Source organism: Acinetobacter sp. yr461 (assembly GCF_900110445.1).
GTDB classification, from domain to species: domain Bacteria; phylum Pseudomonadota; class Gammaproteobacteria; order Pseudomonadales; family Moraxellaceae; genus Acinetobacter; species Acinetobacter calcoaceticus.
The window spans coordinates 1-115,343 of the sequence record NZ_FODU01000004.1 but is presented as its reverse complement, the minus strand read 5'-3'; the positions used below and the strand labels follow the sequence as shown (position 1 = coordinate 115,343).

General features: G+C 39.9%; 108 protein-coding genes, 2 tRNA genes, 3 pseudogenes and 1 riboswitch (1 of these 114 running past the window's edge). Of the genes and pseudogenes, 59 read left to right on the top strand and 54 right to left on the bottom strand.

Annotation, left to right across the window (positions count from 1 at the left end; genetic code table 11):
• Nucleotides 1–534, bottom strand: partial view of a phosphogluconate dehydratase gene (gene edd / locus BMW38_RS08725; RefSeq protein WP_092707301.1) — the start only. The gene continues 1,314 nt to the left of window position 1, outside the view; the window shows 534 of its 1,848 coding nt (coding positions 1–534); its start codon is at nt 532–534; the stop codon falls past the left edge of the window.
• Nucleotides 535–1,188: 654 nt separating this feature from the next.
• Here edd and BMW38_RS08720 point away from each other — a divergent pair.
• The 5 genes and pseudogenes from BMW38_RS08720 to BMW38_RS08700 all read left to right on the top strand — a co-directional run bounded on the left by BMW38_RS08720 (nt 1,189) and on the right by BMW38_RS08700 (nt 7,133).
• Nucleotides 1,189–1,309: pseudogene (locus tag BMW38_RS08720) on the top strand (hypothetical protein).
• The gene (locus BMW38_RS08715; RefSeq protein WP_017391295.1) at nt 1,291–2,493 is read left to right on the top strand and encodes an acetate/propionate family kinase; all 1,203 of its coding nucleotides are present in this window, start codon (nt 1,291–1,293) and stop codon (nt 2,491–2,493) included. The pseudogene BMW38_RS08720 and the gene BMW38_RS08715 overlap by 19 nt, the downstream one beginning before the upstream one ends.
• A gap of 45 nt (nt 2,494–2,538) precedes the next feature.
• Nucleotides 2,539–4,683, top strand: a complete 2,145-nt coding sequence (gene pta, locus BMW38_RS08710) for a phosphate acetyltransferase (protein WP_092707299.1) — start codon at nt 2,539–2,541, stop codon at nt 4,681–4,683.
• Between the two features lie 227 nt (nt 4,684–4,910).
• Complete coding sequence (locus BMW38_RS08705) at nt 4,911–6,437, top strand: fumarate hydratase (RefSeq protein WP_004641080.1); 1,527 nt, start codon at nt 4,911–4,913, stop codon at nt 6,435–6,437.
• Nucleotides 6,438–6,578: 141 nt separating this feature from the next.
• Nucleotides 6,579–7,133 carry a DUF2059 domain-containing protein gene (locus BMW38_RS08700; RefSeq protein WP_003654848.1) on the top strand — a complete coding sequence of 185 codons (555 nt, stop codon included), beginning with the start codon at nt 6,579–6,581 and terminating at the stop codon, nt 7,131–7,133.
• 24 nt (nt 7,134–7,157) lie between these two features.
• Here BMW38_RS08700 and BMW38_RS08695 read toward each other — a convergent pair whose 3' ends face one another.
• From BMW38_RS08695 to tig, 4 genes are all read right to left on the bottom strand, one after another.
• Nucleotides 7,158–7,874 carry a DUF2846 domain-containing protein gene (locus BMW38_RS08695; RefSeq protein ID WP_005036950.1) on the bottom strand — a complete coding sequence of 239 codons (717 nt, stop codon included), beginning with the start codon at nt 7,872–7,874 and terminating at the stop codon, nt 7,158–7,160.
• 152 nt (nt 7,875–8,026) lie between these two features.
• Nucleotides 8,027–9,340, bottom strand: a complete 1,314-nt coding sequence (gene clpX, locus BMW38_RS08690; RefSeq protein WP_092707297.1) for an ATP-dependent Clp protease ATP-binding subunit ClpX — start codon at nt 9,338–9,340, stop codon at nt 8,027–8,029.
• Nucleotides 9,341–9,445: 105 nt separating this feature from the next.
• Entirely contained in the window at nt 9,446–10,051 is a 606-nt protein-coding gene (gene clpP, locus BMW38_RS08685) for an ATP-dependent Clp endopeptidase proteolytic subunit ClpP (protein WP_003654845.1), read from the bottom strand.
• A 193-nt stretch (nt 10,052–10,244) separates the two neighbouring features.
• The gene (gene tig / locus BMW38_RS08680) at nt 10,245–11,579 is read right to left on the bottom strand and encodes a trigger factor (RefSeq protein WP_005036955.1); all 1,335 of its coding nucleotides are present in this window, start codon (nt 11,577–11,579) and stop codon (nt 10,245–10,247) included.
• Between the two features lie 414 nt (nt 11,580–11,993).
• Here tig and BMW38_RS08675 point away from each other — a divergent pair, with 414 nt between their 5' ends.
• From BMW38_RS08675 to rdgB, 7 genes are all read left to right on the top strand, one after another.
• Complete coding sequence (locus BMW38_RS08675; protein WP_092707295.1) at nt 11,994–14,267, top strand: TonB-dependent receptor; 2,274 nt, start codon at nt 11,994–11,996, stop codon at nt 14,265–14,267.
• A 106-nt stretch (nt 14,268–14,373) separates the two neighbouring features.
• Complete coding sequence (locus tag BMW38_RS08670; RefSeq protein WP_213031130.1) at nt 14,374–15,057, top strand: Fe2+-dependent dioxygenase; 684 nt, start codon at nt 14,374–14,376, stop codon at nt 15,055–15,057.
• A gap of 459 nt (nt 15,058–15,516) precedes the next feature.
• Complete coding sequence (gene leuA / locus BMW38_RS08665) at nt 15,517–17,214, top strand: 2-isopropylmalate synthase (RefSeq protein ID WP_004641067.1); 1,698 nt, start codon at nt 15,517–15,519, stop codon at nt 17,212–17,214.
• 83 nt (nt 17,215–17,297) lie between these two features.
• Entirely contained in the window at nt 17,298–18,458 is a 1,161-nt protein-coding gene (locus BMW38_RS08660; RefSeq protein ID WP_003654837.1) for a homoserine O-succinyltransferase MetX, read from the top strand.
• Nucleotides 18,458–19,051: a methionine biosynthesis protein MetW gene (gene metW / locus BMW38_RS08655; RefSeq protein ID WP_001217230.1), complete on the top strand. Its 594-nt coding sequence runs from the start codon at nt 18,458–18,460 to the stop codon at nt 19,049–19,051. Before BMW38_RS08660 ends, metW begins: the two co-directional genes overlap by 1 nt.
• On the top strand, nt 19,048–19,635 hold the full coding sequence (locus BMW38_RS08650; RefSeq protein ID WP_092707291.1) for a tetratricopeptide repeat protein: 588 nt from the start codon (nt 19,048–19,050) through the stop codon (nt 19,633–19,635). The genes metW and BMW38_RS08650 overlap by 4 nt, the downstream gene beginning before the upstream one ends.
• 174 nt (nt 19,636–19,809) lie before the next feature.
• Nucleotides 19,810–20,436, top strand: coding sequence for an RdgB/HAM1 family non-canonical purine NTP pyrophosphatase (gene rdgB, locus BMW38_RS08645; protein WP_092707289.1), 627 nt, complete (start codon nt 19,810–19,812; stop codon nt 20,434–20,436).
• Nucleotides 20,437–20,659: 223 nt separating this feature from the next.
• Here the strand turns inward: rdgB and BMW38_RS08640 are convergent, their stop codons facing one another.
• Nucleotides 20,660–21,535 (bottom strand): AEC family transporter, encoded by an 876-nt coding sequence (locus BMW38_RS08640; protein ID WP_092707286.1) that lies wholly within the window; start codon nt 21,533–21,535, stop codon nt 20,660–20,662.
• Nucleotides 21,536–21,788: 253 nt separating this feature from the next.
• Here BMW38_RS08640 and BMW38_RS08635 point away from each other — a divergent pair, with 253 nt between their 5' ends.
• The 5 genes from BMW38_RS08635 (at nt 21,789) to BMW38_RS08615 (ending at nt 27,941) form a co-directional block, all read left to right on the top strand.
• The gene (locus tag BMW38_RS08635) at nt 21,789–22,007 is read left to right on the top strand and encodes a Sec-independent protein translocase subunit TatA (protein WP_092707284.1); all 219 of its coding nucleotides are present in this window, start codon (nt 21,789–21,791) and stop codon (nt 22,005–22,007) included.
• A gap of 12 nt (nt 22,008–22,019) precedes the next feature.
• Nucleotides 22,020–22,454, top strand: a complete 435-nt coding sequence (tatB, locus tag BMW38_RS08630; protein WP_092707282.1) for a Sec-independent protein translocase protein TatB — start codon at nt 22,020–22,022, stop codon at nt 22,452–22,454.
• A complete protein-coding gene (gene tatC, locus BMW38_RS08625) occupies nt 22,451–23,221 on the top strand; it encodes a twin-arginine translocase subunit TatC (RefSeq protein WP_092707280.1) in 771 nt (256 codons plus the stop codon). The genes tatB and tatC overlap by 4 nt, the downstream gene beginning before the upstream one ends.
• Before the next feature lie 176 nt (nt 23,222–23,397).
• A complete protein-coding gene (locus BMW38_RS08620) occupies nt 23,398–25,578 on the top strand; it encodes a PhoX family protein (protein WP_092707278.1) in 2,181 nt (726 codons plus the stop codon).
• Nucleotides 25,579–25,748: 170 nt separating this feature from the next.
• Nucleotides 25,749–27,941: a PhoX family protein gene (locus BMW38_RS08615; RefSeq protein ID WP_092707276.1), complete on the top strand. Its 2,193-nt coding sequence runs from the start codon at nt 25,749–25,751 to the stop codon at nt 27,939–27,941.
• Between the two features lie 50 nt (nt 27,942–27,991).
• Here BMW38_RS08615 and BMW38_RS08610 read toward each other — a convergent pair whose 3' ends face one another.
• Nucleotides 27,992–28,771: an NRDE family protein gene (locus tag BMW38_RS08610; protein WP_213031132.1), complete on the bottom strand. Its 780-nt coding sequence runs from the start codon at nt 28,769–28,771 to the stop codon at nt 27,992–27,994.
• A gap of 93 nt (nt 28,772–28,864) precedes the next feature.
• Between BMW38_RS08610 and lgt the strand changes: the two genes are divergently transcribed.
• The 7 genes and pseudogenes from lgt (at nt 28,865) to msrA (ending at nt 33,750) form a co-directional block, all read left to right on the top strand.
• On the top strand, nt 28,865–29,683 hold the full coding sequence (gene lgt / locus BMW38_RS08605; protein ID WP_092707274.1) for a prolipoprotein diacylglyceryl transferase: 819 nt from the start codon (nt 28,865–28,867) through the stop codon (nt 29,681–29,683).
• 78 nt (nt 29,684–29,761) lie between these two features.
• Nucleotides 29,762–30,121, top strand: coding sequence for a hypothetical protein (locus BMW38_RS08600; protein ID WP_009392979.1), 360 nt, complete (start codon nt 29,762–29,764; stop codon nt 30,119–30,121).
• Between the two features lie 11 nt (nt 30,122–30,132).
• Nucleotides 30,133–30,502 (top strand): annotated as a pseudogene (locus tag BMW38_RS08595) (hypothetical protein); the annotation flags it as partial.
• A 161-nt stretch (nt 30,503–30,663) separates the two neighbouring features.
• Nucleotides 30,664–31,506, top strand: coding sequence for a thymidylate synthase (thyA, locus tag BMW38_RS08590; RefSeq protein ID WP_003654809.1), 843 nt, complete (start codon nt 30,664–30,666; stop codon nt 31,504–31,506).
• A 44-nt stretch (nt 31,507–31,550) separates the two neighbouring features.
• The gene (locus BMW38_RS08585) at nt 31,551–32,060 is read left to right on the top strand and encodes a dihydrofolate reductase (protein WP_092707272.1); all 510 of its coding nucleotides are present in this window, start codon (nt 31,551–31,553) and stop codon (nt 32,058–32,060) included.
• Nucleotides 32,061–32,074: 14 nt separating this feature from the next.
• Nucleotides 32,075–33,130, top strand: coding sequence for an Lnb N-terminal periplasmic domain-containing protein (locus BMW38_RS08580; protein ID WP_092707270.1), 1,056 nt, complete (start codon nt 32,075–32,077; stop codon nt 33,128–33,130).
• Nucleotides 33,131–33,225: 95 nt separating this feature from the next.
• Nucleotides 33,226–33,750, top strand: a complete 525-nt coding sequence (msrA, locus tag BMW38_RS08575) for a peptide-methionine (S)-S-oxide reductase MsrA (RefSeq protein ID WP_092707268.1) — start codon at nt 33,226–33,228, stop codon at nt 33,748–33,750.
• A gap of 57 nt (nt 33,751–33,807) precedes the next feature.
• Here msrA and BMW38_RS08570 read toward each other — a convergent pair whose 3' ends face one another.
• The 5 genes from BMW38_RS08570 to BMW38_RS08550 form a co-directional block, all read right to left on the bottom strand.
• On the bottom strand, nt 33,808–34,212 hold the full coding sequence (locus BMW38_RS08570) for an ExbD/TolR family protein (RefSeq protein ID WP_003654800.1): 405 nt from the start codon (nt 34,210–34,212) through the stop codon (nt 33,808–33,810).
• Nucleotides 34,212–34,832, bottom strand: a complete 621-nt coding sequence (locus tag BMW38_RS08565; protein ID WP_004641039.1) for a MotA/TolQ/ExbB proton channel family protein — start codon at nt 34,830–34,832, stop codon at nt 34,212–34,214. Before BMW38_RS08565 ends, BMW38_RS08570 begins: the two co-directional genes overlap by 1 nt.
• Nucleotides 34,833–34,875: 43 nt before the next feature.
• Nucleotides 34,876–35,631, bottom strand: a complete 756-nt coding sequence (locus BMW38_RS08560; RefSeq protein ID WP_213031128.1) for a TonB family protein — start codon at nt 35,629–35,631, stop codon at nt 34,876–34,878.
• A 381-nt stretch (nt 35,632–36,012) separates the two neighbouring features.
• Nucleotides 36,013–36,876 (bottom strand): formyltetrahydrofolate deformylase, encoded by an 864-nt coding sequence (gene purU, locus BMW38_RS08555; protein ID WP_004641036.1) that lies wholly within the window; start codon nt 36,874–36,876, stop codon nt 36,013–36,015.
• Nucleotides 36,877–36,951: 75 nt separating this feature from the next.
• Complete coding sequence (locus BMW38_RS08550) at nt 36,952–37,644, bottom strand: TetR/AcrR family transcriptional regulator (RefSeq protein WP_004641034.1); 693 nt, start codon at nt 37,642–37,644, stop codon at nt 36,952–36,954.
• A gap of 112 nt (nt 37,645–37,756) precedes the next feature.
• On the opposite strand from BMW38_RS08550, the gene BMW38_RS08545 reads away from it, so the two are divergent.
• The 4 genes from BMW38_RS08545 (at nt 37,757) to BMW38_RS08530 (ending at nt 41,637) form a co-directional block, all read left to right on the top strand.
• Nucleotides 37,757–39,205 (top strand): coniferyl aldehyde dehydrogenase, encoded by a 1,449-nt coding sequence (locus BMW38_RS08545; RefSeq protein ID WP_092707264.1) that lies wholly within the window; start codon nt 37,757–37,759, stop codon nt 39,203–39,205.
• Between the two features lie 167 nt (nt 39,206–39,372).
• Entirely contained in the window at nt 39,373–39,609 is a 237-nt protein-coding gene (gene rpmB, locus BMW38_RS08540) for a 50S ribosomal protein L28 (protein ID WP_000048256.1), read from the top strand.
• Between the two features lie 12 nt (nt 39,610–39,621).
• On the top strand, nt 39,622–39,777 hold the full coding sequence (rpmG, locus tag BMW38_RS08535) for a 50S ribosomal protein L33 (protein WP_003654787.1): 156 nt from the start codon (nt 39,622–39,624) through the stop codon (nt 39,775–39,777).
• Between the two features lie 150 nt (nt 39,778–39,927).
• On the top strand, nt 39,928–41,637 hold the full coding sequence (locus BMW38_RS08530) for a cation:proton antiporter (protein ID WP_092707261.1): 1,710 nt from the start codon (nt 39,928–39,930) through the stop codon (nt 41,635–41,637).
• Between the two features lie 36 nt (nt 41,638–41,673).
• On the opposite strand, the gene BMW38_RS08525 is transcribed toward BMW38_RS08530, so the two are convergent.
• From BMW38_RS08525 to BMW38_RS08480, 10 genes are all read right to left on the bottom strand, one after another.
• Nucleotides 41,674–41,952 carry a hypothetical protein gene (locus BMW38_RS08525; protein WP_003654767.1) on the bottom strand — a complete coding sequence of 93 codons (279 nt, stop codon included), beginning with the start codon at nt 41,950–41,952 and terminating at the stop codon, nt 41,674–41,676.
• A gap of 112 nt (nt 41,953–42,064) precedes the next feature.
• Complete coding sequence (locus BMW38_RS08520; RefSeq protein WP_003654765.1) at nt 42,065–42,568, bottom strand: DUF6586 family protein; 504 nt, start codon at nt 42,566–42,568, stop codon at nt 42,065–42,067.
• An 81-nt stretch (nt 42,569–42,649) separates the two neighbouring features.
• Nucleotides 42,650–43,012 carry an ASCH domain-containing protein gene (locus BMW38_RS08515; RefSeq protein ID WP_092707259.1) on the bottom strand — a complete coding sequence of 121 codons (363 nt, stop codon included), beginning with the start codon at nt 43,010–43,012 and terminating at the stop codon, nt 42,650–42,652.
• A 9-nt stretch (nt 43,013–43,021) separates the two neighbouring features.
• A complete protein-coding gene (locus BMW38_RS08510; protein ID WP_003654760.1) occupies nt 43,022–43,261 on the bottom strand; it encodes an RNA recognition motif domain-containing protein in 240 nt (79 codons plus the stop codon).
• A gap of 72 nt (nt 43,262–43,333) precedes the next feature.
• Entirely contained in the window at nt 43,334–45,313 is a 1,980-nt protein-coding gene (locus BMW38_RS08505) for an ATP-dependent helicase (protein WP_092707450.1), read from the bottom strand.
• 115 nt (nt 45,314–45,428) lie between these two features.
• Nucleotides 45,429–46,001, bottom strand: coding sequence for an HdeD family acid-resistance protein (locus BMW38_RS08500; protein ID WP_092707257.1), 573 nt, complete (start codon nt 45,999–46,001; stop codon nt 45,429–45,431).
• Between the two features lie 135 nt (nt 46,002–46,136).
• On the bottom strand, nt 46,137–46,895 hold the full coding sequence (locus tag BMW38_RS08495; protein ID WP_092707255.1) for a hypothetical protein: 759 nt from the start codon (nt 46,893–46,895) through the stop codon (nt 46,137–46,139).
• Nucleotides 46,896–46,983: 88 nt separating this feature from the next.
• Complete coding sequence (topA, locus tag BMW38_RS08490; RefSeq protein ID WP_092707253.1) at nt 46,984–49,620, bottom strand: type I DNA topoisomerase; 2,637 nt, start codon at nt 49,618–49,620, stop codon at nt 46,984–46,986.
• Nucleotides 49,621–49,655: 35 nt separating this feature from the next.
• On the bottom strand, nt 49,656–50,105 hold the full coding sequence (locus BMW38_RS08485; protein ID WP_003654749.1) for a hypothetical protein: 450 nt from the start codon (nt 50,103–50,105) through the stop codon (nt 49,656–49,658).
• Nucleotides 50,106–50,253: 148 nt separating this feature from the next.
• The gene (locus BMW38_RS08480; RefSeq protein ID WP_003654748.1) at nt 50,254–50,631 is read right to left on the bottom strand and encodes a winged helix-turn-helix transcriptional regulator; all 378 of its coding nucleotides are present in this window, start codon (nt 50,629–50,631) and stop codon (nt 50,254–50,256) included.
• 99 nt (nt 50,632–50,730) lie between these two features.
• Between BMW38_RS08480 and BMW38_RS08475 the strand changes: the two genes are divergently transcribed.
• Nucleotides 50,731–51,741, top strand: coding sequence for a zinc-binding alcohol dehydrogenase family protein (locus BMW38_RS08475; RefSeq protein ID WP_092707251.1), 1,011 nt, complete (start codon nt 50,731–50,733; stop codon nt 51,739–51,741).
• A 55-nt stretch (nt 51,742–51,796) separates the two neighbouring features.
• Here BMW38_RS08475 and BMW38_RS08470 read toward each other — a convergent pair whose 3' ends face one another.
• The gene (locus BMW38_RS08470; protein WP_003654743.1) at nt 51,797–52,042 is read right to left on the bottom strand and encodes a SlyX family protein; all 246 of its coding nucleotides are present in this window, start codon (nt 52,040–52,042) and stop codon (nt 51,797–51,799) included.
• Between the two features lie 32 nt (nt 52,043–52,074).
• On the opposite strand from BMW38_RS08470, the gene BMW38_RS08465 reads away from it, so the two are divergent.
• The 4 genes from BMW38_RS08465 (at nt 52,075) to BMW38_RS08450 (ending at nt 57,270) form a co-directional block, all read left to right on the top strand.
• Nucleotides 52,075–53,985, top strand: coding sequence for an ATP-binding cassette domain-containing protein (locus BMW38_RS08465; protein WP_092707249.1), 1,911 nt, complete (start codon nt 52,075–52,077; stop codon nt 53,983–53,985).
• 233 nt (nt 53,986–54,218) lie between these two features.
• The gene (locus tag BMW38_RS08460; protein WP_017388434.1) at nt 54,219–54,851 is read left to right on the top strand and encodes a LysE family translocator; all 633 of its coding nucleotides are present in this window, start codon (nt 54,219–54,221) and stop codon (nt 54,849–54,851) included.
• Between the two features lie 116 nt (nt 54,852–54,967).
• Nucleotides 54,968–55,903, top strand: coding sequence for an LpxL/LpxP family acyltransferase (locus BMW38_RS08455; RefSeq protein ID WP_092707247.1), 936 nt, complete (start codon nt 54,968–54,970; stop codon nt 55,901–55,903).
• Between the two features lie 266 nt (nt 55,904–56,169).
• On the top strand, nt 56,170–57,270 hold the full coding sequence (locus BMW38_RS08450) for a glycosyltransferase family 4 protein (RefSeq protein ID WP_092707245.1): 1,101 nt from the start codon (nt 56,170–56,172) through the stop codon (nt 57,268–57,270).
• 54 nt (nt 57,271–57,324) lie between these two features.
• Here BMW38_RS08450 and gltP read toward each other — a convergent pair whose 3' ends face one another.
• Complete coding sequence (gene gltP / locus BMW38_RS08445) at nt 57,325–58,611, bottom strand: glutamate/aspartate:proton symporter GltP (protein WP_092707243.1); 1,287 nt, start codon at nt 58,609–58,611, stop codon at nt 57,325–57,327.
• 688 nt (nt 58,612–59,299) lie between these two features.
• Complete coding sequence (locus BMW38_RS08440) at nt 59,300–60,421, bottom strand: endonuclease/exonuclease/phosphatase family protein (RefSeq protein ID WP_092707241.1); 1,122 nt, start codon at nt 60,419–60,421, stop codon at nt 59,300–59,302.
• Between the two features lie 187 nt (nt 60,422–60,608).
• Here BMW38_RS08440 and asd point away from each other — a divergent pair, with 187 nt between their 5' ends.
• The 5 genes from asd to truA all read left to right on the top strand — a co-directional run bounded on the left by asd (nt 60,609) and on the right by truA (nt 66,380).
• The gene (gene asd, locus BMW38_RS08435) at nt 60,609–61,727 is read left to right on the top strand and encodes an aspartate-semialdehyde dehydrogenase (protein ID WP_003654731.1); all 1,119 of its coding nucleotides are present in this window, start codon (nt 60,609–60,611) and stop codon (nt 61,725–61,727) included.
• A 148-nt stretch (nt 61,728–61,875) separates the two neighbouring features.
• On the top strand, nt 61,876–63,228 hold the full coding sequence (locus tag BMW38_RS08430) for a type IV pilus assembly protein FimV (RefSeq protein ID WP_092707239.1): 1,353 nt from the start codon (nt 61,876–61,878) through the stop codon (nt 63,226–63,228).
• A gap of 59 nt (nt 63,229–63,287) precedes the next feature.
• Nucleotides 63,288–64,541: a hypothetical protein gene (locus BMW38_RS08425; RefSeq protein WP_092707237.1), complete on the top strand. Its 1,254-nt coding sequence runs from the start codon at nt 63,288–63,290 to the stop codon at nt 64,539–64,541.
• Between the two features lie 55 nt (nt 64,542–64,596).
• Entirely contained in the window at nt 64,597–65,568 is a 972-nt protein-coding gene (locus BMW38_RS08420; protein ID WP_092707235.1) for an asparaginase, read from the top strand.
• A gap of 14 nt (nt 65,569–65,582) precedes the next feature.
• Nucleotides 65,583–66,380: a tRNA pseudouridine(38-40) synthase TruA gene (truA, locus tag BMW38_RS08415; protein ID WP_092707233.1), complete on the top strand. Its 798-nt coding sequence runs from the start codon at nt 65,583–65,585 to the stop codon at nt 66,378–66,380.
• Between the two features lie 26 nt (nt 66,381–66,406).
• Here the strand turns inward: truA and BMW38_RS08410 are convergent, their stop codons facing one another.
• Nucleotides 66,407–67,417 (bottom strand): AraC family transcriptional regulator, encoded by a 1,011-nt coding sequence (locus BMW38_RS08410; protein WP_005037036.1) that lies wholly within the window; start codon nt 67,415–67,417, stop codon nt 66,407–66,409.
• Nucleotides 67,418–67,680: 263 nt separating this feature from the next.
• On the opposite strand from BMW38_RS08410, the gene infA reads away from it, so the two are divergent.
• Nucleotides 67,681–67,902, top strand: coding sequence for a translation initiation factor IF-1 (gene infA / locus BMW38_RS08405; protein WP_001284370.1), 222 nt, complete (start codon nt 67,681–67,683; stop codon nt 67,900–67,902).
• Nucleotides 67,903–67,953: 51 nt separating this feature from the next.
• Here infA and BMW38_RS08400 read toward each other — a convergent pair whose 3' ends face one another.
• Nucleotides 67,954–68,325: a lysozyme inhibitor LprI family protein gene (locus BMW38_RS08400; protein ID WP_092707231.1), complete on the bottom strand. Its 372-nt coding sequence runs from the start codon at nt 68,323–68,325 to the stop codon at nt 67,954–67,956.
• A gap of 173 nt (nt 68,326–68,498) precedes the next feature.
• Here BMW38_RS08400 and BMW38_RS08395 point away from each other — a divergent pair, with 173 nt between their 5' ends.
• Complete coding sequence (locus BMW38_RS08395) at nt 68,499–68,906, top strand: hypothetical protein (protein WP_045434880.1); 408 nt, start codon at nt 68,499–68,501, stop codon at nt 68,904–68,906.
• Nucleotides 68,907–68,960: 54 nt separating this feature from the next.
• Here BMW38_RS08395 and leuB read toward each other — a convergent pair whose 3' ends face one another.
• From leuB to leuC, 4 genes are all read right to left on the bottom strand, one after another.
• The gene (leuB, locus tag BMW38_RS08390; RefSeq protein ID WP_003654715.1) at nt 68,961–70,040 is read right to left on the bottom strand and encodes a 3-isopropylmalate dehydrogenase; all 1,080 of its coding nucleotides are present in this window, start codon (nt 70,038–70,040) and stop codon (nt 68,961–68,963) included.
• A 33-nt stretch (nt 70,041–70,073) separates the two neighbouring features.
• Nucleotides 70,074–70,664, bottom strand: coding sequence for a hypothetical protein (locus BMW38_RS08385; RefSeq protein WP_003654712.1), 591 nt, complete (start codon nt 70,662–70,664; stop codon nt 70,074–70,076).
• A gap of 112 nt (nt 70,665–70,776) precedes the next feature.
• On the bottom strand, nt 70,777–71,424 hold the full coding sequence (gene leuD, locus BMW38_RS08380; RefSeq protein ID WP_045126241.1) for a 3-isopropylmalate dehydratase small subunit: 648 nt from the start codon (nt 71,422–71,424) through the stop codon (nt 70,777–70,779).
• 18 nt (nt 71,425–71,442) lie between these two features.
• Entirely contained in the window at nt 71,443–72,861 is a 1,419-nt protein-coding gene (gene leuC / locus BMW38_RS08375; RefSeq protein WP_005037045.1) for a 3-isopropylmalate dehydratase large subunit, read from the bottom strand.
• A 237-nt stretch (nt 72,862–73,098) separates the two neighbouring features.
• Between leuC and BMW38_RS08370 the strand changes: the two genes are divergently transcribed.
• Together BMW38_RS08370 and BMW38_RS08365 are read left to right on the top strand one after the other, a co-directional pair.
• Nucleotides 73,099–73,353: a DUF2061 domain-containing protein gene (locus BMW38_RS08370; RefSeq protein ID WP_003654707.1), complete on the top strand. Its 255-nt coding sequence runs from the start codon at nt 73,099–73,101 to the stop codon at nt 73,351–73,353.
• A 115-nt stretch (nt 73,354–73,468) separates the two neighbouring features.
• On the top strand, nt 73,469–74,329 hold the full coding sequence (locus BMW38_RS08365; RefSeq protein WP_004640979.1) for a LysR family transcriptional regulator: 861 nt from the start codon (nt 73,469–73,471) through the stop codon (nt 74,327–74,329).
• An 8-nt stretch (nt 74,330–74,337) separates the two neighbouring features.
• Here the strand turns inward: BMW38_RS08365 and BMW38_RS08360 are convergent, their stop codons facing one another.
• The 4 genes from BMW38_RS08360 to BMW38_RS08345 form a co-directional block, all read right to left on the bottom strand.
• Nucleotides 74,338–74,589 (bottom strand): hypothetical protein, encoded by a 252-nt coding sequence (locus BMW38_RS08360; RefSeq protein WP_092707229.1) that lies wholly within the window; start codon nt 74,587–74,589, stop codon nt 74,338–74,340.
• A 128-nt stretch (nt 74,590–74,717) separates the two neighbouring features.
• Entirely contained in the window at nt 74,718–75,461 is a 744-nt protein-coding gene (locus BMW38_RS08355) for a sporulation protein (protein WP_092707227.1), read from the bottom strand.
• Nucleotides 75,462–75,515: 54 nt separating this feature from the next.
• Nucleotides 75,516–76,955, bottom strand: a complete 1,440-nt coding sequence (locus tag BMW38_RS08350) for a DUF2252 domain-containing protein (RefSeq protein ID WP_092707225.1) — start codon at nt 76,953–76,955, stop codon at nt 75,516–75,518.
• Nucleotides 76,956–77,153: 198 nt separating this feature from the next.
• On the bottom strand, nt 77,154–77,804 hold the full coding sequence (locus BMW38_RS08345) for an HAD family hydrolase (protein ID WP_045126237.1): 651 nt from the start codon (nt 77,802–77,804) through the stop codon (nt 77,154–77,156).
• Between the two features lie 182 nt (nt 77,805–77,986).
• Between BMW38_RS08345 and BMW38_RS08340 the strand changes: the two genes are divergently transcribed.
• From BMW38_RS08340 to katG, 3 genes are all read left to right on the top strand, one after another.
• Nucleotides 77,987–78,472 (top strand): RNA pyrophosphohydrolase, encoded by a 486-nt coding sequence (locus tag BMW38_RS08340; protein ID WP_003654696.1) that lies wholly within the window; start codon nt 77,987–77,989, stop codon nt 78,470–78,472.
• An 85-nt stretch (nt 78,473–78,557) separates the two neighbouring features.
• Nucleotides 78,558–80,852: a phosphoenolpyruvate--protein phosphotransferase gene (ptsP, locus tag BMW38_RS08335; protein WP_092707223.1), complete on the top strand. Its 2,295-nt coding sequence runs from the start codon at nt 78,558–78,560 to the stop codon at nt 80,850–80,852.
• Nucleotides 80,853–81,381: 529 nt separating this feature from the next.
• The gene (gene katG, locus BMW38_RS08330) at nt 81,382–83,538 is read left to right on the top strand and encodes a catalase/peroxidase HPI (protein ID WP_092707221.1); all 2,157 of its coding nucleotides are present in this window, start codon (nt 81,382–81,384) and stop codon (nt 83,536–83,538) included.
• A gap of 74 nt (nt 83,539–83,612) precedes the next feature.
• Here katG and BMW38_RS08325 read toward each other — a convergent pair whose 3' ends face one another.
• Entirely contained in the window at nt 83,613–84,665 is a 1,053-nt protein-coding gene (locus BMW38_RS08325; protein WP_092707219.1) for an MBL fold metallo-hydrolase, read from the bottom strand.
• Nucleotides 84,666–85,321: 656 nt separating this feature from the next.
• On the opposite strand from BMW38_RS08325, the gene hcaR reads away from it, so the two are divergent.
• Together hcaR and BMW38_RS08315 are read left to right on the top strand one after the other, a co-directional pair.
• Nucleotides 85,322–86,227, top strand: a complete 906-nt coding sequence (gene hcaR, locus BMW38_RS08320) for a DNA-binding transcriptional regulator HcaR (protein ID WP_092707217.1) — start codon at nt 85,322–85,324, stop codon at nt 86,225–86,227.
• A gap of 266 nt (nt 86,228–86,493) precedes the next feature.
• A complete protein-coding gene (locus BMW38_RS08315; protein WP_092707215.1) occupies nt 86,494–87,171 on the top strand; it encodes a DUF1345 domain-containing protein in 678 nt (225 codons plus the stop codon).
• Between the two features lie 57 nt (nt 87,172–87,228).
• Here the strand turns inward: BMW38_RS08315 and BMW38_RS08310 are convergent, their stop codons facing one another.
• From BMW38_RS08310 to BMW38_RS08295, 4 genes are all read right to left on the bottom strand, one after another.
• Complete coding sequence (locus BMW38_RS08310; RefSeq protein ID WP_092707213.1) at nt 87,229–87,834, bottom strand: glutathione S-transferase family protein; 606 nt, start codon at nt 87,832–87,834, stop codon at nt 87,229–87,231.
• A gap of 49 nt (nt 87,835–87,883) precedes the next feature.
• Nucleotides 87,884–88,576: a helix-turn-helix transcriptional regulator gene (locus BMW38_RS08305; RefSeq protein WP_092707211.1), complete on the bottom strand. Its 693-nt coding sequence runs from the start codon at nt 88,574–88,576 to the stop codon at nt 87,884–87,886.
• Nucleotides 88,577–88,646: 70 nt separating this feature from the next.
• Entirely contained in the window at nt 88,647–89,321 is a 675-nt protein-coding gene (locus tag BMW38_RS08300; RefSeq protein WP_092707209.1) for an HAD-IA family hydrolase, read from the bottom strand.
• Nucleotides 89,318–90,250, bottom strand: a complete 933-nt coding sequence (locus BMW38_RS08295; RefSeq protein WP_003654686.1) for an RluA family pseudouridine synthase — start codon at nt 90,248–90,250, stop codon at nt 89,318–89,320. The genes BMW38_RS08300 and BMW38_RS08295 overlap by 4 nt, the downstream gene beginning before the upstream one ends.
• 721 nt (nt 90,251–90,971) lie before the next feature.
• On the opposite strand from BMW38_RS08295, the gene BMW38_RS08285 reads away from it, so the two are divergent.
• From BMW38_RS08285 to BMW38_RS08270, 4 genes are all read left to right on the top strand, one after another.
• Complete coding sequence (locus BMW38_RS08285; protein WP_092707207.1) at nt 90,972–94,313, top strand: Rne/Rng family ribonuclease; 3,342 nt, start codon at nt 90,972–90,974, stop codon at nt 94,311–94,313.
• A gap of 191 nt (nt 94,314–94,504) precedes the next feature.
• Complete coding sequence (locus tag BMW38_RS08280) at nt 94,505–96,346, top strand: long-chain-acyl-CoA synthetase (RefSeq protein WP_092707205.1); 1,842 nt, start codon at nt 94,505–94,507, stop codon at nt 96,344–96,346.
• A gap of 120 nt (nt 96,347–96,466) precedes the next feature.
• Nucleotides 96,467–96,542, top strand: a tRNA-Lys gene (locus tag BMW38_RS08275).
• Nucleotides 96,543–96,563: 21 nt separating this feature from the next.
• Nucleotides 96,564–96,639 (top strand) — tRNA-Lys (locus BMW38_RS08270).
• A 63-nt stretch (nt 96,640–96,702) separates the two neighbouring features.
• Here BMW38_RS08270 and BMW38_RS08265 read toward each other — a convergent pair.
• Nucleotides 96,703–97,599, bottom strand: coding sequence for a LysR family transcriptional regulator (locus BMW38_RS08265; RefSeq protein WP_092707203.1), 897 nt, complete (start codon nt 97,597–97,599; stop codon nt 96,703–96,705).
• A 112-nt stretch (nt 97,600–97,711) separates the two neighbouring features.
• Here BMW38_RS08265 and BMW38_RS08260 point away from each other — a divergent pair, with 112 nt between their 5' ends.
• Nucleotides 97,712–98,467, top strand: coding sequence for an SDR family oxidoreductase (locus BMW38_RS08260; protein ID WP_092707201.1), 756 nt, complete (start codon nt 97,712–97,714; stop codon nt 98,465–98,467).
• A gap of 45 nt (nt 98,468–98,512) precedes the next feature.
• On the opposite strand, the gene hemW is transcribed toward BMW38_RS08260, so the two are convergent.
• On the bottom strand, nt 98,513–99,667 hold the full coding sequence (gene hemW / locus BMW38_RS08255; RefSeq protein WP_092707199.1) for a radical SAM family heme chaperone HemW: 1,155 nt from the start codon (nt 99,665–99,667) through the stop codon (nt 98,513–98,515).
• A gap of 116 nt (nt 99,668–99,783) precedes the next feature.
• Here hemW and BMW38_RS08250 point away from each other — a divergent pair, with 116 nt between their 5' ends.
• Together BMW38_RS08250 and abeM are read left to right on the top strand one after the other, a co-directional pair.
• A complete protein-coding gene (locus BMW38_RS08250) occupies nt 99,784–100,245 on the top strand; it encodes a DMT family transporter (protein WP_045434844.1) in 462 nt (153 codons plus the stop codon).
• A 32-nt stretch (nt 100,246–100,277) separates the two neighbouring features.
• A complete protein-coding gene (gene abeM / locus BMW38_RS08245) occupies nt 100,278–101,624 on the top strand; it encodes a multidrug efflux MATE transporter AbeM (RefSeq protein WP_003654676.1) in 1,347 nt (448 codons plus the stop codon).
• Nucleotides 101,625–101,658: 34 nt separating this feature from the next.
• Here abeM and BMW38_RS08240 read toward each other — a convergent pair whose 3' ends face one another.
• Together BMW38_RS08240 and BMW38_RS08235 are read right to left on the bottom strand one after the other, a co-directional pair.
• Nucleotides 101,659–102,909, bottom strand: a complete 1,251-nt coding sequence (locus BMW38_RS08240; RefSeq protein ID WP_003654675.1) for an acyl-CoA dehydrogenase family protein — start codon at nt 102,907–102,909, stop codon at nt 101,659–101,661.
• A 32-nt stretch (nt 102,910–102,941) separates the two neighbouring features.
• On the bottom strand, nt 102,942–104,189 hold the full coding sequence (locus BMW38_RS08235; protein WP_056483038.1) for an SfnB family sulfur acquisition oxidoreductase: 1,248 nt from the start codon (nt 104,187–104,189) through the stop codon (nt 102,942–102,944).
• Nucleotides 104,190–104,445: 256 nt separating this feature from the next.
• On the opposite strand from BMW38_RS08235, the gene BMW38_RS08230 reads away from it, so the two are divergent.
• The 3 genes from BMW38_RS08230 to BMW38_RS08220 all read left to right on the top strand — a co-directional run bounded on the left by BMW38_RS08230 (nt 104,446) and on the right by BMW38_RS08220 (nt 106,682).
• Nucleotides 104,446–105,744 carry an ABC1 kinase family protein gene (locus BMW38_RS08230; RefSeq protein ID WP_092707197.1) on the top strand — a complete coding sequence of 433 codons (1,299 nt, stop codon included), beginning with the start codon at nt 104,446–104,448 and terminating at the stop codon, nt 105,742–105,744.
• A 99-nt stretch (nt 105,745–105,843) separates the two neighbouring features.
• Nucleotides 105,844–106,098 carry a type B 50S ribosomal protein L31 gene (locus BMW38_RS08225; protein ID WP_004640941.1) on the top strand — a complete coding sequence of 85 codons (255 nt, stop codon included), beginning with the start codon at nt 105,844–105,846 and terminating at the stop codon, nt 106,096–106,098.
• Nucleotides 106,099–106,349: 251 nt separating this feature from the next.
• The gene (locus tag BMW38_RS08220) at nt 106,350–106,682 is read left to right on the top strand and encodes a HopJ type III effector protein (protein ID WP_004640939.1); all 333 of its coding nucleotides are present in this window, start codon (nt 106,350–106,352) and stop codon (nt 106,680–106,682) included.
• A gap of 158 nt (nt 106,683–106,840) precedes the next feature.
• Here BMW38_RS08220 and BMW38_RS08215 read toward each other — a convergent pair.
• From BMW38_RS08215 to BMW38_RS08195, 5 genes and pseudogenes are all read right to left on the bottom strand, one after another.
• Nucleotides 106,841–106,989: pseudogene (locus BMW38_RS08215) on the bottom strand (hypothetical protein).
• Nucleotides 106,990–107,149: 160 nt separating this feature from the next.
• A complete protein-coding gene (gene crcB / locus BMW38_RS08210) occupies nt 107,150–107,530 on the bottom strand; it encodes a fluoride efflux transporter CrcB (protein ID WP_005037095.1) in 381 nt (126 codons plus the stop codon).
• A 124-nt stretch (nt 107,531–107,654) separates the two neighbouring features.
• A riboswitch (Fluoride riboswitch) is annotated at nt 107,655–107,721 on the bottom strand.
• Nucleotides 107,722–107,766: 45 nt separating this feature from the next.
• Complete coding sequence (locus tag BMW38_RS08205; RefSeq protein WP_003654669.1) at nt 107,767–108,177, bottom strand: GFA family protein; 411 nt, start codon at nt 108,175–108,177, stop codon at nt 107,767–107,769.
• Between the two features lie 78 nt (nt 108,178–108,255).
• Entirely contained in the window at nt 108,256–109,461 is a 1,206-nt protein-coding gene (locus BMW38_RS08200; RefSeq protein WP_092707195.1) for a TIGR03862 family flavoprotein, read from the bottom strand.
• Nucleotides 109,451–110,089, bottom strand: a complete 639-nt coding sequence (locus BMW38_RS08195; protein ID WP_092707193.1) for an SAM-dependent methyltransferase — start codon at nt 110,087–110,089, stop codon at nt 109,451–109,453. Before BMW38_RS08195 ends, BMW38_RS08200 begins: the two co-directional genes overlap by 11 nt.
• A gap of 87 nt (nt 110,090–110,176) precedes the next feature.
• Between BMW38_RS08195 and BMW38_RS08190 the strand changes: the two genes are divergently transcribed.
• Nucleotides 110,177–110,371: a DNA gyrase inhibitor YacG gene (locus BMW38_RS08190; protein WP_003654666.1), complete on the top strand. Its 195-nt coding sequence runs from the start codon at nt 110,177–110,179 to the stop codon at nt 110,369–110,371.
• On the opposite strand, the gene BMW38_RS08185 is transcribed toward BMW38_RS08190, so the two are convergent.
• The 5 genes from BMW38_RS08185 to BMW38_RS08165 all read right to left on the bottom strand — a co-directional run bounded on the left by BMW38_RS08185 (nt 110,368) and on the right by BMW38_RS08165 (nt 114,771).
• Nucleotides 110,368–111,012: an MBL fold metallo-hydrolase gene (locus BMW38_RS08185; protein ID WP_005045031.1), complete on the bottom strand. Its 645-nt coding sequence runs from the start codon at nt 111,010–111,012 to the stop codon at nt 110,368–110,370. The genes BMW38_RS08190 and BMW38_RS08185 overlap by 4 nt on opposite strands.
• A gap of 23 nt (nt 111,013–111,035) precedes the next feature.
• On the bottom strand, nt 111,036–112,052 hold the full coding sequence (hemH, locus tag BMW38_RS08180) for a ferrochelatase (RefSeq protein ID WP_092707191.1): 1,017 nt from the start codon (nt 112,050–112,052) through the stop codon (nt 111,036–111,038).
• Between the two features lie 73 nt (nt 112,053–112,125).
• Nucleotides 112,126–113,130, bottom strand: a complete 1,005-nt coding sequence (locus BMW38_RS08175; RefSeq protein WP_092707189.1) for a DUF4062 domain-containing protein — start codon at nt 113,128–113,130, stop codon at nt 112,126–112,128.
• Nucleotides 113,131–113,246: 116 nt separating this feature from the next.
• Nucleotides 113,247–114,113, bottom strand: coding sequence for a glutamate racemase (murI, locus tag BMW38_RS08170; RefSeq protein ID WP_092707187.1), 867 nt, complete (start codon nt 114,111–114,113; stop codon nt 113,247–113,249).
• 46 nt (nt 114,114–114,159) lie between these two features.
• On the bottom strand, nt 114,160–114,771 hold the full coding sequence (locus BMW38_RS08165; RefSeq protein ID WP_003654658.1) for a DUF1285 domain-containing protein: 612 nt from the start codon (nt 114,769–114,771) through the stop codon (nt 114,160–114,162).
• A gap of 186 nt (nt 114,772–114,957) precedes the next feature.
• Between BMW38_RS08165 and BMW38_RS08160 the strand changes: the two genes are divergently transcribed.
• Nucleotides 114,958–115,343, top strand: a 386-nt coding sequence (locus BMW38_RS08160; RefSeq protein WP_139193533.1) for an NAD(P)/FAD-dependent oxidoreductase, incomplete at its 3' end; no start/stop codon positions are given.

Sequence of the window (115,343 nt, the reverse complement as noted above, 5' to 3'; positions counted from 1 at the left end):
AAAAATGGTAGGTAAATAGCCAAACTGCAAAGCACCAATCAATAATCCTGGCACAATCTTGTCGCAGACACCTAAACATAATGCTGCATCAAACATGTTATGAGACAGTGCAATCGCAGTGCTCATGGCAATCGTTTCGCGAGAGAACAATGATAGTTCCATGCCAGCATTACCTTGAGTAATACCGTCACACATCGCTGGCACACCGCCTGCAAATTGCGCTACCCCACCATTTTCACGAGCGGCTGTTTTAATTAGATCTGGAAATGTTTTATAGGGTGCATGTGCCGAGAGCATTTCGTTATATGAAGATACAATGCCAATATTTGGCTCACGGCCTACTTTAATAATTAATTTTTCATTATCTTCCATGCTGGCAAAACCATGAGCCAGATTGGCACATGAGAGTGCACCACGAGCTGGAAATTTGCCTTGTGCATGTTCAATACGTTGTAAATATGCAGAACGAGTTTTTTGACTACGCGCAATTACGCGCTCGGTAACTTTTGCCAGTATGGGATTCGGCAAGTCCATGCAGGACGCTCCTGTACAACCGGATAAGCCGGAAAATAAAAATAAACCAAATGATATATTTTCTGATCATTTGAAAAAGGATGAATAATATTATTCAGGCGAAAAGCGACATGCAACCCCAGTCAATACTGCTGTAATGGCCTCAGCACAAGCCTTAAAGGCATAGTAAGCTTAGGTTTTAGACCAAAAACCTATTTAAAATCTCAATTATTTATGCTTAAACTGAACTTCAGAAATTATGGTAAAAATATCGTAATATCAATATTATGAAATACATTTAACAACATCTAGATAATAAGCTTTTCATACTATTTTTTAGTTCTAATAAGCCTATGTTTTATTCTTTATAATTCTCATTCCTACTATTAATTCTTAATTTCAATTACGTATATTATTTGTAATATATTTTTCAAATTTAATTAAAGAGACTTCTGCCCTCTTAATAAAGAATCAATACCCAACATTTAAAAATGAAATTTGATTCAAGCTTACTTTTCATAAATGTATACAAAAAAATCGTTTGCATCCTTATAAAAAAACAAGGAATACAGTGATTAAGGTTTATAGTGGATAAATATTAGTTACAAATAATTTGATGGTCGATAGTGCTTAAGTCTAATGGGCTAAAGTCTATCTTGGACAGAAAAACAACACATGTTAAAACATGACAACCCGTTCAACCTGTATCTGAAAAATAATACATTTTGAACAGGAAGTTAGGAAAACTATTTTAAATCAGGACGTGGGTATTTCAACGTGGCTACATCAGTATTAGTTATCAATTGCGGCTCTTCATCTATTAAATATGCTCTAGTTTCAGAACGTCGTGAAGATCGTATTTACGGTTTAGCAGAAAACTTGGGAGCTGCTGACGCTCGTATTAAGGGAGTGACAGTTGGTGGTGAACCACTTGAACTTGCTATCCCTTATGCTGACCATGCCAAAGCTTTAGAAACTTTACTTGCACGTCTTGCCAACTATAAACCGCAAGCAATCGGACATCGTGTTGTACACGGCGGTAGTTTAACTAAAGCCGAATTACTCACTCCTGAAATTATTGAACGTATTCGTGCTGCGACGCCTTTAGCTCCGCTTCATAACCCAGCACATTTAATCGGTATTGACGCAACCGTACGCCTATTTCCTGAATTACCTCAAGTTGCAGTCTTTGACACCGCATTCCATCAAACCATGCCACCGCATGCCTACCGTTATGCAATTCCTAAGTTCTTATATACTGAACATAACGTCCGTCGTTATGGCTTCCATGGTACAAGCCATGCCTATGTGTCTGACCGAGCGAGTGAACTCGCAGGCAACCTGAAAAAAGGCGGTTGGTTAACAGCGCACCTAGGAAATGGTAGTTCAACTTGTGCGGTCTGGAACGGACAAAGTGTTGATACTTCTATGGGCCTTACTCCACTTGAAGGTGTGGTGATGGGAACTCGTAGTGGTGACGTTGACCCAAGCTTACATAGTTTCCTTGCGAAAAATCTTGGTTGGGATTTGGCTAAAATTGATAAGGTTTTAAACAACGAAAGTGGTCTACTTGGCTTATCGCAATTGTCTAATGACATGCGTACAGTTATTGAAGCAGCAGAAATTGGCAATGAAGATGCTTGCCTTGCAATTGAAGTATTTAGTTATCGCCTTGCAAAATCACTTGCTGCACTTAGCTGTGGTTTACCAACTTTAGACGGCCTCATTTTCACAGGTGGTATTGGTGAAAACTCGGCATATATTCGTGAAAAAACTTTAGCGTATTTACCTCATTTTGGTTTGCAGCTCGACAAAGATCAAAACAACAACTTAAAACGTGGCACTGAAGGCCGAATCGACAATGGAACAGGTCCGCAAATTTGGGTCATTCCAACAGACGAAGAAGGCCGTATTGCCAAAGAAACTCGTCAAGTTGTTGAAGCGGCAGGAACTACAGCATCTGTAGCGAGCCTTGCTTAATCAGATCTTAGCGAAAACTCGATATTCATTTATTTATAGGTTTATATGAATACAATTTTATTGATTCCTACAGGTGAAGGGGTTGGTTTAACCTCTGCCTGCCTAGGCATGATTTACGCGCTTGATTGTAACGGGATTAAAGCAGGCTTTTTAAAACCATTTTCCCAAGAAGACCAAGAGCATCTTGATCGAACAACTTCATTATTCGGTCATTTATTTCAAGGTAAAACTGTTCAATCTATTTCGCATGAAAAATTAACTCAGCTTATTGCTGCTGGGGAAGTGGATGAATTACTTGAAGAAGCTGTGAGTCTACATCGCAGTGTTGCAGCAGACCATGATGTCATTATTGTAGAAGGCTTATTACCAAACGGACAAGACCACTTCGCCAGTGAACTCAACGCAAGTCTTGCACAAGCACTTGATGCAGAAGTCGTATTGGTCAGTACAGCAGATATTCAAAACCCTAAAAAAGCCGCAGAAAAAGTAGATGCTCATTTACGTCAGTTTGGCGGTGCAGCGTCAAATCGTACTGCGGGTGTACTCTTTATGCGTACCCGTGGATTAACCGAAGAAACAGCACAAATTCCTGTTGCGTTTGATCCATCATTACGCGCAACAGAAGACATCGCAAAATTTACGACAGAATTGCAAAAATATAACCGTTATTTTGGTTCTAGTGACTTACCTATTATTGGTTTAGTTCCATTTAGTAACACCTTAAGCGTACCAAGAACCCTAGATATTGCGAATGTGATTGATGGGCAATGGGTACATCAAGGTGAAGCTAAAACACGCCGTATTTTGCATTCAAGTTTAATTGCTTCAAGCATTGAATATGAACTCAATAAATTTATTGCAGGTGAACTAATTATTAGTGCGTCTGAGCGTACCGACGTATTACTGGCAAGTAGTTTGGCGACCAGTAATGGTATTCCACTCGCTGGCTTGGTTCTTACTGAACGTGAAGCACCAGCTCCTGAGCTTTTAGAGTTTTGCCAAAATGCGATCAAGCAAGGCTTACCAATTTTACATACACGTCTCAATACATTAGAAACTGCTCAGCGTTTATCTGACTTTGGTAATGAAATTCCCGTCGATGATACTGAACGTGCAGAACAAGTGACTCGTTTTGTTTCAAGTCATATTGATGTCGAATGGCTTAAGCAGCACAGTAACAATGCAGCTACCCCTCGCCTGTCTCCATCGGCTTTTCGTCATGAACTAGTGCAAAAATCGATTGCAGCGAAAAAACGCATTGTACTGCCTGAAGGCGATGAGCCACGCACCATCCAAGCTGCAGCCATTTGTCAGGCACGTGGCATTGCTGACTGTATTTTACTGGCAAAACCAGAGGCTGTTCAGGATGTTGCAAAAGCCCGTGGTATTGAATTACCAGCCGGATTAGCAATTGTTGATCCAGATAGCATTCGCGACCAATATGTAGCACCAATGGTCGAGCTGCGTAAAGGTAAGCTCAACGAGCTTCAGGCCAAAGAACAACTTCAAGACACCGTAGTGCTCGGTACAATGATGTTAGCTTTAGACGAAGTAGATGGCCTAGTTTCCGGTGCAGTACACACCACAGCAAATACGGTCCGCCCAGCTTTCCAGCTCATCAAAACAGCGCCAGATTATTCACTAGTTTCATCTATCTTCTTTATGCTTTTACCAGATGAAGTTTATGTGTATGGCGACTGTGCGATTAATCCAGACCCTACCGCAGAACAATTAGCTGAAATTGCGATTCAGTCTGCTGACTCGGCTAAAGCTTTTGGAATTGATCCACGTATTGCCATGATCAGCTACTCAACCGGTACTTCTGGAACAGGTGCAGATGTTGAGAAGGTACAACAAGCAACTCAAATTGCTCAGCAACGTCGACCTGATTTACTTATTGATGGTCCACTTCAATATGATGCAGCTTCAGTTGAAAGTGTTGGACGCCAAAAAGCTCCAGACTCACGCGTTGCAGGTCGTGCCAATGTATTTATTTTCCCTGACTTAAATACGGGTAACACGACTTATAAAGCAGTACAACGTGCTGCGAATGTTGTGAGCGTTGGACCAATGTTGCAAGGTTTAAACAAACCTGTAAATGACTTGTCTCGCGGAGCATTGGTAGATGACATCGTCTTTACTATTGCATTAACGGCAATTCAGGCTGAACAGCAAGCTGCTGCTAAATAACTAATAATTTGATCCGCTTCTACCTCTCGCCATTTGATGTCCGCTCAAATGGCTTTTTTTATTTTAATCATTTCAAAATAAATAATTTTCCTATCTCTGACATTTAAATACCCCCTATATAGTCTTATGCGACTTTCGGTCAAAAGATCAACCAATCTCCCACAAAACTATCTTTTTGTCATATAATTTAGCCCGCTAGCTAACAGCCCGCTCAAGAGATTTTTGGTATGACAACGATTATCAAACAAGATGACTTGATTACATCAATCAAGGACGCCCTACAGTTTATTTCGTACTATCACCCGCAAGACTTCATCCAAGCGATGAGCCGTGCTTATGATCGCGAAGAAAACCAAGCTGCAAAGGATGCAATTGCACAGATTTTAATTAACTCTCGCATGTGTGCGGAAGGTCATCGTCCAATTTGCCAAGATACTGGTATTGTTAACGTTTTCCTTGAAGTGGGTTTAGATGTTAAATTTGATTTAACAATGAGCTTAGACGATGCAGTAAATGAAGGTGTTCGCCAAGGTTACCTTGAAAATAGCAACGTTCTTCGTGCATCGGTACTTGCAGACCCTGCATTTGGTCGTAAAAATACAAAAGATAATACCCCTGCTGTAATTCACTACAAACTCGTTCCGGGTAACAAAGTAGATATTACTGTTGCTGCTAAAGGCGGCGGTTCAGAAAACAAATCTAAACTTGCGATGCTTAACCCATCTGACTCGATTGTTGATTGGGTACTTAAAACTGTACCAACAATGGGTGCAGGCTGGTGTCCTCCAGGTATGCTCGGTATTGGTATTGGTGGTACTGCTGAAAAAGCCATGATGCTTGCTAAAGAAGCACTCATGGAAGAAATCAACATGGACGAATTACTTCGCCGTGGACCAGAAAACAAAATCGAAGAACTTCGTATCGAAATCTTTGAAAAAGTAAACGCACTTGGTATTGGTGCTCAAGGTCTTGGTGGTTTAACCACTGTTCTTGATATTAAAATTAAAGATTACCCATGCCACGCTGCTGGTAAACCAGTAGGTATGATTCCTAACTGTGCTGCTACTCGTCATGCTCACTTCCAGCTTGATGGTTCAGGTGTAGCTCATATTCAAGCACCTAAACTTGAAGATTACCCATCTGTAACTTGGGATTCTTCAAAATCTAAACGTGTAAACCTTGATACCATTACTCAAGCAGAAATGGATTCTTGGAAACCAGGTGACACATTACTCCTTAGCGGAACAATGTACACAGGTCGTGATGCTGCGCACAAACGTATGGTTGAAATGATCGACAACGGTGAAGAATTACCAGTTGATCTTAAAGGTAAGTTTATTTACTACGTTGGCCCAGTTGATCCAGTGGGTGACGAAGTTGTTGGTCCTGCTGGTCCTACAACTGCAACACGTATGGATAAATTCACACGTAAAGTACTTGAGCATACAGGCTTGTTTGGCATGATCGGTAAGGCTGATCGTGGTCCTACAGCGATTGAAGCAATCAAAGACAACAAAGCAACTTACTTAATGGCAGTTGGCGGTGCAGCTTACCTTGTATCTAAAGCTGTTCGCGAAGCTGAAGTTGTTGCGTTTGCAGACTTAGGTATGGAAGCAATCTACAAATTTGTAGTTGAAGATATGCCTGTTTCTGTTGCAGTTGATGTAAACGGCACTTCAATTCATGCAATTGCTCCAAAAATCTGGCAAGCGAAAATTGGAAAAATTCCAGTAGTCGACGCTGCGGCAGGCTAATCAAGAAAAGCACCGAATTCGGTGCTTTTTTTATGCATTCTTTTTTATTTTAAAATCTGAAAAGAATTGTAACAATTACTTCTTCAATCTGTGCTATTAATAAATGCACTCTCTCGCCATATATTGAATATAGGTCATTTCATGACTATTCGCCCTATTCTTAAAAATCTTTCAATCAGCCTCTGCTTAAGCTGTATTACGACAAGCTTATTTGCTTCTCCTGCCAAATTAAGTTCAGTTAAAGAACTCATGCAAATGAGCCAAATTGATTACTTACTTAAAGAATCAATTAATGAATTAACGCCTTATTATGATCAACAAGCAGAACAGATCGTTAGTAATATCACGGGTATCAAAACTTTAGGTCCTAAAGAAAAAGAAGCTGCGAAAAAGCTTGGTTTACTATTGAAAGATTCAAGTAATCAACTGATAAGCAATCCTAAAACTGCACAAGCCTTACAAGATATTTATTTAAAGACATATTCTGAAGAAGAGATTCAAGCGAATCTTAAGTTTTTAAAAACCCCAGAAGGCCAATCGATTACACGTAAAAACGTACAGATTATGGGGCAAATTTCAGAATATATGATGGAGTTAGGACAACAGACCTTTAATGACCCTAAAGCAAGGGATCATATGCAAGAAGAGATGCTTAAAATTATTGCACCACTCATGAAGGATAAAGAAAAGTCTTAACTTTTCTTTATCCTTTGCAGGCCATTACCAAGTTAAAGGGTTCCATAATTTAAATGGTTTAATCAGATGTACATCTGATTTTTCATCATATTTGGCAGGTTTTAATTCTTGTGGTTTATGCCGAATCTTGCCCGAAGCATCTTCGGCTACAAAGTTGTAGCTTGAAGATTTCAACTCAGTAAAAGCAATTTCTCTACGACCAATATTATCTTGCATTAACATAAATGGGCCAGTGTGTTCACCACGGTCCATTTTATTTTCTTCATCATATTTCAAATAATAAGACGTTCCTGCCTCAACAGTTATATCCATATATTTTGGTTCTTGAAAATGAATCCCCAATAAAGGGCGGCTCGCAGAAAGACGATAAGTCCCTGCTGGCAATTCAATCCAATAATAATGGTTATGTAGTAGGCTCGGAATTCGCTTGCCATTTACAAACAGGTTAATCGCCGCGATTTCCTGACGATTCCATTTCGTATCTGGTCGATAGAGATAAACGACAGCAGCTTGTGCGTTTTGTGGTTTGATCGGAACGAATGTCTGACCCAATTTTTGATTAACCCAACCACCTACAGCAAAACCACCTACGTGATATTGGTCTAATAGTCCGGGTTCTTTTTCAACATCGACTTTAGGTAAGGTTGCAGTCAATTCACCCGTATTTTTTTCTAAATGAGATGAACTTTGACAGCCCACAAACAGTCCGGCACAGCACAAAGATACGATTAAATAACGCATGGCATCCCTCAAAGCGTTTTGTTTTTGATTTATTTTTTACACCGCAAAACTATGCGTATTTTGTATTTTTAAGATTAACACCACGCACATAAATTGAAAACAAAAAAAGCATGAATCACTCACGCGATTCATGCTTTTTAGATGAATGAAATCTATGCAGACTTCGAATCAATAACCTTTAAATCTGCCTTAGCAACACTTTCATGCGTTGCAGCTTCTTTAGGTTGGCGCTCAGCTTTATAAACAGGCTCTGCTTCACCATTGATCACTGCTTCATTAATGACGACTGTTCCAACATCAGTACGGCTTGGTAAATCGTACATGGTTTCAAGCAGTACGTTCTCCATAATAGAGCGTAGACCACGCGCACCCGTATTGCGTTCAAGTGCTTTCTTCGCGATAGCACGCAATGCAGAATCTTCAAAGATCAGATCAACATTTTCCATGGTGAAAAGATATTGATACTGGCGAGTTAATGCATTTTTTGGCTCAGTCAAAATTTGCATTAATGCTTCTTCATCCAACTCTTCAAGTGTAGCAATCACTGGTAAACGACCAATGAATTCTGGAATTAAACCAAATTTCACTAAATCGGTTGGCTCAACCTGACGGAACAATTCAGCAAGTTTTTTGGTTTCATCTTTGTTTTTAACATCAGCTGTAAAACCAATACCGCCTTTCTCTTGACGCTGCTGTACAATTTTTTCCAAACCAGAAAATGCACCACCACAAATAAACAAGATATTCGAGGTGTCAATTTGGATAAACTCTTGCTGCGGATGCTTACGCCCACCTTGCGGAGGAATAGAAGCCACTGTACCTTCAATCATTTTTAACAATGCTTGTTGTACACCTTCACCTGAAACATCACGCGTAATTGACGGGTTTTCAGATTTACGAGTAATCTTGTCAATTTCGTCAATATAGATAATGCCCTTCTGAGCTTTTTCTACATCGTAGTCTGCTTTTTGCAAAAGCTTTTGTACAATATTTTCAACATCTTCGCCCACATAACCAGCTTCGGTTAATGTCGTTGCATCTGCCATTGCAAATGGAACATCTAAAAGGCGAGCCAATGTTTGCGCAAGTAAAGTTTTACCCGAACCTGTAGGTCCAATCAGTAGAATGTTACTTTTAGCAATTTCTACTTCTTTAGACACATGGCCATTATGACCAACTTTTAGGCGTTTATAATGGTTATAAACCGCAACAGATAACGTCTTTTTGGCAAGATCTTGACCAATCACATATTGATCAAGCGCAGCACGTATTTCATGTGGTTTTGGCAATGCCTTACTCGCCCAGTCCCCTGCTTCAACCTGTTGGCTGGTTTGTACAAGGTCTAAGCAGACATCCACACATTCATTACAAATATATGCGTCCTCACCTGCAATCAGTTTCCCGACTTCAGACTGCGTTTTACCGCAAAATGAACAATGTTTTTGTCCTTGAGGATGTTCGGACATATTCACTCCACAAATAGAATCTTAAATATTAGGGCAAGATGCACTGCATAAATAACTAAATGGAGATCTTTTTCAACATCTCAAGTTATTTACATCAGAAGGTCCTTATGGACGCTTACTTAACACCTGATCAACCAAACCATATTCTTTAGCAGACTGTGCTGTCATAAAGTTATCACGGTCAGTATCACGAGCAACGGTTTCGTAGTCTTGACCACTGTGCTCTGCCATTAAGCGGTTTAAACGTTCTTTAATAAATAGAATTTCACGCGCATGAATTTCAATATCCGATGCTTGACCGCGGAAACCACCTAATGGTTGATGGATCATGACACGGGCATTTTCTAGACAATAGCGTTTGCCTTTAGCACCAGCATTTAACAAGAATGCACCCATTGACGCAGCTTGACCCATACAATATGTCACGACATCAGGTTTAATAAACTGCATCGTGTCATAAATAGCCATGCCCGCTGTCACAGAACCACCTGGAGAATTGATATAAAGGTGGATATCTTTATCAGGGTTTTCAGCTTCTAAAAACAACATTTGGGCAACAATCAGATTTGCCATGTTGTCTTCAACTTCACCTGTTAAGAAAATGACGCGCTCACGTAAAAGTCGTGAATAAATATCAAAAGAACGTTCGCCGCGAGAAGATTGTTCAACCACAACAGGAACTAAAGCATTTTCAATTGTTGGAACATACATACGTTATTTATTCCTAAATTTTTTGTGACTTAACCTATGGCAACAATATGCGGGATAATTTCTCAAATTGCAAAAGGTTCGCACTGAAATATTATATTATTTATACCTAAGTACTTAATGTCGCACTCAAATTAACCACATAGTGAAAAACAAAAAAGGCGCATAAAGCGCCTTTTTCTGACTTCTTAAAAGATTAGCCCATACGGCGAGCTTGTTGTTCTTTTAACAAATCATCGTAAGATACAGCTTTGTCAGTCACTTTAGCAGCAGCTAAGATGTGATCAACAACTTGATCTTCTAATACAACTGCTTCGATTTGAGCACGTTGTTGAGCATCATTTTTGAAGTATTCAATCACTTCAGTTGGATCTTCGTAAGAAGAAGCCATGTCGTCAATGTAAGCATCAACGCGAGTTTGATCAACTTCAAGTTTAGCATCAGCTAAAACTTTGCTTACCAATACGCCAAGCTTAACAGAACGCTCTGCTTGCTCTTTGAACAATTCGTCAGGAAGCATGCTCTTGTCAAAAGATTGCGCGCCTGCACCACCGAACTGTTGAGTGAACTGTTGAACCATTTGTTGACGTTGACGGTCAATTTCTTGAGCAACCATTGCAGTTGGAACTTCAACTTCGTTCGCAGCAACAAGTGCATCAAAAGCAGCTTGTTTAACTTGGTTACGTAAACCATTGCGAACTTCACGTTCCATATTCTTGCGAACGTCAGCTTTTAACTTCTCAACGCCTTCTTCTTCAGTTACACCAAAGATTTTCAAGAATTCAGCATCAATTTCTGGAAGTTTTGATTTTTCAACTTGCTTCACAGTGATTTTGAACTGAGCTGCTTTACCAGCCAAGTTTTCAGCTTGGTAATCTTCTGGGAAAGTAACATCGATTACTTTCTCTTCGCCAGCTTTCATGCCAATGATGCCGTCTTCGAAGCCAGGAATCATACGACCTGAACCTAACACAAGTTTAAAGTCTTCAGCAGAACCGCCTTCAAACTTCTCACCATCGATAGTGCCTTCAAAGTCAAAAGTCACTTGCATGTCTTTTTTCGCCATGCCCTTGGTAACAGCCCAAGTTTGACGTTGTTTTTGCAAGTTTTCGATCATAGCGTCAACGTCAGCATCTTTAATTTCAGCTGTTTTACGTTCAACTTCTAAACCGTCAAATGCTTGTACTGTAACTTCTGGATAAACTTCTACAGTCGCTTCAAAAACTAAAGCATCTTCTTTATGTTCAACTTTATCAATGTTCGGCATTCCTACCGCATTGATTTTTTCTTGTTGAATTGCTTCAAAAACGCTATCACGAATGATGTCATTTACAACTTCTTGATAAATGCCCGCACCGTATTCGCGACGAACAACGTTTTCAGGTACTTTACCTGGACGGAAGCCGTTGATCTTCACAGTTTTGGCAGTGCGCTTCAAACGAGCTTCAAATTGCTCGTTAATACGGCTCGTCGGTACAGAAACATTTAAACGACGGGCAACGCCCGAAACCGCTTCAGTCGTTACTTGCATGGCTTCCTCGATAAAAATTAGTGAGTAGGAACAGTTTTTTTAAAAGTGCTGTATTATATGACAACTTTCAAGATATACAAAATTAACCGACCACTTCATTTAAATGAAGGTTGTTATTCTAGTAAATTTCACAGTAATTTTATGATTCTTTAAATATTTTTCATAAAGCCTTAAGTAAAACTAATTTTTTAGTTATTCTTCATAAATCTAAAATTACAATCAAAATCCAATTTTAATCGATTTTACAAACAATTACTAAGAATCAGTAGATTAGCTACATAAAAGTACAATTCTGCATTCATTCACTCACTTTATCTTCACAATTCAATTGGCAAATCCAATTAACACAAACTGTACATATAAATAAGAATTATTATTATTCGCATAACCTTTTAGTTTTAGAGTCCTGAAGTCATGTCTTTGATTAGAACACGTAAAAAAATTGTTTCTTCTGCGATAGCTTCATCGCTATCAATGATTGCAACAACAGCCATGGCACAAGAAGCAATTTCACAATTACCAACGATTCATACTCAAGCGACTCAAGAAGAATCTTTAAAAGTAGACCAGTCTGCAAACTCTAAACTCGTAGCTCCCCTCAAAGACACGCCAAAATCGGTCTCTATTCTTTCTCAAAAATTAATTAAAGATACAAACTCTAATACTCTACTCGAAGCTTTACGCTATGAACCAGGCATTACTTTAGGTGCTGGTGAAGGTGGTACACCATTTACAGATATGCCTTACATTCGTGGCTATAGCGCCCAATCTTCTGTATATGTTGATGGTGTTCGTAATTCTACTTCTCAAAACCGCGATATGTTTGCCATTGAACAAGTTGAAGTCATTAAAGGCTCTTCTTCTGCCCTTGGCGGTGGCGGCGGTGTAGGTGGAAGTATTAACTTAATCCCTAAAGTTGCTCATGAAGGTGACGTTTACCAAGGTAGTATTCAAGGTGGTACTGACAACTATCGTCATATTCAACTCGATGCCAACAAAGACTTTGGCAACGGAATTGCTGGTCGTGTTGTTGTTATGGGCCATGAAAATGAAAAAGCTGGTGCTAACAATGGTGCTGAATATGCCCGTGCTGGTATTGCCTCAAGTCTTGCATTTGGCCTAGATACAGCTACTCGCGGAACACTTAGCTACTATTATTTACGCAGTAATGATGAACCGGATGCAGGTATTCCTTTTCTTCCTGTTGGTGGAAAGCCAATTGATGTAAAACAAGGGACGTACTATGGCTGGAAAGAACGTGATTTTGATAAACGTGAAAACCACATTGGTACATTTAAATTAGAGCAAGATCTTGCTGATGATTTAACTTTGTCAAATACGATGTCGTATACAAAATCTAAATCAGACTATATCTATACAAATGCAGATGACTCAAAAGGTAATGTAACGAAAAATGGAACCATTGTTCGTCGTGCTTTAAGTCGTATAGTGGATACTGATGCTTATAGTGATCAGCTTGCATTAAAAGGGAAATTCAATACTGGCGCACTTAAACACTCTTTTAATACAGGTGCTGAGTGGAGCTATCAAGAATCAAGCCAAGGTGTTTACACTTTTACAGATGGTTCTGGTACAACGTCAACTGTACACAATACAAGTTGCCCTGCGAGCAGTGCTCTTTCAAATGGTTGGTGTACATCAGTAAATAACCCAATGAATGGTGCATTCACAGATAGTTTGGGTAGCATCACAAATCAGTATACAACTCGCAGCCGTACCGTTTCTTTATATGCATTAGATAGCATCGAATTTAATCCTCAATGGCTTTTAAATTTAGGCGTACGTTGGGATAAATTCGAAACTGAGCGTAAATATAATAAAAATATTTATAAAACAGTAGGTGGAGCTAACGGTAATTACTCAAATGACGTAAGCATTGCAGCTGGTCAGAAATTTGAAAACGACAGTGATTATTTCTCTTATCAAGCTGGTTTAGTCTATAAACCAACTGAAAATGGCAGCATTTATGCAAGCTTTGCAACTTCTGCTAACCCTGTTGGTGTAGACCAAGGTGACGGCGCAGATGCACTATCTACATCTTCTCAGCAGGCAAATGATTTAGATCCAGAAAAAGCACGTACCTTCGAAATAGGGACAAAATGGGACCTATTTAATAACCGAGCAAACTTAACTGCTGCAATCTTCCGTACAGAGAAACAAAACACTCGTATTGCCATAGATGCCAACACATCAACTAATGCTGGTGAAAGTAAAGTTGATGGCTTCGAGGTTGGATTTAACGGTAAAGTAACTGACAAGTGGGAAGTTTCAGCTGGCTATAGCTATTTAGACAGCGAACTCACAAAAGCGGCTTACAACGCAGTTGCTCAAGAAGGTAAACAATTACCGTTTGTAGCTAAAAATAGTGCTACTTTATGGTCTACTTATCGAGTACTGCCTAAGCTAACTTTAGGTGCAGGTGCAGAGTATCGTGACAAAGTGTTTACTAATACAAACACGGGTACAACGATGCTTGAAGACAAGTATTTACCAACGTATACCATTTACAACGCGATGGCTAAATATGATGTGAACAAGAACGTAAACTTACAGCTTAATATTAACAATATTTCTGATAAGCGCTATTTCACAAGTGCTCACCCAGCTCACTACGCGTTTGAAGGTGTTGGCCGTAATGCGGTGTTAGCAATTAACTTTAAGTACTAAGTTTAAATTCCATAACTTATTTATGGAATTAATTAAAGTTCATATAAGATAGCCTCATCACGAGGCTATTTTTTATAAATGAAATATCTATTTAAAGGTGTTTGCTGTGATTCATCATATCCCTAATGTTTTAAGCAAAGAGCAAGTTGCCGAGTTTCGTAAACTCATGAAAGAAGCGAATTGGGTGGGAGGAAAAGTTACTGCTGGTACTCTATCGGCTTCAGTTAAAAGAAATCAGCAACTCTCTGAACAAGATCCACTTACACACAATTTAAGTGATATTGTGATTAAAGCAATTTGGCAAAATCCTGTGTTTCAGGCCGCAGCCCTACCTCACAAAATTATTCCACCACTTTTTAATCGTTATGATGAACATGAAAGCTTTGGCTTCCATGTAGATAACTCAATTCGCCTTATCCGTGGTACTTCTGAGCAGCTCCGTACCGATTTATCTTGTACATTATTTTTAAGTGAACCTGATGAATATGAAGGTGGTGATCTGGTTATTGAAGATACTTATGGTTATCACGAAGTCAAATTACCAGCGGGTGATGTCGTACTCTACCCTTCTACTAGCTTACATGAGGTAAGTAGTATTACATCAGGTACTCGATTTGCTTCTTTTTTCTGGGTTCAAAGTCTGGTCCGCGATGATAGTAAGCGACATCTTCTATTTAATTTAGATGAAAGTATCAGAGCACTGCGTAAGACACACGGTGATAGTTATTCTGAAGTTATGAAACTCACCAACATTTACCACAACTTAATTCGCATGTGGTCAGAACTGTAACTACATTTATTTTTGCCTTATTGAGATCATGCAATCTTTTTTTCCTTAATAAGGTAAAATATCGAAAAATATTTCCTACAAATTAGAAAGTAGCGCAAAATTAGAAAATTATTTTCTAATTTCCGAGATTAAAATTATTATAAGAATTTTGCACAACGTGTAATCATTGTTTAGATGTGATATATCTAAATGATAAACATATTAGCAAACCACCAAACTTATTATTTCACGGTCTAGAGATGAAAACGAATTACTTGTTTGCCCAGCCTACTCAAGCAAGACATCATCTGCAACTCCTGATGCTGCGCCACGCGCGCGTATAAATATTTTGTCTGCTTTTTAAAGCAGCACTTCGAAATTACCTTTAATTTTTCTCAATTAGATACCATATATAACCGTAGAGACGTTGCCTTTTAAATATATTCAGAGCAACCGCGCTACGAGACAAGGAGTTTTCTCATGATGTTGGCTGACCCAAGCAAAAAATACCGCCGTATGTACCAACGAGTGGATTTACCAGATCGCCAATGGCCAAATAACGAAATTACAAAAGCGCCAATCTGGATGAGCACCGATTTACGTGACGGTAACCAAGCAATTTTTGAACCAATGGACATGGAACAAAAATTCAAAATGTTCAAAATGCTTGTAAAAATCGGTTTTAAGCATATTGAAATCGGCTTCCCTTCTGCATCTCAAATCGACTTCGATTTTACCCGTATGTTGATCGAAGAAAATCACATTCCTGATGACGTATACATCGAAGTTTTGGTTCAGGCGCGTGACCATTTAATTGAACGTACTTTTGAATCTTTAGCAGGTGCTAAACGTGCGATTGTGCATATTTATAACTCTAATTCTCCAACCTTCCGTCAAAAGGTGTTGAATGTAGATGTTAATGGCGCAAAACAGTTAGCAATTAATGCTGCTCAAAAAGTGAAAGAGTATGCTGCGCAATATCCTCAAACTGACTGGATTTTCCAGTACAGCCCAGAGTGTTTCTCTGCAACAGAATTAGAAGTCGCTAAAGATGTCTGCGATGCCGTCACAGAAATTTGGGATGCACGTCCTGATCATAAAGTTATTTTAAACTTACCAGCGACTGTAGAGGTTTCTACGCCAAATGTTTATGCAGACCAAATTGAATGGATGCATCGTAATTTGGCACGTCGTGATGGCGTGATCATTTCTGTTCACTGTCACAATGACCGTGGCTGTGGTATTGCTGCATCAGAACTTGCAATTATGGCAGGTGCTGACCGTGTTGAAGGTTGTGTATTTGGTAATGGCGAACGTACAGGTAACGTTGACGTTGCAGCGATTGCATTGAACATGTATACCCAAGGCGTAGCGCCAGAGTTAGATTTCTCTAACATTAATGAAGTGATTGCAACGGTTGAAGAATGTACTGGTTTACCTGTACACCCTCGTCACCCATATGCAGGCGACTTGGTATTTACTGCATTCTCTGGTTCACATCAGGATGCAATCAAAAAAGGCTTTGAGTACCAGAAAAATGAAGAAATCTGGGATATGCCTTACTTACCAATCGACCCGAAAGATTTGGGCCGCGACTACGATGCAGTTATTCGTGTAAACAGCCAGTCTGGTAAAGGCGGTATCGCTTACTTATTAGAAGCGAACTACAACGTTGTGTTGCCTCGTCGTTTACAAATCGAGTTCAGTCAGGTTGTTCAACAATATGCTGATGATAATGGTACAGAAATTAATGCAAAAGAAATCTGGACCTTATTTAAAGATACGTATGTTGATGTGAAAAACCATCATTACACAGTCAAAAACTACAGATTATCTGACATTAATGGTACTCAAATCATCGAACTTGATGTTGATGTCGAAGGTGAAACACAACAACTTCGCGGTGAAGGTAATGGACCAATTTCTGCATTCTTAAATGCGCTTCAGTTACCAATTGACGTGTTGAACTATGAAGAACGCAGTATTAGTTCAGGTGCAAATGCGAAAGCGTTAACCTTAATTGAACTTCAAGTCAAAGGTACAGGCAGAGGTTCATTTGGTGCCGGTGTTCATGACAATACAGTCACCTCATCAATTGAAGCAATTATTGCATGTACTAACCGTTTGATTGATCAAGGTGTTTTAAGTACAGATCAGGTTGTTGCCGCTGCTGTTTAATTAAAAAAAAGACTTTGGAAAGGATACCTAGCTTGGTATCCTTTCTTTTTATTCCTGAAAGATTTAAAAGGCGAAATGTTCCCGTGTCTTTTCCAGCTGATTCAGTGGGGTTAGTCACTCCGCAAAAGTTCCAATTTGAAGAACCATTACATCTTGAATGTGACCGTGTTTTGCCACGTTTTGAATTAATGGTCGAAACTTACGGCACTTTAAATGCAGATAAATCAAATGCTATTTTAATCTGTCATGCTCTTTCCGGACATCATCATGCAGCGGGTTATCACCACGAAGATGATAAAAAAGCTGGCTGGTGGGATAGTTGTATTGGCCCGGGTAAAGCAATCGACACGAATAAGTTTTTTGTAGTTTCGCTAAATAATATTGGTGGGTGTAATGGCTCAACTGGCCCAACGTCACCAAATCCTGAAAATGATAATCGCCCTTATGGACCAGATTTCCCATTAGTAACGGTACGTGACTGGGTAAAAACTCAGGCCATGCTTTCTGACCGGTTGGGTGTAAATATTTGGTATGCCGTTATTGGTGGCTCTTTAGGGGGCATGCAGGCACTACAATGGTCGGTAGACTACCCAGACCGCTTACAAAAATGTGTCATCATTGCCAGTGCGCCAAAGCTTTCAGCTCAAAATATTGCCTTTAACGAAGTTGCGCGTCAGTCGATCTTGTCTGACCCAGACTTCCATCATGGTCGTTATTTAGAAAATGATAGCTATCCTAAGCGTGGCCTGATTTTGGCCCGAATGGTAGGTCATATCACCTATCTCTCTGAAGAAGCCATGAAACAAAAATTTGGCCGTGATTTAAAATCTGGCAAATTTATGTATGGTTTTGATGTCGAGTTTCAGGTCGAAAGTTATCTTCGTTACCAAGGTGAGCAATTTAGCCGTAACTTTGATGCCAATACCTATCTGATCATGACTAAAGCATTGGATTATTTTGATCCATCACGTGAATACAACCACTCGCTAACAGACGCGATGGGTAAAACAAAATGTCAGTTCCTGATTGTTTCTTTTACAACAGACTGGCGTTTTACACCAAGTCGCTCTCAAGAGATTGTTGATGCACTCATTACCAATCATAAGCCAGTAAGTTACCTCGATATTGATGCCGAACAAGGACATGACTCGTTCTTATTCCCGATTCCATTGTATGTCAAAACCATGCGCGCTTTCTTAGGCGGTGAAGAACACTTAAAATCGACGTCACTGGAGGCAAGCTAATGCGTATTGATCAACAACTGGCAGAAAAGTGGATTAAACCAGGCTCAAGCGTACTCGATTTGGGGTGTGGTGATGGTGAATTACTCGCTCATATGAGCCAAAAGCATCAAATTCGTGCTTATGGCTTAGAAATTGATCAAGAAAAGATTGCAATTGCCGTCAGTCGCGGGTTAAATATTATTCAACAAGATTTGAATCTCGGTTTGAGCCGTTTTGCTGACCAGTCTTTTGACTATGTGGTTATGGCACAGGCTTTGCAAGCTGTAGATGCACCAGATGTTTTATTAAGAGACATGGTGCGTGTGGGTAAACAGGCAATTATTACTTTTCCAAACTTTGCGCATTGGAAGACTCGTTCTTTTCTTGCATTAAAAGGTATGATGCCTGTATCGGATGCTCTACCATATATGTGGTATAACACCCCCAATATTCATTTATGTACATTTAAAGATTTCGAAGCACTCTGTGCGGAAAATCAGATACAAATTATTAATCGACTCGCCGTCAATGGAAATCAGCAGGGAAGCCTGTTAAGCAAACATGTTCCTAATTTGTTTGGTGAAGTCGCTATTTATCGAGTGAGTGCACTATGAAAAAGACATTATTTAGCACACTATTTGCAGGACTGCTAAGTATGCAGGCTCATGCAGATTATATCGCCCAGCCACAATCGGTTGCGAGTCAGGCTGCACGCTTTTCAACAATGGGGGTGAGTGACCTTCAGAAAGCTGCAAAAGCTGGTCAAGCAGGCGCACAATTTTACCTTGGTACGCACTACCAATATGGTAAAGATGTAGAAAAAGATGAAAAGCAAGCTTTCACATGGTTTAAAGCCGCAGCTGATCAAGGTTTATCGCCAGCACAATTAAACGTAGGCCGTATGTATGCCGACGGTATTGGTGTTAAAAAAGATGAGTCAATGGCCCGTAAATACTTTGAGAAAGCAGCAAGCAATGGTGATAACCGTGCAAGCTATAACCTCGCAATGATGGAAGAGCAAAAGAAAAACTACGTAGGTGCTTACCAGTGGTATGAGCTTTCAACTCGTGATGGCATGCTGGACAATAAAGTAATTAGCCTATCAGAAGGTAAGAAAACTGCTCTTGCGGCTAACTTGACTCAAGAACAAATCCGTACAGCACGTGACCGTGCAGACAAATGGATTCAAGCACAATAATAACGGTTCATCCGTAAAAAACCTTACTCGACTAAAACCACCTTGTATACCCTACAAGGTGGTTTTAGTTTAGATCATGCCATTTTATATTCTATTTGTTTCCCTCTATATCCCCTCTTAAAAAACACGTAACATAACTCACGTTCGATATTAGCTATAAAGTTTGGTTTTATTATGTCTACCCCACATTGGTTTGATCAGGGCAGTTTAGTTCTTGCCAGCAATAACAAAGGTAAAGTCGCAGAGTTTGAAAAACTTTTTGAACAGCTTAAATTACCTGTAGAAATTATTCCTCAAGGTCACCTTAATATTCCTGATGCAATTGAGGATGGTTTAAGCTTTATTGAAAATGCCATTATTAAAGCTCGTCATGCCTCTCAAATTTCAGGCAAACCTGCTATGGCTGACGACTCTGGTATTTGCGTTCCTGTCTTAGGTGGCGCACCCGGTATTTTCTCAGCACGCTATGCTGGAGAACATGGAGACGATGCTGCCAACAATGCAAAATTATTAAATGATCTTTTACCATTTCGTAAAAATGGTGAAGTGATTGAAGGCATGTTCGTGTGTGTACTTTCTTTAGTGACTCATGCAGAAGATCCTTTGCCACAAATTTTCCAAGGCATTTGGCACGGTGAAATTTTAGAAGCTGCTCGTGGTGAAAATGGCTTTGGCTATGACCCACTGTTCTGGTTGCCTGAGTTACAAGTTTCTAGTGCTGAGCTGTCTAAAGAAGACAAGAATAAGATTAGTCATCGTGGACAAGCGATGCAGTTATTCAGAGAAAGTTTGCAGAAGTAAATTTTTCATACTGCCACAATATACAACGTTACAACCTATTCAACTTTGTATAAGCAAACCTTACTTTTCAAAGATAAAAAGTAAGCAAAAATCTTTTGTTAGACTGATGGCACATCCTGAGCGATTTCCAAAGCACTGCTTTGGAAATCAGCGCAAGGCAGTGACATAGCGGCATCCATGCCGCCTTCCCACAAGAAAATGTTGTGAAAAACTTAAAAATTGATCACACGAAAAAATGCAAAAATACCGCATAAATTGCAATACACACACAGCTCACAATCGTCCCAGAGGCGATATAAGCCGCAGATCTTCCCGTTCCTTGATAATGGGTTTCTAGGGCTACAATGTTGGCAGCTGGTGGCAAGCAGAACATTAAAAACATCACACCAATGTGCTGGCTCATATTGGGAATCGGTAGAAATCTATAAGTAAGTCCACAAAGAATAATCCCACATACCACCTTAAAAGCTTGAGCTTTTGTACTGTAAATTAAGTCTTTTACATGAACTCGGGTACGGCGCAACCACATTCCCAACACACACATCCCAGCAAAAGTCATCACAAACTTGGCAACTTCATAGACCCAGTGTATGGCAGGATGTTCGAGATGCTGGGCACCTAAAAGCCTGAGCACAAGCGCAACGAATATTGAAATACATGGTGGAGAAGACAAAACTTTTTTTAATATATTGAGCTTACTTTGCGGTGCAGTTGTTACAGCAGTCACAGCCCATGCATTTCCGAACAGGGACATTCCAATATATAACGCCACAATAGGCGCCGTAGCTTGGGGGCCAAATAAAGCCATGGCAAAAGGAAAGCCGAGCCACCCCATGTTGGTATAACTTGCGCAAAGTGCTAATAATCTGTCTTTAAATAAAGCTAAATAAGCAAAGAAAATAAGAAACGCTGAACCGAAGCTAAAGAGCATTAAACTCAAACTACCCGGCTGATAAAATACCATGTTGTAAATAATAACAACTGGAATAAGTAAGCGGGCAAGCCAAGCGGAAAGAACAGGTTTTATCGTTTCTGAAAGAGAAGTCTGGGCAAGCAGAAGTCCAACAATAAAAGCAAATATTGGGAGTATTAATGCCACGTTTTCTCTTCTCACCCATCAAAACCAGCCTGTTATGCTACACCTTTTCAAAATGAAATGTACTCTCCTTTTCAAGTAATTTAAGCTTCTCTTTTTTAACTCTTTCTAAAGTAAAAAACCAAACACATCCTTTCTAGAACCCATCTTTTTAGATTTTGACTGACGGCCATTGTCTTAAAAATGACATATAAATGTCACATTGTTGTCATAGCAACCTGTTGAGATAAACCAAACTGAAAAGAGGTATAAGATCATGGCCGGTTTATCTATTTGGCACGTTGTTATTTTTGCAATTGTCGTTATTTTATTATTTGGTACATCTAAATTGAAAAATATCGGTAAAGACGTAGGTGGTGCAGTAAAAGACTTTAAAAAATCAGTTCGTGAAGAAGACGAAACTGCTGCTCTTAATACTCCACGTACAATTGATGCCCAAGTCAAAACCCCTGACAACACATCAGTGAAAAGCTAAAGGTTTTCCACCATGCTTGATGTAGGAATGACAGAGCTACTCTGTTTTGCAATTATTGCAATTTTAGTTTTAGGTCCGGATAAACTTCCAGAAGCCGCACGCTTTGCTGGTCGTTGGTATGTCCGTCTAAAACGTTATATTACCAATTTGCAAAATGAGATTGATCAAGAGTTGCGTCTTTCTGAATTTCGAAAAGAAATGCAAGAAGAACTCAACCGCATTGAAGCACTAGAACGTAAAGTACAACAACAACTTGAAGAAATACAAAAACAGACTACTTCAGACAACTCAGAAAAAGCTGAGGTAGCTGAAACTATATCTCATTCTACAATGTACTCCCCTGTATCGGGCCATTATGAAGTGCCCTTTCTTGCCAAATTTACACCTTTGGCATCTCAAAGCGATACTTTAGAAACACCCCCCGTTAAATTGAAGATTGCCGTATGAACCAACTGCCTTCAACGACTGTAAATACGCAAGAAAATTTAGACCAAATGCCAATCATGAACCATTTGGTCGTTTTAAGACGTCATTTATTTAGGATTGTCGGGGTAACATTATTTTTATTCTTTTGCTTATTACCCTTTCGAAATAACACTTACCAATTATTATCTGAACCTTTAAGGTTGCAACTTCCCGCATCATCGTCAATGATTGCTACAGATGTGACTGCAACCTTTATGGCACCGTTCAAGCTCAATTTATTTGTCGCGCTCGTGTTGGCAATGCCATTTATTTTGTATGAAATATGGACCTTTGTTCGTCCAGCGTTGTATCAAAAAGAACGTCATTTAGCACTTCCGTTACTTATTGGTAGCATTGTTTTGTTCTATGCTGGCGTTGCTTTTGCATATTACATTACCCTTCCAGCGATTTTACATTTCTTTATTAGTGTATCGCCTGAAACGGTAGCACCTATGACGGATATTAATAGCTACCTAAGCTTTTGCTTAAAGTTATTTTTAGTTTTTGGTGTGACTTTTGAAATTCCAATCGCGATCCTCTTACTTATTTTAATAGGTGTGGTGAATACAAAGAGTCTGGCTGAAAAAAGACGTTTTATTATTGTGGGATGTTTTTTTGTAGCCATGTTCATTACCCCACCAGATGCAATTTCTATGGTGATGTTAGCCATCCCAATGTGGTTGCTTTTTGAACTTGGATTATTATTCGGTAAAATTCTTGAGAAAAGAAAAGCTCAATCTGCTGAATAACAAATCATATTTTTTAAAAGCCTGAAATTCAAAGTTCAGGCTTTTTTATATAGACCACTTTTTAATCTACAAACCCATAAACTGTCTTCAAAGTGACTTAAAAGTGTAAGAAAAGTGTCATTTCTAGTCCATAGAATCAACTCAACAAATATACTCACAAAAGTTACGGATTTATTATGACAACTGCTTCTAACCACCCAACACGTCGCGATATTTTAAAATGGTTTACGGGGATTCCTTTTCTTCCATTAGGTGCGATGGCTACGGCAGCAACGTTAGCAGGATGTAACGATAGTAATGATGATTCAGACATTACGACTCCATCAAAACCAATTAACTTTAAAAATGCAACGTTCACTTCAATGCCAGCTCCTTCTGCTGTAGCAGAGATGGCAACGACAGCATGTGCATCAAAACTTGCTATTTCATGGGAAGATGGCAGTAAAACCGAATACCAACTCGCTTACAAACCATTCTTTTTAACAGGTACAGAAGTTCCTGATGGTAAAGGTGGAAAGATTATCGCGGGTGGTTATTACGATATTAATAATCAGCCAATTATCGACAAATCAGTTGCGGGTAAAGAGCGTCAGTTCTTCTCTGACTGTCCAGATGGTAGTTCTCTAATTAGCTTCAAACAAGCGACTGGCAAAGATTTCACAGATGCAGACAAGAAAGCATTAGGTGTAACGGGTAACCCTGTATTCCATGTGGTTCAGTTTGAATATTTATCGAAGGACCAAAATGGTGGTGATACTTACGGTAAATTATCATCTCCGATTGCTGTGCTTACTTTAGACCAAGACCCGAAAACTGGTCATTTGACTCTAATTAAATATCACAATGTAGACACTTCAAATGCGCATGGTTTATGGATTACTTGTGGTGCAAGCTTGTCACCATGGGGAACTCATTTATCGAGTGAAGAATATGAACCAGATGCTTTCAACCAAAAGTTAGGTCAATCACTTTCAACACTTAAAGCATTCAGTAAAAATGTGTATGGTGATGAAAATGCAGCTAATCCATATAACTATGGTCATTTACCAGAAATTACCGTAAATGCAGATGGTACGGGTCACGTGACAAAGCACTACTGTTTAGGCCGTATTTCACATGAGCTTGTGCAAGTTTTCCCAGATAACCGTACTGTATTAATGGGTGACGACTATACCAATGGTGGTCTCTTCATGTTCGTTGCAGATAAAGAGAAAGACCTATCTGCGGGTACCCTCTACGTTGCAAAATATACAACAGTGCTTACAGATACAACGACTGGTCAGATCTCATGGATCAAACTTGGTCATGCAACCAGTGTAGAGATTGAAAACCTAATCAAGAGCGGTATTAAAGGAACTGATATTTTTGAATCAGTTCTACAAATTGCTAAATATCCAAGCGATGCAACGACAGCAGAAGTTGGAGCTATTGATGCTGGAGATAAAGGTACTCCTGAACAACAAGCTTTAGCAAAAGCTGCGAAAGATCGTTTAAAACTACAACAAGCTGCTCAAAAAGCAGAATTGGAAGCACAAGGTTTCAAATTCACTTATTTGAGCAAAACTGGTGTTTATCTTAAGCTTAAAGATAACAGTGACAAAACTAAACTTGCCGCTGCTTTCCTTGAAACACACCGCTATGCTGCTTACGTCGGTGCTTCAATGGCATTGACTAAGAACGAAGGTACGACTGTAAATATTGCAGATAAACGAGCATATTCGGCTTTAGCTAACATTGTTGATTCAATGGTTGAAGGCGGTAGCGGTTACCTTGCTGAGCACAACGTTAAATTCCCGAAAATCACAGCTGGTGGTATTTTGGAGCATAAGCTTACAGGCGGCCAAAAAGACAGCTTAAATATCGCAATCAATAGTGAATGGGTGCCTAGCCAATCTAGCCTTCTCATTAAAGGTAAAGACATTAGCTTTGACAGTTTAGGTAATACTGCTGACCCAGAGCAGATTGCTAGCCCTGATAACTTGAAGTTCTCTGAAAAGCTACGTACGTTATTTATTGGTGAAGACTCTGGTAACCATTTGAATAACTTCTTATGGGCTTACAATGTCGACACTAAACAGCTCATCCGTATCCTGTCTACACCCGCAGGTGCCGAATCGACTGGTCTACATGCGGTCGATGAAGTGAACGGTTGGACTTACATCATGAGCAACTTCCAACATCCAGGTGATGAATGGAACCGTTTCTATAAAGAAACTAACGGTGTTCGTACTGGTATCAGTGCAGATTTACTTGCGCAAATTGATACAGCAATTAATACAAACTACAGCAACAAATTTGCAGCAGCAGTTGGCTATATCACTGCCGACCCAATTGCTCCATCTGTTGTGAAGAAATAATTTCTTTCACCACAATAAAAGAAACCTGCCTTGTGCAGGTTTCTTTTTTGACTAAACGATCAAATATTTCACTAACTTATCATCAAAACGTCAACGCCACGTCACATTCACAACCTAAGCTCATGAAGACTTTTAGAACAATCTCTTTATTATTTACTTAGGAATTTCCCATGACAGAGCTGACGCCATATCATGAAGACCAAGAACTGGATAACAATACTTCTGACAATATCCACTTTCGTGACATTTTAGAACAACATGTAAGTCGCCGTAGTTTAATTACTAAAGCAGCAAGCGGTGCTGTAGCTTTAACTTTAGCCTCTACTTTAACAGGCTGTAATGATAGTAATGATGACTCAGGTTCTAACAACGGTGGAACCCCACCTGTAGATCCAAATAAGAAACCAGAAAAATTAACTTTTACAGCAGTTGCAAAAAACCACAACGATATCGTGACTGTACCTGAAGGCTATGAAGCCAATGTCATTTACGCTTTAGGTGACTCAATCAACCCTGCGTTTGGGGACTGGGATGATAATAATATTCCATCAGGTCCAAGTTTCCAGTTCCGTTCGGGTGACTGCCATGACGGCATGCATTTCTTTGGTTTAAATACTTCGACAAAAGACTTTGATGAAAGTGTTTCAGCTGAAGGTTTGTTGGTAATGAATCACGAATATATCAATCAGACCTTCCTTCACCCAAAAGGTCCAACAAAAGTTAATGGACGTCGCCCTGAAGATGAAGTGATTCGTGAAACCAATGCACACGGCGTATCTGTCGTTCATATCAAAAAAGATGCAACAACTCAAAAAGTAGAAATTGTTAAAAAATCAATTTTCAACCGACGTATTACAGCATCAACCATTATGGAATTTGCTGGTGCTGCTGCTGGTTCTAGTTTGCTTGCAACTCGTTTCTCGCCTGCTGGACGTCAAACTCGCGGCACACATAATAACTGTGGTAATGGTTATACCCCTTGGGGCACGTATTTAACTACCGAAGAAAACTTTATTGGTTATTTTGTCCGTAGTACGACTGACGACACGCTGCGTACTCCAGAGGAAATTATTGCACTGAAACGCTATGGCTTAAAAGCAGGATCTGGTTCGCGTTACGGCTGGGAAACGGCAATTGGTCAAGTTGAATCACAAGACTTATATGACCGTTGGAATGCTGATGTAAAAGCTGCACAGGCAACACAAGACTACCGCAATGGACCTAATACATTCGGCTGGATGGTCGAGATTGATCCATTTGATAACCGCCTAAACCCAGTAAAAAGAACATCGTTAGGTCGTTTTGCACATGAAGATAGTGCTTGCCGTGCCGTTGTAGGTCAACCATTAGCATTTTATATGGGTGATGACTCTCGCGGAGAATACATCTATAAATTTGTCTCTACCGCTGTATGGGATGCCAAAGATGTAAACGGCGGCTATACGGCCGGTGACAAATATATGAACGCGGGTAAATTGTATGTTGCCAAATTTAATAACGATGGTTCAGGCCAATGGATTGAACTTGCCTATGGCAAAAACGGCTTAAATGAAAGCAACACCACCTACCCTTTCAAATCTCAAGCAGACGTTGTTACATTTGCACGTTTAGCTGGTGACTCAGTTGGTGCTACCAAAATGGACCGTCCAGAATGGTGTACTGTTAACCCAGTGAATGGCGAAATTTATGTAACCCTAACCAACAACTCGAACCGCGGTAAAGATTACGCGACGGATGCCGCTAACCCACGTAACTATACCGACCTTAAAGATGCAACAACCACCCAAAAAGGTAATGTGAACGGTCACATTATCCGTTTTAAAGAAACCGATGATAAAACGACTGCTGAAACCTTCAAATGGGATATCTACTTATTTGGTGCAGAGGCATCTATGGCTTCAAACATTAACCTATCGGGTCTGACAGACAATAACGATTTGTCTTCACCAGATGGTATGTGGTTCGACTCACGCGGTGTGCTTTGGATTCAAACAGACGATGGTGCCTACACCGATGTTACGAACTGTATGATGCTTGCTGCACTACCGGGCCAGATTGGCGATGGTGGTACTGCAACAACCTCAAGTGGTCAACAAACGCTAGTCGGTGCTAAAGTTACAGACTCAACACTACGCCGTTTCTTAGTTGGTCCAAAACAGTGTGAAATTACAGGCATTGCCATGACACCTGACCACAAAGCTATTTTTATTAATGTTCAACATCCTGGTGAAGATTCTAAGAGTTATGCCACACCAGACAGTAACTGGCCTGCAACTCAAAAAGATCCAAGTAATAAAACTGCACGTCCACGTTCAGCAACTGTTGTGATTACCCGTAAAGATGGCGGTGTGATCGCAGGCTAATTTGTTTATACTTATAAAAAATGCCGGTCAATTGACCGGCATTTTTATTACTATCGATTTAAAAGAATCTGCTGCTGCACAATTTGACCACTGTGCTCACCTTGTTGGGTCTTTTCTAACCAAAGCCATTCATTATTGGTCATTCTTAGAAAGTTCGAACAGCGTGTTCCATACACGGGACTTTGAATAAAGGTGGATGATAATAACTCTTCCATTTCTGCTTGAATGCCAGTATTCGGCAATAATGCCATTGTGACCTTGCGCTCATCTTCCAGAATATCCCACGCTGCATGTTGCAATGTTAATTCTTCTGTCTGGTGTTGAAGCATAGGCAAAAACTCTTGCGTAAACCGTGTTCGTAAATGTCTGGTTTTTTCCCAATGATCAGACATGAGGCCATTCGAAACCACATAGACTCCATTAGCTAAAACTTGAGGAGCTTCACCGCGGTTACTCATATAGACAGCCTGATCAGCATTGCCCATAAACAAGTTAAAGCCAGCAAAATTTTGTTGTTGCTGTTCTAATTGCTGAGCAAAACGAATCGGCAATAAATCAGACTCTAAAAAAGCCTGAACTAAATGCCCTCGAGAAGTTTCATAAGTTTTTTGGTCTCGTCCATCACGGAAGTTGGTTAAAACAGCCCATCGGCCTTGAGGTGTTACCCCCATCCAAGTACCACCGGACTGTAAGTCCTGCCCTGCAACAATTGGCGTATGTTCCCACTGATGCAACAAAGCTGTGGGGCGATGATAAAACTCGTCTCGATTTGACATAAGACACAAGGGCAGATCATCCAGAACATGCCATGCTAAAGCCACAATACACATTAATTCTTGTTCCCTATCTTTACACATTGAATGTACAACATTTTTCACATCATTCCGCTACAATCTGTCAAAACTTAAGATCAAGGAGCAGCAATGCTGACCTATCCTAATATCGATCCGGTCGCAATACACTTAGGACCTCTTCAAGTCCATTGGTATGGACTCATGTATTTATTAGCATTTTTATGTGCTTGGGGACTTGCTTCCTACCGTGCCAAACAGCGTGATGGCTGGACATCGGACATGGTTTCCGATCTGGTATTTTACGGTGCTCTAGGTGTCGTTCTGGGCGGTCGTGTCGGCTATGTCCTTTTCTATGAGTTTGATAAATTCCTCGAAAATCCGATTTGGTTATTCCAAGTCTGGACAGGTGGCATGAGTTTCCACGGCGGCTTTCTCGGTGTTATGGTTGCTATGCTATTTTGGTGTAAAAAATACCAAAAAACATGGTTCCAAACCCTCGACTTTATTGCTCCTTGTGTACCGACTGGCTTAATGTTCGGACGTATTGGTAACTTTATTGGTGGAGAGTTATATGGTCGTGCGGTAACTGACCCAAATTATCCATTTGGTATGATTTTCCCGACGGATCCGTTACACCTAGTCCGCCATCCATCACAAATCTATCAAGCGCTTTGTGAAGGTTTAATTCTATTCATTATCTTGTGGTGGTTTAGTTCAAAACCACGTCCACGTATGGCCGTCTCTGCTCTATTCTTAATGGGATATGGCGTTGCCCGCTTTGTGATGGAATTCTTCCGTCAGCCTGATGCCGACCAAGGTTTTATTCTGTTTGGCTGGATGACGAAAGGACAGATTCTAACAATTCCAATGTTGCTAATTGGCCTTTGGATGATGTGGTACGCCTACCAAAAGAAAATTTATGACTGGGGTCCACAAAAGAATAGTTAATATCTAAATTAGAGGAGTTTCGGCTCCTCTTTTCTTTTTTATGCTACAGTTTTTACTCTCCCAAGATGAAGATATACCATGCTGGAATTCTGGTTTAATACGCAAGTCCCAACATTTAAAAAACTAGTGATTTTGATTATTACGCTGCTTATTTGTATTGCGCTATATCAATACCAACCACTGCCTTTAGATACGATTCTGATGTTTACTGGAACTGGCGTTATTTTTTTAATCTGTCGTTACTTTAAATTGCATTTCGCTCAAAGCAACCCAACTGGTTTACTCTACCGTCTATTTACTTGGATCCCTATTGCCCTTTTGTTTGCCCTTATTTTTGTTAAAGCGATGCCGAACTTGCTGATCTGGGGTGTGCAAGGAATTGCTTTTATGGCACTTGCTGCTTTTATTTTTTCACCTCAATCGCTTTTTAAGAAATAGGTTTAGTTTTCATGTTGGCTTATTGGTACAACGCTCCGCGCCATATCAAACTCATCTTCATTATTGCCGTTTGTGTGGCAGTTTACGTCGCTAATCAAGTTCAGCCCTTGTCACCTATTCATACCGTACTCAGCCTTATTTTCGGTTTTGGTTTACATGCTGGACATTACTTAAATAGCAAAATTTCAAAAAACAAATCATATAAATCGAGCTTTAGACTTTTAAGCAGTATCTATCCTATTTTTATCGTTGTTATTTTGATGTATCTGCTTCCAGCTCAGGACAAATGGATTCTTGCGCTACAAGCTTTAGGCTTTGTACTGGTTGGCTTTTTTCTTGTTTCGATTTATCAAAATCGTGCTAAACGATTTGATTAATTACACCCATTGAAATGTCATAGAACTATTTTTAGATTTTCATCTTGAGCTACAACAGGTATCATCTTCAATGGTTCATGATGAAGCAGCTCTATTGCGTAATTATTTATCATTGAGCTATCTCCCCCTTTTATTTTATGGAATTAATCCGAACTCGAGAGTGTTATGCGTGCATATTTAGACCTTCTACAACATATCCTTGATAATGGCGGTGACAAAGGCGACCGTACAGGCACAGGAACCCGTTCTGTATTTGGTCATCAAATGCGTTTTGATCTCTCTAAAGGTTTTCCTTTACTCACCACAAAAAAAGTTCACTTCCGTTCTATTGTGATTGAGTTACTTTGGTTTTTAAAAGGCGACACCAACGTCCAATATCTAAAAGATAATAAAGTTTCGATTTGGGATGAATGGGCAACAGCAGAACAAACTGCCCGTTTTGGTCGCCCAGAGCATGAACTTGGACCAGTATATGGTCATCAGTGGCGTAATTTCGGCGCAACCAAAAATGCCGATGGTACTTATAACCAAGATGGTTTTGACCAAATTAAATGGTTAATTAATGAAATTAAAACCAATCCAAACTCACGTCGCTTAATTATTTCTGGCTGGAATCCAAATGAAGCTGGACAAGTAGCCTTACCACCTTGCCACACGCTTTTTCAATTTTTCGTACAAGATAACAAATTGTCATGCCAGCTTTATCAACGTAGTGCAGACGTGTTTTTAGGCGTGCCTTTTAACATTGCCAGTTATGCCTTACTCACCCATATGATTGCTCAAGTGTGCGGTTTAGGAGTCGGTGACTTTGTTTGGACAGGCGGTGATACGCATCTTTATGTCAATCATTTTGAACAAGCACAACTTCAATTGACACGTGAACCTTTACCACTATGCCAATTGAAACTGAATCCAGAAGTAAAAGACTTATTTGATTTCAAATTTGAAGATGTTGAAATTGTAGGGTATGAGTCACATCCTGCAATTAAAGCACCCGTTGCAGTATAACGACGACTCAAATTTCATTAGGTTACGGTTTAGAGAATAAGATTATGGCATGGCAAAATGTAGAAGTTGTTCACGTTGTGGCAATGGACAAAAACCACTGTATTGGTAAAGGCAATGCGTTGCCATGGCATATTTCTGCCGACTTAAAACACTTTAAAGAAATCACACAAGGTGCCGTGGTCGTGATGGGGCGTAAAACCCTTGAGTCTATGGGGCGTGCGCTACCAAACCGTGTGAACTGGGTGATTACCCGTGACATTAATTGGCAATTTGACGGTGTTAAAGTTGCTTATTCAATTGAAGATGCTTTAAACGCAGCATTAGAAGATGTAAAAAATACTGAAAAGCAGGCATTGTTCATCATTGGTGGCGGTGAGATATTTAAGCAGACTTTGTCTATTGCAGACCGTCTTGAACTCACTCATGTTGACTTAGATGTGCAAGGTGATGCACATTATCCAACAATACCGAGTGAATTTCATAAAACTGCAAGTGAACAGCAAGTTGATGAAAAATCAGGAACTTCATTCGAATTTGCCACTTATAAAAAATAATTCTATGGATGCCTATGCACAATATCGGAACACGTGAATTTATTACTGCCCTACTTTTGGGGCTATTACATAGTCTATTCACGCTGTTTATTGTGCTCTCCAGCATTTGGATATGTGTAGCGCTCTGGGTCCAACAACCTTTTGGCTGGTTAGGCAGCCGTATTCTCATTGGCATCTGGATTGCTTTTGCACTCAGTATGGCTGGCTTATATGTGGAAGGCCATATTATTAGCCGCCGTACAGACATCCTGATTTATCTTTTGGCATTTGCCTGCTCTCTCGTTTGGTATTTTTCGATTACTGCACGCCAAGACCGCGACTGGAACCCTGAAGTTGCCAATATGCTGAGCTACGAAAAGCATGGCGATGTGATTACCCTGCATAATGTTCGTAACTTCAACTGGCATCCCGATGGGGCCTATGATGTTCGGTGGGAAACTCGAACTTTTGATCTTAACCAGTTGAATGGCATAAACATCATTGCCTCTTACTGGATGGGACCACAAATTGCCCATACACTGGTCAGTTTTGAATTTACCAATCAGCAACCTTTAGTGTTCTCAATCGAGATTCGTAAAGAAAAAACCGAAGAATTTTCGGCAATTGGTGGATTTTTTAGAAAATATGAACTTAGTCTAATTGCTTCTGATGAAAAAGATATTGTGTACACACGCAGTAACATCCGAAAAGAGCAAGTTTATAATTTTCCTATCAACATGCCACGTCGCGAGCAGAAGGCTTTATTTTTAGAATATCTAAAGAAATCTGATGAACTTCGTGCAGAGCCAAAGTGGTACAACACCCTCACCAGTAACTGCACCACTCTAATTTTTGATATGGTTCAAGCGATTAACCCCTATCAACTTCCTAAAGATTACCGTCTAATCGCTTCAGGTTACTTACCTAATTATTTATATGATCTTAAAGCACTTAATCAAACTATCAGTTTAAAACAGTGGTATCAAATTGCACATATCAACCCACGTACTGAAAATTTTGAACAGCTTTCAGATCAGAGTAGCGAACATTTCTCTCAAATCGTTCGACAAGGTTTACCAAAACCGAAATAAGTAATGCACTTTTCTTTACTTTTTTATACATGCTTTACTTTGTATTTTAAATACATAACCCCTATTGTAATAGGCAGGAAATAGAGGAAAAAACAATGCAACAGGCCTTATTTGGCGGCGGCTGCTTTTGGTGCGTCGAAGCCGTTTTTTTACAAATTCGTGGTGTAGAAAAAGTAACTAGTGGTTATGCGGGTGGGCATACAACTCATCCAACTTATGAGCAAGTCTGCCAAGGAGACTCCCAGCACGCTGAGGTGATCTTAGTAGATTTTGATGAAGAGCAAGTAACCTACTCCCAGTTACTCGATGTGTTCTTCGCGACTCATGATCCAACGACTTTAAATCGCCAAGGTAATGATATCGGCACGCAATACCGCTCTGTTATTTACTATTATAATGAAGAGCAAAAGCAGGCAGCGGAACATACGATTCAAACGCTAAAAGATGATGAGCTTGATATTGTGACTGAGTTGTCTCCTGTCCCGACGTTCTATCCGGCAGAAGAATATCACCAGAATTACTATGCAAAGAATCCTTCACAAGGTTATTGCAACTTTGCGATCCCACCTAAGCTGCTCAAGCTATATAGTAAATTCCAGCACCTCATGAAAGATCAATAAATCAAACCAATAAAAAAGCAACCGATGAGGTTGCTTTTTTATTGCGTAAACTAAATTTTAGTTTTCACTGACAAAGGCAATATCGCTCAGTCCGGCTTCACTGGCGCGAGACATTACCTGTGCAACAGTATCGTACTTCGACTCTTTATCAGCACGAAGTTGAACTGTTGGTTTAACATCACCTTGACCTGCTTCTTGAAAACGTTTTTGAAGCTCATCAAGGCTAATTACTTGAGTATCCCAAGCCACTTCACCATTTGCATTAATACTAATCGTAATTGCTTTTGGTGGTGGATCAATAATTTCAGCAGTTGTTTTAGGAAGCGTTAATGGAATCGATGGGTTGGCAACTGTTGCTGTGACCAAAAAGATGATCATTAACACCAACATAATGTCGATTAGCGGAATGAGGTTCATCTCATTTATGCCACTATCGTGGTCTTCACCCAATTGAAAAGCCATTAAGCTTGACCTCCAACATAACTTTGCTGTGCAGTTTTAACATCAGACTTTACAGTAGAATCTTGCTGCAACATCGTGTCAATTAATAAGCTGTGTGCTTGATCTTGTAAATCATGAGCAAGACCACGGTTAGCACGTACACAGATGTTGTAAGCTAATACGGCAGGAATCGCAACTGCAAGACCAAGACCCGTCATAATAAGCGCTTCACCTACTGGTGTAGCCACTTGAGCCAAACCTGCTTGTCCGCTCTTACCCACGGCAACAAGTGCATGGAAAATACCCCATACCGTACCAAACAAACCAACGAATGGTGCAATTGAAGCAATTGTTCCTAAAACAGAAATACCTTTCTCAGCATTGACTTTTTCAGCAGAAATTTGACGAAGTAGAGCCTGCTCTGCAACTGCTTTACGCTGCTCAAAACTTAATGGTTGTAACTTTGCTTTTAGCGAAGTAATAGCCTGAGAAAGCTGAGCATAAGCTTGTTGCTTTAATTGGCGAGTCCCCATCAAACGTAAGATGAAAACTGTCCAGGTAGCAATCGACATTGCCAATAAGATGAAATACAGGGTTTTACTCACTGCATCTGCATGTTGCCAATAGATTGAAAAGTTCATATTGAACTCCTGATTAAGGTTAGCCGTTGGGACTCAAATTCATTTAAGGGGTTAAATCAAAAGGTTGCTCTGCTTTAATTGGGTAAGCAACCCCGTTTTCCATATAAGGTTTAAATTTCGCACCGCGAACAGCACGGACAACTTTATCATCTAGACTTGAAATACCACTACTTCTAGTCACTCGCACATTAACAATCTTGCCTTTTTCATCGGCTTCAATCAGTACCATGATAGAGCGTGCTTCGCCTTGTAAATCTTTTGAAGAAACTGTTAATCGTGGTGAACGACTCCACTGTACACCCGAACCACCAATTGAAACTCGTTTTGGTGATGGATCTGGAGCAGGTTGAGCTTTAGGTGCTTCTTGTACTACTGGCTTTGGTTTCTCAACGACTTTTTCAGTGACTGTTGTGGTCGTTGTCACCACTTTGGTTTCAACTTTAGGTTCTGTCTTTACTGTTTGTTTTGGTGTCTCAGCCTTTTTCACCTGTTGAATTTTTTCCACTTTTTTAGGTGGAGTCACAGGCTTTTCAACAACTTTAACTTCTTTTACCTCTTTCTTAGGTTCCGGTTTTTTTGGCGGTTCCTTTGGTTTAGGAGGTAGTGGTTTTGGCTGATCTTGAATTTTTACGAAACGTACCTGTAAAGGTTTCTTATCGATTGGCTTTAATTCAGCAGGCTTAATATGGCTAACTGCCCATAAGACCCCGATATGACCAATTGCAACTGCAATTAGTGCTGTGATGACTTTCTTTTTCATCGGATTGGGAGAGTTTAAGGCTGCGGAAGATTGACTCATAAGAATCTAATTACCTAATGGATGATGATTTCAGTTTTCTATTTATAGAAACGATTTCAAACATCGGATAGAACAATAAAGTGCCACAATAATAAATGAGAAGTGTTTTCATTTGCAACTATTTTTTGAGAAAAACATTTACTCTGTATTATGACTTCGTGCCTGCTCAGTATCTTTGCTTTACTTTTCTCATAGTTACATCAATAGATACCTCCTGTTCACAATTTGTTTAGTCAAACTTAAAATAGTTTAGCTATTTGCACCACGAACAGATCTAATCCTACAATAAACCCACTTATTATTGATATGTTATATCATTTCAAATTAATTTTAAATATAAAAAAACACGCAAGAAGCGTGCTTTTTTATAATAAGCATTATTTAAAAAACAACAGTCTTATTACCATCAACAATAATACGATCTTCTAAATGCCACTTCACTGCACGAGCCAATACATTACGCTCTACATCTTCACCTAACTCACGTAATTGCTCAACATTATAGTCATGACTCACACGCTCAACGTCTTGTTCAATAATTGGGCCTTGGTCAAGGTCAGCAGTCACATAGTGAGCTGTCGCACCAATCAACTTCACACCCTTTTCATAAGCTTGCTTATATGGATTAGCACCCACGAAAGCTGGCAAGAAAGAATGGTGAATATTGATGATTTTCATTTCCCATTTTGCAACAAAATCTTCGCTTAAAATCTGCATGTAACGTGCAAGAACCAATAAATCATTGCCTTGCATCATTTCATCAATTTGCGCATAAGCTTCAGCTTTATTGTCTTTAGTGACTTTAATTACAGAAAATGGAATACCGAAGTTTTCGACAGATTCACGTAAATCTTCATGATTTGAAATGACATGAGTAATTTCACAAGGTAACGAACCGCGTGCATGACGCCATAACAACTCAAGCAATGCATGGTCAACTTTAGAAACTAAAATACCAACTTTTTTAACATCGCCTACGAAAGCAAGACGCCATTGCATGCTATAACGCTCAGCAACGTTCGCAGCAAAAGTCTGAATTAAGGCATCTTTACGCGACTGTAAATGATCAAGTTCAAATTCAACACGCATGAAATAACGTCCGCCCTGAGCTTCCGTCGCATACTGATCAAGCGCGGTAATGTTTGCACCTTGGTGATACAAAAAGCTCGATACCGCTTGTACGATCCCTGGCTTGTCTTCACAAGTAATCAGTAAACGGGCTGTATTGGCAGTGGTCATATTCATTTGGTTAATATCACTTAATTGAGATAAATTTTTTAATAGGCCGAGTATTCTAGCGCCCTAAATAAACAAGCACAACTATTCGTCTTTTAAGGACGATAAGCTAGCAAATAGATCAGAAGGGCCAAGAGATTCAAGCAACTGCTCATAGGTTGCTCGGCTTTCACCCATAAGATAAGGACCTTCAAGGAAAACCATTTGGCGTAATGCTTGCCAAACCCATTTTTCTTCTAAATGGTTATTGTCACTAATATGACCAGACATATATAAAAAGTTTGTCCAGTTTGTTAATACAATCCAGAGGTTAATAATGAGTGCTTCAATTTCTGATGGCGTCATTTTCATAAGGCCTGCATCTACAAAGGCTTGATAAATTCTTTGCCCCTGCTGCATGACTTGCCCTGCAAAACGTGGATAAATCTTTTTAAAGTCTTCGTTACTTTCAACTAAATGATAAACATCGCGATGAATAAAACGGTAACTCCATAACTGGCCACTTAACACTTGAAAATAGTTGATTTTATCATTAGTTGTTAATGGTCTATCGTCAGGTAAAGAAAGTACTTCCAAAGTCTCGGCCTGATATTGATACATTAATTCCTTAATGATTTCATGCTTATTCCGGAAATGATAATACAAGTTTCCGGGACTGATACCTAACTCCGCAGCAATATGATTGGTTGTAACCGACCGTTCACCTCGCTCGTTAAAAAGCTGCAAACTGATTTGTAAAATCCGGTCTTTTGTCTTCAGAGCTTTAGGTTGAGACATTTTAATAACCTTTAATAATTCAAATGGTTAAGACTTGAACACATAAACTGACTTGACTATTTAGAGTATTTACTCTAAAAAATAAACATATCAATGTATTTGGTAAGTACCGATGAACAGTCAAACAAAAACAAATCCAGAGACTCAGCTTCCTTATGATGTTAAGCATTTACATGACTTGCTTGAACATCAAAAGCTTGCTTATTTACGTCATCCGGTACCCACTGCTAAAGAGCGTATTGATCGTTTAGCTCGTCTTAAAAGAGTCTTGGTAAAATATCAAGATCAGATTGCCGAAGCAATTAACCTTGATTATGGCAATCGTGCAGTTATGGAAACAAAAATTGGTGAGTTACTCACCAGTTTGGAACAAATCAAATATTACAGCAAACATCTGACAGCGTGGATGAAACCTTCAAAACGCCATATCAGTGTATTACATCAACCAGCAAAAGGTTGGGTACAATATCAACCTATGGGTGTAATTGGTATTATTACACCATGGAACTACCCATTGCTGCTTTCAGTTGGACCACTAATCTGTGCGTTGGCAGCGGGCAACCATGCCATGATCAAGATTTCTAGCGCCTCTCCAAATTTTGGGCGAGTCCTTGAAAGTGTATTAGCAGAAGCCTTTCCACAAGAATTAGTTGCTGTGGTGAATGGTGGTGGCGTTATTTCAGATGCTTTTAGTCATTTGCCTTTTGACAAAATGATTTTCACAGGCTCAACTTCTGTTGGTAAAACAGTGATGGCAGCCGCAGCTCAAAATCTGGTTCCTGTTATTCTTGAATTAGGCGGAAAATCCCCTGCACTTGTGCATGCATCTATGGATATGAAAGATGTGGCTCAACGTATTGCTGTAGGTAAATTATGGAATGCAGGACAAACTTGTGTTGCACCTGACCATATTTTCTTGCCACGTGGGAAAACTGCCGAGTTCATAGAAAACTTTAAATTGATTGTGGCTGGTATGTACCCACATTTCCGCAATAATCAAGATTACACTTCTATTATTAATGACAAGCAATACAACCGTATTCAGGGCTACATTGAAAATGCCCGTGATCAAGGTGCTCGTATTGTTGAAATTAACCCTCAAAATGAAATTTTAGATGATGTACGCAAAATTCCACCAACTTTAGTGACTGGAGTCACTACGGCAATGGATATTATGCAAAACGAAATCTTTGGTCCTGTTCTACCAATTTTAGAATATGACCAAATAGAAGAAGTCATCGAATTTATTAATAGTCGTCCACGTCCTTTAGCCATGTATTATTTCGACTATGATCAGGCGCGTGCTGATTATGTTGCACAGCACACCCACTCAGGACATTTCGGAATCAACATGGTCATTACCCATGTGGCTCAGGATGATTTACCCTTTGGAGGGATTGGGGCATCAGGTATGGGTAAATATCACGGACCAGAGGGCTTTTTTAGCCTTTCTCATGAACGTTCGGTGATGTCAAATCCAAAACTTTATAGTCTTAAATACATTCTTCCACCGTTCAATAAGCCCATTCATCGTTTCATTTCGAAAACCTTGTTGCGCTAACTGATCAAGGCATGATCTGTTATACTAAATCATGCCTCGTTTTTACCAATTCCGCTTGTCTTTTAATCGTATTTTTGGTATAAAACGCCCCTTGAATGAATTCATCCGTTTACATTTAGTATGACTGGCCACAGATTTGCTGTTGGCTGAATCAATGGAGTTACACCATGTCTAAGGTTTGCCAAGTTACCGGCAAGCGTCCAGTCGTTGGTAACAACGTCTCACACGCCAACAACAAAACCAAGCGCCGGTTCGAGCCGAACCTGCACCACCACCGTTTCTGGTTAGAAAGCGAAAAACGTTTTGTACGTCTTCGTTTAACCACTAAAGGTATGCGTATTATTGACAAATTGGGTATCGAAAAGGTTGTTGCAGACCTTCGTGCTCAAGGTCAAAAGATCTAAGGAGTCTGAACAATGCGTGATAAGATTCGTCTCGTTTCTACAGCTGGTACAGGTTATTTCTATACCACGACTAAAAACAAACGTACTATGCCGGAAAAAATGGAAATCAAAAAATTTGATCCAAAAATCCGTCAACACGTGATTTTCAAAGAAGCTAAAATCAAATAATTTTAGCCTCGAAAAAAACGACTTCACAATGAGGTCGTTTTTTTTTGCATTTTTTTTATACCTGGCTTTTTTTTGTTAAACTTTCCACATATTTCGCCTTGGCATTTTTTATGCTTGTCTTTAGCCTAACTCACGTAAAAGGAGTTTTTAGTGCCGCATGACGTAGATTTAATTGTTTTACTTGCTGTTGGTTTCGGTGTTGCCCTCTTCTTTGGTTATCTTGCAGCCCGATTACGACTTCCCCCTCTTATCGGCTATTTAATTGCCGGAATTATTATTAGTCCAAATACACCCGGCATAGAAGCTGATATGCATCTTGCTAACCAGCTTGCAGAACTCGGGGTAATGTTTCTGATGTTTGGTGTAGGAATGCACTTTTCATTAAATGACTTGCTGCTGGTTCGCCGTATTGCTGTGCCAGGCGCGATTTTACAAATTGCGGTCGCTACTCTATTGGGAGTTGCCGTATCCATGCTCTGGGGATGGAGCTTTGGTTCTGCACTCGTTTTTGGCTTAAGTCTGTCGTGTGCGAGTACTGTTGTATTATTAAAAGCTTTAGGAGACCGAGGTCTTTTAGATTCAGTCAATGGTAAAATTGCTGTAGGTTGGCTGTTAGTCGAAGATTTAGTCATGGTACTTGTTTTAGTACTCCTTCCAGCTACAGCAGTTTTACTCGGCGGGAAAGCACCAGAAGGTGCAGATGGTAATATCTGGTTAACCCTTGGGCTCACTTTATTAAAAGTAGTTGGCTTTATTGCCTTTATGCTGATTGTAGGTAAACGTGTTGTTCCTATTATCATGCAGTTTGTTGCTCGTTTAGGTTCAAGAGAGTTATTCACCCTGACCGTTGTTGCAGCCGCTGTTTCAATTGCCTACGGGTCTTATGCCATTTTTGGGGTTTCCATGGCACTAGGCGCATTCTTTGCAGGAATGGTAGTTAAAGAATCAGACTTCAGCCACCGCGCAGAAGAAGAAACACTTCCATTACGTGAAATTTTCTCAATTCTGTTTTTTGTCTCTGTGGGGATGCTGTTTGACCCAAGTATTCTTGTAGAACGTCCACTACATATTTTGGCCGTTATCGCCATTATTATGGTGGGGAAAACAATTGCAGCAATGGCTTTGGTTTTATTCTTTCGTTACCCCATCAATACAGCCCTTACAGTTGGCGCGAGTTTGGCCCAAATTGGTGAGTTCTCATTTATTTTAGCAACTCTCGGTGTCTCATTAGGTTTATTAACTTTAGAAGCACAAAACCTAATTCTAGCTGGCGCTTTATTTTCAATTACGCTGAACTCTTTTATATTCTCTGCAATTGAACCAGTACAACGCTGGATTCGTGAGCGCTCTCACTTAGCTCGTCTTCTTGAACGTAGTGGTGACCCATTAGCAATGTTACCTGATGAAGTTGATCAAGCTTATTTACGCGATCAGGTCGTCATTGTGGGATACGGCGGTGTGGGGCGACGTATCACTGAAAATTTAATTAATGAGAATATTAAGGTCGTTATTGCCGAAGAGAATCGTGAAATCGTAGAAAAGCTGCGTCATTCGAATATTGCAGCAGTCAGTGGTGTTGCAACTGAGCCAAGTGTTTTAATTCAAGCACATATTATGCATGCGCGGCTCTTGGTGATTTCACCTATGGATATTCTAGATATTCACCGTATTGTGGCGATTGCTAAGCAATTAAACCCTCAAATTCAGGTGTTAATTTGTGCAGAAAGTAAAGAAGAAGCGGCTATCATTCGAGATGAGAATATTGGTGAAGTATTCTATGCTAAAGAGGAAATGGCAAAGAATATGAGCCATCATATAGTAAATCAGATCGAGCTTGCCCATCAGTCAACTATTCATTAACTGATATAAAAAGCGTACTCAAGAGTACGCTTTTTATTAGCTCAAGAATTTAGGCTGTTCGTCTACTACCTCAGCCTGCCACTCATTTACCTGCTTCTCAAGCAGTCCAAACAATGCAGCCTGAATCATATGTTGGGCAACCACAGGTGTTTGTTCACCTAAGATTGCTTTTACTTCATCGCTAAATTGAATTTTGACCAAGGGTTCATTCTCAGAACCGGCATTACGCAAGGCAAGTTCACCACCTTCGAGTTGGACTAATTCCAACACTGCTTCTTGATTTCCAAATAACTCTTTCAATTGCTGTATAGACATATACTTCCTCCATGTTTCAACATGGTGGCAAAGCACCCTTGCACTTTGCATCTCTTGTCTTATTTATATAGGCACATCCACACTAAATTTCAAGCACTAGGACAGTTTAATTTTAGAACTCGACCATTTCATTACGAAAACCATCAATTAAATGGGTTAATTCTCGATGCCATTCACGCAAAATTTTGACATCAGGCAACCAAGATTGAGGACCTTGAGTTACTTTGATAATCAGGTTAGACGATGTTTCTTCTTCAGGGGTCGGCTCTTTTGGTTCCGGCGCATATTGGCACATACGATAAGCTCGCTTTAACTCAGCAACAAAACCATCTTTTGCCAATTGCTGCAAAACAGAGACTTCAGGAGAAACCTGCCCTTTTGCCGCCATATGTTCCTCAATAGATTTTAAGGTAGGTTGTAAATCATTTAAACGATAATAACGTACCAATTCTTGCAAGAAAGCTAACATTGCACCATGTAGGTGAAATACAGCTGCTTCACGGTGAGCTTGTATCTGCTGCACATGATCGGTCTGTTCAGCCTGTTGACACGCTAAGCGCGCAAAATAGAGCTTCTGATTGGTACGATCGGCATGATAACGAGCAACACGTGACATAACTAAACTTTCCTGTTTTAAAATCGCTATTGCAACAGCTAATCTTTAGCTTAACGACTCCATTAATAAAATCAACGTTATTTATGGTAAATCCAGCTCAACCTGATAAATTTTACGTTTAGCTAAAGTTTTTAATGGCTGGCTTATAGGACGAACATTACTTAAAACCCAAGCAAAATATCCCTCGCTCCAAGCAGTTGCACATGCGGGCTCAATTTCATCATTTCGCCAAGCATGAATAGAGTCGATATCAACCAAAGCGACAGCAACTCCCTGTTCTTCAACAGTATCTTTGACCAAAAAATTTTGGTTCTCGACAATTAATAGATCTTTGATTGGCAGTTTTGTAGGTACCCATGAACGCACTTCAAGTGTTTTTATACCTTCAGCGATACGAGTACCATTTGGCGCGACAATCGAAAGAGCTAAAAACTGTCTTTTCACACTGAAGACTTATTCTTCAGCTGCTTTAACGCGAATTCCATTGCCTTTAACTTTAAGCAGGTTTAAGCCTTTAATTGCCTTAATTGCTTCACGTGGGTTAGGCATTTCAACAAAACCAAAACCTTTCGATTTACCTGTGTCTTTATCAGTAACAAGAACACACGTTTCAACTTTACCAAATGCTTTGAATAACTCTAAAATTTCAGTTTCACTCACAGCACGATCTAAATTACGAACTAATATCTTCATTTTCTAACCTTAATTGGCAATAAAAGGGAGCAGCCAATATATTTAAGTAATCACAGTGTCTTATACAGTAGTTTAATCCAGATCGATACCAAAACCTAAATTTACTGCAGGTGAACGGTTCCATTGCTTTTTAGCAAATGGCTGAGGTACTTGCCTATGAATCTTTGCCTGAACCAAATGTGCAGGAAGATCATTTAGGAAATAACTTTCGATTTTACGACCTTGTTCGTCATAATTGTCTTCTGACCATGTATTGAGGTTTTGCTTAGTCAAAATTAATTCATTTTCTGCACGTGTTAATGCAACATACAATACGCGGCGCTCTTCTTCGACATCATCAAAATCGCCCTGTGCTCTTGCATAAGGATATTGATTTGGCGATACATGAGGTACATAACAGACTTTCTGTTCGGCACCTTTAGCTGAATGAATCGTAATTAAAGTCACTAAATCCTGATCAGCTGCTTTTTCAATTTCAGAAACTGAAATAGGTTCAAGCACATATTCTTCAAGAAACTCACCTAAAGATGCATGTTTACGAGCAAGCTGCTTGACCAAATCAAAGTCTTTTAACCGGCGTGACCAATCTTTAGTTTTATAATTTTGCTCTAATTGCTCACCTAATGCATCAAGTGCTAAGCCAATACTTGCTTCAACATGCTGCTGCAATACATCTAACTGTTTTAAAATTAAAATCGCCTGTAAAGGAACTTTTCCATGACGTTCCAGACGCTGGCAACGATCCTCGACATCAACAATTCCCATCAGCTCTTGAGCCAACTTACTAGCTCCAACATCACCAATACCATCCCACAAAGTTAAGAAACGCATCCACGCCAAATCATCATGAGGATTACTTACAATACGTAGCAGGCTAAGCACATCCTTCACATGTGCAGACTCAAGAAGTTTTACGCCACCAATAAAACGGTAAGGTAATTCAGCAGCAATAAAAGCACCTTCTAGATATCGCGCACTATAGCCAGAACGCACCAAAATCATATGCTCATTCCAGCTTGCACCTTGCTGATGTCGCGTTATTAAATCCTGTGCAATCCAGTTTGCCTCTTCATACTCATTACCAAACAAATGTAGCTGTGGCTTTTGGCCTTGACCACGATGTGCTTGTAACTGTTTTTGATAATCAATTGGACTGTGTTCCAATAACCAATTTGATAAATCTAAAATTTCTTGGGTCGAACGGTAATTTAAATCCAGTGTATAAATGACTACGTCAGGTATCCGCTCTTTAAAAGAATGGATATTTTCAAAGTCTGCACCGCGAAAACCATAAATCGACTGGGCATCATCGCCAACACAAAACAACTTCACTTTGCCAATCAACGGCTGCAATAAAGCCCATTGTAAAGGGTTGGTATCTTGCATTTCATCAACCAGCAATGCCTGACAAAAGCCTGCCACCCAGTTGGTGAGTGCTTCAGAATTTTGCAAATGGACAGCTACAATTGAGAGAATATCATCGTAATCTAAAAAATTACGCTCTCTTTTTCGCTGCTCATACGTTTTCATTAAATCTGCAATTTGAGTCTTATGCTCATAGGCTTCTGGAAGCTGTTTGATTAATGCTTCAGAAAGCTTTGTTTGAGTATTTCTTGCATATGAATATAAATCGCATAGCTCTGCGGCTTTAGGCAAGACGTTATCTTTATCTTTGCCTCTTAATAAGCGAAACATAAGCAACTGATCATCACGATCAATAATACTAAATTGATTTAACCCAAAAGCTTGTGGATTACGGCGCAGTAAATACATACAAAAAGTATGAAAAGTTGAAGCTCTCAGACCCTTTGCCTGTGCTCCCACATGTTGTTCTACTCTTGCAACAATCTCACTCGCAGCGCGTCGAGTAAAAGTTAAAATCTGAATTTGGTTCGCTGGTAAGCCTTGATCAATTAAATAGGCTGCACGTGCAACAATCGTTTTAGTCTTGCCACAACCAGCACCCGCCAAAACTAAACAGTTCTGCGCAGACGTTGTTGCTGCTTTTTTTTGCTGAGCATTTAGTTCATTAATTAATTTTGCAAGACTCATAACACATATCGCTAACACACCAAGGCATAGTTTAACAGAGCCCAGCAAAGATGGGTCTGCCCGTCCTAAAAACAAAAAGAGCACTTAAAGTGCTCTTTGAGTCGATATTGTTTTTTCAAGATACTGTTTTTGAACTAGATGGAAGATGTTTGATGGCTGAAGCTAAACCAAGGAAGTTAATTCCCTGAAATAAGATATCAACAGCAAGTAACATTCCCAGCACCCAAAAAGGTGAATCTTTAGAAACCAAAATTAAAATACCAGTAAATAAGGTGAGCAGTCCTGAAAACAAGGTCCAGCCCCACCCTGTAATGGGCTTAAGTAAAATTGCATTTATAGTACGTATAGCACCCGCAATAATAAGCGCTATTGATAATAGGCTTGTCAAAACCACAGCTGTAGTGACTGGAGTAGAAAAAGCGTAATAGCCAGCCATTAAATAAAGCACACCAAACAGTGCCCACAACCATCGGCTTGCGCCTTTAAAAACACTCATAGCCGCGACAAGATGCAAGACACCACCGACCATCATGAGTATTCCAAATAAAAAAACGACAGAAAAAGTCGCAAATGGCAAGGAACTAAATAAAATCAGCCCAAAACCGATAAGTACAAAGCCTAATATCAAATACCATTTACGGTCAGCATGTAACTGATTACGTACCAAATCATTACCTACAGTTTTCATCATGGCTACTCTTATTATCAGGTATTAGAATTTCATCTACCTAATAATAGTGATGCATTTCACATTTTTTGTCTGTATAAAATCTGCATCGTTTTTTAACAATTGATGTGGATAAAGCAATATTTATCCACAGTTTTATTTCACCCAGCCAATTTCTCGGGCAGTAGGTAAACCGATGATCGTTTCTTGTAAATTATTAGGCATTTTACTACTCTGCTCAGATAAGGCAGTACGGCCCCCCATAATTTCAGCTTGAGTTTGCGGATAAAGAGGAATTTTTTCTGGTTGAGCATAACCTAGAGGATAAATCGGCTGTCCTGTTTTTAAATCATATTTGTCCTGTGCTCCAAAGCCATGTAAAAGCTCATGAACGATGACGACTTGATTTTGTGAAGCTTGTGCTTTGGTCGCAAATAAATTAACACTACCAATGCGACCTTTTTCTAAAGCAGTCGAATGGATCAAGACTTTCTGATAATTTGGATCATAATAATTTAAGTAAAGTTTGAGTGATGCTCCACTATCCTCGGGTTGTGTTTGTCGCCATGCATAAAAACGAAACTTTAGACTCCACCAAATAACATGCAAGATATTGGCATTTTCAGGAACCTCAGGTGGTCGTTGCTGTAACTGTTGTCCTAAACGAATTACAAAGTTTCCTGTTTGCCCACGATAATGCTGTGACCATTCATCTAGATAGTTTTTAATTGCCCAAAAATCTTCGTTTTTCAACTGATGAATATAGCTCTGCGTTGATTGTAAACCATCAGCATTCACTGGATGTAGAACGACTACAACTGTGTGATTCCAGTCTTGATTTTGATCTCGCCATGCCTGAACAGCAACAATCAACAAAATAATTAATAAGCATAAGACCCGAATGTTTTTCCACATTCTTATTCCCCGTAAAATTAAAATTTTCTTTTATTGTTTTAGACATAAAAAATGCTAGCTGAGCTAGCATTTTTTATAGTGGGCTTGTTTAACCCTCAACCCATTTACCATCTTGATAAATCAGGCTCCATTTGGTTTGTTTACCCTCTGGTGTTTCCGAGCCTACATATTGTGATTGATTCTTACGACTGAATTTCACAACTGCTGGATTACCTTCTGGATCTACATCTGGTGCTTGCAAAATAAATTGATATTTCGGATCAAGTTGAGCTGCAACACTACGTAACTCTGCTACTTTTGGTGCGCGTGTTTCACGAATTTTCGGGAATTTACTCGCAGCCAAGAACAAACCTGCTGCGCCATCACGTAACACAAAGAAGTCATCATGTTTCGTTGAACGTAGGTGTTCCATCTTGATTGGTTCTACACGTGGAGGTGCAGGTTGACCACTCTTCAAGACTTTACGTGTATTGTCACAACTGGTACAAGCGAAATACGGGCCAAAACGACCAGTCTTAAGCTGCATTTCACCGTCACATTTATCACATGGGATCGTTGGGCCATCATAACCTTTAATCTTGAACTCGCCTTCTTCAAGCTCAAAACCGTCACAATCAGGGTTGTTACCACATACGTGCAGTTTACGACCACCATCAATCACATAGCTGTCCATGGCTGTGCCACATTTCTCACAGCGATGCTTTGACATCAAGTCTGCTGTTTCTGCACCATCATCATCAGATAACGCAGCCAAAGACTCAACGGGTGTTAAGTTCAGTGTACCTTTACAACGTTCTTTAGGTGGCAAGTTATAGCCAGAACACCCTAGGAATACACCAGTTGTACCCGTACGAATCTGCATTGGACGTGAGCATTCAGGACAATGCACTGCTGGCACTTCAACTGGTTGGTTACGGCGCATTCCCTGCTCGCCCTGAGCATTGGTTAAACGTTTTTTAAAGTCGCCATAGAAAGTGTCTAGCAACTCTTTCCAGTTACGCTCACCTGTTGCGACTTTATCAAGCTGTCCTTCAAGATCTGCCGTAAAGGCATAATTCATCAGGTTATTAAAACTTTCATCAAGACGATCCGTCACAATTTCACCCATTTTTTCGGCGAAAAGACGACGGTTTTCTAACTTAACGTAACCACGTTCCTGAATGGTAGAAATAATAGCAGCATAGGTCGAAGGACGGCCAATACTGCGTTTTTCAAGCTCTTTAACTAAAGATGCTTCAGTAAAACGCGCAGGTGGTTTAGTAAAGTGCTGACTTGGATCTAACTTTTCTAACTTTAAGATTTCACCTACTTTAATGGCAGGTAAAATAATGTCGTCATCTGACTTATTCGCTCCACGTACTTTAGTGAAGCCTTCAAATACAAGCGTACGGCCTTTCGCCTTTAACTCAACATTCGCTGCTTCAACAATCAAAGTAGAAGATAAATATTCTGCTGGAGTCATTTGACACGCAACAAACTGACGCCAGATCAAATCATATAGACGTTGAGCATCACGCTCTACACCCGCAAGCTGATCGCCAGTAAGCGCAACATTTGATGGACGAATCGCCTCATGGGCTTCTTGAGCACCCGCTTTGTTACCATAGCGGTTTGGCTTTGCCGGTATATATTTTTCACCATATTGGCTTTCAATATGGGCACGTACCATGCTTACTGCATCATCACTCAAGAAAGTTGAGTCAGTACGCATATAGGTAATAAAACCTGCTTCATACAATCGCTGCGCCAGCATCATGGTTTTCTTTACAGAAAAGCCTAAACGCGTACTTGCAGCTTGCTGTAACGTTGAGGTGATATAAGGTGCGCTTGGATTAACTTTTGTTGGTTTATCTTCACGCTGTGCAACTTTATATTCAGCACCCTTTAAAACATCTAATAAAGCGTCAGTTTCAGCTTTATTTTTCAGTTTAAGGGTTTTACCAGCCTGTCTAAATGCTTCAAGACGAATATCATCTTTTTTGGACTGAGTATCTGCAAAAACTTGCCAATATTCTTCTGGAATAAACGCACGAATTTCACGCTCACGCTCTACAACCAGTTTCACTGCTACTGACTGCACACGTCCGGCAGATAAACCACGGGCAATTTTTTCCCAAAGTAATGGCGAAACCATAAAGCCCACTACACGGTCTAAGAAACGACGTGCTTGCTGAGCATTCACACGATTTAAATCTAGGCGTGTTGGTTGTTTAAATGCTTCTTGAATGGCATTTTTGGTAATTTCGTTAAACACCACGCGGTGATAACGGCTGTCATCACCACCAATAACTTCTCTTAGGTGCCAAGCAATCGCTTCCCCTTCTCTATCCAAGTCCGTTGCGAGATAGATTGCATCGGCATCTTTGGCGAGTTTTTTGAGTTCAGCTACAACATTTTCTTTACCAGGCAGAACTTCGTAATGAGCTTCCCAATCATGTTCAGGATCAACCCCCATACGATTAACTAAAGCCTGACTAGCTTTTTGTTCTTTTTCGGCTTCGGTGAGTTTAGTCCGGGCAGCCGGCTTTTTCTCTGTTGATTTACTGCCGCCTGTTGGCAAGTCACGTACGTGACCTACAGAAGACTTTACAATGAATTGCGAACCCAAATATTTATTGATGGTTTTCGCTTTGGCAGGCGACTCCACAATCACTAAGGCACGTTTAGGTGCAGCAGGTGCAGTAGATGCTGTGCTTTGAGATGCAGAGCGCGAGGTATTCGCCATATAAAATGTTATTCCTATACCAATAAATTTAAAAATCAGGCTTTAGCCAAGGCCAACAGATAAGCCTTCATCTCATCTAATTGTGTCGCTCTTAGGTCTGATTCCTCATCCCAATAAAGCCCTACACAGTTTGCCTGCATATCAATAGCATAAATCCCTTTTAATGCAATGGGAGAATCATTAAATTTCTCATCACCCTGAATTACTTTTAACTTGCCGTCTATAACGCGAGCACGCATTAAAGATAAACGGGCATCAGGAATCAATACACTATAATAAGCAACCATGCTGGCACGTTTTTCAGTAGCCATTGGGACATGTGTCCATTCAGGTGCAACAATTACACGTGGATGCAACCCTATTTTACGGGCTTTATCTCGCATAATACCAAGTGCCTTTTCACGTGGGCTCACTCTTAAACCAAAAATGGAGCCTAGTACGAAAAGAACAATGATAACGGTAACCCAAATTCCCATATTGTCCATAGCAAAACCTATTAATCTCTTTTATTAGAGTTGCATAAGCTGACCAGAAAACGCAAGTTACATCATAAAAATAATGCCCGATAAGATCGCAAGGCCCAAAATATCGGTATTTCAAGGTGCAAATTGCCGTGAGATTATTTAAATATGTTTAAGGGTTCTGATCGCTCGCAACCAATGTCAATTTACCGAATTGATCAAGATGGGCATCTCCCCATAGTTTTAAAGCAAACAAAATTTGCTCTAGACTCCGCCCTAAATCAGTTAGAGAGTACTCAACCTTAGGCGGAACTTGAGGATAAACTTCCCGATGGATAATTCCGTCTTGTTCTAACTCACGTAGCTGATTTGTCAGCATTCTTTGGGTAATGCTTGGAACACGCTTTCGAATTTCATTAAACCTTAAGGTGCCTTCATTAAATAAATGCCAAAGAATGACGCACTTCCACTTTCCGTCAATCAAACTAATGGCTGCTTCAACTGAACAACCCGGAGAACAATCAAAACTTGAATGCCGTGCTTTTGCCATTTTACAGTATCCTTTTTGACACTATGAGCGTTATTTGTCTGTAGTTACCAAATTTAAGCTTACGTTATGATCAAACTCCCAACAAGAGGAATTATTATTATGAAAGCTGTGGCATATCAAAAAGCAGGTCCCATTACATCACCAGAGGCACTGGTTGACGTCGAACTAGATACACCGGTTGCAGAAGGTCATGATCTACTTGTCCGTGTCCAAGCAGTCTCTGTGAACCCTGTAGACACAAAAATTCGCAGCAACGTAAGCGCAGATAATAATCAGTGGAAGACTCTTGGCTGGGATGCGGTAGGTGTCGTTGAAGCGATTGGAGACAAAGTCTCACAATTTAAAGTCGGAGATGTGGTTTGGTATGCGGGTGCACTCAATCGCCAAGGCAGTAATAGTGAATTACAGTTGGTTGATGAACGCATTGTGGGTCATAAACCAAAGACCTTAGAACCAAGAGAAGCAGCAGCTCTCCCTTTAACTGCCATCACGGCGTGGGAAATGTTATTTAATCGGTTACAGGTCCCAAAAGTTGCCCCAGAAAATACATCAATCTTAGTGATTGGGGGAGCTGGTGGAGTAGGCTCAATCACAATTCAGCTACTCAAGCAGTTAACCAATCTCACTATTATTTCTACCGCTTCACGAACCGAAACTAAAGAATGGGTTAAGCAACTCGGTGCCGACTATGTGTTAGATCATCGTCAACCTTTAACGGCACAAATCAAGCAATTGGGCCTAAATGCACCTTTATATGTATTCTCGACGACTCAAACAGATCAACATTTAGCAGACATCGTAGAGTTGATTGCACCACAAGGTCATTTTGGCTTAATTGATGATCCAGCACAGTTAGATATTAAACCTTTTAAATCTAAGTCTGTATCAGTGTACTGGGAGTTTATGTTCACTCGCTCTATGTATCAAACCCAAGATATGGTTAAACAAAGTGAATTACTCAGTGAGGTTGCCGAACTTGTTGACGCAGGTAAAATTAAGACCACTGTTTCACAAGTTTTAAGCCCAATTAATGCTCAAAACCTAAAACTGGCTCACCAACAAATTGAAAGTGGTACGACAAAAGGGAAAATTGTATTGCATGGTTTTTAAGCAAAATTAATAAATATCCCCTAATAAAATGGCAAGTATTGAACTTGCCATTTTATTAATAGTGAGGAGGTTTATTGGTTAATGGGTCAAAAGCGGCAATACCTTCTGATAAATCCGATGATTCCATACGTTGATAAAGAAATTGCATTTGTTTTTTTAAATCAGCTATTTCTTGAGTCTGAATAGCGAGTTGTTGATTTAATTCTTCAACTAAATCATCCAAAAATGTAATTCGCACTTGCAAATCTTCAATGGGTGCGGACAATGACGCTTGATCATCATGATATGGTGGTTTAGTCATTTAAATCCTCATTTGAGATTCTGGAAAACATTATGGCCTATATTACCCTAAGGGATGTCCAACTTGCTTTTGGAGGACCTGCCCTACTCGATGGCGCGAACTTTAATCTAGAACGTGGCGAACGAGTCTGTTTAATTGGTCGTAATGGTGAAGGTAAGTCTACTTTACTTAAACTGATCGAGGGAAGCCTATTACCAGATTCTGGTGAAGTTTCCATTCAAAATGGTCTAACTGTTTCAATGTTAGCCCAAGACGTTCCAATGGACTCTGGCAAAGTAGCCGACATTGTGGCAGATGGTGCAGGAGAAGCAGCAGAAGTACTCAGAGCTTATCATGAAGCGACAGACGCTTGTATGCTAGGAGATATGGAAGCCTGTGACCGTATGGGCAACCTACAGCATAAGCTAGACCAACTAGACGGTTGGGCACTCGAAAATAAAGTAAATGCTCTTCTAAGCAAAATGGGTCTCGATCCAAATGCCGACTTGGCAGACCTGTCTGGTGGACGTAAACGCCGTGTTTTATTAGCTCGCGCTCTATTGACGCAACCGGACGTATTACTTCTAGACGAACCAACGAACCATTTAGATGTTGAAAGTATTGAATGGTTAGAAAAATTTTTACTAGATCAAAATAATTTAACGCTTCTGTTTATCTCGCATGACCGTTCTTTTGTAGATAGCATTGCAACTCGAATTGTAGAACTCGATCGTGGCATTTTACGAGGCTATGAAGGAAATTATTCACGTTATTTAGAGCTAAAAGCTCAGCAAATGGAAGCAGAAGAAAAACAGAATGCTTTATTTGATAAAAAACTAGCTGAAGAAGAGGCTTGGATTCGCCAAGGTATTAAGGCACGTCGTACGCGTAATGAAGGCCGTGTTCGTGCCCTAAAAGCTTTACGAGAAGAATCTAAAGCACGCCGCTCACAACAAGGCAAAGTGAGTATGGCAACTCAAGATGCAAATCGTTCTGGTAAATTAGTATTCGATATCGAACATTTAAGCGTCGCTTATGATGACAATCTACTCATCAAAGATTTTTCTGCCCTTGTCATGCGCGGTGACCGTATTGGTTTAGTCGGCGATAACGGTGTTGGTAAAACAACATTGATTAAAGCTATTTTAGGTACAATCGAACATGGCGGTTCAGTTAAAACAGGTACACAGTTAGAAGTTGCCTATTTTGACCAATTACGTAATGCCTTAGATCTTGAAAAAACAGTCATGGCAAACGTTTCAGAAGGCTCTGACTTCGTTGATGTAAATGGCAACCGTCGTCATATCTACAGCTACCTTCAAGACTTCTTATTTTCCCCTGAACGTGCCCGTACTCCAGTAAAAGCACTTTCTGGTGGTGAACGAAATCGCATCTTACTGGCTAAATTACTACTCAAACCATCCAATCTAATTGTAATGGATGAGCCAACCAATGACTTGGATATGGTAACCCTTGAGCTACTTGAAGAAATGTTAGCTGAATACAAAGGCACTTTGCTTCTCATTAGCCATGACCGTGCGTTTATGGATAACGTAGTAACATCGACGTGGGTATTTGATGGTAAAGGTAACATTGCAGAGTACATCGGTGGATATCAAGACTATTTGCAACAGCGTCCAGATGATAAAGTTGTAGATCAGAAATCTGATGTAAAAAAAGCTCAGGCAAAAGCTGAAGCTGAAAAAGCCGCAGCTCAGAACAGTGCTAAAAAAGTCAAACTTAGTTATAAAGATCAGCGTGAACTTGAGCAATTACCCGCTGAAATTGAAAACTTAGAAAAGGAGCAAGCAGGACTTTCTGAGAAACTTGCAGATGGTTCATGGTTTGTTAAAGATGCTGACGCAGCAACAAAAGCAAGCCAACGTCTCACAGAAATTGACGAGTTATTACTTGAAAAATTGGAACGTTGGGATGTGCTTGAACAAATGAGTAAAGGAAACTAATCAGCTTTACTTTGCTAAAAAGAACGTAAAAAGAGCCTCCTTAAATTAAGGGGGCTCTTTTTTATATTGCGAATATTAAGCTTTTTTAAAATCAAAGCTGATACATCACATAAAGATAATCGATTATATCGTAGCTATTTTTAGTATTTTAAAATAGCCTTGTGCTTGAATATAAGACTTATAAAAATAATTATGTTATATGTATATGCATAATAATATTGGAGTGATTTCGCATGCTGGAGCTTTCTCAAATTTTGGCATTTGGACTAATTTGTTTGGCGATGGTACTCACTCCTGGCCCCAATATGATTTACCTTATTTCACGTTCAATTTGCCAAGGGAAAACAGCAGGATTTATCTCTTTAGGTGGGGTAGCTGTAGGCTTTATCTTTTATATGCTTTGCGCATCCTTTGGTATTACAGCATTAATTGTCGCTGTTCCCTACGCCTATGACACTATTCGTATTGCGGGTGCAATTTATTTACTCTGGCTTGCATGGAAAGCATTACGCCCAAATGCCTCCCCTATTTTTAATGTAAAAGATTTATCAGTAGACTCCCCAGCTAAACTCTTTTTAATGGGTTTTGCTACAAACTTGCTTAATCCTAAAATTGCCATTATGTATTTATCTTTACTGCCACAGTTTATTCACCCACAACAAGGCAGTATTTTATGGCAATCAATCCAACTTGGTACGATTCAAATTTTTGTAAGCGTTTCAGTAAATGCGCTTATTGTACTTTCCGCAGGTAGCATTGCACTTTTTCTACAAGAAAAGCCTCTTTGGGCAAATATACAACGCTGGCTCATGGGAACTGTATTAGCTGGACTCGCTGTTAAAATTCTTTTAGAAAATCGCCGATAAACCAGCTTTCTTATTTCAAAATCTATTAACACTCAATTGAACAGTGTATTACGACGATAAATTCAGTTCGTGATACACTTTTGCCAGTTTTAATTTTTTGAAATCTTTATATCGTTATGAGCCAAAAGCAGCCCTATACGCCCGGTGAATTTCAATGGTCCTTTTTACTGCCTAAATATTGGGGTGTTTGGATTGCTATTGTTTTTTTAATGCTTTTGGCTATTTTACCATGGGCCATACAATGGCGTCTGGCGCATAGCGTAGCTCATCTGGCTTGGAAATATCTAAAATCACGCCGTAAAACAACTATTCGTAATTTAGAAGTCTGCTTTCCTGAATGGTCTGCCGATAAAGTTCAGCAACAAGCTCAACAAGTTTTTGTCGATATGATGCTTGGGGTGTTTGAAACCTTAAATGCATGGTACAACCCGCGCTGGTTTAAAAACCGAGTCACCATTGAAGGTTTAGAACACATTACCAATGCCCAAGCTCAAGGCAAAGGTGTTTTATTACTTGGGACTCATAGCACGCTTCTTGATGCAGGCGGCTATCTTTGTGCTCAATATTTTGAACCTGATGTTGTCTATCGCCCTCAAAATAATCCATTGCTCGATATGCTCATTTATCGTTGCCGTGGCACGATTTATAAAGAACAAATCGACCATGATGATATGCGTGGTTTAATTCGTCATCTTAAAGATGGCGATGCAATCTGGTATAGCCCAGATCAAGACTTCGGACTCAAACAAGGTGTTATGGCACCTTTCTTTGGTGTACCTGCTGCCACAGTCACTGCACACCGCCGCTTATTAAAAATTTCAAAAGCAGTCGCCGTGCCTTTATATTTTTACCGTCATGGGGACATTAAGAACCCCAAATATCATGTTCTGATTGAACCCGCAGTCGACAATATGCCAAGCGATGATGAAGTTGATGATGCAACACGCGTCAATAAAATTATTGAAAATCAGCTTCGAATCGCACCGACTCAATATATGTGGTTCCACCGTCGCTTTAAAACACGTCCTGAAGGATATGAAGAAATCTATTAAGATAAAGCTGTAATGCTCTTAAATTAGTAGTAGGCACAACATTTATATGACTCGCGGGAACGTCATCCACAACCTGCCAGAAATCAGTGAAGATACTGTTTCTGCGATATAATTTGATATACACAAGCAGTAAACAGGTTTTGTGGATGAGAATGGTTTTGCCTACTTTTGCCAAAACAAAAGTAGGTCGAACCGAAGGTTAATCTCTAAATTTCGACTTCAAAATCGTAAGACCCCGCTTTGCTACAACCTAAAGGCAAAAAATAATGAAAGTGATGCAACTTCTCCCAGAACTCAACAGCGGTGGCGTAGAACGCGGCACACTGGAAATTGCACGTGCGCTTGTTACACAAGGACATCAGTCATTAGTTGTATCCAACGGCGGGCGCTTAGTCTTACAGCTCGAAGCTGAGGGTTCTAAACACTTAACGCTACCGATTCATAAAAAGTCACTTTCAAGCTTGTGGCAGATCCGGCCTTTACGCCAGCTTATTGAACAGCATCAACCCGACATCGTTCATGTACGCTCTCGTGTACCTGCATGGTTAACTCATTTTGCTTTAAGAAAAATACCTAAAAATAAACGCCCTCACCTCATTAGCACGGTACATGGCTTCTACTCAGTCAATCGTTATAGCGCAATTATGACTCAAGCCGAGAAAGTTATTGCTGTTTCTGATAGCGTGGTCAAATACATCACTGACCATTATAAAAACTGCCCTCCCCAAGATATTGTGCGGATTTATCGAGGGATTGACCCAGCTGCTTTTCCGCATAACTATCAACCTTCAGCACAATGGTTTAATCAAGTTTTTAATGATTTTCCTGAGCTCGAAAATAAGTTTTTACTTTGTTTGCCTGGCCGTATTACGCGTTTAAAGGGCCATGAGAGTTTAATTGAACTGATGCAACAGCTTCAGTCACAATACCCTCAACTACATGCAGTTGTTGTCGGCGGTGCTGATACAAAAAAACAGGCCTATTTAAATGAGCTGCAAAGCACTATGCAAAGTAAAGGACTCGCAGATAAAATTACCTTCGTAGGACATCGCTCAGATATACGTGAATGGCTCGCTTTTAGCGATATTGTGCTGTCTCTATCCAATCAGGCAGAAACATTTGGCAGAACAGCCTTAGAAGCGCTCTCAGTAGGTACGCCAGTCATTGGCTGGAACCGTGGAGGTGTTGCCGAGATTTTATCTAATGTGTATCCACAAGGTCTTGTTGAAGTGGGAAATGAAAAGGCTTTACTGGAAACAGTGGAAAAGCATATTGAACAGCCTCAAGTCGTTGCCCCAGTCACCATGTTTAGCTTGAAAGACATGTGTGATCAGACACTGGCACTATATGAATCTATATTGAAATAACCTCATAAAAAAACCCGCGATCAACGCGGGTTTTTACTACAATAACGAGGCAGATTATTTATAAGTTGCCTCATAAGCTGCTGCTTTCTCGCTGTCGTATTGTTTTTCCCATTTACTAATCACAAGTACTGCAAGTGCATTACCTACAACGTTCAATGCGGTACGCGCCATATCCATGATACGGTCAACACCAGCAATAAATGCTAAGCCTTCAAGTGGAATACCAACTGTATGTAACGTAGCTAATAACACCACGAATGATACACCAGGAACACCAGCAATACCTTTAGAAGTAATCATTAAGGTTACAACTAAAAGAACTTGTTGACCAATTGACATGTCAATACCATAAAGCTGCGCAATAAAGATAGCTGCAATACTTTGGTAAAGTGTTGAACCGTCAAGGTTAAATGAATAACCCGTTGGAATTACAAAACTAGAAATTGCTTTTGGTGCACCGTAGTCTTCCATTTTTTGCATAATACGCGGTAGAACAGTTTCCGAGCTCGCTGTTGAGTAAGCTAAGATCAGTTCATCTTTCAATATTTTCATTAGAATAAGAATATTGATACCGAACATTTTTGCAGTGATTCCTAAAACTACAAAAGCAAAGAATAAGATAGCTACGTAAACTAATACCACTAATTTAGCTAATGGAATTAATGATGCGAAACCGAAGTTCGCAACAGTTACAGCGATCAAACCAAACACACCAAATGGTGCATATTTCATAATGATGTGTGTCACACGGAACATTGTTTCTGACACAGCATGAAATACGCTTAACAATGGATCTTTGGTCTTCTCTGGCAATGAAGATAAACCAATACCAAATAACACGGCGAAGAAAATCACTGGCAACATTTCGCCATGTGCCATCGAGTTAATAATATTGGTTGGAATCATTGACAAAACTGTCTGTACCAAACCATGCGATTGAGAACCAACTTCTTCAGCTGTACTCTTATATTGAGAAATATCGGTTTGAACCAGTTGAGACATATCAATGCCTGAACCAGGATGGAAGATATTTGCCGCAACCAAACCAACTAAAATGGCAATCGTGGTAATAATTTCAAAATAGAGAATGGTTTTAAAACCAAGACGCCCTAAACTTTTCGTACTGCCAACACCTGCAATACCTAAAATTAAGGTAGAGAAAACGATTGGAATAACAATCATTTTGATCAGGCTAATAAAGATCTTACCCATTGGCGTAAGAACATTATTCACAATACTATCTTTTATTTCAGGCTGATTATGTAAAACAGCCCCTACAGCTATCCCTAGGACTAAAGCAATTAAAATTTGCCAAGCAAGGCTAAATTTAAAATTCTTCATAAGACAATCCTTATGCACCGCAAAGTATCAAATATGAGAGGGAGAAGACCACTAACTAAGAGTGAAACCTCAATATGTACAATAATTTCCAAACAGAAATTTAAATGCACAAACAAATCACAACTCGCCGATCCGGCGAAATAAACAACAATGCCTGTTGACGATCCAACATGTCAACGATCGGCACATTCTATTGAGATTTGCCAATTAAACAACCCCAATTTATATCTAAATAGATCAAAGCCTATATTTATTCATCAATAATCTATAAAAACAAAAACTTATCAAAAAAAAATTTTTATCTATTTTTCATTTAAAATTGCTCAGATATATAAAGAACTTATGAACTATTACATATGGTTAAATAGATTTTTAAATTAAGATTAACTTAACAATATTTCTTTTATTTGCAGTGAATGAAATCATGTATATATAAAATATTAACCCGAGTTCTGCGTCCTGCAAAACTCGGGTAAATGAGGTTGTGCTTTAAGGTTAATCGTTATTTTTATCGTTTCCGTTCCAACATCTTATCCGTGATGCTATTCCATATCAGCTTAGTGTATCCTTACGTGGGATCGTCCATTCCCGTTTCCGTGTGCCGATGAATGTAGAATAAGGTTTTTGTAACCCTCTGCCTATTCGCCCTAGACTCAAATCTTTGTACGATATTGCTTACATTTAATCTTTATATACTTTTCTCTTTATAAGGCTGTACGATTTCATCAGTCACTATTTTTTCTTCTTTTTCAGCCTTTGCAATTCCTTCTTGTATAGCACTTTGGGCCTCTTCTTCATCGTTTTGAGTTTGTTCCAATTCTTCTTGAATTTGTTCAAATACCCGACCGGTCTGTAAAACAACATATACTGGAAAATGATCCGATCCAATATGTGGCAACCGTTTCATTTTGACCAGACCAAAATCGGTACTATGAAAAATATGATCTAAAGACCAACGTAATAACGGATAGTCAGCATGGAAAGTATTAATAAAATGACGACCAACGCGTGGATCAAGTAATCCGCTAATACGTTGAAATAAACGTGTAGTACGTGACCATGCCACATCGTTTAAATCCCCCATCACAATGCAGCTTTCATCTAAGTCTTTAATCTGATCCCCAACAATTAAAAGCTCTGCATCACGTAAAGTCGAATCTTTCGCCTCGGTTGGACTCGGTGGCTTTGGGTGCAGGCAATATAGCTGAACTGGCATGCCCGAACGTAAAGTTACAGTGGTGTGAATTGATGGAATTTCATCACTTAAAATAAATTTAACTTCGGTATTTGATAGAGGTAAGCGACTATAAAGATGCATTCCATATAAATTATCTAAAGGCACTGAAACACGATGAGGATAATCTTCTTCAATTTCTTTTAAAGCATTTTCCCATGTCTTGTCACTTTCCAATGTAAGCAATAAATCTGGTTTCAATGTATTGATCTGTTCAAGAAGTAAATGATATTTATCATTAGGGGTTAGAACATTCGATACAATTAATGAAATTTGCTTTTGCGGGTCTAATTGAGATGATTTCACCTGTTTAACCTGTTTTTTCCAGAACAAGGTATAAGGCAAAACCATTTTAAGCTGATAGGCGATGGCAGCAATGAGCACAGCAAGCAATATTTCACGCCATAGATTCCATTCGGTAGGCCAAAACAGCATACCTACAAAGGCTAATAGTCCAACAAATAAAATCTGCAAACGGGGGAAATCAGCACCTCGAAACCACCACTCATCACGAGGAATAAGTGACCAGAAACTTAACCAAATCACCAGACCGGCTAGAACTTCGATATAAATCATTGAATTTTCTCTTTTAAGATGATTTGGTTTTTAAAGTTTTTGTCATCTTTATCAATTTTGTATGTAACATAAACAAGATATTCTACTCAATAAACATGGTGTTTTGTTTCTGTAACGCTTGCAGTTGTGGACACTTTTGATACACTCAACTCCCCCTAACAATTTTAACGCACCGAGGCAAAATGACATGAAAGTAGGTCTGGTCGGTTGGCGCGGGATGGTCGGTTCCGTCCTTATGCAACGTATGGTTGAAGAGAATGATTTTGCTCATATTGAGCCATTTTATTTCTCTACCAGTAATGCAGGTGGTGAAGCTCCTTCATTTGGTGGTAAGACTGCCCCAGCACTTATGGAAGCTACAGACATTAATAGTCTGAAGCAAATGGATGTCATTATTACCTGTCAAGGTGGTGACTATACGTCTGAAGTTTTCCCACAGTTAAAAGCAACTGGCTGGAATGGCTACTGGATTGATGCAGCCTCTACTTTACGTATGTCAGATGATGCAATCATCGTTCTTGACCCAGTAAACCTTAACGTTATCAAAGATGGTTTGGCTAACGGCACCAAAACTTTCGTAGGCGGTAACTGTACTGTATCGCTTATGTTGATGGGTTTAGGTTCACTTTTCCAAAACAATTTGGTGGAGTGGATGACTGCTATGACTTATCAAGCAGCATCAGGCGCTGGCGCACAAAACATGCGTGAGCTAATTACTGGTATGGGCTACTTATATAACAATACCAAAACGTTGTTAGATGACCCTAAATCTGCAATTTTGGATATTGATCGTCAAGTTGCCGAGTTACAACGTGGCGAAGGTTTCCCATCTGCTAACTTTGGCGTGCCATTAGCTGGGTCGTTGATTCCTTACATTGATAAGCAACTTGAAAGCGGTCAGTCAAAAGAAGAATGGAAAGGTCAGGTTGAAACCAACAAGATCTTGGGTAATTCACAAATTGTTCCAATCGATGGTCACTGTGTCCGTATTGGGGCGATGCGTTGCCACTCTCAAGCATTGACGATCAAGTTGAAAAAAGATGTCCCGCTTGATGAAATCGAAGATATGATTCGTACTTCAAACCAATGGGCGAAAGTTGTACCAAACACTCGTGAAGCGTCTATGACTGACCTTACACCTGTTGCTGTAACTGGTACTTTAACTGTACCTGTCGGTCGTTTGCGTAAACTTAACATGGGTAAAGAATATTTAGGCGCATTCACAGTAGGTGATCAGTTACTTTGGGGTGCTGCTGAACCTTTACGTCGTATGTTACGTATCTTAGTAGAATACAAAAGCTCATAATTTGGTCTGAATTATTCAGTCAAAACAAAAAGCCGATCACATTAGATCGGCTTTTTCGTAACTGGTTTGTGAAAAATTTACAATTTATTTACATTTCATTATTGTATAATTTTGAACGACTTTACGACTTATTAGGTCATGGATTGAGATGACTGTTTATAACAAATTAAAAATTGCCATTTTCACCATTATGTCTTCGCCATCTATTTATGCGATTACATTAGACCCTATACAAATTCAGTCCGCGCCCGGCGATTTGTTATATGCAGAAATGAACTTCCAGCAAGCTGATCCCAATTCCACTTTGCAAGTCAGTTTAGCAACCCCCGACGATTTAAGTGCTTTGGGTGTGACTCATCAACCTCCGGGAAATCTTAATTTTTATACACGCCAAAATGGTCAAGGCTCTGGGGTTATTGTTATTACCTCATCCCGACCTGTTAATGATTCTGAACTCAATATTGTTGTAAAAATCAGTGAAGGTTCTGCAACGCGTTTACAGCATATCAAGACTGTAATTAAGCCTTCTACTATAAAAAAGACCGAAAATAACGAAAGTACTTTATCGCCTCAGCTTATTGTGAATGAAAAAGATATTGCTTTAAATCTGCCGGAAAGTACCCGATATACTTCATCTGCTCCTGCCCTAGCTACCACTAACTCGAATAGTGAACAAAACCTGAATATCAAGTCTGGGACTGTCCCAGCGATAAATACAAATTCATCTGCCCCACTTAGCGAAAACTCTTCGGCTCAACAAGTTGTAACAAGCACTATTCCTGATCAGGCAGCAACAAAAAATCAAATTACATCTGCTATTAATAAGTCAGATGCAAATAATTCGCCAAAAACGCCAGTTAAAAAGTTAGCAGTACAAAAGAAATCTGTTCCATCCAAAAATCTCAGTCAAAATGCTCCAAAGAAACAAACCCTAAGTCCGTCTAGAGGACCAGTAACTTCAGGTAAATATGTAGTACAACACAATGAGTCTCTATGGAGCATTGCTAATCGTATTGCAGCGAAAACCAAACAGCCAGTTGCGAAAGTCATGCACGATATCCAAAAACAAAACCAGCATGCTTTTATCCAAGGTGATGTAAACCGTTTACGTCAGGGAATTGCTCTAAAACTCGCCCATACTCCTGTCTCTAAAACTCAGCAAAATAAATCAAAAACAGAAATAACGCATACTGCAAAATCACCTTCTGGCAAAGCTAAATACCGTTTGCAACAAGCAGAAATGAGTATCGTGGCTGAAAACAGCCAAAATTCTACACATGGAAGTGCTAAAAAGAGCACACAACAAAGTCAAAACAATACTGAGTTAGCAGTAAAAGTTATGACAAAAAGAGAAAAAAACGTTACATTACAAAGGAATGTAACCAAATTAAATCAAACTTTACGGTTAAAAGACCAACGTATTCAACTTTTGAATGCGCGTTTGGCAGAGTTACAACAGCAGTTACAAGCACAGCAAAACACTCACAAGCAAAAACATTAAGTTAAAACCAGAGTTAGCTCGCTTTATATTGCAAATATTTATTTTTTAAGGGGAAAGTAATGTTATATGTGATTCCGTTCATCATATTGCTCGTGGTCGCTGTTATTTTTAAAAAACGCGAGAATAGCCAGAAACAAGAGGCCACCTCCCCTAAAACGGTAAATAAAAAAACCAATAAAAAGGCAAACTCCAAATCGAGTAAAAACTCGCGTGAAAAAAGTAAAGTAAATGTGGTAGAAGAAACTCTTCCACCTATTCCACAAAGCACCCCTGTTCCAGAAGCTGTACGTCAAAAAATCAAACAGCTCATTCAAGAAAAGCAATATTCAGCCGCTGAAGCTCAAGTAAATCAGGCGCTAAAAAAAGATAATACTCAACATGAGCTTTATTTATTATTGCTTGAAGTCCATATTGCACAGAAAGATGAATTTGCCATAACACAACTGATTAGTCATATTCGAAGTCTGGCATTACATGAAATCGCGACTCAAGCTGAAACTAGACAAAAAGAATATGAGTCATCAAGACAACCCGATGCCATCGATTTCCCTCAAGCTCAAACATACGAAGAGCCAAAAAATACACCAGACACAACAGCTCAGTTTGACCAATTAACAACAAATTCTTCTGAAGCTTCTTTTGATGACTTGCAGAAAGACTATACCTCTGAAAAGCAAGAACCTGCTGTTGAAGTTGAGCCTCTGGAATTTAATTTCTCATTTGAGCAAAAAACAACAGGAGTCGATTCTGCTAAATCTGTAGATAAAATTAACACTGAAACAGCCAGTGAAACAAATGACTTAAATACTTTAGAGTTTTCATTTGATTTAGAGCCCATCCCAAATAAAGCAGAAAAGTCTCTTGAGCCTAGCTCTGAATTGACTGTTGAAACAATCAAAATTGATACAACAGCTACGCCAGACATTGATCTTGATTTTAGTAATTTTTCAATAGAAAAAGAGTCTGCCCCACAAAGCAATAACTCTCAAGAAATCGTCCTAGAAGAAAATATTCAAACTCAACCGTTATCAGTTGAAACCCTTGAGTTTTCTTTAAATCCTATAGAGTCTGAAGATAATCAACCGAATTTAAATGAATCAGAACTTAGCCTTGAAAACAACGACCCACTTGTCCAAGCTTTTCCAGAATTAAAACAGTTAGATGAAAATGAACTCGACTTAAAACTTGCAGAGCAATATATCAGGTTAGGTGCTTACCCAGCAGCGCACGCCTTGTTGGCAAGTAATGAGCAAAAATTCAACATAGAGCAACAACAACGCGCGAAAAATCTACTAAATCACATAGCTTCTTAAGGCTGATCGTTTTACCATAAGCAGTCAAAGATGACTGCTTTTGTGCCTGAAAAAGATGAAAAAAATAGCCTTATTTTATATGGGTGGTACTTTTGGCTGTGTAGGTGAACCTTTAGCGCCTATGCCATATGACCAATTCTTACCTCAACTTGAAAAAGTTATACCACCCCACTTAACGGTCGACTGTTTTGCTGCCCCAAATATTGTAGATAGCAGTGCTTGTACAGCGCCCGACTGGCTACGTCTTATTCAATGCATACAACAACTACAACTTGAAGGCTATCAGCACTTCGTCGTTATTCATGGTACAGATACTCTCAGTTATGCTGCTGCGACTCTAGCTCGTTTTCTAGGCCAGAGCTGCCATATAGTTATTACTGGCAGTCAATATCCTCTCCTGAATATTCAAGGAAATGATACCCGTGAGTTTACCGATGCAATTGATAATTTATATCTTGCATTAGAGCAGGCGATTAGCTTACCTGTGGGTACTTACCTTGCGTTTCATCATCAAGTATTTCATGCTCAAACTGTGTTAAAGACACATACCACTGAACTTGACGCTTTTTCCGGTCTTAAAGCTGAGTCTGAATTTACACCTCAGCAAAACGGGTTAATTCTGCAAGATACGCAAATCGAGCGTGCAGCATCTTTTCAAATCTTGAATTGGATGATGCAACCTATTGCGACTACTCAGCTCGTTCAACAATTACGAAATTTACTGCCAGCCCCACCTCAATTTTTAGTATTGCAAGGTTTTGGTACTGGAAACATAGCTGTTAATCAGGAACTACTCACAACATTAGATGAGCTCTATACATGTGGCTGTGTTCCGATTCTTACGACTCAGGTTACGTTTGGTGGTATTGATCAACGCTATGCAATTAGTGAGTGGACAAAAACTGCAAAAATTGTCATTAGTGATACACATAGTCATGCAGATCTCTATGCAAAAGCACTTCAAATCTATTTAAAATACTCAACCCCAGAACAATGGCTCAGCCATTGGAACGAAAATTTGCATTAAATAGAGGAAAAGCCATGCAACGTTATGCAGTCGGTATTGAATTTAGCGGAGTTCAATATCGAGGTTGGCAAACACAACAGCCAGGCGTTGCCAGCGTACAAGAAACCATTGAACGTGTGCTTAGCAAAGTCGCAAATGAGCCTATAGCACTTCATGGTGCTGGTCGTACCGATGCAGGAGTACATGCGACAAATATGGTGGCACACTTCGATACGCATGCCATTCGCCCAGAAACAGGGTGGTTAAGAGGGGCAAACAGCCAACTACCTAAAGATATTTCCATTCAGTGGATTAAACTGATGGATGAAAGTTTTCATGCTCGTTTTAAAGCGACTGCTCGACGTTACCGCTATATTATATATAACACTCCTCATCGCCCTGCACTATTGCATAAACAGGTTACTCACATTTACCAACAGTTAGATGTGAAAAAGATGATTGAAGCAGCAAGTAAATTTGAAGGCACTCATAACTTTGAAAGCTTCCGTGCAGCGGCCTGCCAGTCAAATCAGCCTGTTCGACATGTAAAACATTGCCGTTTATTTGAACATGGACGCTATTTGGTCTTAGATATTCAAGCAGATGGTTTTTTACACCATATGGTTCGTAACATTGTTGGATGCTTACTCGAAATTGGTCAAGGTATGTACGAAGTTGATCATATCGATACAATGTTTGCTGCACAAGATCGTAAGGCAGCAGGTGTAACTGCCCCGCCAGATGGTCTTTATTTTATTCAGTGTAATTATCCTGAGCAGTTTGATTTGCCTCAGCCACCACTTGGACCACATTGGCTAAACTTACCTGAGTAAGCTTAGCCTGTTCTATATATACTTATTTAGCGATGCTGTTTACGTTTCCGGTATTCAACAGGTGTCTCATTTGTCCAGCGTTTGAATGCGCGATAGAAAGTACTCGGTTCAGAGAAGCCTGTTAAATACACAATACGTTCAACACTCTCGTTGGTATTTGCCAAAAGTTTTTTAGCTAAACGGCAACGATAGTCAGAAAGTATCTGCTGAAAACTGGTATTCGCCTCACTTAGCTGAGTGCGTAAGCGACGTGGGGTAATATTCAACTGAGCAGCAACCGTTTCCAAGGTTGTTTCTCCGCTTTCTAACGTTGAACCAATTGCTCTACGAACTTCACCCACTAAATCATAACGCGCTAATTCCTGTAGTTTTTCAATCGCAAGCTGCTCATGCAATTGCAATAACTCAGGCTCTGCTTGCCAAAGCTGAAAATCTAGAATAGCGGGATCAAAATATAAACGTGTTTCTTTTTGACCTAAACTAACCGGACAGCCATATACGCGGAAATATTCATCCTCAGCTGCTCCTTCGCTGAAGTTAAAATCGATAAAGATCGGATGAAATTGCCCTTCGGTAATAAATTTAAAAAATCTAAGGATGCCCGAAATTGCACATTCAGAGAAATGGCGATTAACAAGATTATCAGCACCGATCTGCTCGCCATTGGTTAAATAACAACGCCCTTCTTCAATCACTAGCTTTGCATCAAATGCGTCACTAATGAGGCGCTGATAGGCCAAAGCCCGCTTTAGGCCTTCACCAAAGGTATCACTACTAATAAATAGATGTTCAATGACCTGACCACGATACAAAGGCAAATGCTCACCCAAATGCAGTCCGATATCTGGATCTTTACTGACTTCCTGAGCGGCAGTCCAAAAGGCATACTGTGCACTTAACGGTGTACGTGCATTCGTATCAACCTGATTTAAAGCAACTCCCGCTTTGGTTAATATTTCTTCTGTTGGCAATCCCGCACGACGAATCGCTTGATAGCCAAAGCGTAATACAACTGATGCATCTGTTAGCTGACCCACGCAGTGCCCTTCCATGTAGATACTTCATTGATATTTAGGGCCGTTGACTTTTACGCAATTAACAGTCCCTAATAACTATGATTTTAGATTAGCGTTGATTGACCAAACTGACAACAGAATTACACTTCTTTTGTGAAAAAAATTACATCTTTTTTTATTAGTCATACTTTAACCAGATGCTTGAGTAGAAGTATGTCTATCTTGTTTTTTTTAAATAAATTGACTATAATTTGCGCCTTTCCAATTTGATCATCAGGTAGGCTATGGCCAATAAAGAGGAACTCATTGAGTTCGAAGGCGTTGTCACCGAAACGCTTCCTAATACGATGTTCCGTGTACGTCTTGAAAACGGTCACGAAGTTATTGCACACATTTCTGGTAAAATGCGTAAACACTATATTCGTATTCTTACTGGCGACAGTGTAAAAGTCGAAATGACTCCATATGACCTCACTAAAGGTCGTATCACGTACCGTGCTCGCTAATTAGTGAATGCAAAAAAGCCACTTCATGATGTGGCTTTTTTATTGCGTTGTTTATTCACTTAAGCGACTGGTTTTACATCCCACCGTTTGGCATTCACGCAATCTTTCTTGCAGCCAATGGTTTCTTTCCTGCGTTGTCTGTAAACGGCATTGCACGTCTACACTATTTCTATTTGAATCTGTACACTCAGCATCACGTTGACGTATCCATGCGAGCTGAGATTTCTTAAGAATATTTTTTTGCGTGGTATTTAACTTTACTCGCAATGCTTGATAATTCTTATTCAGATCCGCATCAGCACTCGCATAGATTTTATTTGTACAGTAAATATCATCATAAGTATTGCGAGCACTATCACAGTTATCTGCATAGGCGACAGTCATTCCTAAACTGCATAAAAATGCAAAAGCAATTTTTCTCATCGTATTTTCCTTTCGTTTTCTACAAAATTATTATTAGAACGGTTTGAATGTAAGGATAAGTCTAAAGGTAAGTTCACCTTTCATTTATCATAATCTTCCTTTTTTACTTTACAAGTATTCAAATCCAACCTATTGTTCTTTAATAATAAATATAATTTTTTATTGAGATAAAAATGAATATAGATACCCGATGTAAAATTGGCCTACTTTGTTTGATCATAATGAATGTGAACGGTTGCACTAGCCATCCACGCCAATCTATAGACTTACAAGAGTATTTAAAGAGCTTTCTAGGTAAATCTTCTGCAACTATTCGACAAGACATCAATCTACGTAGTCTTGGTTTTCAAGTCGCTAACGCTCCACAGAAAACACCCAATCAACTCATCTATACGATTTTACGTCCATTAAACATCCCAATCCCGATGGTGACTAATGTCGATATGAGAGGTAACTCTGTTGCTATACAGTCAGGTAATCTGGGTGGCAACTCTTACGATGTGAATTTCAACTGCAAAGTTATTTTCCAGCTTAAAAATGATATTGCCGAATCTATTCAATATGAAGGTAAAGCCTGCTAAAACATAACCATAAAAAAACGCAGCTTTAAGCTGCGTTTTTTAGCGAAGTGTTTTTTAAGCAAGCACAGCAACAACTGCTTCACCCATCTCGGCTGTACCAACTTTTGTCATACCTTCAGACATAATGTCTGCTGTACGCAAGCCTTGATCAAGTACTTGACCTACAGCGTCTTCAATTGCTTTTGCAGCAGCTTCTTCACGGAATGTATAACGAAGCATCATTGCAACAGAAAGAATAGTTGCTAATGGATTGGCAACATTTTGGCCAGCAATGTCAGGTGCAGAACCATGACAAGGTTCGTACATACCTTTGCCATTTTCATCTAAAGAAGCTGATGGCAGCATGCCGATTGAGCCTGTAAGCATTGCAGCTTCATCAGATAAGATATCGCCAAACAAGTTACCTGTTACGATCACGTCAAACTGTTTTGGAGCACGTACAAGCTGCATTGCAGCATTATCCACATACATATGTGAAAGCTGAATGTTTGAATAACTCGCTTGCTGCAAATCAGTAACTGTTTGCTTCCAAAGTTCTGTTACTTCTAAAACATTCGCTTTATCGACCGAACAGACTTTACCACCACGTAAACCGGCAAGTTCAAAAGCAACTTTTGCAATGCGCTTAATTTCACTTTCAGAATAAACGTCAGTGTTATAGCCTTGTTTTTCGCCGTTTTCGAGTTCACGAATACCACGTGGCTGACCGAAATAGATACCGCCAGTAAGCTCACGAACAATCAGAATATCTAAACCAGCAACAATTTCAGGTTTTAAGCTAGAAGCATCTGCCAATTGCGGATAAAGAATGGCTGGACGCAAGTTAGCAAACAAGTTGAGTTCACTACGAATTTTTAAAAGACCGCGTTCAGGACGGATAGAACGCTCAATCGCATCCCATTTTGGTCCGCCTACTGCACCCAGTAAAATTGCATCAGCTTTTTTTGCCTGTTCACTCGTTACAGCTGGATACGGTTCGCCATGTGCATCAATTGCCGCACCACCTAATAGGCCATGTTCCCAAGTCAACGATAAATTAAATTTTTCATTTACTGTATTTAATACTTTTTCTGCTGCCCCAACAATTTCAGGACCAATACCATCACCAGCTAAAATTAAAATCTGTTTAGACATGAACTTTTTCCATTTTCCAAAAAACAAGCAGTGTTATGACGACCGCGGTGTTAGTTTTTTCTGTTCAAGGAACTCGCCTAGCCCTGTTGTTACATCAAATGGTCGACAAAAACGGCGAATAACACGCTCATCTTGCTCTAAGTCGACACATAATGGATCTGGTACAGAAACATTCAGCAAACTACCCGAACGGTTAGTTTTGTCTCGGTACATTTTAAATGTATAGCGATGGTTGGCATTAAACTGGTGAATCACATGGATTGTTTCGGCCCGATCTGGAGAAATCGGATAGAAACGGATCACCACTTCATATTGTTTCGCAGGCACAGATAAATATAAACTGTTGGTTTGGCCGAGCACTGAACCATGCAACCGTACAATTCCTTGATGAATTGCCTGATTACTAATTCTTCGTGTTTGCGCATCCACTACAGTAATATCATTTAGTCGTTCAAATTCACAACTCTTCGCACCCGAACAATATATTGCTGCATTCTGCCCCAAATTTTCTTGTTCAGCCTGCTTAATACGGACAGTATCCACTACATTGTACGTGCTCTGACAAGCACTGAGTGTTATTGCGCACAGGCTCAACAAAAAGCTATGAGTAACGTTCCTCTTCATTGTTCAAGCCCAATCCTCATCTAGTGCATAATTTTAAGGTGTTTTTATGCTTTAGCATGTTAGCAAGAGTTTGAACACTACGCCATGGCTATGTTTAAAATGTACCAAAAGGTTAATTTAACTCTTGGAATACCCAAGGACGAACCTGTTTAGTTTTTTCTTCATAAGCGCGAATTGCATCCGCATTTTGAAGCGTTAAACCAATATCATCCAAGCCATTTAACAAGCAATGCTTGCGAAATGGATCAACTTCAAATTTAAAAGCTTCACCTGTTGGGGTACGCACTTCCTGAGCCGCTAAATCAATTGTTAATTGATATCCTTCATTGGCAGCGCATTCTTTAAATAACTGATCAACAATTTCTTCTGACAAAATGACAGGTAACATGCCATTTTTGAAACAGTTATTAAAGAAAATATCAGCAAAGCTTGGCGCAATAACAGTACGAAAACCATATTCATTCAATGCCCAAGGCGCATGCTCACGGCTTGAACCACAACCAAAGTTAGTACGAGCAATTAAAACATTTGCTCCTTGATAACGTGGCTGGTTCAAAATGAAATCCGGATTTTTTGGACGAACTGAATTATCTTGTCCCGGATAGCCTTCATCTAAATAACGAAGTTCATCAAATAAGTTATCGCCAAAACCAGTACGTTTGATTGATTTCAAAAACTGTTTGGGAATAATTAAATCTGTATCAACATTGGCACGATCTAATGGTGCAACGATACCTTGTTCAACTGTATAAGCTTTCATGGTTTGCTCCAGACCGAATTAAAATGAACGAACATCAACAAAGTGACCTGCGATTGCAGCCGCTGCCGCCATTGCTGGGCTCACCAAGTGAGTGCGACCACCATTGCCTTGACGACCCTCAAAGTTACGGTTAGACGTCGATGCACAGTGTTCACCTGGCTGTAATTTATCTGCATTCATTGCTAAACACATTGAACAACCTGGTTCACGCCATTCAAAACCAGCTTCCAAGAAGATTTTATCTAAGCCTTCTTTTTCTGCCTGTTGTTTAACTAAACCTGAACCCGGAACAATCATGGCTTGCTTAATGCTAGATGCCACTTTACGGCCTTTAACCACCTCAGCCGCAGCACGGATATCTTCAATACGAGAGTTAGTACAAGAACCAATAAAGACACGGTCAAGTTGAATATCAGCTAAAGCCTGACCTGCATTTAAACCCATATATTGATAAGCACGCGTCCAGTCATTACGTTGAACGTCATCTTTAGCTTGTTCTAAAGTTGGTACAGCTTCTGTTACCGGAATAACCATCTCAGGTGAAGTTCCCCAAGACACTTGTGGTTCGATCTCTGCGCCATTTAATTCAACTACAGCATCAAAGGTAGCATCTTCATCTGAATGCAAAGTGTCCCAGTAAGCAACTGCTTGTTCCCACTGCTCGCCTTTTGGCGCATAGCTACGGCCTTTCACGTATTCAACGGTTTTGTCATCGACAGCAACCATGCCTACACGAGCACCCGCTTCAATCGCCATGTTACATACCGTCATACGTCCTTCAATCGACATATCACGGAACACCTGACCACCAAATTCAATCGCGTAACCTGTACCACCTGCGGTACCAATTTTAGCAATAATTGCCAATACCACATCTTTTGGTGTCACACCTTTGCCTAATACGCCATCTACACGGATTAACATATTTTTAGATTTTTTCTGAATCAAACATTGTGTTGCTAACACATGTTCAACTTCAGAAGTTCCAATACCATGTGCCAAACAACCAAAAGCACCGTGTGTTGCTGTATGTGAATCACCACACACTACGGTCATGCCCGGTAAAGTTAAGCCTTGTTCTGGGCCAACGACATGCACAATACCCTGACGGATATCATTAATATTAAATTCAACAATATTAAAGGCTTTACAATTGTCATCTAAGGTTTGAACCTGAATACGAGACGTATCATCTTCAATACCCGCGATGCCTTGCTCACGTTCCTTTTTAGATGTTGGAACGTTATGGTCTGGCGTAGCAACGTTTGCACTTAAACGCCATGGTTGACGACCCGCAAGTTGCAAACCTTCAAATGCTTGTGGACTAGTCACTTCATGCAATAAATGACGGTCAATATAAAGTAAACATGAGCCATCATCACGCTGTGAAACAACGTGGTCATCCCACAATTTGTCATATAAAGTTTTGCCTGCCATGTCGTCTTGCTCCATTGGACTGGGTAATTCTAATCTTTCTTCGATTATAGCCAGAGTTTCACATAAATCTAATTTATCATTTTTATAAATTAGAAAACTTTTTGGAATCAATCATAATCCCTTCTATACACATCAAATTTAATAAATCGTTTTTGTTAATGATTATCATTTGCATAATCAATTTTTAATCTTATACTCTCATCTCTATACTAAAAATATCTAAAGTGGCTAAAGAGAATGATTATGGCTAATATTCAAAAATTCGTTGTAAATAATCAACGTACCTTAAAGAAAACCTTCAGCTATTACATTATGCATATTAGTGTAGCGATGATAGTTGCATACTTTGTAACAGGTAATATCTGGATGGCTTTAACCTTAAGTATGCTTGAGCCAACCGTACAAGCATTTGCTTTTTTCTTTCATGAAAAAGTATGGGCAGCTAAAGACCGCCGCATTTCAGCCTTAGCTGAGAAAGAGACAACGGCTTAGGCTAAGATTAGTGCGGTAATTCATAACTTTCTAACTCGTTTTGCTGCAAGCATGATACGATTTTGGCTTGGCAACTTTAGCCCCTCGATTTTTCTATTCCAAGTTGAGTTGTATTATGAATCTTGCAGCCTTTGAAGCTTTTGTAAAAGTTATGGAAACAGGGTCTATCTCTGTGGCAGCAGATCAATTATTTATTACTCAACCTGCTGTAACCAAACGGATTCACAGCTTAGAAGAATATTTTGGTGTCAAACTATTTGAGTCCGCAGGCCGAGGCGTTCAAGCAACTCATGCTGCACATTCATTATTACCAAAAGTTAAAAACTGGCTAAATGAGCTTGGAGACATCCATCACACCCTAAGCCATGAGCAAAATCAGGTACAAGGTCGTTTAAAAATTGGAACGAGTCATCATATTGGCTTGCATCATTTACCCGCGCCCCTTAAACACTTTGTTCAGCAATTTCCGCAAGTCACTTTAGATGTGCATTTTGTTGACTCAGAGCAAGCGCATGAAAAAGTGCTTGCTGGTGATTTAGAGTTAGCATTTTTAACACTTCCCCCTTCAGGTGATGAGCGCCTTAACTACATTACCATCTGGAATGATCCTTTAGTTTTTGTTGCTGCCCCTTTTCATCCACTGGCACAAAAAAAGAATCTGACCTTACAAGATTTAATTGAATATCCGAGCTTGTTACCCGCTGCACAAACTTACACTGCTCAAATCACTTTAGCCGAGTTTGAAAAACAAGGGCTTAAACCCAAAATCACCATGAGCAATAACCCGCTTGAGTCTATTCGTATGCTGGTGTCTATTGGTTTAGGTTGGTCAGTTTTACCAAAAACTCTGTTGAATCAGGATATGCAGCAGCTTGATTTAGATGTAAAAATGAATCGTCAATTAGGCATGGTATGGCATCCTGCGCGCACTCAATCTAGAGCTATGCAAGAACTGATTAAAATGATGCAAGAGTAGTTGAATTATTAGCGACTATATTTTTTAAAAAGGATATAAACCAGAACAGCAAAAGGTAATAGTAAAAATAGGATGCCCCAACCAAAGAAAATAGCAGCAAAGATAATACCGAGTAAAGTACCTGAAAATAATAAAAAAATAATGTAAATGAAGAGCTCACCAATGAGTGTGATGAAACCGTCAATCAGTTGCCCACCAAATTCTTCAAGAAGATTACCTTTACGAGTCTTCTTTTTTTCGGCCTCATTCTGATTATCCATCATATCCTCCACACATCATCAGGACCGATTTAAATCGCCCTTACTCTCAATACAGCAAAAGCGATTTAAATATAAGGCTCTTTTCAAGTTGATAAAAAACTCTCATTTGATGCGCATAATTTAATTTATCAAAGCTGCAATAGGCTTCGAATTTGTTGCACCATTTGGTTTTCATCAAGCATATGATGTGGAATGGTCATCGTTAATAGTTGATCTGATCGAAAATGACGGTCAACTTCAAGCATAACATGCGTTTGATTAGGTTCAGCAATGAAAGAGACTTCTACCTCATTAAACCCACTAAACATATGTGAAGAGACAAATTCAAGTTCTTGGTAACAACCAATTGTTGATCTAAAATTTCGCGCAGTAAGTTGACCTTTTTCTACATCAACTGTTGATAAAATAAAGCTACATCGCTGCATGGCCTGTAAAAACATTTGCATAGCGGGAGTTGGCAGCATCTTTAGATAATCACGATCAGTTGCATCTAATCCCCAATCAACATCCATATGAGTTTGAATCCAAACACGTGTACCATTTCGTCGACAAGCGACTTCGGTAATCGGTGTCTCAAATGGTAATTGAGTACTGAAAGGGAAAGAATGAGCTTGATGTGCTGGCAATAAAAAACGAGAATTTACTAACCACTCTTGTAAGACCAAAGGTTGATTAAACTCATGGTCACCAGATTCAACTTCTGCCATTGTCATCAACTTCAAATAAAGACCATTAATCTCTTTATCAGATGATCCCCCCTTGAAGCTAATTTCCCCATGCAGTGTCTCGCCTGCTTGCAAGTTTGGATTGTGTAAAACGGTTTCTACCGTTACACCTTGAAGGCCCAAACCAGACATAATTTTATTAAACATTTTTTCTCTAACCTTTCGAATTATTTGATGTCATCTGTAGCAGCACACTTATTCTTAAAGCGCATCATCTCCAGCGAGCTGAATCTTACCTTCTGCAACTTCATTCATAAATTGCTGATAGTCATTTAGATTGCGCTCTGCATACTCTTCTGCATACGTTTGCAATACTTCTACGATCGTATTGCCCTCTCCAAGATATCCCATAAGTACATCAGCATTTCCAGACTTAGCATGGGCATGAGCTAAAGCCAAACCACAACTTTCAGCATACTCATAGAAATACTCATCATCCATATCACTAAGATCAACCGAGATTTTCATATCACGTAACTGACGTACATGAAAATGTTGATTGGATATCGAAGAAAATCCAAGGAAGATGTCACTGGCGGCTTGCATAAGTTGCTGGCCGTGTATCACGCGCTCGCCTTCATGTTTTACTTTTTCTACAAATAACGGACTTAGAATCGATGGATTCGCTTCTTTCATTTGTAAAATTAACGGTTCCCGATCTGCGTCCTGAAATAATGCAATCGCAGATCGTGTACCAACACTTCCGACTCCCACCACTTTTAAAGCCACATCGGTTCGTTGATAACGATCAAAAAGTACTTGGCGATCATATTTCAAAGAATCACGATATTGCTGAAAGAAGGCATCAACATCCTTACTGAACGGTTCATCTGCCTTTGGATGCCATAATAACGGCGCATCATCCACAAAATGGCGAAATCCTGTATCTTGATCTTGCTGTGTGAGCTTCGGTAAAACAGAATATGCATTTCTCTTCTGCGCTGAATCAAGATGCTTCGCGCGTTTCTTTCTCAGTTTTCGGCATTCAGTGTTTTCTAATAAGGTACTAGCATCAACTTTTTCATACCAAACCTGTAGAGGCGAAAGGTTCGCATTTTCTAATAAGTGCTGACGATAACTATTCAACATCGTTTTAATTGCTTTTAAACCCACTTTATCCGCAAGATCAATATCACGAGCAGCAATCACAAAACTGGTTGCTAAACGCTTTAAATCCCATTCAAATGGGGCAACCAAAGTTTCATCAAAATCATTGATTCCAAACAATAGATTACGCTCTGGACTAGCAAACCCACCAAAATTACTTAAATGACAATCGCCACAAATCTGTTGAAATAAACCTGAGTTCACCTGCTCCCAAGCTTGATCAAACAGCATCAAAGAAGGCATACCACGATAAAATGTAAACGGTGAAACGCTCATTCGTTTTGCACGAATCGGTTTGAGCTGCTCTAAACGCCCTTGATTACTCCAATCATAGATTGTTAAAGCAGTTATACCTTTTGGTCGCTCAGAAAGCTCTGACAGCTGTTCTCTCGGAACTTTTTTACGTTGAGCCTTACCTAATTTGAAGCCTTCGCTTTTATTAAGTAATTTCCCCTGATAGCTATGACGTGTTAAATCAATACTTTCATCATTCCAAAGTTGTTTGGGTAATTTAATTTGTGGCGTTTTTGGCATTATTCCCTCATTTTTAAATTAGAATTTTTTATATTCTTAAACCTTTACCAAGATAAAATTTATTTTTTATTGGGCATATTTATATCTACTTTATAGAACAAAATTTATAAAAAACATTCAAAAAATGATTTTAAATATAATGAATTAGGAGTTGGAAGACCTCAAAGCTTTGCAAGCTACTCTACCAACTCCCCAATCTTAAATCGACCAGTCTTGAATTTCCCAGCTATTTTCTTGAGCCAGCTTTTCAAGGCGATCATCAGGATTTACAGCAATCGCATGGGTCGCATATTCAAGCAAAAAGCGATCGTTGATTGAGTCTGAATATGCCCAAGATTCAGATACGCTGCGTCCAGCCAACCAGTCGTCGAGACGCGCAAGTTTACCTTTTTGATAACACGCCAAGCCCGCAACTTTACCCGTATATTTCCCATCCGCAACTTCAGCATTGGTTGCCAAAATTTCGGTAATACCAAATTCACGGAAAATAGGCGCAGTAATAAAATCACTTGTTGCCGTAATACCCACAATTGTATGACCTAAATCTTGATGCTTTTTGATTGCATCAAAACCTTTTGGACGCATTTGTGGGCGAATCACTTTTTGCATGAACAATTGGTGAAGCTCAGTTAAGTAGTTATTGTCGTGCTTTGTTAAAAATCCAAAGACAAATTCATTATAAGCATATGGGTCAAGTTGCCCTGCTTTGTAATCTTCATAAAATTTATCATTCATCTGACGATGATGAACCGGATCAACCAAACCTTCATTGACTAAAAATTCACCCCATGAGTGGTCTGAATCCGTATTTAACAAGGTATGGTCTAAATCAAACAACGCCAGTTTCATGAAAATTCTCGTTTAAACTGAAATTTAAGAAAAAAAATGTAAATCTATCTCCGCTAGTCGATAGAAATTCGTTAAGATCGTAGCAATTTAAACATTTTACTTTGATCTTTTCGAGCTGGACATAAAAAAGTGTTTGTCCCCGCGATTAAAGTCAACGATATAGACAATATTTAGGTAGCCAAATGATCGATTCAGAAGGTTTCCGACCGAATGTCGGGATCATTTTGGCAAACGATGATGGACAGGTTTTATGGGCAAAGCGCATTGGTCACAATGCTTGGCAGTTTCCACAAGGAGGCATTCAGTTTGGAGAAACCCCTGAACAGGCACTTTTTCGAGAACTGAGAGAAGAAATCGGCTTATTGCCCGAACATGTCCAGATTATTGCGCAAACCAAAGGATGGCTGCGTTATCGTTTGCCACATAGGTACATTCGGTCAGACTCTGACCCCGTATGTATCGGACAGAAACAAAAATGGTTTTTACTGAAATTGACTGCGCATGCAAGAAATATTCAGTTAGACCTCTCTGACCCACCCGAATTCGATGAATGGCAGTGGGTTAGCTATTGGTATCCTCTTGGACAAGTGGTGAACTTCAAGCGTGATGTTTATCGCAAAGCCATGGTGGAGTTGTGTACACAGTTGCCAATGCAACAATTACCCTAAAAATCATTTATCTAGCAAATGATTTTTATTGAAAGTGCTGTTATAAATACATTCATAGTCTAAAAAAATACTGGAGTATACATCCATGTCAAACATGCAACTCGACACTCTACGGCGCATTGTCCAAGAAGTTAATGCGTCCGTCAGTTTGCATGAATCATTAGACACCATGGTCAATCAGGTTGCTGAGGCCATGAAAGTGGATGTTTGCTCTATTTATTTACTCGATGAACGAAATCAGCGCTATGTTTTGATGGCTTCAAAGGGCTTAAATCCAGAATCTGTGGGACATGTTTCACTGCAACTCGGTGAAGGCTTGGTGGGTCTGGTCGGGCAACGTGAAGAAATAGTTAACCTTGACAATGCCCCAAAACATGAGCGTTTCTTGTATTTACCTGAAACTGGCGAAGAAATTTATAACTCCTTCCTTGGCGTACCTGTCATGTATCGCCGTAAGGTTATGGGTGTTTTGGTTGTACAAAACAAACTTCCTCAAGATTTTAGCGAAGCAGCCGAGTCATTTTTAGTTACTTTGTGTGCCCAGCTTTCCGGTGTTATTGCCCACGCTCACGCAGTTGGAAATATTGACGTATTTCGTAAACCAAGCAATGGACCTGCCTATAAAACCTTTCAAGGTGCTTCAGGTGCAGGCGGTGTTGCTTTAGGTCGCGCTATTATTTTATATCCACCTGCAGATTTAGCTTCAGTACCTGACCGTGAAGCAGAAGATATTAGTCATGAACTTCGACTTTTAGATCAAGCCATTTCATCAGTTCGTTCAGAGATTCGTTCTTTAGATGAAAAAATGCATGATTCATTAATGGCAGAAGAACGCGCTTTATTTAGTGTTTTCTTAAGAATGCTAGATGAAAATGCATTGCCGGCAGAAATTAAAGAACTCATTCGTGACGGGCATTGGGCACAAGGTGCAGTACGCCGTGTAATTGAAAAGCACACTGCCCTATTTGCACAAATGGAAGATGACTATCTTCGTGAGCGAGTTTCTGATCTTAAAGATTTAGGCCGACGTATTTTAGCCTCTTTGCAAGAAGAAGACTCTAGCCACCGTGAACTCAGTCCAGACAGTATTTTAATTGGTGAAGAAATTAGTACTGCGGCACTAGTCGAACTGCCTGTAGACAATATTGCAGCGATTGTGACATCCGAAGGCGCAGCAAATTCACATATGGTGATTGTGGCTCGAGCACTAGGAATTCCAACTGTGGTTGGCGTAACTGAACTACCAGTTAACACGCTCGATGATGCCGAAATGATTGTGGATGCATATCAAGGCCGTATTTTTGTAAATCCTCCACGCCGTTTACGCCAACGTTATAAAGAAATTCAAAAAGAAGATGAGCAGATCGCAAAAGATCTCAAACAATATGAGACAAGAGAAGCGATTACTCCAGATGGTGTGTCTGTTCCACTTTATGTAAACACAGGCCTTATGATTGATGTGGTTCGCGGTGTACAACGCGGTGCTCAAGGTGTGGGTCTATACCGAAGTGAAATTCCATTCATGTTACGGGAACGTTTCCCGGGTGAAGAAGAACAACGTGCAATCTATCGTCAACAATTGAGTCACTTTGCCAACAAACCTGTGGTGATGCGAACTCTGGATATTGGTGCCGATAAAGACCTCCCTTATTTCAGTATTGAAGAAGAAAACTCGGCATTAGGCTGGCGTGGTATTCGTTTCACGCTCGATCATCCCGAGATTTTTTCGTCACAAATTCGCGCAATGCTCAAAGCAAGTATTGGTTTAAATAATTTGCATATTTTATTGCCAATGGTGACTACAGTAAGTGAAGTCGAAGAAGTACTTTATTTACTTGAGCGTGACTGGATGGCAGTACAAGAAGAAGAGCAGGTTAAAATTACCAAGCCAAAAATTGGAATTATGGTTGAGGTACCAAGCGTACTACTACAAATTGATGAGTTTGCTGAACTTGTCGATTTCTTCTCGGTCGGTTCAAATGACTTAACTCAGTATTTACTTGCAGTTGACCGTAATAATCCACATGTGGCAAACGTTTACTCGCACTTCCACCCATCCGTTCTACGTGCTTTAACTCGTTTAGTTAAAGAATGTCATGAATACAAAAAACCTATTAGTATTTGTGGTGAAATGGCAGGCGATCCATTATCTGCAATTTTGCTCATGGCGATGGGCTTTAACACCCTTTCAATGAGTTCGAGTAACATTTTGCGAGTACGAAAAGCAATTTGTCATGTACCTATGACAGACGCGCAAAAACTACTTGATGATGTGATGAAAATGAATAATCCACTCATTGTGAAAAGCTGGCTTGAGTACTATTTTAAAACTCACGGTTTAGCAGATATGGTCAAATCAAATCGAATCGTAAATGTTTAATATATAAACAATAAAGGAGAGCAATGCTCTCTTTTATTTATTTTAGATAGCTTCTACGATCACTGAATATAAAAATTTCTTTTCACTCTCAGTTCTACACTACTTTTTAAATTAAACAAAAACACAATCGGTTTTTCAAATCAATACTGACAGTTTAATCCATTTGAAAAATAAGACTTCTACTTCTAGTATATTTAAAGAGCGTTATTAAAAGATCTTACGTTGTTCCAACAATTGAAGAGGTAATTCTATGCATCATTATTTACAGCCTTCAGCTTATTTTTCCTCTTGTTTTTTCACCTTCATACAGTAAATTGGAGGAATAACAATTAAAGGAATCTGATGCATTATTAAATAAAAAATAATGAGCTAACATCTCAGTGAAAAGAATTTTTAAACGGTTTCTCTCACCATTTGTTCACTCATTTCTTTATTTGATAAACATGAGTTTTTAACCCAGAAGTCCAGGAAAATGAGCCCTACTAGTTTATCAAGAGCTCAATAATTATTACCCAGAGAGAATATAGCCATGTCAGACGAATCAAAATGTCCTTTTTCAGGTCATAACTCAAAACCGGAAGTAACGGTCGGTGGTGGTACACCTAGTTTACATTGGTGGCCAAAACAATTACGCGTTGACTTGCTCAATCAACATTCAGAACGTTCTAATCCACTTGGTAAAGATTTTAATTACCGCGAAGAATTTAAAAAAATTGACTACTACGCACTCAAAGCTGATATCAAAAATGTGTTAACCGATTCCCAAGATTGGTGGCCAGCCGATTGGGGAAATTATACAGGCTTATTTATTCGTTTAGCATGGCATGCTGCTGGTACATATCGTATGGGCGATGGCCGTGGTGGCGCTGGTCGCGGCCAACAACGTTTTGCACCATTAAATAGTTGGCCTGATAATGCGAGCTTAGATAAAGCACGCCGCTTGCTATGGCCAGTTAAACAAAAATACGGTCAAAAAATATCGTGGGCAGATTTATTTATTCTTGCGGGTAACATTGCGCTTGAATCTTCTGGCTTCCGCACCTTTGGTTTTGGTGCTGGTCGTGAAGATGTTTGGGAACCAGACAACGATGTAAACTGGGGCGATGAAAAAGAATGGTTAGCTCATCGAAACTCTGAAGCATTGGAAGGCAGCAATCTAGCTGCAACTGAAATGGGTCTAATTTATGTGAACCCTGAGGGTCCACAAGCCAGTGGTGACCCTAAATCGGCTGCACCATTTATTCGTGCGACTTTCGGCAACATGGCAATGGATGATGAAGAAATTGTTGCTTTGATTGCTGGCGGTCATACCTTAGGTAAAACTCACGGTGCTGGCTCTGCTGACCATGTTCAGGCTGATCCTGAAGGAGCACCAATTGAACAAATGGGCTTTGGCTGGTCAAATAGCTTTGGCACAGGTGTTGGTAAAGACGCGATCACTTCTGGCTTAGAAGTTATTTGGTCGCAAACTCCAACACAATGGAGCAATTACTTCTTTGAAAACCTATTCAAATACGAGTGGGTACAAGAACGTTCACCTGCTGGCGCAATTCAATGGGTAGCAGCAGATGCTGAAGCGATCATCCCAGATCCATTCGACCCATCAATTAAACGTAAGCCAACGATGCTCACTACAGATTTGACCTTACGTTTTGATCCTGAGTTTGAAAAGATCTCTCGTCGCTTCCATAACGACCCACAAGCTTTCGCTAATGCTTTTGCCCGTGCATGGTTTAAATTAACTCATCGCGATATGGGTCCAAAAGCACGTTATTTAGGTCCAGAAATTCCTGCTGAGGATTTAATTTGGCAAGACCCATTACCGACTGCCAGCGCTATACCATCTTCTGCTAGCATTGCTGATGCTAAGGCGAAAATTGTTGCGCTGGGACTATCTGCTGGAGAGTTGGTTTCTCTTGGTTGGGCTTCAGCGTCAACTTTCCGTGGTGGAGACAAACGCGGGGGTGCAAACGGCGCACGCATTGCTTTATCACCACAACGTGATTGGGAAGTAAACCAAAAGGCGGTTACAACTTTAAGTAAAATTGAAGAAATCAAGGCATCAACTCAATTATCATTGGCTGATTTAATTGTGCTCGCAGGTAACGTTGGTGTTGAGCAAGCTGCTCAGGCGGCAGGTTTCAATATTAGCATTCCGTTTGCCCCTGGTCGTGTTGATGCTTTACAAAGTCAAACTGATGTCGAATCTTTCCAATTACTCCTCGGCCTTGCTGATGGTTTTAGAAATTGGAAAAAAGAGGGAGTTAATGCAGCAACTGAAGCATTATTAATTGATAAAGCACAGCAACTAACTTTGACTGCACCAGAGTTAACTGCATTGGTTGGTGGGTTACGCGTACTAGGTACCAACTGGGATGGTTCACAACACGGCGTATTCACTCAGCAAGTTGGTGTACTCAGCACAGACTTCTTCACGAACCTACTCGACATGTCTACGGTGTGGGCACCTGTTGATTCATCAAACGAAGTATTTGAAGGCAAAGACCGTAAAACAGGTGCAGTAAAATTTACTGCAACACGTAATGACTTAGTCTTTGGTTCAAACTCAATCTTGCGTGCCTTAGCAGAAGTTTATGCTCAGGCAGATGGTAAAGAAAAATTTGTTCAAGACTTTGTAGCTGCATGGACTAAAGTCATGAATCTTGACCGTTTTGACTTAGCTTAATTTAAGTCAAAATAATAAAAAGCCAGTTCAATTTGAACTGGCTTTTTAAATTTAAATATAAAATTATCTAGTAGTTACACAGTTAATTTATGCCCTTCACGAATGCAGTAAAAAGGATTAGCAAGCTTCGATGAAGCTTTGATCGCGTGTCCTAAAGCATGTTCCGGATCTTCCCGACCTTCATCAGTCAACTGAAAAGTCCGATAGTGAATCGCAATAGAACGATGAGCCTGTAAATCAAAGTGTGCATGTAGTGCATCTTGTGGATTCATGTGGACATAGCTCATCAAGGCACGTGGCTCATAAGCACCTATTGGAAGTAAGGCAACACGCGGCGCCCCATAACGTGCATGTATTTGTTTGAAATGCCCTGCATAACCAGTGTCCCCAGCAAAGAAACAATGACCTGTTTTAGCAACAACCGAAAAGCCTCCCCAGAGTGCTTTATTTTGGTCACGTAGACCACGGCCCGATCCATGCTGTGCAGGTGTATAGATTATCCTTAATTCGTGATAGGGAATTTCTTGCCACCAATCCATCTCAATCACATGAAATTCTTTTGGTAGATAAAAACCATTCCCCAATCCTGTGTAAATCGGCATTGCAAATTTTTTATGCAACCAATCGAGTGTAGCCAAATCCATATGGTCATAATGATTATGGCTGAGTAAAACACCATGAATAGTCGGTAATTGCTCTAACGCAAAACCCGCAGGGCATACACGGCGTGGTCCACGCCCATGTAAAGGGCTTGCGTAATCACACCATACTGGGTCAGTAATAAAGTTATAAGGTCCAATCTGGATGAGTACTGTAGCATGCCCAACAAACCAAACTTGCCAATCATCCAAATCTGCATGGGGTCGATTTTGAGGTAAAGCCACAGCTGTATTTATACGGGTTTCATATTCACTTTGAATATCAACATTCCATGTATAAGACTCACGAGTGGCTAACCAACGTAATAGCTCTTTTGAGCCTCTAGCCGGTAATTTAGGTTGTTGGTTATAAAAACGTGTATCTGATTCACGCCCTGACTCTGGATGATAAAAAGGAGGTTTTATCCATGTATGCGTCCAACAGGACTGAGTCGGCAATTGATATGTTAATGTCGGCTTGTCTTTCATGGGCTTTTCTATGCTTTAGCATCGGCAGAATGGATGTGTTCAGGTTTCTATCTTAACAATTAAAACAAATTAAGCTATGGCACTTACACTTATTTATCATATAAATATCCCTTTTATTGTGGTCACAACCAACATAAGTTGAATTAGCTTGCCATAAAAAATGCATAGATGTGTTGGGTTTATGCGTCGATAATTACCATTCTTATTAAGAGCACTTGTATAACATAACAATAAGTAAGCTATCGAAAGTAGCCATAGAACTACTGCACTCCACTACCCTAGTCCTAATTTTTTCAGCCTAAAGAGTCTTCAACATATAGAGAAGAAAATATTTAGTAACAATTTCAGATTAATAGTTCTGAGAAAAGTACATTTATAAATTTATTTTATTACTCCCCACTTTTGCATAATATGAGAATCAATCATATTAATGTTTAAAACATTTAAATATTTCTTTGATTAAGTAAAGATAATGCATTTAACATCTAATAATTAATATATTTTATGAATTATTAAAACCAAACTTCCCATATTAAATCCTTAATGAAAATTAAAATTCCATTTATTTTATAAATACCTAAAGTATCTTCACGCTATATCCCTTTATGCTTTATACTTCACATAAATCATAGTAAGACATTTTTTGGATTAGTCTTATGGAACTACGCCACCTCCGATATTTCATTACCGTTGCTGAAGAATTAAATTTTAGTAAAGCCGCTCTTAAACTTTTTACCGCACAGCCCTCCCTTAGCCAACAGATTAAAGATTTAGAAGAAGATGTTGGTGTACGACTTTTAAATCGCACTAAACGTAAAGTTGAGTTAACCGAAGAAGGTGTAGTATTTTTAGAACATGCTCGCCTCACCCTTGCTCAAGCTGAAAAAGCAGTTGCTCTGGCAAGACAGGTTTCTAAGGCTAAACAGCAACTGTTGCGTATCGGTTTTGTCCCCATTGCAGAAATGAAAATTTTCCCTTACGTTCTTCCTAATCTGCGATTACAACACCCCGATCTCATCATTGAATTATCTAACCTAAACAATACTGAACAACTTAAAGCTTTAAAAAAAGGTGAGTTGGACATTACCTTTACCCGAGAAAATACAAATAGTGATGATATCCAAAGCCAATTTGTTTTGACTGAACCCTTGATTTTTTTACTACCTAAAAATCATCCACTTACACAATATGACCGAATTCCTGTCCATGCCTTACACGGCGTTGATTTTATTATTCCTGCTGCCGAGCAGTCACAAACATTACATAACACTATTCTAGACTTTGCCAAAACTCACAATATTGACCTCAATATTGTTCAAAAAGCAGATAGCATGTTGTTTAATATTAACTCTCTTGGTTCTGGATTAGGTTGTACAATTTTACCTGCCTACGTGGCGCCTTTAGGAATCAAAAATACGGTAGTCCGCCCACTCGATATCGAGTTACCAACACTAGATTTATTCGTAAATTACCGTAAAAACTCACAGTCTTTAGGCGTCCAAAAATTCATTGACCAACTCACTAAAGTATTTCATCTAGATAAAAACTTAACTCACACTTAATCAGAAAAGCTATATTTTATTTTTAAGCAGATGATTAATAATAACACCTTTATAAAAAGTATAAGTAAATATTATTTTTATTTATTTTATACTTTTTATAAACATTTTAGCCCATGTTTTTGTTCTATTTTACCGACTTGGTAAAAGTAAATATCTCTTAAATATAATTGAAAATCTTGGAATAAAACCTATATAAAACTGGATATTATTTTCACCATTTAATAAAAAATAATATATTTACCATGTAGTAAAAGGAGATTAGGAAAATGGTTGCAGTATTTCAACATCTTGGACGTAGTGTACGAAACCGCCCTCACTTCTTTATTGCTTTATTCATGGGATTTATCACAGCAATGATTCTGACATGGTTAACTTCATGGCAATGGTCAACGATTTTATTAATCAGCTGGAATATTTCCGTTAGCATATATTTATTACATGTTTGGCAACTCATGAAAAGTGCTGATCATTCACAAATGCAACAGCAAGCCAAAAAACAAGATGAAAGCAAATGGGTCATTATGCTGATTGTTTTATTGGCCTTAGCCATGTGTTTAGTTGCTATTTTAATCCAACTCTCACAGCTTCCTTCTGAGAGTTCTGCAAAGCTAGGGCATGTAGCTTTAGCTTTACTCACAATTGTTTCTGCATGGCTTTTTATGCATAGCGTTTTTGCCCTACATTACGCACATGATTTCTATTTGGCTTTATCTAGAAATGAAGAAAATGGCGGTTTAGATTTCCCCGGAACAGAACACCCTACTTATCCTGACTTTTTATACTTTAGTTATATTATTGGTACCTCTGCTCAAACTGCCGATGTGTCAATTACCACCAAACATATGCGGCTTTTAAACCTATTTCACGCCGTGTTGTCATTTGGTTTTAACACCACAATTCTAGCGATTTGTATTAACGTTGCTGCTGGCTTTCTTACCAACTAACCTCTTATTTATTAAAAACAAAAAGTCATCCGTTTGGATGACTTTTTACTTAAAAGCTTAGCTGGAGAAAACCGCACCTAACGCTTGCAAACTTTCACGCTGCTTAATTGCTTCAACATAACGTGTAATAGCTGGATGGGATTCAATCGCCCCCATTTTTAATTGCCATAAAAGCATTGCTCCAACACTTACATCTGCCGCGGTAAATTGTTCGCCACACACATACGGGTTTGCTTCACTCAAGCCTTGCACTAAAGCTTGGTAAGCATCGTTATAATCACCATAGCCAACAAACACTTTTTGCTCAGGCGATACCTCTATTCCAAGGGCTTTATCAACACCTGCAGCTTCCCATGGACCTGCCATCACAAATAACCAACGATAGTACAAACCACGTTTAGGATCATCTAATGCCGGAGCTAGCCCCTTGTCGAAAAATTTATCAGCCAGATAAGCACAGATTGCGCCTAGCTCATAAATAACGACATCGCCATCCACCAATACTGGCACTTTTCCAAAAGGGTTAATTTTTAGATATTCTGGTGATTTCATTTCAGTCTTATATGCAACTTCAATGCGCTCACATTCAACACCTAATTCGACTAAAAGCCAGTCGATCACAACACCACGCGACTCTTTGTTAGTATAAAGTTTAAGGCTCATTTTTATGGCTCCTTGTTTATCTTGGATCCTAGTCTACAAAACCTCTTTGTCAGTTTTTGTCAGTAGTCTGCGATTCTTGTGCCCACCACTGCTGAAATAGTTGTTGCTTAAATGATGGGTATAATTCTTGGCTTAAACTCAGCTGTTGAATACGATCGAGTCGAAAATGTCGAAAATCCTGCCTGAGTTCACACCACGCGGCCAACACAATTTTGTCATTAAAGTATCCCAAAGCAAAAGGCCACAAGGTTCGAACACTACTTCGTTGCTGCTCATCATGATAATGCATCGAAATTTTGACTTGCTGCCGAATAGCTAAACGTACCTGTTCGACTCGATTTTCATCCACAGGCAGCCATGTATTAAAGGCTCTTAAAGTCGTTTGCTGTAATAAATATTGCCGATGTTCAGGTAAAACAGAATTCAATTTAGCTAATACTGATGTAGATGCCGATTGTAACGATTGATCTGGCACACTCTTCAACCAATACAATGCCAAAAAAATAGCTTCGACTTCATTTTCATTGAGCGTCATTGGTGGTAATACAATATCTTCTTTAAGCTGAAAACCTATACCTGCCGATGCTTCAATTTCTACGCCCTGCTCACGTAAACTATCTATATCTCGATATATACTTCGCACACTAATTCCCATACGCTCAGCGAGAACTTGTGCTGTGATTGGATAACGGGCTTCACGAAGTTGTTGTAAAAGATTTAATAGACGAATAGAACGACTCATTTTTCTCTTCTTATTGTTATTAGACATACAATAAGAGGGAATAAATTCCCCCTTCTTATATTATTCTAAATTATGCAACATCTACCGTAGATAACTTTGCATACTCTCTTAAAAAGTTGTGCAGTTCAGGTACATCTTTAGCAATCGTTAAAGGCTTAAATTGCTGTAGCACTTCAATCGAATGTACGCCATAGCCCACACCAATTCGTGGCATGTTTAAACGCTGAGCCATCTCAAGGTCATAGCTACTATCACCAATCATTACAGCACGCTCAACACTCACCCCAGTGACCGTTAATATTTCTTGCAACATGAGTGGATCTGGCTTTGATCGAGTTTCATTGGCTGCCCGAGTCACATCAAAAAGATGAGTACTTTGCGTTTTTGCGATTACACGATCTAACCCACGACGGTTTTTACCCGTCGCGACTGCAAGTTTTAAACCTTGAGCTTTTAAATCATGTAAGAGTTCAGCAACGCCATCGAACCATGCATCATTTGTAGAGTTCGCAATATAGTGATCACCATATGCTTTTAAAATGGAATCATGCAACTCAGGTGCTTCTGGGAATAAGGTTTGCATGACTTCAGGCAAGCCTAAACCAATAATACTTTTTGCTGCTTCATCGGTTAAAGACAATTCATGCTGCTCTGCGGCATGTTGCAAGCTCGCAACAATCTGTCCAACAGAGTTATATAAAGTCCCATCCCAGTCAAAAATAACTAATTCGGTTTTTAGACTCATTTTGCCACTCTCAAAGCCTTTAATAACTGGGTCATATCTTCTGGTAACGGTGCTTCAATCGGTGGATAACCCGGAATATCTAAACGCATCGCATGTAAGCATAGACGACGTGCTTCAGGCCCAGTGTACGCAGTCGTGTGCCCATATTTATCATCACCAATCAACGGATGTCCAATGCTTAAACCATGCACACGGATCTGATGAGTACGACCTGACAAAGGTGACGCATGGATTAATGTTGCATTTTTAAAGCGCTCTGCTACAACCCATTCAGTTTTACTTGGTTTGCCATCTTTAGTCACACGTACACGACGCTCGCCATTTGCCAACTCATATCGCAATAAAGGCGCATCAATCAGTTGTTTATCTAGGCTCACTTGACCTTTAACAATCGCAGCATAGGTCTTACGAATTTTGTGCTCACGCAACATATCTTGTAGTAGTTTTAAAGTGCTACGTTTTTTACTAATCATGACCAGACCTGAAGTATCACGGTCAATACGATGAATAAGTTCTAAATATTTTTTGCCAGTCGCTGCGCGTAATGCCTCAATCAAACCATATGCCATGCCACTGCCACCATGGACAGCAATACCTGAAGGCTTGTTAACAACTAATAGACCTTCATCTTCATAGACGATACGGCTTAATAAGCTTTGTGCTACATTGTCACTAACAGGAGCGGTTGTTTCATCTTTTTGTTCATAACGAATTGGAGCAACACGAATCTGATCGCCAATCTCAAGTTTAGTCTCAGCTTTAACACGTTTTTTATTTACTCGAACCTGACTTTCACGAATCAAACGATAAATACGACTTTTAGGTACACCTTTTAAACGCGAGAACAGGAAATTATCAATTCGCTGTCCTGCTTGATGTTCATCCACCTCAAACCAAGTGACACTTTGCCATTGCTGTGTAGAATTCATACTAATATTTAAACCTGAAATTTTGCTAAATTTGATTAATAAATGACCGTTTAGCTTAGTTTTTTCACAAGAAATCTAAGCTTAGCCCATAGGCAGATGCTGCAAGGTTTGATATAGTCAGCGCACGGATACCGCCGTAAGTGAACATCTAATAGGGAATTTCCCTGATTGAAACCTCAATCAAAATGATGCTTTCACCATCAGCTCGGATAGGTCCTAAAGAATTATGCCGACGCCGAAGGCTTATTATATCGGCAAAATGACAAACTGTTGCGTTTAATTCAGTTTGTTCAAAAAAATATGTTACCAACTCTAGTTGGTTATGGAACGTAAACTGATACACATCAGACAAATCGCTCCTTAATGTTGCCTTCAGGCTAAAGCGTTGATGCATTGGAACTGCCGAAAGCACCGATACGATGAACATTCCGTATCAAACTTCTAAAAAGAAGTCACTTCGCGCTCAATGACAGTGAAAGTCATTAACCAATGTACCGCTCACCCGCCAGTGAAGCACTAAGGAAGTCCGATTTAAAGGTTGAAGCAGTATTGCCTACATCACAGACGAGAATCGAAGTTCAGGCTAAATGTAGCCGGTAACAGATGACTCAGACCACAAATATTTTGAGATCTGGGAAATGATCCGTCATGTTCGATGTTCGTTCAGAACCTTTAAGTTTGTGCGATATGTTTGTGTGGGTCACTATTAGGTGTCACACCCATGAAACGTATGTTGATTAATGCAACTCACGCAGAAGAAGTCCGCGTTGCACTTATCACTGGTAATCGTCTTTACGATTTTGATTTAGAAAATCGTACCCGAGAACAGAAAAAATCCAATATCTATAAAGGCCATGTAACCCGCGTAGAACCTTCTTTAGAAGCTGTGTTTGTTGAATATGGCGCAGGCCGTCAAGGCTTCTTGTCTATGCGTGAAATTGCGAACAGCTATTTCCAAGCAGACCCGCGACAAACTTCAAACATTCGTGAACTCATCACTGAAGGTACTGAATTACTTGTTCAGGTTGAAAAAGAAGAACGTGGTAACAAAGGCGCTGCCCTTTCTACATTCATATCACTTGCAGGACGTTATTTGGTTCTTATGCCAAACAACCCGAAAGGCGGTGGTATTAGCCGTCAAATTTCAGGTTCTGTACGTGAAGAATTAAAAGAAATTTTAGCTTCTTTAAATTTACCTCGCGGCATGAGTGTTATTGTGCGTACCGCAGGTATTGGCCGTACTCAAGAAGAACTACAGTTAGATTTACAGCATTTGCTTGACCTTTGGGCACAAATCCAAGGCACAGCAAGTTCTGGCCCGTCTCCAATGCTTGTTCACCAAGAAGCTGGTGTAGTCACTCGTGCTATCCGCGATTACTTACGTGATGACGTTGCAGAAATTTTAATTGATAGCGAACAAGCCTATAACGAAGCTTATAACTTTGTTAAAGCAGTAATGCCTCGTCAATTAGACAAACTTAAAACTTATACTTTAAACGAGCCATTATTTGCTCATTTTGGTATTGAAAGCCAAATTCAAACTGCTTACGAGCGTGAAGTAAAACTTCCTTCTGGTGGTTCAATCGTAATTGACCAGACCGAAGCTTTAGTTTCAATCGACATTAACTCTGCGAAATCGACTCGTGGACATGACGTTGAAGAAACTGCGCTTAATACAAACCTAGAAGCAGCAGAAGAAATTGCTCGCCAACTTCGTCTTCGTGACATTGGCGGTTTAGTTGTGATCGACTTTATTGACATGACTAAAGAACGCAACCAACGCATGGTTGAAGCAAAACTTCGTGAAGCAACACAAAGCGACCGTGCACGCATCCAGTTTGGCCAATTATCTCGTTTTGGCTTAATGGAAATGAGCCGTCAACGTTTACGTCCATCACTTGAAGAAGCAACTGGATATGTTTGCCCACGCTGTCATGGCACAGGTATGGTCCGTGACTTACGCTCACTTTCGCTTTCAATTATGCGTAAAGTAGAAGAAATTGCACTTCGTGAACGTCATGGTGAAGTACAAGTAGAAGTTCCTGTTGAAATTGCAGCGTTCTTACTCAATGAAAAACGCCATAGCCTTGTTTATTTAGAACAAACTTCTAGTGTTCGTGTGACTATTTTACCTCACCCACACTTAGAAACACCTCATTATGAAATTCAGTACAATCCAGATGGATTTGCACCATCTAGCTACGAACGTACTGAAGCAACTCGTTCAAGCGAGAAAGAGTTAGGTTATGAATCTTCTGAATGGCATTTAGAAGAAGCAGATCATGGCCATACTCATGCAGCTCCTGCTGCAAACAACACAGCCGGTCAAAAGAAAGTAAATCAACCAGCTCAACCTTCTGCTGCTCAACCAAGTACTCAAAAAGCAGCGAGCCCTTGTGCATGGTTAGAGAACCTTTTTGTTCAAAAACAAGCTAAAACTGTTGACCAATCTCGTTCGGCACAGAACGCTGCTGCGACAATTGAACAAATGGTGAATACTGGTGCTGTAAGCCGTGGCCAGTTTGGACAAGTCGTAGTACCAGCAGTTGCTGAAGTTGTTTCTGCACCATCTAACAATGCTTATATTTCACAATCTCCTGCTAAACAGGAAGTTCGTGAGAATGTTGAAAAAGACGAGAAAGTACAACAACGTCCAAACAACAAAAAACGTAAGCACAAAGAGCAGCGTGAACAACATCACCATACTCAAGAGCCACAACAACAGCAGCAACCACAACAGGTTCATGAAGAAGTTGTACAGTTATCACGTCAAGAACAACGTGAGTTAAAACGTCAACAAAAACGTCCGCACCCTGATCAGCCACATCCACAACATCAAAATGATGGACAACAAACTGAAAATGTCGTGCCGCGTCGTGACCGTAACAATCAACAACGTCCGAACCGTCCAAATCGCCACCGCGATCCAAGCGTATTAAATGAAAATCAAAATGCGCCGGCACCAGTAGTTGTTGATGAGAAACAAATTAAGGTTGATTTGATTGATGCTCCAAAGCATGAAGTCATGAATACAGCCTTAGTGATCAATGTTGATCAGGCACAAAGCGAAATTATCGCTTTAACTCCTGAGCAGCCTGTTAAACGTACTGAAACAGCACCTGTTGTTGAAGTCGTTCAAGAGTCGGCTCCAGCACCTGTTGCTGTTGTAGAAGAGACGGTAACTGCTGAAGCAGAAGAAACTACTGCTCCTCCAGCACACAACAAGAATCAACCGCAAATTCAACGTGCGAGTAATGATCCTCGCATGCGCCGCCGTGAACAACGCAACGCAAAACGTGCTAAAGCTGCGGTACCGTCTATTGCCCCATCGCAAATTCCAACTTTGGCGCAATACACAATTGGTAGCTTGATTCGTCATGTTTATGGTGAAGACTGCACAGTATTGATTGAACAGTTTGGTTTAGTTCCAACGTTTAATCGTGCATTGCTAAAATTTGCAGAACAGTACGCAAGTACTCTAGTAACAGAAGTCGCGTCTGATGCTGAAGACAAGAAGCCTGTTACTCGTGATGCAGAGCTTCCAAGCAACAAACCATCACAAGAAGCAGAGCCTGCGCCTGTACTTGCATTGACGCCACAAAAAGAGTCGACACCACGTGTTGCTAATGATCCACGTGAGCGTCGTCGTTTAGCAAAACTTGCTGCTGAACAAGCTTTTGAGCAAGTTAAACAACAACACTCTGCACCAGAAGAAGCTGCTCCTGTAGCTCCGGTTGTTGAAGAAACTGTTGTTGCTCCTGTAGCTGAAACGCAAGCACCTGTTGAGTCAAAACAACAACCGCTTGAGCTTGATCAGGTGGCTGAAGTAGCGCAAAGTGAAACAAATGCAGAAGAAGCACCAGCGACAACTGTGGTTGAAGCTCCGGCCGTGAAACAACCGAGAGCAAAAGCCAAAGCAGCCACTGAACAAGCTGTAGCACCAGTAGAAGCTAATGCAGAGGTTGAATCAGAAGATTCTAAGGCAGATCTGGACAAACCAAATCGCCCTCCTCGTCGTCCTCGTGGTCGTCCACCAAAGAAAGCAAATCCTGTAGCTGAGTAAATCATTTGCTCAATTGCAGCTAATTTAAACAAACCTAGTCATTTCGATGACTAGGTTTTTTTTGTTATTTTTAACCAATTAGGTTGATTGCACTAGAAGAAAAGTTTTAAAAGCATGGTGAACCATGAAAAATACTGTACTTTTGCCAACGCAACCTTTTTTGGATTGATCGAAAAATAAATAGGATTGATATGAGCCAGACAACACAGACCGATATCATTACGCTTGGTGATGTTGCAACAAGACTTCCTAGCTTCATCCCCAAAGTACCCCATATCCTGAATGGTCTTAAACAGGCTTACTTAAGAACAGCAAATACACCAACGGGATTAGGTGTAGCTTTTGAAAAAGCTGTTAAGCGAAATCCGCAAGGTATTGCATTATTATTTGAAGATCAAAGTTACTCATATGAAGCTTTAAACGAATGGGCTAACCAGATTTCTCATTACTATCTCTCTCTCGGCGCACGTAAAGGTGACGTGATTGCAGTAATGGTTGAGAACCGTTCTGAACTTATTGCCACTATTGTAGGTTTAGCTAAAATTGGGGTCACTATTGCGCTTGTTAATACCTCTCAAGTAGGTAAGGTCCTCGCTCATAGTATCAATCTTGTCAAACCAATTGCCGTCATTGCAGGTGAAGAAGTTCGAGCTGTAATTGATGAAATTCGTCAGGACCTAAATGTTCCTAAAGACCGTTTCCATTGGTTTGCAGATCAGGCTACACGTCAAGATGCGGGAACAGCACCTCAAGGTTATGCCAATCTTGCAATAGAAATTGATCAATTTCCAAAATTTAACCCATCGACTACCCAGTCTGTTCATGGAAATGATGGCCTGTTTTATATTTATACCTCGGGAACTACAGGCTTACCAAAGGCTGTTATTTTCAAACACAGTCGCTGGACGCTCGCATATGGCACCTATGGTCACATTTTAAACCTTGGTCCAGATGATGTGATGTATGTAACTTTACCGCTTTACCATGCAACGGGTGTCGTAGTTTGCTGGTGTGGGGTGATTGCTGGAAGTTCTACCCTTGCAATCCGACGTAAATATTCAACCAGTGCGTTCTGGAAAGATGTTCAGAAATTTAATGCATCTGCAATTGGATACGTAGGAGAACTTTGCCGCTACTTAATGGATGCTCCTATTACAGACATTGACCGTGCCCATCGCGTAACCAAAATGATTGGTAATGGCATGCGTCCAAACATCTGGGATAAGTTCAAACAACGTTTTGGTGTCCAAGAAGTTCTTGAGCTTTATGCATCAAGTGAAGGCAATGTCGGGTTTAGTAATATTTTTAACTTTGACAACACAGTAGGCTTCTCTCCTACGCCATACGCGATTATTGAGTTTGATAAAGAGAAAAACGAACCTGTACGCGATAAAAAGGGTTGGTGTAAAAAAGTTAAAGCAGGTGAAATCGGTTTGCTAGTTGGTAAAATTACCAGTCGCTCGCCTTTTGACGGCTATACAGACCCAGAAAAGAATAAATCTGTGATTATGAAAGATGTCTTTAAAAAAGGTGATTCATATTTCAACACAGGTGACCTTGTTCGTAATATTGGTTTCCGTCATGCCCAGTTTGTTGACCGTTTAGGAGATACTTTCCGCTGGAAAGGCGAAAATGTATCTACGACTGAAGTTGAGAACATGGTTTGTGAATACGACAAGATCGCTGAAGCAGTGGTCTATGGTGTAGAAATTCCAAATACCAATGGTCGTGCTGGTATGGCAGCAATCACACTTGCTGATGGTGCCGAATTAAATGAATCTGATTTAATAGAAATGGTAACGATATTTAAAAAATGCCTACCGGCTTACGCAGTACCCGTGTTTTTACGTGTGCAGGCTAAAGTTGAAACAACAGGTACTTTTAAATATCAAAAGAATAAATTGAAGGAAGATTCGTTTAATCCAGGCAAAACTTCTGAACGTTTACTCGCTTTATTACCTGGTGCGAACAGTTATTGTGACGTCACAACTGAAATTTTTGACAACATTCAGGCATATAAATACCGTTTTTAGTTCATTTTTTAGCTAAACAAGAGGAAATCGTGCTTTTTATAGGCAATCATGCAAATGTTTTTGATTTACCTCTTGTGTTAGTTGAATAACTTGCTAAAATACGCGACATCAAAACGATACGGGTCGTTAGCTCAGTTGGTAGAGCAGCGGACTTTTAATCCGTTGGTCCCGCGTTCGAGTCGCGGACGACCCACCATTTATCTGTTTTGACCTATTTGGGTCGTTAGCTCAGCTGGTAGAGCAGCGGACTTTTAATCCGTTGGTCCCGCGTTCGAATCGCGGACGACCCACCAAATTCTAAAAAGCCTCTCACTGCGAGAGGCTTTTTTTATTGTTATCGTATTTTAGTTTCATGACTAAAAGATGACGATGCATTTCTTATATAGAACATCTTTAACCCATTCCATAAAAATTTCTAACCGTTTAGGAATATAACTTCGGTTTGGATATAAAATATTAAGTGGCAAAGATTGAGCAGTATATGCACTTAGCACTTCAACCAGAGTTCCTTGCTCAATTTTATCCTGAACATCATAGTAAGGTAGTTGAATAATCCCTAAGCCCGCACAAGCCGCAGCAATATAGGCTTCTGTATTATTCACACTCAACGCACTGTCCATCATCACTGTTCCATCTTGATATAAAAATACACCCTGTTTTTCTCCTACCGCTCCTGCGTAGTTAATGAGTTTGTGCTGAGATAGATCTTCTAATTGTTCAGGAATACCATAATGTTCCAGATAATCGGGACTTGCACAGTTCACCATAATCAAGTTGCCAACGAACTTCGCGATCAAACTACTATTCTCTAGCTGCCCCACCCGAACAACACAATCAATCCCTTTCTCGATCAAGTCAGTGATGTCATCAGAGCTATTTAGTTGTAAATGGATATCTGGATAGCGGCTATAAAAATCGGGAAGTTCTGGAATAATCACTTGATGCACGATTCGGCTGGGCATTGAAACTTTTAATGTGCCACGGTAATGCTGCTTTTGCGTCTGTATAAGTTGTTCTAATTGCTCATAATCAAATAATAGATTTTGACATTCGGGCAGTATCCTTTGCCCATCTTGCGTAAGGCTTACTTTACGAGTGGTTCTATGAAATAGCCGAACACCATAGTGAGTTTCAAGTTGCTGAATTGCACTGGTCACTGTCGAGCGGGGTAAATCGAGCTGATTTGCCACTTCACTAAAGCTTTGTCGTTTAGCAACTTCTGTAAAAATAAAAAACTGCTGCAACCGATCCATTTAATTGTTCGTATTTTCTGAATAGTTAAACCAAACTAGCATAATTGATCAAAAATTACCGCCAATCTAGACTAAAAATACATTAGAACAAGTCATCATAGGAACAATCATCATGGCAACTCATACTCTTAAAGATAAAGTTGTACTGATTACAGGCGGTGCAAAAAACTTAGGCGGACTCATTAGCCGTAAATTTGCAGAACAAGGTGCAAAAATCGCAATTCATTACAATAGCGCTGAAACTCAAGCTGATGCAGAGCAAACTCTAGCAGATGTAACAGCTTTAGGTGTAGATGCCGTTTTAATTCAAGCAGACCTAACGGATATTAATAATATCGAAAGACTCTTTATAGACACCAAACAGCATTTTGGTGGAATTGATATTGCGATTAATACGGTTGGCAAGGTTTTGAAAAAATCCTTCTTGGAAACCACAGAACAAGAGTTTGATAGCATGAGCGATATCAACTCAAAAATTGCCTATTTCTTTATTCAGTCGGCTGGTCGGCATTTAAATGACGGCGGAAAAATCTGCTCAATCGTTACTTCGCTTCTTGCAGCTTACACTGGGCTGTACTCAACCTATGAAGGTTTAAAAGCGCCTGTTGAGCATTACACCCGCGCTGCATCAAAAGAATTTGGAGACCGTCAGATTTCTGTGACTGCTGTTGCGCCTGGACCTATGGATACACCTTTCTTTTATGGTCAGGAATCTGCCGAAGCAGTGGCTTATCATAAATCGGCTTCAGCTTTAGGTGGGCTCACCAAAATTGAAGATATTGAGCCATTAGTTCGCTTTTTGGTGACCGATGGTTGGTGGATTACGGGTCAAACTATTTTTGCAAATGGTGGTTATACCACTCGCTAAAATCAAAAAAGCCGCATCTGATGATGCGGCTTTTACTTTGCTTCATTATAAAAATTCTTCTAGCACTGAGTTTAAGAAAATATGGCCTTGCTCTGTACAAGCTAAATGAGAAACATCATCTACCAGTAGTTTTCTAGCTCGTAGAGAAATGAGTACCTCATCTAAACCTTCTAGGCTTAAACCTGTACGCTGTTCATATAACTCAGCTTGTACACCATCATTTAAACGCAAAGCATTCATCATAAACTCGAATGGCAGCTCTTCTGCCTCAATCTTTTTCATTTGCAAATGTTCAGCTGGAACCTTGGCTAAATAGTCTTTTGGCAAACGAGTTTTTTGGAAACGATACACTCCATCTGGTCGTGTAACTTTGCCATGTGCACCCGCACCAATCGCAAGATAATCGCCAAATTCCCAATAATTTAAGTTGTGTGTTGAAGGCAGCTCTTTACGCCATGCCGAAACTTCATAGTTTATAAAACCATTTGCCTTAAGATATGCTTCACCCTGCTCTTGAATGTCTTCAAGCATTTCATCTTGCGGTAGAACGGGTTGGGTACGAAAGAAAACGGTATTAGGTTCAATGGTGAGTTGATACCAACTAATATGTGTTGCGCCACTTTCTACAGCTAACTGTAGATCGTAAAGCGCCTGTTCTAGCGTTTGCTCAGGTAAACCATGCATTAAGTCTACATTCACTCGCTTAAAGCCAGCCTGTTTTGCTTGTTGAATCGCTTCAATTGCATTATTTGCAGAATGAATACGTCCAAGCTTTTGCAAATGATTGGTATCAAAGCTCTGGACTCCAATAGACAAACGGTTAATGCCTGCCTCTAAATATCCTGCAAACGGGTCATGCTCTACCGTTCCTGGATTTGCCTCTAAGGTAATTTCACAGCCATCTTCAAACTTAAGCAATGACTTAAGCTCTGCAAATAACCACACATAACCCTGTGCCGAAATCAGTGAAGGTGTTCCACCACCAATAAACACACTGTGAATCGAACGCCCCTGTGCCATCTCTAGTTGAGTTTCAAAGTCGGCTACCAACGCTTTTAAATAGGTTTGCTCGAGTTCCGAAGAAAGTGCACCATCTGGTACGGCATGCGAGTTAAAATCACAATATGGGCATTTACGCACGCACCAAGGCATGTGGATATACAAAGATAACGGAATAGAAGCAGGGTTTAATACAGCCAAGGAACAGGTCCAATTTACACAATATTTCTATTTTAACATGACTGCATCAATGGGCTTATGAAAACATACCTTAATTGCTTTAGACTGTTTTTAAACATACTTAAATACTGATAAAAATGATGAAATTTTCTAGCCAATTTTTCCTATTTTTGCCCTTAGCTCTGGGAATCGGTATTGCCATGGCTTTTCAAACCGCCATCAATGCACAATTGAGAGAACAATTACACACGCCCTTACAAGCAGCCCTCTTATCCTTTCTTGTAGGAACTATTGTTTTAGCAATCATGGTTTTCTTTCAAAGTGCTGAAAAGCCAACTTTAAGTGAAATATCAAATATTCCATGGATTCTATGGACTGGAGGATTTCTTGGGGTTTATGCAATTAGCATGAGCATTTATACTGCACCTAAACTTGGTTTTTTAACCTTTTCAGGTTTAGTCATTTTTGGGCAAATAGTTATTTCTATGTTACTTGATCATTTTGGTTGGTTGGGCACAGAAAAGACACCTGTTACATGGCAACGGTTTCTTGGTGGAGTCATCATCTTTGTCGGTGTGCTACTCACTTTGCAGCGTTAGCTTCATTTTTATATTTATAAAGAGTACCTTTTGTGTCGAATGTCACATCTTTTCGGTCTGAATTAAAACAACTCTTCCACTTAATGCTACCGATTTTAATTACCCAGTTTGCTCAAGCAGGCTTTGGGTTAATTGACACTATTATGGCTGGGCATTTATCTGCAACCGATTTAGCAGCAATTGCTGTAGGGGTCGGTTTATGGGTTCCAATCATGCTCCTGTTCAGCGGTATTATGATTGCAACTACACCCTTGGTAGCCGAAGCAAAAGGCGCAAGAAATACAGAGCAGATCCCTGTCGTTGTTCGCCAGTCATTGTGGGTTGCCGTCATTTTAGGTGTACTGGCAATGCTCATTTTGCAGCTTATGCCGTTTTTCTTGCATGTGTTCGGTGTACCAGAGAGCTTACGACCTAAAGCAAGTCTATTCTTGCATGCAATTGGTTTGGGTATGCCAGCTGTGACCATGTACGCAGCGCTACGTGGCTATTCAGAAGCATTAGGCCATCCACGCCCTGTCACAGCTATTAGCATGTTAGCTTTAGTTGTATTGATCCCTCTTAACATGATTTTTATGCATGGATTAGGACCAATACCTGCATTAGGTAGCGCGGGCTGTGGTTTTGCAACATCCATTTTACAGTGGCTAATGCTGATTACTTTAGCTGGCTATATTTATAAAGCCTCAGCTTATCGAAACACGTCTATTTTTGGCCGATTTGATAAAATTAATATGGCTTGGGTTAAAAGAATTTTACAGCTTGGTCTACCAATCGGTTTAGCCGTGTTCTTTGAGATTAGTATTTTTAGTACAGGTGCATTGGTACTTAGCCCACTGGGTGAAGTGTTTATTGCTGCTCACCAAGTCGCAATTTCCGTTACCTCTGTGCTGTTTATGATTCCGCTTTCACTAGCCATTGCCTTAACCATCCGTGTCGGTACTTATTATGGTGAAAAGAACTGGGCTGCAATGTATCAGGTACAAAAGATTGGTCTGAGTACAGCAATATTTTTTGCCATATTAACCATGACTTTTATTGCTCTAGGCCGTGAACAAATTATCTCGATTTATACTCAAGACTTAACCGTAGCTCCTGTTGCGATGTATTTACTCTGGTTTGCAATGGCATATCAGTTGATGGATGCGTTACAAGTAAGTGCCGCAGGCTGTTTAAGAGGTATGCAAGATACTCAAGCACCTATGTGGATTACGCTCATGGCTTATTGGGTGATTGCTTTTCCAATCGGTCTTTATTTAGCTCGCTATACACATTGGGGAGTAGCAGGTGTGTGGCTAGGCCTAATTATCGGTTTAAGCATTGCCTGTGTGTTATTACTTTCGCGGTTGTACATCAACACCAAACGCTTAAGCCAAACCTAATAAAAAGAGCCGATAAAATATCGGCTCTTTTTCACTATGCAGATTTTGCCCGTGGGCTTGCTCCAATTTGCCAGACAAAAGGCAAATCAGTACGGTTCACTTCCCAATCACCAATCACTTTTTCTTTATAGATAAGTGGATTATGTGAAGACACTGTTCGCGCATTACGCCAGAAACGGTCGAGTTGCTTGACCTGACTACTTGCCGATGCGCCTAAAGCATTAAATAACTGGCTGGTTAAATCCAGTACCAAGTTAGAAATCACCACCTGTCCTTGCGCCGATTCAAGCTCAGCATCTACATTAAACTGATGCTCTTTTACCTCTAACTCGCTAAAGTGACTTTCATAAGCCTTTTGTAATGCCTCTGCCGTTTTTAAGGTAATTGCCTGACTTGCGTAGGCTTGAGCAGAGGCTTTACCCACCACTTGTAAAACTTGTGGATCGTGACGAACCAGATCACCATTACCATGACTAAAAATACGTTTTCGCTCACGAATTTCTTGGCTAAAAGTTTCTACAGCTGCCTGCGCAATCCCAGTTAAGGTTGCAAGGTGTACGACCTGATAAAAAGCAGTCTGATATTTAAAACGCTGATCAAATGGAATGAGATGTGAAGCTGGCAAATGAACCTGATGTACTTTTAAGGTGCCACTGCCCGTTGTCTTTTGACCAAAACCATCCCAATCATCAATCACACTTACCCCTGTTTCATGGCGATAAATAGCAGCAATTACATGGCGGTCATTCACTTCATCATAAGCAAATAGGTCTATCCAGTCTGCAAAGATACTTCCAGTTGAATAATACTTTTCACCATTCACCACCAAGTTGCCCGAAGCATCTTTAGTTACTCGTGTAACGACATCACCGATCTGTACATTTCCAACTTCGGTCCATGCATTCCCGACTAAATCACCTTGTACAAAACGCTGAAACCAAACTTCCTGTGAATGCTCTTTATGTGCAACTAAGCGGTCTTCAACAAAAGCGAAGTGTCCACGCAAAGCTTGCACAATATTCGAATCTGCTTGCGCCAATTCTGCTAAAAGCTGGAAAAGTTGAGGTAATGACACCCCATCTCCACCATATTTAACAGGTACACGTACCGCACCTAATTTCAGTTCTTTTAACCACTGAATCGGTTCAAAAGGTAAGATTCGTTCTTTTTCTCGTTGAATTGCGCCTTGTGCAATTTTTTCAAAAACTGGACGAAATCTACTCGCTACCTTTTCATAATCAGCGCCTACAGACAGTTCTTCTAATTCAATTTGAGTAATTGTCATCTTTATTCTCCTAATCTTATTTTTTCTTCAATTTAACTCCATGCATGACGGGGCGGATGAACACCATTGAGGTAGTAGTTACCGACAATGTGATATTTCCAGCGCACCGGATCATGCAAGGTATGGGTACGTGCATTACGCCAATGGCGATCCAGATTAAGCTCAGATAAAGTGGAACGCGTTCCCGACAATTCAAAAAGCTTATTGGCAGCTAAAATTGCAACTTCAGTGGTGAGTACTTTTGCCTCGGCAACCAGTAGCGTGGCTTGATTTACATGCTCTTCTGTCGTGTCGGCAATTGCTTGATCTATCGCATCTCCAGCCAGATCTAATACCGCTTCTGCTGCACGCAGTTTGATTTTTAGGTCGCCAATATTTGCAATCGTATAAGGATCATCACTGGCTTTTTCTAGACCTGAGTCGACCCATGCGCGGCTATGATTTTTGACATAGTGAATTGTTTCTTCAATTGCACCACGGGCAATACCTGCATCAACAGCAGCCTGAATAAACTGTGAAATTGCTCCCGCTGGTGTTGGTCGCTCGAAAGCCTGATAAATCGGAACTAAGTATTCTTCACGTACTGGAACCTGATTAAGTTCAACAGTGCCACTGGCCGTAGTTCTTTGTCCAAAACCAGACCAGTCATTAATAATATTCACCCCTGACGTTTCCCGAGGGACTAGCGCTGCATAAGGCTGCCCTTGTTCATTCACCGCAACAATCGGAATCCAATGTGCTAGTAAGGCACCAGTTGCAAAGAATTTCTTGCCATTAATTTCATAACCATGCTCGGTCTTTCGCAATGTGGTAGTGAGGTCAGCCACCGTTTTGCTGTGTTTTTCCGAAAAGGCATTTCCAAAACGGATTCCTCTCAACACTAAATTAAAGAAGAACTGTTGTTGTTCTGGGCCTGCATCAAGACGTAAATGTTCAATAAAAGCCAAATGATTTTGAGGAAGCTGTGCAAGAGATGGGTCAACACTGGCAATGGTTTTTATGACCTCAGCCAAGGTTCGATATTTGACTTGTGCACCACCAAACTGCTTAGGAACTGTAATGGCCCATAAGCCACTTTGTGAGAACTGTTGAATTTCATTTAAGGGTAAACGGCGCTCTCTGTCTCGCTCTGATGCCTCTTGTGCAAACTCTTGGGCAAGTTGTTTCGCAACCTCAATTGCCTCTTCATCAGAGCGAATAATATGTGCATCTTTCGACTGCTCAAATACAGATAAAGGAACCGCTTGAGATCGTCCATGGGCCGAATTTAAACTTGTCATAGCTTTTGTTATCTCTATATTTATTTAACCTGTCATTCACATTAGCACTAAAAAAATAGAGACTTTATAGATATTAAAGCTTTGTTTATGAAATGGATTTTCACAAGCTTTTCATATTTTTTACTATAAAAATAACATTTTGTTTTTCGAAAATTTTCTTACATGAGATAAACAATTTCGTATAGGCTTTTTAAGCTTTGTCACCTATGATCAAAACTAGGCAATATTATGTTGTAGTCAATGAGGTATCGAAGATATGGCAAAGAATGCAAGTTCACCAGGCAAACGTTTTATGAAACTTGCAGGAATGACCGCGAGCATTGCAACGAAAACCGTTTCTAACTCGATTCGAAACTTGACTGCAGATGAAGAGCAAAAGCTGGCTTCAAAAACCAAGTTATTTCAAGATATTGGTTTGCAAATTGCCGACACCTTAGGAGAAATGAAAGGTGCCGTCATGAAAGTCGGACAAATTGCTTCGCAATATAAAGATATCTTCCCACCCGAAGTCGCTAAAGCAATTTCAAAGTTACAACGCCAAGCGCCAGCCATGCCTTTTACCGCGATTCAACAGCAAATTGAACGAGAGCTTGGGAAACCGCTTAATGTGGCTTTTAAATCTTTTGATAGTGAACCTTTTGCTGCTGCATCGATTGGGCAAGTTCACAAAGCTACTCTGCCTAGTGGCGAACAAGTCGTGGTTAAAGTGCAATATCCGGGTGTTGATGAAGCCTGTGAAAGTGACTTAAAACAAGTACGTTTAGCCCTTCGCTTAATGGGCGTACTTAAAATTGACAAAAAGCTACAAGATCAGCTTTTTGCAGAAATTCAGGATAGCCTTTCAGCAGAGCTCAATTATGAAATTGAGGCTCAAAATCTTGAGGTCTTTAAAACATTCCATAGCCAGTTAGATGACAAAATTATCATTCCGACTGTTTATAAAGATTACTCTTCAAGACGTATTTTGACCCTAAGTCTCGAACAAGGTGACAGCATTGAAACTGCAAGTTCTTGGCCACTCGAAATTCGAAATACAATTGGAAATCGCCTAATACGTGCTTTAGGTCAGGAAATGTTCTTTTTAAAACGTTTTCACTGTGATCCACACCCTGGAAATTTCGCTTTCCGCCAAGACGGTAGTGTAATTATTTATGACTATGGCAGTGTTAAAACACTTTCAAATGAAATCGTTCAGCACTTCAAGCGTTTAGTGAATGCAGCTCGCCATGAAAATATTGATCTGATTGAAACAGAGCTACTCGAACTCCACTCCCTTGCTGAAAAAGGCAAGTTCCCAAGTGATCTGTATAAGCTATGGATTGAAGTGTTATTACGCCCGCTTAATACCACTTATGATTTTGCCGAGAACTCATCACATCATGATGGCATGTTACTTGTGAAAAAATCTTTGAAGTATTGGGATGTCTTTAAACCTTCACCAGATACGCTGATGGTCAATAGAACCATTTCAGGACACTACTGGAACCTGATTCACTTAAAAGTACATGACAATCTCAGTGATTTATTTGAAGAACTGGTCCCGCCATCTAGCTAATTAAATTTTAAGTCAGTGTGACCTTTAGGGGGTAGATTGACTTTTCAATTGTTATGTTATAACATTTCTTTAATCAAAAATAATTTAGGACAATCTCTCATGCGTAAAGATATTCATCCTGCTTATCAACAAGTGTTATTTCATGATACCAATGCAGATGTGTACTTCTTAATTGGCAGTACTCTCCAGACGAAACAAACTAAAGAATATCAAGGACAAGTCTATCCTTATGTCACCCTTGATATCTCAAGTGCATCACACCCTTTCTACACAGGTGAAGTACGTCAAGCAAGTAATGAAGGCCGTGTTGCAACCTTTAATAAACGTTTCGCTCGCTTTAATCGTAAGAGTTAATCTTACGTTAAGGTTTGATCAATACACTTAAATCATTGGAAGCCTAAGACTATCTCCTCCACTTAGGCTTCTTTTTTTATGTCCGTTTTTTCGATCTTTTTATGTTGTGTATAAAAGAGAACTTATCCACAACTTATTTAAAAACTATCCTTATTTTTTCCACAACTCATCAATTTTTTGTATTCTCCAAGCTTTCAAAGCTTCTATTCGATGCTATGCTTAAACCCTCATTTGATAGGAAGTTTAAGATAATGGCACAAGAGTTACTTGCCCAATTACAAGCAGGCACAGCAAAATTTTCAGACGTTTTAGCTCATATTGAAGCACGCTACCAACATACTCCAACAGCTTTTCAAAATGGCGCACAGCATAACGCTGCTACTGAAAATCAAGGCAGTGCAAAAGTTTTCTCTTTTGCCAAATTACAAGATTTAGACCAAGCACAAACTTTAAGTTTATTTGCAGAACACTATGCATCTGTATTGGCTACACCAGAGGGAACTGACCATCAAAATATCCGTCAATTTATGCAAAATGGTTGGGATGGCGTGAAGTTTGAAGGTCAGGCTTTAGCTGAAAAATAATAAGCTTTAGTAGCTAATGCCTCAAATCATAGGATTGTCACAACAGAGTTTTTTCAGTTAGATTTTATACCTAGATTAGCCTTCGGCTCGGCCTACTTTTCTTTTGGGAAAAGTAGGCAAAACCATTTTCATCAACAGAACCTGTTATCTGTTTGCAATTATCCAATATTTTGCAAAAACAATATATCTCTGATATCAGTCAGGCTGTTGATGACTTTAACGCGTATCAAATCAAAGAATAAATCAGATAATTTTCTTTTTATAATTTAAATAATAATTAGTCATTTACTATCGTGACAAGCGGCAAGGATGCCGCTGTTTCGCTGTGCTATAAGGATGTAGCATCAGCGAAACAAAAGATTTTTGCTTATTTTTGATCTTTCAAAAGTAAGGTATGCCTATACAAATGGTGTTGGAGAATATTGTAAAACAGAGGCTGTATATTCTGTCCTAAAACATTCAAATACTCAGTTGCCTGCTACCCAATAATAAGTCGCCAACCCCAAACACGTAAAAATTAACGACCCAATTAAATGAATAGAAATCCCCAACATCGCCATTCCCAACTTACCACTTTGTAATAAAGTGACGATCTCAATCGAGAATGTTGAAAAGGTGGTTAAAGCACCACAGAAACCAGTAATCACAAAAAGTTTATAGTTTGGACTTAAATCACTATGAGCAAAGTAGGCAATCGCAAAACCAATAATAAACCCACCCACTAAATTAACAGTGACGGTACCCAATGGAATTTGCGGATAGATCGGATTGAGTTTTAAGCCTAGAAACCAACGTAACCACGCCCCTAGAACGGAGCCTAAAGCAATTGAAATTAGAGAGTAATACATAGGACCACCCCTTTAGATAGACGCTAAAAGAGTAAAAAAGCATGAAGGTAAATATGACACGGCGTACTCCAAAAATAAGCAAAGTACGCAATAACCTACGTACCCAGCGATATAAATACATGAGGGTAACGTAGGCATCATTAGCCAATACGGCGGTTTTTCAAGGGAAGAATGCCATCTCCCTATTTTGATTATATTAGTCCATCTAAAAGTTGATTGAAATATACTTTTTTAAATCATGGACGTTCAGCATATTGTGGTAAATCGTCCTGAATACATTCCCACTCTGCTTTTGAAGCAGCAAAAATATGCATCGTTGGTTTTTGATCTAATAGTGTATCAAGAGTACCAATTCTTAAACGATATAGTTCAGGCTGTCCATCACGCGAGCTAATCAGAGGTGAACCACATTCGCTACAGAACCAGCGGTACACGCCTTCTACAGCAAATTTTTTGACTAATTCTTCGCCTTGGGTAATTTTAAAATCTGCACTTTTAATAGGAGCATTCGTGGCAAATGCTGTTCCATTGGCTTTTCGGCATCGTTGGCAGTGGCACTGAATAATATCTCCGATATCGCCTTTAATTTCATAGCGAATACCTTGGCATAAACAACTTCCCTGATAGACTGGTGATGCTTGAGACATGTGATCGCAACTCCTATTATTATTGATCGCTCAAAAATAACACTTTTCACCTATCAAACATAGCGCAAAATGAAGCGCTTATCGCTCCAAGAATGAATGCACACCCTGTCCCGTAGCTCTCCCTGTGGCAAAGCATGCTGTAAGCAAATAACCACCTGTAGGTGCATCCCAATCCAGCATTTCACCGCAGCAAAACACCCCTGATATTTCTTTGAGATTTAAACTTTCAGACAGTGCTTCTTGCTTAATGCCTCCCGCACAACTAATCGCTTCTTCAATGGGTCTAAAGCCATCTAACTTGATTTGAAGCGCTTTGATTTGCTGAGCCATAGCATCTGGTTGGTTCCATAATGCTTTATCAACAACTTCTCGGATTAAGTTAATCTTGGCTGTGTCTAAGCCTGCTTTACGCCAGATATTAGTCAGAGATTGTTTTTTGCCAGCCTGCAATTTTTTAATTAACTGTGACAACTCTACATCAGGCAATAAATCTAAAAATAGATTTAAGCTTTGTCCTTGTTTTTGCTGTTCTCGTAAGGCACGTCCGAGTTTATAAATAACCCCACTTTCTAAACCATAGTGAGTAATGACAATATCACCATGTGTAATTTGGCTAGGATCGACCCATGCATGGACGCGTTTTAAGGGTTCACCAAAACAGCTTTCCATAAAAGTAGACCAAGCGTGCAGCACCCCTGCATTGCTTGGCTGGAAAGGCTCAATACTAGATTGATGAATCCATTGCTGCCATGCACCATCACTACCTAATTGTGACCATGACACAGCCCCACATGCCAATACCACAGCATCATACTGCTGGGTAAAAGTTTCAGCGTTTTGATTATTCTGATTTTGTAGAGTCACTGTTGTACCTTGCAAATCAATACAACGATGACGATAAAAGAATTTAACTTGCTGCTCTGCCAAGCGTTTTAGCCAAGCACGCAGTAAAGGCGCTGCTTTCATTTCGACCGGAAAAATACGACCAGAGCTGCCCACATAAGACTCAATTCCAAGACTTTTCATCCAGTCTTGAATCCAGACGGCATCCCACTTTTCAATCCAAGGTTTTAGCCATTCTGAACGGTCGTAACGCTCAATAAACTGTGCTAATGGTTCAGCGTGTGAGATATTTAACCCAGTTTTACCCGCCATAAGAAACTTACGCGCAGCTGAAGGCTTTTGTTCATACACATCAATATCATAAGCATATTGGCTTAATACTTCAGCAGCCATAAGACCTGCTGGGCCTGCCCCAATAATAGCAACCCGCTTATTCGCCATGTGTTTGCCCTTGCAGCGGCGCAAAATCATCAAAACGTGTGCTGTAGCCTTCAGGCTTGGTCATAATGAGTTGCTGACAAAGCTCGCCACGCTCTAAATACTTAATTTCGAAATGAGTACGTGCAGAGGTTTGAGCAATTTTTTCTTTTTGATAAGGCAGCTTCCACACATGAATTAACTGCTGTTCTGCTTCTTCAATATATTCAGGAATATTACTTGCCAATGTAATGGTTCCACCTGTTTGCAGGCGTGAGATTAAGAACTCAAAAAATGGCATATTCAACCAGCGCTGTGCCGGATTATGTGGTTCTGGATTTGGATAGAGTATAAAGAAATGTTCAACTTGAGCAGGGTGTAAAGCGTGTACAACCCAAGGTAAAGCATCTGCATGTACAGGTACCAAATTATCTCTTGGTTCCAAACCATGCTGTTTTTGCATTGCCAAGAATTTTTCTCGGGTTCGTTCAATTGCATATAACGTATGCTGTGGCTGTTGGCCGGTAAAGAGCAAAGCATGTTTACCCTTGCCAGCACCAATTTCAACACAAATCGGTGTATTTTCAATTGGGGTAAAATCACGAGGCGCTTGCATACGTTGTGCTTGAAATTGACGAATCGGCATAATCACATCAAACTAAATAAAAATCGGCATAAGTCTAACAAGTCACCTGACTTTTGCCTAATCTATTTCTCTTCACTTTGAGGATATCGCTATATGCCACGTACATTTCCCTGCCCACGTTGTGGTGGACCAAGTGTTTGGGAAGGTAATGAGTTTCGTCCGTTTTGCTCAGAACGCTGTAAATTAATTGATTTAGGCGCTTGGGCAAACGATGAATATAAATTGCCTACCCAAGATGCTCCTCAGCAAAACAAGGGTAGTCAAAATGAAGATGATTATGAGGATTAACCTGCTTTGCCAGCGACAAACGGGTTAAATTGTTTTTCATAGCCAATGGTACTCATCGGACCATGTCCAGAAATAAACTGAGTATCATCTGGCAAACTAAAACATTCACGTTTAATCGATTCAATTAACTGATCATGATTGCCACGCGGAAAGTCTGTTCGTCCAATCGAACCTTTAAACAGAACATCACCCGTCCAAAGTAAGCCATGATTTTTATTATAGAAAACAACATGGCCTGGTGTATGCCCCGGTGCAAAGCGCACTTCAAACTCATCTTCACCAAGTTTTAGCACTTCGCCACCTTCAAGCCATTGATCGACTTTAACGGGCTGCGGAATTGGGAAACCATACCGTGCTGAAACTTCCTGAATCATGTCTAACCAGAACTGATCTTCTTTATGTGGACCAATAACTGGAACGCTCCATTCTTTAGCAAGCTCACCCACCGCTCCAGCATGATCTAAATGCCCATGAGTCAGCCACAGAGCCTTCACTTTTAGACCCAAGGCTTCTACTTCTTTTTTCAACACAGCAGCGTCGCCACCTGCATCAATCAAAACTGCTTCTTTCGTTTCACTGTCCCAAACAAGGGAACAATTTTGGGCAAATGCAGTAACGGGAACAATTTTGACTTGCAGCATAAAAACCTCTGGCTAAAACACAATTAACGGTGGGCTAAGGTATGGGTAAGGGCATCAAGATTAGCCTGAACTAAACCTGCAAGCAAATCAATATGAGCCTGATCGCTATTTAAAGCTGGAATATAAGCATAGCTACCACCGCCTGCTTGTTGAAATAGTTCAGCATTTTGAATCGCTAACTCTTCAAGCGTTTCTAGACAATCGGCAGAAAAAGCTGGACTTAACACCTGAACAGACTTAACACCTTGCTTCGCCCAATCTTGTAGCAGCTGGTCGGTATAAGGTTTCACCCATTCTTGTTTCCCAAAACGTGACTGGAAGCTAATCGCCCATTCATCATCTTTTAAATGTAAGGCTTCGGCCACCAGCTTTGCTGTGATGCGACAACGATCTGCGTAAGGGTCACCTTTGTCTGCATATGGCTGTGGAATTCCATGAAATGACATCAGCAGTTTTTCAGGTTTGCCATGCTGCTCTTGGTACGCTAAAACGCTTTCTGCCAATGCCTGAATAAACATTGGATGCTGATAATAGTCTTTAATAATCGTCAGCCCCGGCAAATTCCGCTGTTTAGGAATCCATTTGGCAAACGCGTCGTATAACGGCGCTGTAGATGTCGCGGAATACTGAGGAAACAAAGGCAATAAAATGACATGCTCTTGTGGGTTAGCCGCTAATTTTTCCAACACCGCATCAATACCCGGATTTCCATAAGTCATTGCGGGTACCACAGTTAAATCGAACTGTTTATTTTCACGTTGTAGATAAGCCTGCACACGTTGAGTTTGCTCAAACACAATTTCACGCATTGGCGAATCTGCGGACCATACCGAAGCATAGGCATGTGCCACTCTTTTCGGGCGAAAAGGCAAAACAAACAGATTTAAAATAACCCACCAGATCAGTTTCGGTATTTCAATCACGCGTGAATCAGATAAAAACTGTTTTAAAAAACGGCGCACTGCAGGCACAGTCGCCTCATCTGGTGTGCCTAAATTCGCTAAAATGACAGTAACTTTCGGTTTTTGTTCAAACGACATATGTAAATGCCTTTCAGTTCATCTTATGACACTAATGTAACAGTTTTCATTGTCATATATAAATTGAATCGCTCTAAGCTTTTAATCGAACGCCCCGATGATTCCATTTATAGCTCAGCAATATCTTTTGAGCTTTAGTGGTTAGTTTCCATAGGCCATATGATTGTTCGGTTTTAGTTGGAACAATCCAGCCTTGCGATTGCATTTGATTTTTAATTCGGAACAGTGCCTTATGATTAATCTGTGCACAGGCAACCGCATGCGCACGAGGTAATTCCTGACGAGCATCTTCTAAGCCAGCCTGATTTAAATATTCATTTAGACAAGCTGCAAAATTCTCTTCTGGCATTGCTGTTTCAAAGCGCTTTGCCAGCACGCTTAACAACTGAGACCAAGTCATTTGTCGTTGACGTTTAAGCTCTTTAAAGTTGCCATCCTGAAATGCTTGAATCTGATATTCAAATGCAAAAATATCTTGCGGTGCAACTTCATTTAACTGTGTAGATGGCTCGGTTACTCGCTGTTCTAACTGTAAAATTTTACTTTTTAATAGCTTAATTTCGTCTTCTAACTGATGAGCTTGATGTGCAGGAACCCAGCCTTGCCCCCCATACTGCTCAATCATTAAAGGGATATTTAAACGGACAGCCAACTCCAGTTCACGTGGGGTTTTAAAGTAAAAAATATGCTCTGCTTCGTGTAATAATTTTTTTCTAAATGCGAGAAATTTATCTTTAAGTTGTGGATGTGTTTCTTGTAAATCTATTTCACGATTTTCTGGCTGTTCATGCATGAACACAATAATAGGTTTCGCCTGACTTAACGCATATTCATATTCTAAAGACAGATAACTCACACCAGAAATCGCTTGTTCTCCATACTGGCTGCCTAAAAGTAGGATTACATAATCACATTCATCAATCTGTCGACGTGCAAGTGTAGTGGTTAAAGGTGTTCGATGTTCTAATCCCCAAGCAAAGAAACCCATCCCCACCAAGGTTTGAGACAAAACCATTCGCTCTGGCTGCATATCGCGGCCAGACGTTGAAATAAAAATCTGATAGCGTGTATCGAGCATAACAATACCCTTTCGCCCCATGACCTGTACGTGACTTAATATCAGCCAAGATCATGAACCGCCCCAAATAAAATAATAAATCTAAAAAAACACTACTTTCTAAACGATGAAAAAAACTAGTTCAGATTATGCAGTGTCCAAGTTAACTCTTGTGGAATCATATGTTGTAAAACAGGTTGCAATGCCTCGGCATTATTTCCGCTGACATAACATTCAATACGTGCAACATTCTGACCTATTTGGTCACATAATAACGCATTTTTTATTAAAATACGGGCTGTTTGTCGGGCTACTGCTAATCCCGAATCAACCAGTGTGAATTGGTTATCAAAAAGATGATGAATTGCTTCATTTAAGAAAGGATAATGAGTACAACCGAGCACTAAATAGTCTGCACCTTGCTCAGCGGCAGGCTGTAAAACCTCTTTTAATGCGTTTAAACAAGCCTCCCCCATTTGCTGTCCCGCTTCCACACAAGGAACAAGTTCGAGGTTGGTTAAAGTCATCACTTTAACACCCGCTGGAATAGCAAACTTCTCGACGACATCTTTAATGAGTTGTCCACGAAAAGTAGCAGGAGTCGCCAATACTGCAACCACTTTAGAACGTGTTTGTAATACGGCAGGTTTTAATGCTGGAACTAACCCAACAATTGGAAAGTGTTCACCATAATGCTCGCGTAAATGGTCAAGACTAAATGCTGAAGCGGTATTGCATGCTACAACCGCAATTTTGCAACCCTGACGATATAACCAATCAACAGCACGAGCAGTGAGTTCTCTAATTTCGTCATCGGAACGTGGGCCATAAGGAACGTAGGCAGTATCGGCATAATACACAATACGTTCGTTTGGCAAATATCTGGCAATTTCTGCTGCAACTGACATTCCTCCAATTCCCGAATCAAAAATACCAATTGGGGCATCAGCAGATGCGTTAGGCATAGGTTCTAGATCGGTAAATAGAGGTTGTATGGCTGTCATGGCTGTACTGAAGTGTCGGAAATTTTCACTTCCTAAAGCTTAAACCTCAAGTGCCTAATTGCAAGAGCAAATTACCACTTTTTAACTCTAAAATGGTTTCACCATTATCATTTTCAACCAGTGTTCCGTAGTTCACTAAATGATAAAAAGACTGGCGTTGAATAAGGGCGTTAATTCCAAAACGCACATGCACATAAGGACGCAATTCCCCGTCATATTCACGCATAAAAATTGGATGTTCAGCATCGACCAGAATCACATCTTGATTCGTCGTGGTCAGTTGTAAAAATTGATCACCTGAAATTTCAACTTGATCGACCTGATTGACTAATAAAGGTTCATCTTCGACCTCAATTTCAATTTGTTCTACGGGGGTTTTCAGGTAGAATTTACCCTCTTCTTTCCATAGGACTTTGGTAAATAGATCTAATAGGGCTTGGCGCTTAATCAATTGACCTTCGTGCCACCATTCTCCATTGGCTTTAACCGTCAAATCCATTTTGCCGCAATGCTTTGGATGCCACTGCTCTAAAGGTGGAATTGACCTTTTGTGACTTTGCTGTACACCTTTTAAGTATTGTGCAATGTTCATTAAGTTTTTATCATCAGATAACGGTATTTTTCCCATATCCGATGGGGAATTATTTTGATTTACCATAGTTTATGCCTTGCTGACGAAAAAATATGACGACTCAGCCAATTGGCTAGATCATGGTTTAAAACTATACTAGCCAAAACGATAAAAGGCACAATAGCATATTTGCGCCTATGGATTAAAACACTCACGGCAGCACCGAATTTCTGAATATGACGGTTGCCACCTTTAAGTATTGAGGAGTCCTACATGGAACACATCGAACGTGAATCGATGGAGTTTGACGTTGTCATCGTAGGTGCAGGACCTGCAGGTCTATCTGCTGCGATTAAGATCCGTCAATTAGCGATTGAAAATAACTTACCCGATCTTTCTGTTTGTGTAGTTGAAAAAGGCTCTGAAGTAGGTGCGCATATCTTGTCTGGTGCTGTGCTTGAGCCACGTGCCATCAACGAACTTTTCCCGAACTGGAAGGAAGAAGGTGCGCCTTTAAACGTACCTGTAACTGAAGACAAAACTTTCTTCTTGTTATCAGACACCACATCTAAAGAAGTGCCTCACTGGATGGTTCCTAAAACCATGCATAACGATGGCAACTATGTTATCTCTTTAGGTAACGTGGTTCGCTGGTTAGG

What these genes read in the sequence shown, in the direction of transcription:
- pta (WP_092707299.1), top strand. Translation starts at nt 2,539, where the DNA reads ATGAATACAATTTTATTGATTCCTACAGGTGAAGGGGTTGGTTTAACC.
- BMW38_RS08705 (WP_004641080.1), top strand. Translation starts at nt 4,911, where the DNA reads ATGACAACGATTATCAAACAAGATGACTTGATTACATCAATCAAGGAC.
- BMW38_RS08700 (WP_003654848.1), top strand. Translation starts at nt 6,579, where the DNA reads ATGACTATTCGCCCTATTCTTAAAAATCTTTCAATCAGCCTCTGCTTA.
- BMW38_RS08695 (WP_005036950.1), bottom strand. Translation starts at nt 7,874, where the DNA reads ATGCGTTATTTAATCGTATCTTTGTGCTGTGCCGGACTGTTTGTGGGC.
- clpX (WP_092707297.1), bottom strand. Translation starts at nt 9,340, where the DNA reads ATGTCCGAACATCCTCAAGGACAAAAACATTGTTCATTTTGCGGTAAA.
- clpP (WP_003654845.1), bottom strand. Translation starts at nt 10,051, where the DNA reads ATGTATGTTCCAACAATTGAAAATGCTTTAGTTCCTGTTGTGGTTGAA.
- tig (WP_005036955.1), bottom strand. Translation starts at nt 11,579, where the DNA reads ATGCAAGTAACGACTGAAGCGGTTTCGGGCGTTGCCCGTCGTTTAAAT.
- BMW38_RS08675 (WP_092707295.1), top strand. Translation starts at nt 11,994, where the DNA reads ATGTCTTTGATTAGAACACGTAAAAAAATTGTTTCTTCTGCGATAGCT.
- leuA (WP_004641067.1), top strand. Translation starts at nt 15,517, where the DNA reads ATGATGTTGGCTGACCCAAGCAAAAAATACCGCCGTATGTACCAACGA.
- metW (WP_001217230.1), top strand. Translation starts at nt 18,458, where the DNA reads ATGCGTATTGATCAACAACTGGCAGAAAAGTGGATTAAACCAGGCTCA.
- BMW38_RS08650 (WP_092707291.1), top strand. Translation starts at nt 19,048, where the DNA reads ATGAAAAAGACATTATTTAGCACACTATTTGCAGGACTGCTAAGTATG.
- rdgB (WP_092707289.1), top strand. Translation starts at nt 19,810, where the DNA reads ATGTCTACCCCACATTGGTTTGATCAGGGCAGTTTAGTTCTTGCCAGC.
- BMW38_RS08635 (WP_092707284.1), top strand. Translation starts at nt 21,789, where the DNA reads ATGGCCGGTTTATCTATTTGGCACGTTGTTATTTTTGCAATTGTCGTT.
- tatB (WP_092707282.1), top strand. Translation starts at nt 22,020, where the DNA reads ATGCTTGATGTAGGAATGACAGAGCTACTCTGTTTTGCAATTATTGCA.
- tatC (WP_092707280.1), top strand. Translation starts at nt 22,451, where the DNA reads ATGAACCAACTGCCTTCAACGACTGTAAATACGCAAGAAAATTTAGAC.
- BMW38_RS08620 (WP_092707278.1), top strand. Translation starts at nt 23,398, where the DNA reads ATGACAACTGCTTCTAACCACCCAACACGTCGCGATATTTTAAAATGG.
- BMW38_RS08615 (WP_092707276.1), top strand. Translation starts at nt 25,749, where the DNA reads ATGACAGAGCTGACGCCATATCATGAAGACCAAGAACTGGATAACAAT.
- BMW38_RS08610 (WP_213031132.1), bottom strand. Translation starts at nt 28,771, where the DNA reads ATGTGTATTGTGGCTTTAGCATGGCATGTTCTGGATGATCTGCCCTTG.
- lgt (WP_092707274.1), top strand. Translation starts at nt 28,865, where the DNA reads ATGCTGACCTATCCTAATATCGATCCGGTCGCAATACACTTAGGACCT.
- BMW38_RS08600 (WP_009392979.1), top strand. Translation starts at nt 29,762, where the DNA reads ATGCTGGAATTCTGGTTTAATACGCAAGTCCCAACATTTAAAAAACTA.
- thyA (WP_003654809.1), top strand. Translation starts at nt 30,664, where the DNA reads ATGCGTGCATATTTAGACCTTCTACAACATATCCTTGATAATGGCGGT.
- BMW38_RS08585 (WP_092707272.1), top strand. Translation starts at nt 31,551, where the DNA reads ATGGCATGGCAAAATGTAGAAGTTGTTCACGTTGTGGCAATGGACAAA.
- BMW38_RS08580 (WP_092707270.1), top strand. Translation starts at nt 32,075, where the DNA reads ATGCACAATATCGGAACACGTGAATTTATTACTGCCCTACTTTTGGGG.
- msrA (WP_092707268.1), top strand. Translation starts at nt 33,226, where the DNA reads ATGCAACAGGCCTTATTTGGCGGCGGCTGCTTTTGGTGCGTCGAAGCC.
- BMW38_RS08570 (WP_003654800.1), bottom strand. Translation starts at nt 34,212, where the DNA reads ATGGCTTTTCAATTGGGTGAAGACCACGATAGTGGCATAAATGAGATG.
- BMW38_RS08565 (WP_004641039.1), bottom strand. Translation starts at nt 34,832, where the DNA reads ATGAACTTTTCAATCTATTGGCAACATGCAGATGCAGTGAGTAAAACC.
- BMW38_RS08560 (WP_213031128.1), bottom strand. Translation starts at nt 35,631, where the DNA reads ATGAGTCAATCTTCCGCAGCCTTAAACTCTCCCAATCCGATGAAAAAG.
- purU (WP_004641036.1), bottom strand. Translation starts at nt 36,876, where the DNA reads ATGAATATGACCACTGCCAATACAGCCCGTTTACTGATTACTTGTGAA.
- BMW38_RS08550 (WP_004641034.1), bottom strand. Translation starts at nt 37,644, where the DNA reads ATGTCTCAACCTAAAGCTCTGAAGACAAAAGACCGGATTTTACAAATC.
- BMW38_RS08545 (WP_092707264.1), top strand. Translation starts at nt 37,757, where the DNA reads ATGAACAGTCAAACAAAAACAAATCCAGAGACTCAGCTTCCTTATGAT.
- rpmB (WP_000048256.1), top strand. Translation starts at nt 39,373, where the DNA reads ATGTCTAAGGTTTGCCAAGTTACCGGCAAGCGTCCAGTCGTTGGTAAC.
- rpmG (WP_003654787.1), top strand. Translation starts at nt 39,622, where the DNA reads ATGCGTGATAAGATTCGTCTCGTTTCTACAGCTGGTACAGGTTATTTC.
- BMW38_RS08525 (WP_003654767.1), bottom strand. Translation starts at nt 41,952, where the DNA reads ATGTCTATACAGCAATTGAAAGAGTTATTTGGAAATCAAGAAGCAGTG.
- BMW38_RS08520 (WP_003654765.1), bottom strand. Translation starts at nt 42,568, where the DNA reads ATGTCACGTGTTGCTCGTTATCATGCCGATCGTACCAATCAGAAGCTC.
- BMW38_RS08510 (WP_003654760.1), bottom strand. Translation starts at nt 43,261, where the DNA reads ATGAAGATATTAGTTCGTAATTTAGATCGTGCTGTGAGTGAAACTGAA.
- BMW38_RS08505 (WP_092707450.1), bottom strand. Translation starts at nt 45,313, where the DNA reads ATGAGTCTTGCAAAATTAATTAATGAACTAAATGCTCAGCAAAAAAAA.
- BMW38_RS08500 (WP_092707257.1), bottom strand. Translation starts at nt 46,001, where the DNA reads ATGAAAACTGTAGGTAATGATTTGGTACGTAATCAGTTACATGCTGAC.
- BMW38_RS08495 (WP_092707255.1), bottom strand. Translation starts at nt 46,895, where the DNA reads ATGTGGAAAAACATTCGGGTCTTATGCTTATTAATTATTTTGTTGATT.
- topA (WP_092707253.1), bottom strand. Translation starts at nt 49,620, where the DNA reads ATGGCGAATACCTCGCGCTCTGCATCTCAAAGCACAGCATCTACTGCA.
- BMW38_RS08485 (WP_003654749.1), bottom strand. Translation starts at nt 50,105, where the DNA reads ATGGACAATATGGGAATTTGGGTTACCGTTATCATTGTTCTTTTCGTA.
- BMW38_RS08480 (WP_003654748.1), bottom strand. Translation starts at nt 50,631, where the DNA reads ATGGCAAAAGCACGGCATTCAAGTTTTGATTGTTCTCCGGGTTGTTCA.
- BMW38_RS08475 (WP_092707251.1), top strand. Translation starts at nt 50,731, where the DNA reads ATGAAAGCTGTGGCATATCAAAAAGCAGGTCCCATTACATCACCAGAG.
- BMW38_RS08470 (WP_003654743.1), bottom strand. Translation starts at nt 52,042, where the DNA reads ATGACTAAACCACCATATCATGATGATCAAGCGTCATTGTCCGCACCC.
- BMW38_RS08465 (WP_092707249.1), top strand. Translation starts at nt 52,075, where the DNA reads ATGGCCTATATTACCCTAAGGGATGTCCAACTTGCTTTTGGAGGACCT.
- BMW38_RS08460 (WP_017388434.1), top strand. Translation starts at nt 54,219, where the DNA reads ATGCTGGAGCTTTCTCAAATTTTGGCATTTGGACTAATTTGTTTGGCG.
- BMW38_RS08455 (WP_092707247.1), top strand. Translation starts at nt 54,968, where the DNA reads ATGAGCCAAAAGCAGCCCTATACGCCCGGTGAATTTCAATGGTCCTTT.
- BMW38_RS08450 (WP_092707245.1), top strand. Translation starts at nt 56,170, where the DNA reads ATGAAAGTGATGCAACTTCTCCCAGAACTCAACAGCGGTGGCGTAGAA.
- gltP (WP_092707243.1), bottom strand. Translation starts at nt 58,611, where the DNA reads ATGAAGAATTTTAAATTTAGCCTTGCTTGGCAAATTTTAATTGCTTTA.
- BMW38_RS08440 (WP_092707241.1), bottom strand. Translation starts at nt 60,421, where the DNA reads ATGATTTATATCGAAGTTCTAGCCGGTCTGGTGATTTGGTTAAGTTTC.
- asd (WP_003654731.1), top strand. Translation starts at nt 60,609, where the DNA reads ATGAAAGTAGGTCTGGTCGGTTGGCGCGGGATGGTCGGTTCCGTCCTT.
- BMW38_RS08430 (WP_092707239.1), top strand. Translation starts at nt 61,876, where the DNA reads ATGACTGTTTATAACAAATTAAAAATTGCCATTTTCACCATTATGTCT.
- BMW38_RS08425 (WP_092707237.1), top strand. Translation starts at nt 63,288, where the DNA reads ATGTTATATGTGATTCCGTTCATCATATTGCTCGTGGTCGCTGTTATT.
- BMW38_RS08420 (WP_092707235.1), top strand. Translation starts at nt 64,597, where the DNA reads ATGAAAAAAATAGCCTTATTTTATATGGGTGGTACTTTTGGCTGTGTA.
- truA (WP_092707233.1), top strand. Translation starts at nt 65,583, where the DNA reads ATGCAACGTTATGCAGTCGGTATTGAATTTAGCGGAGTTCAATATCGA.
- infA (WP_001284370.1), top strand. Translation starts at nt 67,681, where the DNA reads ATGGCCAATAAAGAGGAACTCATTGAGTTCGAAGGCGTTGTCACCGAA.
- BMW38_RS08400 (WP_092707231.1), bottom strand. Translation starts at nt 68,325, where the DNA reads ATGAGAAAAATTGCTTTTGCATTTTTATGCAGTTTAGGAATGACTGTC.
- BMW38_RS08395 (WP_045434880.1), top strand. Translation starts at nt 68,499, where the DNA reads ATGAATATAGATACCCGATGTAAAATTGGCCTACTTTGTTTGATCATA.
- leuB (WP_003654715.1), bottom strand. Translation starts at nt 70,040, where the DNA reads ATGTCTAAACAGATTTTAATTTTAGCTGGTGATGGTATTGGTCCTGAA.
- BMW38_RS08385 (WP_003654712.1), bottom strand. Translation starts at nt 70,664, where the DNA reads ATGAAGAGGAACGTTACTCATAGCTTTTTGTTGAGCCTGTGCGCAATA.
- leuD (WP_045126241.1), bottom strand. Translation starts at nt 71,424, where the DNA reads ATGAAAGCTTATACAGTTGAACAAGGTATCGTTGCACCATTAGATCGT.
- leuC (WP_005037045.1), bottom strand. Translation starts at nt 72,861, where the DNA reads ATGGCAGGCAAAACTTTATATGACAAATTGTGGGATGACCACGTTGTT.
- BMW38_RS08370 (WP_003654707.1), top strand. Translation starts at nt 73,099, where the DNA reads ATGATTATGGCTAATATTCAAAAATTCGTTGTAAATAATCAACGTACC.
- BMW38_RS08365 (WP_004640979.1), top strand. Translation starts at nt 73,469, where the DNA reads ATGAATCTTGCAGCCTTTGAAGCTTTTGTAAAAGTTATGGAAACAGGG.
- BMW38_RS08360 (WP_092707229.1), bottom strand. Translation starts at nt 74,589, where the DNA reads ATGGATAATCAGAATGAGGCCGAAAAAAAGAAGACTCGTAAAGGTAAT.
- BMW38_RS08355 (WP_092707227.1), bottom strand. Translation starts at nt 75,461, where the DNA reads ATGTTTAATAAAATTATGTCTGGTTTGGGCCTTCAAGGTGTAACGGTA.
- BMW38_RS08350 (WP_092707225.1), bottom strand. Translation starts at nt 76,955, where the DNA reads ATGCCAAAAACGCCACAAATTAAATTACCCAAACAACTTTGGAATGAT.
- BMW38_RS08345 (WP_045126237.1), bottom strand. Translation starts at nt 77,804, where the DNA reads ATGAAACTGGCGTTGTTTGATTTAGACCATACCTTGTTAAATACGGAT.
- BMW38_RS08340 (WP_003654696.1), top strand. Translation starts at nt 77,987, where the DNA reads ATGATCGATTCAGAAGGTTTCCGACCGAATGTCGGGATCATTTTGGCA.
- ptsP (WP_092707223.1), top strand. Translation starts at nt 78,558, where the DNA reads ATGTCAAACATGCAACTCGACACTCTACGGCGCATTGTCCAAGAAGTT.
- katG (WP_092707221.1), top strand. Translation starts at nt 81,382, where the DNA reads ATGTCAGACGAATCAAAATGTCCTTTTTCAGGTCATAACTCAAAACCG.
- BMW38_RS08325 (WP_092707219.1), bottom strand. Translation starts at nt 84,665, where the DNA reads ATGAAAGACAAGCCGACATTAACATATCAATTGCCGACTCAGTCCTGT.
- hcaR (WP_092707217.1), top strand. Translation starts at nt 85,322, where the DNA reads ATGGAACTACGCCACCTCCGATATTTCATTACCGTTGCTGAAGAATTA.
- BMW38_RS08315 (WP_092707215.1), top strand. Translation starts at nt 86,494, where the DNA reads ATGGTTGCAGTATTTCAACATCTTGGACGTAGTGTACGAAACCGCCCT.
- BMW38_RS08310 (WP_092707213.1), bottom strand. Translation starts at nt 87,834, where the DNA reads ATGAGCCTTAAACTTTATACTAACAAAGAGTCGCGTGGTGTTGTGATC.
- BMW38_RS08305 (WP_092707211.1), bottom strand. Translation starts at nt 88,576, where the DNA reads ATGAGTCGTTCTATTCGTCTATTAAATCTTTTACAACAACTTCGTGAA.
- BMW38_RS08300 (WP_092707209.1), bottom strand. Translation starts at nt 89,321, where the DNA reads ATGAGTCTAAAAACCGAATTAGTTATTTTTGACTGGGATGGGACTTTA.
- BMW38_RS08295 (WP_003654686.1), bottom strand. Translation starts at nt 90,250, where the DNA reads ATGAATTCTACACAGCAATGGCAAAGTGTCACTTGGTTTGAGGTGGAT.
- BMW38_RS08285 (WP_092707207.1), top strand. Translation starts at nt 90,972, where the DNA reads ATGAAACGTATGTTGATTAATGCAACTCACGCAGAAGAAGTCCGCGTT.
- BMW38_RS08280 (WP_092707205.1), top strand. Translation starts at nt 94,505, where the DNA reads ATGAGCCAGACAACACAGACCGATATCATTACGCTTGGTGATGTTGCA.
- BMW38_RS08265 (WP_092707203.1), bottom strand. Translation starts at nt 97,599, where the DNA reads ATGGATCGGTTGCAGCAGTTTTTTATTTTTACAGAAGTTGCTAAACGA.
- BMW38_RS08260 (WP_092707201.1), top strand. Translation starts at nt 97,712, where the DNA reads ATGGCAACTCATACTCTTAAAGATAAAGTTGTACTGATTACAGGCGGT.
- BMW38_RS08250 (WP_045434844.1), top strand. Translation starts at nt 99,784, where the DNA reads ATGATGAAATTTTCTAGCCAATTTTTCCTATTTTTGCCCTTAGCTCTG.
- BMW38_RS08240 (WP_003654675.1), bottom strand. Translation starts at nt 102,909, where the DNA reads ATGACAATTACTCAAATTGAATTAGAAGAACTGTCTGTAGGCGCTGAT.
- BMW38_RS08235 (WP_056483038.1), bottom strand. Translation starts at nt 104,189, where the DNA reads ATGACAAGTTTAAATTCGGCCCATGGACGATCTCAAGCGGTTCCTTTA.
- BMW38_RS08230 (WP_092707197.1), top strand. Translation starts at nt 104,446, where the DNA reads ATGGCAAAGAATGCAAGTTCACCAGGCAAACGTTTTATGAAACTTGCA.
- BMW38_RS08225 (WP_004640941.1), top strand. Translation starts at nt 105,844, where the DNA reads ATGCGTAAAGATATTCATCCTGCTTATCAACAAGTGTTATTTCATGAT.
- BMW38_RS08220 (WP_004640939.1), top strand. Translation starts at nt 106,350, where the DNA reads ATGGCACAAGAGTTACTTGCCCAATTACAAGCAGGCACAGCAAAATTT.
- crcB (WP_005037095.1), bottom strand. Translation starts at nt 107,530, where the DNA reads ATGTATTACTCTCTAATTTCAATTGCTTTAGGCTCCGTTCTAGGGGCG.
- BMW38_RS08205 (WP_003654669.1), bottom strand. Translation starts at nt 108,177, where the DNA reads ATGTCTCAAGCATCACCAGTCTATCAGGGAAGTTGTTTATGCCAAGGT.
- BMW38_RS08200 (WP_092707195.1), bottom strand. Translation starts at nt 109,461, where the DNA reads ATGGCGAATAAGCGGGTTGCTATTATTGGGGCAGGCCCAGCAGGTCTT.
- BMW38_RS08190 (WP_003654666.1), top strand. Translation starts at nt 110,177, where the DNA reads ATGCCACGTACATTTCCCTGCCCACGTTGTGGTGGACCAAGTGTTTGG.
- BMW38_RS08185 (WP_005045031.1), bottom strand. Translation starts at nt 111,012, where the DNA reads ATGCTGCAAGTCAAAATTGTTCCCGTTACTGCATTTGCCCAAAATTGT.
- hemH (WP_092707191.1), bottom strand. Translation starts at nt 112,052, where the DNA reads ATGTCGTTTGAACAAAAACCGAAAGTTACTGTCATTTTAGCGAATTTA.
- BMW38_RS08175 (WP_092707189.1), bottom strand. Translation starts at nt 113,130, where the DNA reads ATGCTCGATACACGCTATCAGATTTTTATTTCAACGTCTGGCCGCGAT.
- murI (WP_092707187.1), bottom strand. Translation starts at nt 114,113, where the DNA reads ATGACAGCCATACAACCTCTATTTACCGATCTAGAACCTATGCCTAAC.
- BMW38_RS08165 (WP_003654658.1), bottom strand. Translation starts at nt 114,771, where the DNA reads ATGGTAAATCAAAATAATTCCCCATCGGATATGGGAAAAATACCGTTA.